Below are 115343 nucleotides of genomic sequence, written 5' to 3'. Positions count from 1 at the left end.
GGTGACTGTCATTTGTTAACCTTTTAGTAATATCGTAAGTGCTGAAAACCTTTGTATTTTCTCTAATAAAGCGGCCTATTAAAAGCCCCTTTTTAACCTTATATTAACAGCATAGATAACTATGCAAAAAACACCTAAAAAAAGGGCCAAAAGGCCCTTTTTTTTGCTTAGCTATGCAAAAATAATTTATGCATCTGGGTCATTTTTGTTCCACCAGAGGAAGCGTGCCAAGGCTGGCAGTACAATAATTGCACCAAGCATGTTTACGACAAACATAAATGTAAGCAATATTCCCATATCCATTTGGAATTTAAGCGATGAGAACACCCATGTGCTTACACCAATTGCCAGTGTTACGCCTGTAAACAACACCGCACTACCACGTTCTTTCAGTGCCGCAAAATACGCTTCTTGGACTGTTGCACCCTGCTTGAGCATTAAACTCTTTGTAGAAAGTATATAGATACCATAGTCAACACCAATACCCACACCCAGTGCGATAACTGGCAAGGTAGAAACGGTGAGACCAATCTGTAGGTATGTCATTAGTGCCTGAGCAAGGACCGATACAACATACAGAGGTATAACCACGACTAACGTTGCTCTAATCGAACGGAAGCTGATTAAACACAATGCGATAACAGCGCCGAAGACATAAAGCATCATAGGATCTTGTGCTTCACTCACCGCTTCGTTTGTTGCTGCCATTACGCCAACAGGACCTGAAGCAAGGCTAAATTTCATATCGTCTGTTTCATAGTCGCTGCGGTAGTCTTTCACTGCATCAACAACCCGTGAAATAGTTTCTGCTTTATGATCTTCCATGAACAGGATGATTGGCATAACTGAACAGTCACCGTTTAATAAACCCGATGAGGTAGGTACGCGTGAAATTGCCTGCACTAAAGTCTGCTGATTACGAGGGATAACTTGCCACTTCACATTCCCTTCGTTGTAACCTGCGTTTACAATTTTTGCGACCGATGCCAAAGACACAGCAGACTGCACACCATCAACGTTTTCCATTTTCCATTGGAAGTCGTCCATGGCTTTCATCACGTTATGCGAGGTACAGGCCTCTGGTGTGGTTTCTACAAGAATAGAAATATAATCGACAGTAACTTCGTATTTATCGGTAATTAAGAACGTATCTTGGTTATATCGCGAGTCTTCATGAAGAGCTGGCGCACCGGCATGTAGGTCGCCTATTTTCATCTTTTGAGCTTGGAAATGACCAAAAACAAACAAAATAGCAGTAATGGTTAATATGATAGCCGCCGGCTTCTTACGAGAGCACGCCGCAATCATATCCCAGAATTTACTGTTTGATTTTTCTTTACCCGCGAACTTTTCTACGTAGCGTTCATCAAGCTTCAAAAAGCTCATAAGCACAGGTAATAAAAGAAGGTTGGTTAAAATAATAACCGCAACACCCATACTGGCTGTGATAGCTAGCTCTCTAATAATACCTATGTCGATAACCAATAAGGTCATGAAACCTACAGTGTCAGAAAGCAATGCAATACCGCCTGGTATAAGCAAGCTTCTGAAGGCTGCCATAGATGCTTGTTTTGCACCAATCCCTTTAACAGCTTGCTTCTCTACCGCATTTATCATCTGCACACCATGGCTTACGCCAATGGCAAACACAAGGAACGGCACTAGAATAGACATGGGGTCCATGCCGAAGCCAATAGAGGTTAGTAGGCCAAGTTGCCAAATCACCGCGATGACTGAACACAGCAATGGAAGCACGGTAAGCATTATACTGCGAGAGAAGAAATACACCATGATGGCCGTAATTGCGATTGCGATGGCGAAGAAAACCAACACATCTTTTGCACCATTTGCTACGTCGCCAATCATTTTAGCGAAGCCAATAATATGAATAGACGTTTGCTCGTTCTCATACTGGCCGCGAAGCTGCTCCTCTAGCTCTGCGGCAAGCGCAAGAGTATCGAGAGGTTCGCCGGTTTGTGGGTCGATGTCAAGCAATTGCGCAGTTACCATTGCGCAGCTGTAATCGCTGGATACTTGGCGACCAACAATATTCGCTTTTTCAATGTTCGCTGCTACAAGTTCAAGCGCCTCAGGATTTGAGGAATTGAAGTCGGCTGGAATTACCGGCCCCCCGGCAAAACCACCTTCTACAATTTCGGTAAAGCGTGTAGAAGGAGAAAATAAAGAAATAACTAAAGAACGATTTACACCATTGATAAAAAACAACTGGTCATGCACGTTCTTCAACGTGTCGAAAAAGTTTTTATTGAAGATGTTATCGTTTTTATCGCACACAGAAACAAGAATATTGTTTGCGCCACCAAAATCTTGGCGATGCTCAATATAGGTTTGCATGTATTCGTGATTGAGAGGAATATTTTTTTCAAAGCCTGCGTCTAAACGCATTTGAGAAGCTTGATAGCCTAAGAAAACCGTAGCAATAGCAAAAAGTGCGACTACCACTTTGCGGTTACTGAAGACTAATTTTTCTAGAAAATGGGTCATTTTTTTTATACTGCCCTATTTTAAGTTCAACGTTTTCACGCCGTTCGCTGACACCGCGATGTTGAGGCCTTTAAACTGCTTTGCATTGAGAATTGCAGCTTTATCGTCAATTTGCGAAACGGAAATACCTTCTCCAGGCTTACAGTCGGTAGGATTAGCATAAGGGTCGCGCATGCTTGTAGGTATTGGGCGCGTCGCCTTTACCATTTTACCGTTGTTACCTAATGCATAAACTTCAGAGTCTGAGCTTATAAGAATGGAGTTTAATGTGCTTGTTGAACACGTTTGTATGTATTCCCAAGACGACGACTCGCGACTAACAAACATGTTTCCACGTAGGCCAACGGCTAACACGGTTTCATCATCTAATGGCTTGATGTCAAAAAACGAACCTGTGTAATCTACGCTGTAACGCTGCCATGATTTTCCAAAGTCATCGCTTTTTGCTAATAAACCAGCCTCTCCAGCAAGGTACAGCGTATCGTTATCTAGCGTTATTCGATTTATGTGAGGAAGAATAGATTCTAACTCTTGCTGATAAAAAGCTTCGTCTTCTTTTCTAATCTCTTCTAGATATTCCCTATCATAAGGGTCTAAAAGACTGGCATGCCGTTCCGCACTCCACGTTTTACCGCCGTCTAATGTACGATAAAAAAGGCCATAGGCGCCCGCTGCAATACCGTGTTCTTCATCAAAGAAAAGAACATCAAGAAATGGACGCTGTAAGTCGGGCTGATACTGTTGTACTTCCCAAGACTCACCTTTATCTGATGAATGGATAATGGTTGCGTCGTGACCCACCGCCCAAATGTTGCTTCCAACCACGGTATTGGCCGTTAAGGTTGACTGCGTTGGTACTTGTTTTTGGTTAAAGTCGCTGCCGTTTTCAGAAATAAGCACATGCCCACGTTCACCGACAATAACAACATATTCATCAGCGTCTATATCCAGTAAAACAGATTGTTCTACTAATGGTGCCATAAATGCTTCTTCAGCAATTGCAGTACTTACGTTATTCACTGCAAAGGTGGCGGCAATGCACGCTGCAATGGTTTTTTTCATATTGAACCATTCCCCCTAATAATAATTGTCTGTAAACAAAAACGGTTGGCAAGTGCCAACCGTTAGTTGTGTAAGGCTGTTAGCGCATACCTTCTCGTCGTAACGCTTGCGGTGTAAATTCAACATCTCGAGGACGTACGGTAAAGTCGTACATCTGCTCTTCGTTGTCTAAACCGATAGCTAAGTATCTACGCGAGTTTAAGTCGTGATATGAATCTAGCGTAGACCACTGCGTTGGCACTTCGTAATAGTTTACACCATACGCTACCGCAACACGATAGAGTTCGCCACGATTGTCATACATATCAGCAACTTGAATTTGCCAGCTGTCTTCATCTATAAAGAACACACGCTTTTGATAGATATGGCGGAAGCCCTCTTTCAATGTAGCTTCAACTACCCAAACACGGTGCTTTTCCCAACGTGTTAGATCAGGGTTAACGTGGTTTGGCGTAAGAATGTTCTCATAGCTAGCATTGTCTGAGTGTAATGCATAGTTGTTATACGCCACGTACATTTCTTGTTTACCTACCAGCTTCCAATCGTAACGGTTAGGTGAACCGTTAAACATATCAAAGTCATCGGTAGTGCGCAGGCCATCAGCTGCTGTTCCTGGTGTGTCATAGGCAATGTTTGGTGCTAGACGAACACGACGCTGACCCGTGTTGTAAGTCCACGCTTTACGAGGCTCTTTCACTTGGTCTACAGTTTCGTGAACAAGCAATGCCGTACCTGCAAGACGAGCAGGCTGAGTGACTTTCTGTTTAAACATAAACAAAATATTGTCTTCAGTAAGTTGCTCTGGAGTTGCATTTTCTTCGGCGTACTTAATGAGAAGCTGCTCGTCGAAACCAATGACGTTGTAGTCACCACCGGTAGTAACCGCTGCTTGGCCACCATTACGCTGAACGGCTTCACCGCGATAACGTAAGATGTGGTTCCATATAGCTTCCAACCCGTTTTGCGGAATAGGGAACGGAATGCCAATAGCAGCACCTTTAATACCGTTACCACCATCTAAAAGCTCAGCGCGCGTAGCGTTTACTTTAGTTGCGTCGTATATAGCCTGCGGGTTTGAGGCCGAGCGACGAGTTGGATAAACCGGCATACGGAACGTGTCAGGGTATGTTTCGAACAGCTTCTTCTGCCCTTCCGACAAGTACTCAGCATATTCTTTGTAGTTATCAGCTGTTATTTCAAATAAAACTTTATCTTCTGGAAATGGGTCTGGGTGGTGATCGCCCACCGAGTAGCCTGCAGGTGCTGAGGTAATACCGCCAGTCCATGCTGGAATACTGCCATCGGCATTGGCTGCAACTTCGCCTCCAAGCGGCGTTAACTCATTACCCAATTTGTTCGCCTCAGCGTCTGAGACTTTCGCCATTACACTTGCACCAGATAGTGCCAGTGACAAGGCGGCTGCAATAATTCCTACTTTTCTAATCATAAGTACCACTCTTTAGATTGCATATTTGATGTTAAATGAAACAAAGTCTCTATCTGCAAGCGCATTAGTTGTACCAATACCGCCCCAGAATGCACTGTATGACGCTGTTGCCGACCACTTGCTTAAGTAGTCTAAGGTCATAGAAAAAGCAGCAGACTTAACATCTTCTGTGAAAAGGAATAGAGGATCGGGTGTGGTGCCCTCTACATCATGTGAAAACGTTGCTCTTACACGTAAGTTCATACCGGCATAAATTGAATTGTAATCGGCAACCGCCAATAGACGATATCCCCATGCATCGTCAGTAGCGAACGGATTGGTTTCCGGTCCGTCTGACAAGCCTAGGTGAAGCCCCTGACGAGCATTACCCGTGGCCGTTGGCTCTAGTGATGGCGTTCTTGCCGTACCAGGTGCATTCAGTCTCACTACGTTTGGATCTGGCATATCAACAATATTTACGTAACCGGCTTCACCAAGGAGTACAAAATTGTCTGCACCAAACTTAGGTCCAAATACGTGAGACGCTGTAAACTGCATCTGCCATGTATCAGAGAAAATAAAGCCCTGCGCTGTTTCACCCGGACCCACTGCGCGACCAATGTTATTCAACTGAGAAATACCGGCTAAGTCAGGACGCAGACCTGCATTTGCAAGCTGTTCTGGCATACCCATGTACAGTAATTCAACGTCGTCAATCTGCAGTGGCTCGTCTACACGATATGCAAATTCACCCGCAAGCGCTGTTGTACCAATATTAGTGTTAAAGCTCATACCATAGAGCTTAATATCTTCAGGGTAGAAGAATTCAGACTTTGTAAACGCACGTAAGTCTGTGATGTTGTCACGAGTAATTTCATTGCCAGCAATAAACGCTAGATCGGCACCAATACCCGCTTGAGTAAAGTCTGATGTCACACCAGAGATAAGCGGACGTTGGCTGTGATAATTAATGTGATAAAAGCTAAATTCAGTTTCATTAATTTCAGGTGCAAACCACGTTAAACGTAAACCGTACTGACCTTGGTCATCTGCTTCATTGTGAGGGTCATCACCGAAACCGCGAACCGCAACCTTGGTTGGGTAGGCTAAATATGCCTGAGATAAATCGGCTGGGTTGGCCCCTGAACGTAACAAATCGCCATACCCGTTAAGCGCGCTCAGCAAGTGCTCTAGGTCGATATCTGGGTTACCACTGAAACCTAGCTGAATGTTTTGGCGTTGGCCGCCGTCACCCGCGAAGTCATTTACGGCAAAATAGCTGCCTGACACAGGCAACCAACTGCGTTGGAATTCGTATTGATAGTAACCAGAGATACTTACGTCTGGTGTTAGACCTAACGAGGCGTAAACCATGCCTACCGGTAGATATACTTCTCTTAGTTCGGCACCAGGTGCACGGGCCCGAGTTACATCAACAGGGTTTGTTGTGTTGATGCCATGCTGAATAAATGTACTCTCACCCCAGTTGATAACCTGACGACCTACGCGAAGTGTTAGCGGCTTATCGCCTACCCACCAATCACCGTAGAAGAAAGCATCGTATAGACGCACATCGGTACACAGCAAGTCTTCTGCTTCAGGGTCTTGACAAAGATCATACTGGTTGCCTGTTATTGGGTTTGAATATGGGCGGTCGCCGTCCATTTGCTCAAAATCATAAAACCAGAATCCGCGAGCAAAGAAACCGTAATCACCAAAGTTGATGTCTAACTCGTGAGTACCTGAAATCTGAGTGGCAAACGCATCGCCTGGATCGTGAGCCAAGTTACCAAGGTCGCCATTCGTAGAGTAGCCACCGTCAGCTAAGGCCCAGACATCACCGCTCGTGTAAATAGGATTAAATGCTGCTTGATAACCCGACCAATTGAATTGAGGCTGGTTACTGTTACCGATAAGATCATAATCTCTCGCCTCGGTACGAATACTTGTAGCCAGTGAAAATGTTGAATCTAACGTGATGTTTGCATCACCTACTTGCCAACTGGCGGCGTGAGCAGGAACTGCAGCAGCACCTAGCAGAGTGAGAACCCCTGCTGCAATTGGTGAAATCTTAAAAGCGCTAGGCCTGTTTTTCATATTTTTATACTCCCAAGTCGACGCGATAGCATGCTCGACATCATGACCAACCATAACGATTAACAAAATCATTACATCATTTGACCAGAACCGCAAGAACTAATCCTACCAGTTAACAATTTTTACAACATTAATCGTATCAAATAGTTATTGCTTTATCCTGAGTATAAAAGGCATTTATGCACTTGCACAAAAAATTATGAAAAAGTGAGTAAATTTCACCCACTAGTTACTGTTTTAAAAACTTTAAAAAAAGAAACTGAGAGTAGTGCTAGCGGATGCGCTCGAAGGATTTGATTTTGTTCTGTTGATTCACAATCATTCTAAACCGCCCTTTTACTCCATCAGAGGTAATAAATTGGCGTAAACGACCGGTAGGCACCTGCACGCGCACGCCAGATTCCGCAACCATCACTACGTTGGGTACTGATGGCGAATAGAGCGCCTCACACTGGGTGTAAGGCACACTTATCGAAAAATAAAACACACTATCTGTTTGTTCAATCCGCGCCATAAGCAAGGCTCTTGCTCACTTTTTCGAACACGTCTTTACTTAACCCTTTATGGTTGAGTAGTCGACCTAACTGCTCTTTCATTAAACGTTGATGTTGAGACGCAAACCCTTGCCATTGAGTTAACGGCGTAACTATCCTTGCCGCTACCTGCGGATTGAGTTTATCTAACTTAAGTAAGTAGTCAGCAACAAACTTATATCCGCTGCCATCTAATGCATGAAACATTTCACTATTATAAAAAGCAAAACTGCCGATGACTGAGCGCACTCGGTTAGGGTTACTTATAGTAAACTGGGGGTGTTCACACAGCATGGTAATAGTAGCGAATATATCTTTTGTTGGCTGTGTGGCATGTAACGCAAACCATTTATCTAAAACCAACGGGTCCTTGTTGTACCTTTGTTCAAATTTTGCCATTAATGAATCGAACACTTCTTTACGGCAGAACTGCGCACTGCGAAGGGCGCCTAGTGTGTCTGTCATATTATCAGAAGCCTCAAACTGCTCAATAACAAGATGTTCGTGTTGCGGCAAACGAGCTAAATGCGCTAGCACGACATTTTTACAGCGGCGCTGATTTACCGCGCTTTGTTCATAACTATACGGCTTGCTCTCAATACTATTAAAAACGTCAAGAAGCGCTGCTTCTAATTGTTGAGCAAATTGATGGCAAAACTTAGTTCGCGCTTTGCTTAATTCGGCCACATCAACAGAAGTTCTCAATTGGCAGAGTGTTTCAAATGATGGAATAACGAGACATTCACCAAGAAGTTCTACATTATCTATTTCTCTGAAGATTGCACTGCGAATACCAACCCAAATATTTTCGTCGATAGAGGCTTCGGGCGATTGCTCAAGCTCTCTAATACAACGATCATAGATAGACTGCATTGCATCCCAGCGATTAAAGGCATCCTTCCCATGCTTAAATATGGTCAGGAGTGACTCAGTGGACAAGGGGTTATCGACCTTGGCCGGTGCAGAAAAGTTCCCTAATACCGCCGGAGTAAGGACGTTACCTGATGCATCCACGGTGAATGACATAGATTCTTTGTCTAATATCACCATGCCGTCGTTTATTACACCCTCATTATCTGAATACAGTTCACCGCCCTGGCCGATGATTTCAATATTAATCGGCATATACAATGGCTGTTTGTCGTGCTGATCAGACGTTTTAGGCGTGCGTTGCGATAGCGTAAACTGTACTTTCCCGTTTTCGAGCTCTTGTTGTTGAACACTTATAACGGGAGTGCCCGATTGACTGTACCATAGTGAAAACTGGCTTAAGTCTAATGATGTTGCAGACTGCATAGCAGAAACAAAGTCATCGCAGGTGACAGCTTGTCCATCATGTCTCCTGAAGTACTCATCCATCCCCTGCCTAAAGCCATCAACGCCCAACAGGGTGTGGAACATGCGAATAACTTCTGCACCTTTGTCGTAAACCGTTACTGTATAGAAGTTATTCATTTCAATAACTTCATCAGGTCTAATTGGGTGACTCATTGCACTTGCATCTTCCGCAAACTGGTGCTCGCGCATCACTCTTACATGCTTAATTCGGTTACTGAGTTCTGACGTCATATCTGCGCTGAACTGCTGGTCGCGAAATACCGTTAGCCCTTCCTTTAAGCTCAATTGAAACCAGTCGCGGCAGGTTACTCGGTTCCCAGTCCAGTTATGGAAATATTCGTGGGCAATAACGGCTTCTACATTGAAAAAGTCATCATCTGTCGCGGTATCTTGATCTGCTAAGACAAACTTACTGTTGAAAACATTTAGCCCTTTATTTTCCATTGCGCCCATGTTGAAGAAATCGACAGCGACAATCATGTAAATATCAAGGTCGTATTCCAGGCCGAATACATCTTCATCCCACTTCATTGCCCGCTTTAAAGACTCGAGCGCGAACGTGCCCTGATGCTTTTTACCTTTATCAACGTAAAGCTCTAACGCAACCTCTTTACCGCTTATGGTGGTATAGCTATCTGTTAATAAGTCAAAGTCTCCTGCCACAAGTGCAAATAAATAGCAGGGCTTAGGATGTGGGTCGTGCCATTTAACAAAATGTTTGCCATCACTCAGCTGCCCCTTATCGACAGGGTTGCCGTTTGAAAGCAGCATTGGGTATTTTTCATCGCCAACTACCGTTACTGTATATACCGATAGAACATCTGGACGGTCTAAGAAAAATGTTATTCGCCTAAAACCTTCTGCCTCACACTGAGTACAGTAAGCCCCACCTGACAAATACAAACCTTCCAAGGCTTTGTTGTTATCAGGGGCAATGCTGGTTTCTATGTAAAGCGTAAACTCGTTTTTATCGACAGGAATAGAGAGCGATGAGTCGGTAAGGATATAGCCGTCGTTATCGTCAGATTTCGCCGCAAGCGGTGCGTTGTCGATAAGCAGTTTATGTACAGGAAGATTATCGCCGTCTAGCACTAACGGCTGATTGTGACTGCCCTGCCTTGTTACTTTCAGAGTACTGATTACGCGAGTGTCTGTTGGATGAAGTGTGACGTGCAAGTCAACGGTACTGATTAGAAAAGCGGGCGGCTTATAATCCGCCCGGCGTTTAATTTGAACTGACATAGAACCCCTTTTTGAAGTGCCTATATGAATGTTATACAGACCCTTCGCTTTTAGTTTCAAATGTTGGCGGCGTGATACGTAATATCTTAATGCCTAAATACGCGTAAACAATCGCAAGAATTGGGTTAATAACGTTGAAAAACGCATAAAAAATATAATCGAATGGATTTATCAGTAGTACGCTGTGCATATAAGCACCGCAGGTATTCCACGGGATCAGCGGAGACGTTAGCGTTCCGCCATCTTCTAAGCTACGGGACAAGTTTAATTGGTCGAGACCACGTTTGCTGAATTCTTCTTTGTACATGCGCCCAGGCATTACAATCGATATGTATTGGTCTGCAGTCACTAAGTTGGTGGCAAAACAGGTTAATATGGTACGACTGACCATATCGCCAGCAGACTTAGCGCCCAATAAGATAGTGGCGACAGCGCGTTTAAGTAAGCCCACGCGTTCGAGCACGGCACCAAACGACATGGCACAGATAATAAGCCAAATAGTATTAAGCATTGAAGACATGCCGCCGCGAGAAAGTAAGCTATTTAGGTTTTCATCTGGCGTAGAAAAGCTGACACCATCAAACAGTGCTGTCCACACTACCTTTAGCGCACCAATGCTGGCGCTATCGTCTGTACTGGCCATTTCTGCTACTACATCCCATTGAAATACAACGGCCCAAACACCGCCCAACAGTGCGCCAATAAAAACCGCAGGAAACGCAGGCATCTTTTTAATCGCGAGCGTAAGCAGAACAACAAGCGGGACTAGCAAATGCCAGCCAAGGTTGAAAGACTCATTAAGTAAAAGCTGCATCTGCTCGATTCTGTCTGCTTTCGCTTCACCCACCTCGCTAAAGCCGATAACGGTAAACAGGATGAGTGCAATAACAAAGCTAGGAATTGTCGTCCACAGCATATAGCGAATGTGATCGAATAAGTCAGTACCCGCAACAGCAGGTGCAAGGTTTGTGGTTTCAGATAAAGGTGATATTTTATCTCCAAAATACGCGCCCGACACCACCGCCCCCGCGGTAATTGCGGCCGACATTTCCATGCCTGCCGACACACCCATAAGCGCGACACCTACGGTAGCTGCTGTTGTCCACGAGCTTCCAATACTCATAGCGACCACTGCACATATTAGGCAGGTTGCGGCATAGAAAAACGATGGGTTTAATAGTTCGAGACCATAATAAATAAGCGTAGGCACGGTACCCGCTAGCATCCATGTTCCAATAAGAGAACCAACAGCAAGCAATATCAGGCAAGCCCCCAGGGACATTGAAATGCCGTCAACGATGCCTTTTTCTATGGTTTTCCAACTGTAACCGTTCTTCATCCCAATGATGGCGGCCATTCCCATTGCTAGTAATAAAGCTATTTGGTTTGGACCATAAGACGAGTTGTCTTCAAAAAGATAAACGGCAGTGCCCATCATCAGAACAAGCGCCACAATTGGAATAAAAGCGTCTAGAAGTGAAGGAGTTTTTAATTCTTTATTTGTCATTGTTATTGTTTTAATAAACCTTAATTGAAAACGTCGAGTGTCTTAAAAAACAGAACGATAAAACATCAGCGCGATAATAACCGGACACACAAAGCGCACATACCAAGGCCAAATTTTCCAAAATAGGCCGTGTTCTACGTTTTCATTTCCTTGTTTAAGCTCTGCCAGTATTGCATCTCTTCGCCACACCCAACCCGCGAATATACACAGGGCAAGGCCAAGAAGAGGTTGGCTGTATTCTGTGGTAAGCGCAATAACAAAACCGAATAGCAATTCGAAATTGAAAATAACAATACAGCTTAGAATAAAGATAACCGCTGCGATAAATATCACGGCCTTGTGACGTTTCATACCTTTACTCTCAACCATGAACGCCACGGGCACCTCTAACATAGATATTGATGATGTCACGGCAGCAATGGCCATTAAAGCAAAAAAGGTAAACGAAACAAAAATGCCGACAGAGCCTATAGTATCGAAAAGCGCAGGCAACACCTTAAAAATCAGCGTGTCACCTTGTATTAACGCACCATGATCGGTGAATATTTCTACGCCGTTATTCAGCGCTACATACATAGCGGGTATGATTAGCATGCCTGCAATAACGGCAACGCCAATATCAACTAAAGCTACCGAAGCTCCTATTGTTGGCAAATTTTCATTTTTACTGAGATAAGAACCATAAACCAACATAGTACCTACACCCAGTGACATCGAAAAGAATGCCTGCCCCATGGCATTGATAAGCAGCTCTGGGTCGAGCACTCGAGAAAAGTCTGGAACTAAATATGCACTCCAGCCTTCTACAGCACCCGGTTGCATGCTCACGTAAACGATCAGCGCTAAAATGAGAATCACCAAAGTCGGCATTAACCTTACCGACCATTTCTCTATTCCTGACTTTACCCCACCAACCACGATAAACGCGGTCAACATCATGAACAAAGCACAGAATATTACGTTACGCGTAACCGATGAGGTAAGTAGCCAGTCGCTCGCAGACTGCATTCCTACAAGGCGCACTGCAGAATCGGCAAAGTAGACCAACATCCAGCCACCAACGATGGCATAAAAAGCTAAAATAAGAGAAACGGTGACACAACCCCATATCCCTGTGGCTCTACCGACAAAGTTTCCAGATATTTTTCCCAGTGCATCAACCATATTTGAACGCGAGCTTCTTCCAATAATTAACTCTGCCATCAACACTGGATAAGCAAGTACAAACGCAAGCAGTAAGTAAACCAATACAAAAGCTGCGCCGCCGTTACTCGCTACTTTTGTTGGGAACCCCCAAATATTTCCCAGACCCACTGCTGAGCCTGCTGCTGCTAGCACGAAACCTATTCGAGAAGAAAACTCGCCTCGTATCGCCATATTATTTGCCTTTATTATTGTTGTAATATTTATATAGACACAAAAAAAGGGCTGGCCCTAGACCAGCCCTTTTTCGATAGCGCTTAATTTGTTGTTATAGCGTATCGACCTGTCTCAATCATATCAAAGGTGATGTTAGCTGCCTCATCTAAGAACGGGTCTAACTCTTCCATATCTTCTGGAAGGTCATCAAGCGTAGCGACTGGCTCTAACCCCATTCTTTGGAGACGTTCGTTAGCGCGGGCTAAGGATTTTGCCTCGCCCTCTTTTTTCTTCGCTTCTCGCTCTGCCTTCACCAATGATATAAAGTTTTTATCTTTATTCTCTTTGTACTCCTGAATATCCTCGTCGATATACGAAAACTCAGGATTTTGCATAATTCGTTTATTATGTTTTGCCGTTAACACATCTAGTGCCGATCTATCATCCGCAAAAGTTGTGTAATTGGCTCGATTAATACTGTCCCAAGGTAGTGCGTTATCAGCTTGACTTTCACCCCACTCAGCCGGTTCAATTGCCGATGGATATAAGATGTCTGGAATAACTCCCTTGTGTTGGGTACTTCCACCGTCTATGCGATAAAACTTCGCGATGGTAAACTGAACACTACCTAGCGGATTGTCGTATAGGTCGTAAATTTTTCCTAAGCCGCGATGCTGCTGAACCGTTCCCTTACCAAAGGTTTGCTCTCCAACAATAAGCGCACGATTGTAATCTTGCATTGCCGCTGCAAATATTTCGGATGCTGAAGCACTGTAACGGTCTACCAACACAGTAAGCGGCCCGTTATACGCAACCTCACCATCAGTATCGCGATTAACACTCACTTTCGACTGCCCGTAGCGAATTTGTACTACCGGGCCTTTCTCAATGAACAGCCCAGAAAGTAATGTGGCCTCAGTTAATGAACCGCCACCATTACCTCGTAAATCAACAATAATGCCCTTCACATCTTGAGATTTAAGAGAGTCAATTTCTTTGGCTACGTCTGCACTTAAATTGTTGTAAAAGCTTGGGATAGTTATCACACCTAACGACTGACCAGCATGTGGCCCTTCATCAGGAACATAAACTTCTGATTTCGCAGCTCTGTCTTCAAGTTTGATTTTATCGCGAGTTAACTTAACCACCGACGTTGATTTAGATTCTGTTGCGCCTTTTTCAACTTGCAGGCGAACTGTGCTACCCTTTGGCCCCTTAATGAGTTCAACAACTTCATCAAGTCTCCAGCCGATAACATCAACAAATTCCTCGTCGTCTTGCGCTACACCAACAATTTTATCTTCAGGCTTAATAGCACCTGATTGATCAGCTGGACCACCAGGCACAACGCTTTTGATAATGGTATAGTCGTCTTCGCTTTGCAGTACTGCACCAATTCCCTCAAAGGAAAGGTTCATCTCCATTTGAAAACGATCAGCATTTCTGGGGGACAAGTAACTGGTATGCGCTTCAATAGTTCTTGCAAACGCGTTCATAGCAGTTTGAAAAACATCTTCGCTTTTTGCCTGTTTCGTGCGTTTAATTGCACGAGTATAGCGCTTGGTAAGAAGCTCTTTCGCTTCTTCCCAGGTTTTGTCAGCTAGAATAAGGTTGAGCGCGTCGTATTTAACTCGCTGACGCCATATTTCGTCAAGCTCTGCAGTATCTTTTGCCCAGTCAGCATCTTCTCTGTCGTAATAGAACTTATCGTTCTCTTTCGCAAAGTCGAAAGGTCCCTTTTCTAATAGGGCTAGAGCATATTCGTAGCGTTCAACCCTTCGCTGCGCAGATACGTTGTACATATCGTATGCAATAGACAGATTGCCCTTGCTCAACGCATCGTCGAACAAATCGCGATACTTTTCGAAACTCACCACATCTTCAAGTAAAAGCACTTGTTTGTTATGGTCAAGGGATTCTATGAACCTTTGATATACTCTTGCCGAAAGAAGATTATCCAACGATATTTCTTTATAGTGTGCACGTGTGAATAACGCGCTCACTCGTTTTGCTGCAACACTGTGCTGAGATTCTTGTTGGAGTATTGGTAGCTCATCAACGTCAGGCGTTGATGTTACAGCACCAGCACCTACACCAACGGTAAGGAATGCGCTAGCAATAGAAATTCGAAGGATATCTTTCATATTTACGACCTCTTGGAACGTGCCAAACGTAAAGCGTCTGCTTTTACTTTTACCACCATACCGGTATCGAGCTGAACATGGATGCCATCTTTAGCAATTTCGGTAATCACTGCCGGCATGGGTTCTTTACCCAGCTTTACCGTTACGCGAGTACCTTGCTTCATGTCACCGTCTGTCAATTTGGCAGGGGGTGTTGTAGTTGGTCTATTATTCTTCGGTTTAGTTCCGCGCTTACTCTCAGGTTGAGCAGAATTGGCCGGCTTTTCGCCCTTTGGACGATTAAACTGACGCTTTTCTGAACGCTTAGGTTGCTGAGCCATTTTGGCCTTGCGTTTTTCAGCTGCCTTCGCCTTACTCTCTTCAAGTTGTTTTTGCGCGTGATCCGAATGCTCTTTTTCAATCGCGTCACCTTCAACACCATCTAAGTCGACGCGATGGGCACCTTCTTTAATGCTGTACAGGTACCGCCAGCTGTTTGTGTAGTGACGAAGCGTAGAGCGTAATAGCGTTTTGCTAACCCGTTCATCATCGTCTAACCGCTGAGCAAGATCTTGGAAAATACCGATCTTAAGTGGAAGGGCCTCTCCTTCAGTGCTAAAACACTTTGGGAAGGTCTCTGCAAGGAAAGCAATAACTTCCTTACTTGTAGTAAACTTCTCTGTTGATTCCATTAACTTTCTAAATTATTCAGGAGATTTCTTCGTTATTTGCATCATCCCAAGTTGCCAGCGTGTGGTCAACCCAATCGAGCAATTCGTCGTCATCAATTTCTAATAAATGTGCATCTTGTTGCCAAGACTCCCAAGCGTAGTGCAAAATTTGCTCTAAACGCTGTGTTTCTATATCTTCTTCTGCGGCATCATATATTGCATGAAGAATAAAGTTTAAACGTTCCGACGCCTCATCTGGGTCATCGTGAACGTCTTCCATATCTTCATAGGTAGACAATACTACATGAATATCGACGCTTATTTTCATGATGGCTGTTGAGATTGGACAAGTATTTGCGCTATTTCTACCAAACCGTTTTCATCTTCTTGCGAGAAACGACCGTGGCTTGGGCTGTCAATATCGAGAACGCCTATAAGGTTTTCATTGACGATGAGCGGCACAACTATTTCGGAGTTTGACGCAGCATCACATGCAATGTGACCATCAAATGCGTGAACATCATCTATGCGTTGAACAGTTTGTGTTGAGGCACTGGTGCCACACACTCCCCGCCCCATTGGAATGCGTATGCACGCCGGCTGCCCTTGAAATGGCCCAAGGACAAGCTCTCCCTCTTTGTATAGATAAAAGCCCGCCCAGTTCACATTCTCTAAGCCATTGAACAATAATGCGCTCAGGTTTGCCATATTGGCAATTAAATCGTGCTCGCCCGATACTAAGCTTTTTGCTTGGCTTATAAGCTGGCTGTAATCTTGTTTCAAACGGTAACCCTGTTATTGTTTAATTTTAAATGTGACATTCACTCGTGCTTCAACATTACTCTGACCTGGCAAAGATACTGACATTTCCTTTGCAAATGTATCGGCACGCATGACTGGAATCGGCATATTGCCACCAGATTCAGATATTGCAACCACTTCACCTACTTCAACGCCTAATTCTTTCGCTAAAAGCTGTGCTCTATTCTTTGCATCACCTACTGCAGCGATTAGCGCTTTTTGATAGAACGACGTTTCACCGAGAGTTATAAAGTTAAACTGCTGAATACGATCAACTCCCCGTTTAAGCACGCCATCTAACACTCGGTCATAATTATCTAGGTTGGTTGAAGTAATAGAAATTTCTCTTGAAAGAGTAAACCCATCTTGATTTCTTCCTTGTGGCGTATTCACATAACGGGGCGTTAAACGCACTTCCATGCTTTGAATATAACGTTCTTCTATACCCTCTTTCAGTAAAAATTTAACGATGGCCTTTAAATCACTCGCCAGCGACTGACTTAATGGGCTAACCGTCTTACCTTGTGCCTCTATAACAAAGGTAACCGAAAATGCATTAGGAACAACATCAATAGAGCCAACACCTTGCACACTCACTGTTGCCGCCGGCAACACTTCTTTTGAGTTCACACCTTCAGAATGCGCCCACAGAGAAGTTGAAACGAAACTAGTAAGAAAAGAAAACAGAATTAACGATGTTACTGCATATTTATTTTTCATGGGGCGTCCTTAACTATTTTTTGTTATCCACAATGCCGCAACGCGGCCTATTAACGTTTTTGTACACCGAAGACTATATTCTAATATAAATGAACATGGAGTGAATGATGAAGCAGTTTACCCGTTTGAAAATGAAAAAAGGTGAGCAGCAACGCTCACCTTACACTTCATTAGAATGAATGATTACTTGTAACAAGCACTATTTTAAACAGGATTCGGGTTAATTTAGCACGCTTTTCAACGATGCTATGCAATGGTCTATATTACGCTGTTTGCAGGCATAACCCATTAATCCGATTCGCCATACTTTTCCAGCGTGCTCCCCCAAACCTGCGCCAATCTCTAAATTGAATTCATTGAGAAGGTGACTTCGTACTTTGGCATCATCAACTCCCTCTGGGATACGAACCACGTTGAGCTGAGGTAACCTGAAACGGCTGTCTACAGTAAGCTCTAAACCTATTTCATTGAGTCCTTGGGCTGACCTGTCATGACCCGAAGCATGTCTTTTCCACGCATTCTCTAAGCCCTCTTCTTTTAGCATTAGCAAAGATTCATACATGGCATACATACTGTTTACTGGTGCGGTGTGATGATAAGCACGCTTTGCACCTTTGCCCCAATAACCCACAATAAGATTCATATCTAAGAACCAGCTTTGTACCTTGGTTTTCCTGTTTTGAATTACCGATACGGCTTTTTCACTAAATGACACCGGAGCGATTCCAGGAACACAACTTAGACATTTTTGTGACCCTGAATAAATAGCATCAATCCCCCACCCGTCAACGTCGAGCTCTATGCCGCCTAATGAGGTGACCGAGTCAACAATCGTAAGGCAATTGTGTTTTTGAGCAAGCTCGCACAGTAACTTTGCTTCGTTACGTACACCCGTTGAAGTTTCTGCGTGAACAAACGCTAGTATTTTGGCGTCTGGGTTGGCGTTAAGCGCGTCTTCAACCGCGTTTAGATCGGTTTGCTCTCCCCAGGCGTTGTTAATAGTGACGGCCTCGCCGCCGCATCTTTCGACGTTTTCGACCATGCGCATACCGAAAACACCATTTATACACACAATCACTTTATCGCCCGGTTCGATAAGATTCACAAAACAGGCTTCCATCCCAGCAGAACCCGGTGCAGATATTGGCATAGTGAGCGGGTTTTCAGTTTGAAATGCGTACTGAAGAAGATTTTTTGTTTCGTCCATCAGTTGAATAAACAGAGGGTCTAGGTGCCCAATTGTTGGACGTGCCATCGCATTGAGGATACGAGGGCTTACATCTGATGGACCCGGCCCCATAAGTGTGCGTTCAGGTGGTAAAAATGTGGCGTTTGACGGTAGTGGCATGCTCAATTCTCTAACTTTTAGAATGCTTAATCATGCAGACATACTACTAGGATAGCTCTCTGGTACAACCATCTGTAGTCAACATAATTTATATGAATGGTAAGTCTGCTGCACATTAGTCTTCGTCTTAGGCGTTGAACTCATATTTTGCGGTGCGACTTTTAGTGACAATCCTTAATGGTTGATGAAGTTTATAATCTGCCCGTTGAGGGATTGAGTAAGCCAGATTCTCTAGTATGTGTATATTCTAGCTATCGATAGAAACGGAATAGAGTGAGGTTATGTGGTTAGACCAGAGTTTTTATAAACATTAACCAATTGATTTTAATCCAGTTATTTATAATTTTGAGCCTGTAATAAAAAATTAACACCTATTTTGTTTATAAAATGAGCAAACATCATCTATAATTGAGATTCGTGCAAGATTTACGTTAAATCTCTCCCTTTAAAAGTTAGCGCACGGCTCAGCAATGGGCCATTTCCCTAGGCCCAGAACGGTTGTTCTGGGCGTTTTTTATGCACAACACATAATATCTACCTATACATCAGTCGCCTTTAGCGAATGTGCGTAATGTTGAGCGTTATCCTTATAGTGTGCAGCAGAGGCTTCTAACTTAGGTTTAACACTTTCATCCAAGGTTTTAATGACTTTTCCCGGGGAGCCGACGACTAAACTAAAGTCAGGAATATCCATATTTTCTGTAATTAAGGCGTTTGCGCCAACGATACAATACTTTCCTATATTTGCGCCATTGAGCACCACTGCATTTATGCCAATAAGCGAATAATCGCCAATAGTGCAACCGTGTAGCATTACTTTATGCCCCACTGTCACCCCCGTACCAAGGGTTAAAGGTACACCAGCGTCAGTATGTAATACGCTGCCGTCTTGAACATTACTTTTTTCACCTACAGTAATAAGGTCCATATCGCCGCGTATAACAGCATTGAACCAAACGCTGCTGCCTTCACGCAAATCGACGTTTCCAATAACATGAGCACCTGGTGCAATATAGGCGCTTTTATCGATTTTAGGGGTTAAATTGCCCAGTGAATATTGCATATCATCTTCCTTTTTTGCCCATAACTATTTTGAAATTATCGGTCAATTTTATGAATCAACCTGACGCATAAGACCTTCTTGTGTGGTCGATGCCACGAGTTCGCCTTGCTGCGTAAAGATCTGCCCTTGTACCAAACCTCGAGCACCGCCACTGAACGGACTTTCCATCGCGTATAGCAACCATTCATTTAAGTTAACAGGGCGGTGAAACCACATAGCGTGATCAATAGTGGCCATTCGTAAAGACTTATCAGTAACCGCGACGCCATGAGGTTGCAAAGAGGTGCTTAAAAAGTGGTAGTCTGACGCGTAAGCCAGCGCCGCTTGATGAACAGATAAAGACCCACTGAGCGTATCTCTCGCCTTCATCCATATATAGCGCGTTGGCTCGTGTTTAACAGGTTGATAAGAGTTGGCCGCATTAACCGTGCGAATATCAACTGGCTTGTGGTAGCTCAAAGCCTCTCTCATTGGGCGAGCGATTTTATTGAAATTCTCTTGATAGAAATCGATGTCAGACTGAACCTCCTCTGGCGGAGGAACATCTGGCATTGTTGGTTGCTGATGGTGCATACCCTCTTGAGGTACCTGAAAAGATGCTGTCATATAGAAAATGTTTCTACCGTCTTGAATTGCTTTAACTCGGCGAGCAGAGAAACTACGGCCATCTCGAACAATTTCGACGTCATAAACCACAGGTTTTTGTGCGTCTCCTGGCAATAAAAAGTAGGTGTGAAATGAGTGGGCCACTCTTTCTTCGTCAACGGTCTCGTAAGCAGCGGCTAGCGCCTGTCCAAGAACTTGTCCGCCAAATAATGCCCGAAAACCCAAATCCCAGCTCTCACCTCGATAAAGGCCTGCTTCTATGGTTTCTAACTCAAATAGCGAAGATAGTTTAATATCCGACATGTTGTGCGTTCTCTTGTTTCATTGCTTTGGGATTTCTTGGGTAGTACTTTTCTGGCAGTGTTGCCTTATGCTCAAAAAAGCGAGTGTCTTTATAGGGTAACTTCATAAACCCTGAAATACCTAACCCTTTTATAAGCGGTATCTGCTTAACCAAATCATTAAGAAGCGCTCTGAATGACGCCTCTTGGCTGTGATCGAGCAAGGTATAATAATTGTGAATTTTTAGATGGGTAGCTAATGACTCGAAAATAATACACCCCGTATGATGGATGGCGTTAAGCGCTTTTATCGTATCTATTATTGTATCCGGTAATTTTAGTAGCTCGTCTGGATCATCACCATCTTCAAAATAAGAGTGTGTGCGACTATCGTCTTTTGATAAGGACGTTTTAGACAACTCATAGGGAATTTCAAGACCTTCTGATGGTATGAAATCTTCATCCTCACTTTCTCGCTCAATGTGCACCGTGTTTTTCGCATTGAACATACAACATTTAAATACAGCGGGCTTATGTATGGCGCGAGCAAGGGTAATTACATTATTAACCGCCTGTTCGAAGGCAGACTTTAAACCAGGATCGTGAAGGTTAAGACTTGAATCTACATAAATACCTTCAGGCTCCCACCTCACGGCCATTCCACCAACCACTGGATAGCGACCCAAGCGACTTATTGCAGAAACGAAGGCTTTTTCGGTATCGCCCATACCTTGAAGATAATTTTTGTAGTACCGGTCAAACTGCGCATCATCGATATAGCGCAACTCTTCGCTCTCAAGCGCGGCTTGTTGTCGCAGATAAGACTTTCTTGAGCTATACACTACCGTTTCTATATCCTGCCCGGTTTGATGTACCCATGTTGGAATAAGCGGTGTATACACCGCCTCTTTATCTTCAGAAAACACCATGTTTTTTAAAACATGTAGGTGATTAAGAAAATAATCGCCTCCCTGTCGGCGTTTGGTAGCGTCGTCATCGAGCATGTAGGTTAAAATGTCTGCGAGCATTTTCGGCAAGCCTAAAGACGAGGGAGTAATAACTTTGCTGCCGTATCGACATGACTGCCCAGAGGCCAGTGCATAAAGGGTACTTGCTAAGCCCTGTTCATCAAAACGGGGGCTAGAAAGCGCACCATTTAACTGTTCTTCACCAATAAAATACACATCGCCAAGCCTAGCATTTGTTTGCTGCAGCTCGCCCGACATTAAATCCATTACATTGTTGGTAACGAATTGCCCAGAGGCATCTGTTTGTGCAAATACGGAAGACCCCCAATCTATCAAACCAATACTTTCATTTTCGCCGTCCCATACCAGATTAGATGGCTTTATGTCCCCATGTACTATGGGCTTGTCCATTCCTTTTGCCATATATTGCCGCAGGTAGACCAGTATTTCCCCTACTTGAACGGCTATTTTGACGATGACTCGCGGTGATAATGGCCCCACGTGAAGACTTACTTTTTCTAAGTCTTCCCCCGGCGCTTGTGCCATGACAAGTATGGACTGCTTTCTTATTTGCTGGTACTCAATAAAACGAGGAACGTACTTGTGATCGACATGAGACAGCATAAAGCCTTCTTCCTCAAGCCGTTCTCGTATGTGCTGTGGTAACGTAATTCGGGAAAATTTAAATACGCGTTTTTCTCCATTAGAAAGCGCGCCATTAGCAAGCACGCCAGAAGGAGACTCGCCAGAAAAAGCAAACCCAAAAGCCCCCTTGCCTAACAACTCAATATTTATATATCCAAGGCTTTTCAGCTCAGCAATACAAAGGCTAACCCAATCTTTTAGCTTTTTCGCGTCTGCGTGAGAAAGCAAATAAATAGATTGTTCATCAGGTATGTAAAAGTGTTTGAGTCCCTTGAGTTGCGACATAGTTAATTATCTTTATTGACCCAAATAACACTGCTACTGCTCTGCTCTCCCATGTGTTGCGTCACTTCAAGCATTGCTTCACTAAGCTGTGTGTCAAGCTGCCAAGCAGGGTTTAACACCATTACTCCTGAGCCGTACATGCCCGCATCATGAGTATTTTCAGCAATTTGCATTTCAGCTTTAAAACAGGGCACCTGCAACTCGCTTAGCTTTTCACACATTGTTTCACTAGCGCCATGCTTGTTGCCAGAACGGGCCGAAAGCAAAGGATACCAGATAACAATCTGAGCCTGCTGCCATCGCTTCAGCACTCGTTCTACGTTTGTAACAACATCTTCATATTCATTCACCCTTTCATAAGGAGGGTCAATTAATATTGCACCTCTATTAGGCTTAGGTGGAGTGAGAGCAATGAGCCCTTCAAAGCCATCGCGCTTATGGGAATGGGCGTTACTGCTGGCATAAGCAGCAATATTTGATTCTAATTTTGCGAACTCCCCAGGATGAAGCTCCATAGCGTGCAGCACATCACTCTCTCTTTTTAACTCTGCACTAATAACAGGTGAGCCTGGGTAAGCATCTTTGCTAACAAAAGACTGACAAAGAGAAACATAGTCGTTTAAGAGGGAGCTTTTCGCAACAACATCCTGCAAACTGGCAATACCATTTAAATACTCTTTATTTTTTGACGATAAATCATCTGTGAAGTCATACAGTCCTGCACCAGCATGAGAGTCGTATAACGTAAAAGGCTTTTCTTTCTTTTTAAGCGATTTTATAACGCCTAACCAGCACAGGTGTTTGATAACGTCGGCATGATTGCCAGCGTGAAATGCATGTTGGTAACTTAACACAATTTTCCTAGGTAACGTTGCGTTCAATGTATTTCGCTATAATAGCGTTTTGCGTTAACCGAGTACATGACTTACCAAGAGGGCAAACAAAAAGGGCCAACTTCCATTGAAGTTAGCCCTATCGTGTTATCTCTCTTACCCTGAAAAGGTTATTTACGAGATGTTATTTTAAATGCATAAGCATCTTTTCAGGCGAGGTAAGATAGCTCATCCACAAGTTGTTAAACCTTACCATGGTAGCGCCATCAATAATGCGATGGTCTCCTGACCAGTTCACCGCCATGATGTTTTGTGCCGTCACGTTGTCATTGTCATCGAAGCGAGGAAGCTTCTGAGTTTTTCCAAGTGCAACGATCGCAGCTTCTGGCTTATTAATGACCGGCGTTGCCGTAATGCCGCCAATTGCACCTATATTAGAAATGCTTATCGTGCCGCCTTTTAAGTGCTCGCCTGATACACGACCGGCTCTTGCCTGCTCAATGATATCCTGCATCTGTACCGCGATGTCAAACAAAGACAATCTTTGCACGCCCTTGATGTTTGGTACTAATAGCCCAATTTTCGAGTCTACAGCAAACCCAATATTGTGGTCTTCAAAATAGGTTTGCTCTGAGCCTTCATCATTAAGCTGGCTGTTAATAACAGGGAATTCAGTCAACGCCAAAGACATAGCTTTTACGAAAAACGGCATAAAGCTGAGTTTCACATTTTTCTTTTCAAACTCAGGCTTCAAGTTTTTGCGAAGTGCAATCAAGTTGTCCATCACGACTTCGTCGCTTACCGTAAAGTGCGGAATGGTGTAAACGGACGCTGCCATTTGCTTAGCCATTGCTGATTGAATGCCGCGTACTTTTTCTACGCGTGTACCACCTGTGGCTTGGTTGTTATTAGAATTAGCACTAGTTACTTGTTGAGATGATGTCCCACTCTTCAATTCGTAGGTATTACTTGCATGTGATCTCGTATTCTCTGATACCGCATCCTGCGATGCCTTTGCCAGTTCAAGAACATCGGTTTTTAATATTCGACCTTTTTTACCAGAGCCCGATACTTCGGATAAGTCCAAGTCTTGCTCGCGAGCAATACGTCTAACGGCCGGACTTGCCAAAACTCTTCCCGGGATAGCAATAGGCGGCTCGAATTCCCCATCCTTCCATTTAGCTTCGTTTTCTAGACGAGCTGCGGCTTTGCTTTTTGTCGATGCCTTATTTGAAGAAACGCTATTGGCCTGCTGTTCTTTTGCTACTTCAGGCGCACTAAGTTTTGACTCACTGGGTACTGAACCACTGTTCTCTGATCCACTGATCTCTGACCCACTGAGATTTGTTCCGCTGCGCTCTACCATCAGTGCAAACAAGGGGGTGTGTACTTTGGCAATGTCGCCCTGAGCGTGATAAAGCTTATGAACAGTGCCGGCATTTTTGGCTGGAATTTCTACCACGGCTTTGTCTGTCATTACTTCAACAACGGCCTGGTCTTCTTCAATACTGTAGCCTTCTTGAACGTTCCACTTCACTATTTCACATTCAACGATACCTTCTCCGATATCTGGCAAAATAAAATCTTCAATGGCGCTAGTTGAAGATGAAGCCCGCGTTTCGCCTACATTCGAGTTTTCGGAGCCCGAATTTTCCGAAGCGGTATTCTGTGGATTATCATCAGTCGATGTTAGGTTTGCTGTTGCGTCTTCAGACTCAACACTATCTGCACTAATAGACGAGTCATCTGTGACCATGGCAAAAAGAGGCTCGTGTACCTTTGCAATATCACCAACAGCGTAATGCAGCTTTTTTACCGTACCGGCGTGCATGGCCGGAATTTGCACTGTCGCCTTGTCCGTCATCACTTCAGCAACCGGCTGATCCTCTTCAATGTGTTCGCCTTCGCTAACAAGCCACTCAAGCAACTCGCATTCAACGATACCTTCACCAATGTCGGGTAAAATAAATTCAATTGTCACTGCTACTTCTCCCGTTATTAATAGTGAAGCGTACGCTTGATAGCTTCATACGTTTTTGTTTCATCAGGCATGTATTCTTTTTCATGCGCAAGAGGATATGGCGTGTCCAAACCGCACACCCTAGCGATAGGTGCTTCTAGGTAAAGAAAGCAACGCTCTTGAGTACTGGCAGCTATTTCACTAGCGAAGCCGCCTGTCAGAGGCGCTTCATGGTTTATTAATAAGCGCCCTGTTTTCATTACAGATTGCATCACTGTGTCCACATCCCAGGGTAGAATGCTTCTTAAATCTACGATTTCGCAAGAAACGCCATCTTCTAAGGCCATGTCCGCAGCTTTTTGTAGAATTTCGATTTGAGCACCCCAGCCTAGTAAGGTAATGTCATTACCTTCTTGAACAATATCCGCTTTCCCTAACGGTAATTCGTAATCATCTTCAGGCACATCGGCCACAGACGCACGGTAAAGCCGCTTTGGCTCCATAAATAGCACGGGGTTTTTATCTCTGATAGACGCAAGAAGAAGACCTTTCGCATGATACGGATCTCTTGGAACGACGATTTTCAGACCCGGACAGTGAGCAAAAAATGCTTCCGGCGACTGACTGTGGTAAAGCCCTCCTGCAATTCCACCACCATAAGGCGTGCGAATAGTGAGAGAGCCAACATCAAATTGGCTTCCTGAGCGATAGCGCCATTTCGCGGTTTCATTTACAATTTGGTCAAACGCTGGAAAGATGTAATCTCCAAATTGAATTTCAGCCACAGGCACTGAGCCTTGCGCAGCTAAACCATTGGCAAAACCGATAATACCCTGCTCAGTAAGTGGGGTGTTGAAACACCGCCCTTTTCCAAACTTTTCTTGTAAATGGCTAGTTGCGCGAAATACGCCACCGAAATGGCCAACGTCTTCACCAAACACCATTACTTTTTCATCGTCGGTCATGGCAGTAATGAGTGCGTTGTTTATTGCTTGTAATAGATTCATCTTTGCCATTATTTCACTCTCCCTGATGTTTTAGGGTATCTCTTGGGGTACTTCTTAATGTGCGCTTTTAGTGCGGTGAGTTGCTCTTTCAAATGCCAAGGTGGTGTATCGTAAACATCTTCAATAATGTCATCGATAGCACATACATCTGTTTTTTCGCAGGCTTTCATTGCAGCTAACACATCTTGTCTGGCCTGCTCTACGCGCTTGTCGTTTTCTGTTTTATCAAACCAGCCTTTACCCTCCAACCAGTTTGCCATTCGAGTGATGGGATCCTTCGCTCTCCACTTGTCCTCTTCATCTCTTGAACGATATCCCGTAGGATCATCTGAGGTAGAGTGCGCTGCTAAGCGATAAGTCATCGCTTCAATAAGGACTGGGCACTTTTCTTCGACAGCTAACGCGCGCGCTTCCTTGGTTGCCGCATACACAGCAAGCGGATCATTACCGTCCACTCTTATTGTTTTAATACCGTAGCCCAACCCACGAGATGCAATACCATCGCCAGCAAACTGCTCTTCTGCGGGCGTTGAAATAGCATAGCCATTGTTACGGCAGAAAAAGATGACCGGGCAATTCAACACCGCAGCCATATTGAGGCCAGCATGAAAATCACCTTCAGACGCGGCACCCTCTCCGAAATAGCATATTGTCACAACGTCTTTACCCGACATCTTTTGCCCATATGCATAGCCCGACGCCTGTGGAATTTGAGTACCAAGGGGAGATGATATGGTCATAAAGTTTAATTCTTTATCACCGTAGTGAATGGGCATCTGGCGGCCCTTATTCGGATCATCCTTATTACTGAACATTTGGTTCATAAACTGATTGGTCGTATAACCGCGATAAGCCAATGCACCCTGCTCACGATACTGCGACATAATCATGTCATCTGGAGAAAGAGCTGCTGCGCTTGCGACCGAGGCCGCTTCTTCACCGGTACTGGCAAGGTAAAAGCTAATTCGCCCTTGGCGCTGTGCGCCTACCATACGTTCGTCAAGAACCCGGATGTATTCCATTGTGTTATAAATTTTTAATGATTCGTCTTTAGAAAGCGAAGGCTCAACGGCACCTTCAATAACATTTCCTTCAGCAGATAAAATCTGCAGCATAGGTATATCAACCACACCATTTTTAATTATTTCTACGTTGGTAACGGTTTTTACATCAGCGAGATGATTTCTATCTTTCACGATTTTTCCTCTTTATTTGAGGGCTAATAGCATCAAATTTAGTGGATACCATGCTAGTTGAAACAAAGAGGGAGTGTCTTTCTCATTAGAATTGAATTTGTTTAAAGGAAGAATGTAGCGACCTAGAAACAAGGCTAAAAATAGGATGCGCATCCTAAAAACGTAAAATGATTGTAAATTTTGTGACAGAGATGAGAATTTTTATATTCTCTAAAATTAAATATCGAAATGCCCGGTAATCTCGTTCCTAGACAGTTCGCAAGCGTTTAACATATTTAGTTACAAACTTGTTTTGTCGTCTTGCCGATGAAGAATGCTTCAGTTTTTTTAAGGAAATAATTTGGAATAACGATAGAAGTATCAATCTTCATAACCAACGACACCAATCTTTACAAGGCCTCCAGCAATACTAACGACCGGCAATCATTCTCAACACATAAAACAAATACTGACTACAATATTGTTCAGAGCCGTTGATTCCGGCAGATAGAATTTACGATTACTTGCATGCGATTCATTTTCAAACTTTCAAAAGGTTTCACGCTATGATAAATCTGTAAACGAAGCGTCTCACAACCGAAATGTTATTGTTAATAAAAGACGTAAGCATTGGGTGTACCTTGTTGAAATCAAAAGTTGTGATTTTCAGGGGCACAGCATAAAAAGGGAAAATCAATGAATAAAAACGTATTTAAACTATCTGGGATTAGCGCAATCGTTGCTTTGACGCTTGCGGGCTGTGGGGGGAGTGGCAATAGTGACTCGTCAAGCACAGAAATTGTTGACTCTGCACCATCGGCACAGAGCATAGTCATCGCGGAAGCTCTTCAATGGATACCAAGCCAAGTTGAACTATTGGGGGCAGATCCTGACGGTGACCCGATTAGTTACAGTATAATGGAAAACGGCGAACAAATTGAACCGGTAGAAGGTGTTTATACGCTAAGCCACGGCCAGGTTACCATTGAACGAGAAATGCTCACATATACATCGTTTTCTGGCGAACCAGCATCTTTCGAATACGTTGTATTCGCAAAAGGAAAGTCAGCTTCTGCAACAGTGAGCGTTCAATCTGTTATTAACGATCCCTTGGCAGTTCAACAGTGGCACTTGAGAAACACTGGTCAAAAAGCGTATGCTTTAAGCGATGAAATGAAGCAGGGATGGTTTGATTACCTCATATCACTTGGGTTTAGTGAAGAAGGTGCTAAGGCAAACGTTGAAGCACAAAGCGAACCTGGCGAGGCGGCTCTTGTAGCGGGTGAAGATATTAATGTTGTTGGAGCATTCGCGAAAGGTGTTACTGGTAAAGGGGTAACCGCTGTAGTTGTTGATTCGGGACTCGAGCTTCGTCATGAGGACTTATCACCAAATGTCGTTCCAAATAGATCACTCAACCTCGAGACAGAAGGCGTACTTGATAGAACGGACCCTACTAGTCAAAGCACCACTGGTGACCACGGGACCAGCGTTGCGGGCTTAATAGCAGCGAAAGGTTGGAACGGAAAGGGTGGTAGAGGCGTTTCGCCCGATACAGGTCTGATCGGAATGGATTACATTGGTCAACCATCTCCGTTAGTACCTCAGGCAGAGTTGTTAGTCCATGGATTTCCTGGTAGTGGCATTAGTGTTGACGAAGAGGTTTCAACTTTCAATCGCAGTTATGGGCGCTCTATCCCCTCATTTATCGGCTATTCGTTTTTGAATGAAGCCATAGAATCATATCCAAATCGGATTTTGCGTAGTGGAAAAGGTGCTGTTAACGTCAAATCTAATGGAAACAGTTTTGGTGATGGAGGGGGGTTCGATGGTAGTTTGTGTCAGGACAATGGTGCAATCGCCTTGGGCTTAACTTGCCTAAATGGGAATTTCGATTCAACACAAGGGCACCCATATTATTTCAGCGTTGCTGCGGTCAACTCCGACGGAAAACATACTAGTTACTCTACTGCTGGAGCCAACACACTTGTGGCGGCCCCTGCGGGTGAATTTGGACGTTGGTTTCCCGCAATGGTTACTACAGACCAGGCTACATGTATCAATGGCTATTCTGGATTCAATGGGTCAAGCATTTCCATATTTTCAAATGCAGGTGGTGAAGAGTTCGCTCAAAGCCAATTCCCATTCAACTATCCAGGCCACCCCGATAATGCAGGCTGTAACTATACGTCAACTTTTAATGGCACCTCTTCTGCAGCGCCTAATGCATCAGGTGTAATATCTCTCATTCTTTCGGCCAACCCGTCACTTACTTGGCGCGATGTTCGTCACATTTTGGCCTCAACGAGTACTGTAAACGACCCTGAGAACTCACCTGTAGTTATTGAAATGGGTGAAGAGGACGTATTTGTGGCACATGATGGCTGGGTCGAAAATGGAGCAGGCTTTAATTTTAACAATCTGTATGGTTTTGGTCGAGTTGATGCAGGTTTAGCTGTTTCAATGGCGCTAGCATATGAAGAAAATCTTGGCGAAGAAGTTATCACTGACTGGACCGGCTTAGGTACAGCAATCGGTGTAGAAGAAACGCCTGTTAACAGTGCGATACCAGACAACAATGCACAGGGTCTTACCGTTGAAGTTGAAATGACTGATGATGTAGTAATTGAAGCAATGCAATTTTCGTTTGATGTATTCAACCAAGATATGGGCTTTGGTTTTGTGACTACTGATGAATTAGGAACTCGCTCTGTTCAGACATCGGCGGGTATGGATTTAGCTATTGAGGTAATATCTCCCTCTGGCACTCGTAGCGTTTTGTTATCTTCAAAACAATCATTATTCCTGCCTGCTCTCTCCTCAGATTTTGCGTTCTTACCCGAGTATATATTAAATGACTCTGTCTTTCTGTCTAACGCGTTTTATGGGGAAAGTGCAAAAGGTACTTGGACGATCCGTTTGATAGATACCGGAAACACATCATTTAATTTCAGTGACGGCGGAAACAACTTCTTTGGCGTATCAGGAATAGCTAACAATACAGCTGACAGCGTTTTAGAGGGATTATCTATGAGAGCGTTCGGTCATGTTGAACAATAAAAAGGAAACGAGAATGAAATTAAATAAAATGATCATTTTAGTGGCGTCGATAGGTTTTTCATATAACGCACTTGCTACCGAGCAGACAGCTGTAATCAAAGACCCAAATCAGCAGCCGGTATATCAAGCTTTTAAGAATGAAGTTCCCGACTTTGGCCCTTACAAAGTAGAGCGCTCAATGAGTAGTGTACCCACATCCATCGTTAATCCTGCGGACGTTGTGGCCAAAAAGGGAGCTTTGTCTTTCGTTAGTGGGCAAAAACTTCAAAAAATTGGAAAAGGCGCCGTAGTCAGGAACCTTCTTACAGGTGACTTAAGCACTGTGACTGGAAATTTTATCTTGTTGCTTGAAGATGGAACTAGCGCAAATGAAATTGCCAATGCTGCAGGACTAAATCTAGTATCTGTGTTTCCGGGAACACCGATAGCCGTTTTCTCTATTCCTGAGAGCGGTGACCTTTTGACGGCATTTGAACAATTGAAAGCTATAGATGGAGTTTTAGAGACGAAAATCGAGGTAGCAGAGAACATGTTCAAATCAAATTAACTGTTGAATGTGATATTCGCACATAAATATGTTGAGACCACTTCATTTTGAAGTGGTCTTTTTTTATTAGCTTTTTAACATTTACAGGAACCTTAGACATATCACCTTTGTCAACGTCATCACTACTAGTCTATGTCTAATTCGCTGTCTTGATGCACATTATCCAAACGCTTAGTTGGTTGCACTCCTAATTCTCTGAAATGCTCTATTTGACGAACAATATTTCCTCGTCCACGGCTAAGCTTATTCATTGCTTGTTCGAAACTTCCTTGGGCACTGTCTAACGACTTTCCTACTTTCTCCATATTGTTAATAAAGCCCACGAATTTATCGTAAAGCTTTCCAGCTTGTTCGGCGATTTTCTGTGCATTCTGGTTTTGATATTCATATTGCCAAATATTGTTAATTGTTCTTAACGCTACTAACAGATTAGTTGGACTTACCAGCATAATATTGTGGTTAAGGGCTAGGGTAACTAGTTCTGGTTCCTCCTCAACTGCTAATAAAAATGCAGGTTCGATAGGGATAAAAAGAAGTACATAATCTAGTGTCCTCAACCCTTTGAGATTTTGATAGTCTTTCGCGCCTAGTCCTTTGATATGCCCCTTAATAGAAGCTACATGCTGGGTGAGAAAATGTGCTTTTTGTGAGTCATCATCACAGTTATAAAAACGCTCGTAAGCGGCTAGGCTCACTTTCGAATCGATAATTACGTCTTTATCGTTGGGTAAATGAACGACGATGTCTGGCTGTAAACGCTTACCTTCTTCCGACTTTGCAGAGACTTGAGTTTCGAACTCGTGCCCCTCTCTTAACCCCGACTCTTTTAGTATACGTTCTAACACCACTTCGCCCCAGTTTCCCTGTTTTTTATTGTCACCTTTCAATGCGCTGGTTAATGCAGACGCTTCTTCGGTTATTTTACGATTGAGCTCTTTTAAGCTAAGAATTTCAGTTTTTAATGAGGCACGCTCTTGCCCTTCTCTTATGTGTTGCTCTGAAATTTGCCGCTTAAAACCTTCTAAGTCATTTTTAAATGGTGCCAGCACGGCTTCTATGTTTTGTTTTGTTTGAGTACTGTATCGCTGCTGTTTTTCTTCAAAAATTTTGTTGGCCAAGTTTTCAAACTGTGTATGCAACCGCTGCTCAGAGGCGGCCATGTTGGCAAGCTTTTCTTCATGACTTTCGTGCAGTGCTTCAATTCTTGATTGCTGCGCTTCATTCTGTGCTTTGACTTTAGCAAGGGTAATACGTTCTTCCTGAAGGGATTGATGAAGCGCTTGATTAGACTGCTCTAAGTACTCAACTTTTTCTGATTTCGCGCTCATTACAGCATATTCCTGCTTTAATTCTGTAAGGGCATCTTGCAGTGTTTTTGTCTCTGCAGTCTGTGCATTTAGCTGAGACTTTAATGATAAAGAACGAAGAAAGAAAAGAATACAAAGTGTGAAAATGAGTAACGTAAGTGCAAGTAACGTTGAAGCATGAGAAGTTAAAGATTCGATGGTCATAAAGCCTTTACACCGTATTGATTTGAAATATGTGTTAGTACGAGTATTTAAAACTCGAAAACACTGGCATTTTATACAGCACTATAAACAAAAACAGGTGCCAATGGCACCTGTTTTTATTATTCCGCGTTGACCTGTAAAACGCTGATATAAAGTGAAGCGTGTTTGCGCATCGCTCCATCAACGTCAGTCGTGTACTGCGGTAAGTGGCTTTATTTACTTAATGAAGCATCTAAATCTTCAATCTTTGCTTTCCAGATAGCGGGGCCATTCTTATGCGCGTTTGCACCTGTACTGTCTACCGCCACCGTTACCGGCATGTCTTCAACATCGAACTCGTAAATTGCTTCCATACCCAGTTCTTCAAAAGCAACAACACGAGACTTTTTAATTGCCTTAGACACTAAGTATGCAGCACCACCTACAGCCATGAGATACACCGCTTTGTGCTTCGCAATTGAATCTACCGTTGCTGGGCCGCGTTCTGCTTTACCAATCATGCCAATAAGGCCTGTTTTCTCAAGCATCATATCGGTAAATTTATCCATGCGGGTTGCAGTGGTTGGACCCGCCGGCCCAACTACTTCATCGCCAACAGCATCCACAGGACCTACGTAATAAATAAAGCGGTTTGTAAGATCAACGCCCTCAGGCAAACCTTCGCCGTTGTCCATCATCGTTTGAATGCGTTTATGCGCTGCATCGCGGCCGGTTAGCATCTTTCCTGAAAGCAGTACGGTTTCCCCTACTTTCCACTCCTGAATGTCTTCTTTAGTAACCTCATCGAGGTTTACGCGGCGTGTGTTCTCGCCAACTTCCCATGTTACTTCAGGCCAATCTTCTAGTTTTGGTGGCGTTAGTTCGGCAGGACCAGAGCCGTCAAGGTAGAAATGCGCATGACGCGTTGCCGCACAATTAGGGATCATCGCAACAGGTTTTGACGCCGCATGCGTAGGCAATGATTTTATTTTCACATCCACTACCGTGGTTAAACCACCTAGCCCTTGCGCACCTATCCCTAATTTATTTACGCGCTCGAAAATCTCCAGACGTAATTTTTCATCCGTTGTTTGGGGGCCACGCTCGATAAGCTCTTGAATATCCACCGGGTCCATAAGACTTTCTTTGGCAAGTACAGCTGCTTTTTCTGCAGTACCACCAATGCCTATTCCCAACATGCCAGGTGGACACCAGCCAGCGCCCATTGTTGGGAGCGTTTTGACCACCCAATCAGCAATGTCATCACTAGGGTTTAACATTACCATTTTAGATTTGTTTTCTGAGCCACCGCCCTTCGCTGCAATCATTACCTCGATTTTAGCACCGGGTACCATATCAATATGCACAACTGCTGGAGTATTGTCTTTGGTATTTTGTCTGGCTCCTGCGGGGTCGGATACAATAGACGCACGTAGAGGGTTATCGGGATTGGTGTAGGCACGTCTCGTACCCTCATCAACCATTTCCTGAACGGTCATGTCAGTTTTATCCCAAGAAACTTCCATTCCTACTTTAACAAAGCAAGTCACTATTCCCGTGTCTTGGCATAGAGGGCGTTTTCCTTCGGCCGACATGCGGGAGTTGATAAGAATTTGTGCCATAGCGTCTTTTGCCGCTTGGCTCTGCTCTTTGTTATAGGCCTCTTCAACTGCTTTTACATAATCTAATGGATGGTAGTAAGATATGAACTGCAGGGAATCTTCAATACTATCAATGAAGTCTTGTTGACGGATAACGGTCATGACATCCTCTTTTTATTTGGCTTTCGTGGTCTTAGCTAGCTAAAAAAGCGTATACTAGCGCATCTATTATCGTCGTACCATGCAAAAGCGCGTGCTGAGCGACAATTATCAATATTGGCTGCGCTTAATGCGCTAATGCAAGGCTGTCGGATATGCATTAGTAAGCTCAGTATAGAAACAACCTAATACTAATAACATTTATGTCTCTTATTGCCGGTATATCTAAAATTACAGTAACACCTTTAACAGAGAAACAGTTACGCCACGTTATTTCAAACGACACAGGTGAAAACGCTGCTTTTTTCCTTCAGTTGTTTAAGCGCATTGCCGAACTAGAGTGGTCTCTTCTATTTGACACCGCCGGCTCTGAAAAAAGCAATGGCCGTTTTAATATCATGGTATGGAACCCTGCGTTGGTCGTAACGGCTAAAGAGGGTCAAACAGAACTCATCGACATCCAGCAACAAAAGCGGTACGACTTAGATGAGAAGCCCTTTGAGGCATCTGAAAAATACTTACACGCTCACGTCGTAAAATTGAGAGCAACCATAGACGTAAAATTTGAGCATCTGCCATTCATTGTTGGTGTTGCGGGTATGGCGGGTTATGATGCTGGAAGGTTTTACGAAAGCTTGCCTAGCAAGGCGTTAAACGATTATACGACTCCCGATTTCGCCGCCGGTCTTTATTTAAATTCGTTTATTGAAGATACCAAAACTGGTACGTTTTATTATTGCTCTACAGACGACAGTACGTTTCCAGACATTTTAGATACGGAGCTTGATAATAAGCCAACCTCACCTGCATGTTCTAGTAATGGTGCTTCTGAAGCCACCTCTGACAAAAAGACATTTAGTATTACAGAACCCTTCGCATCGAATTTATCTCAAGAGGAGTACGAGCGATGCATAGACGCTATTCATCGATACCTCAAGGCGGGAGATTGCTACCAGGTTAATATGGCGCAACGCTTTACAGCGCGTTTTCAGGGTGACTTTTACAGCGCATATTGTCGATTGCGCAATGAGAATCAAGCTCCCTTCTCCGCATATTTCAAGCTGCCAGAAAATGCGATAGCAAGTATATCGCCAGAGCGCTTTCTTAGCGTAAAAGAGGGTTTAGTAGAAACAAAACCTATCAAAGGAACTAGGCCTAGGTACGCTGAAAAGCAGCGAGACGCTGAGAGTGCATATGCTCTGCAGCATGCCGAGAAAGACCGCTCTGAGAATTTGATGATAGTAGATTTACTACGCAATGATATTTCAAAGCACTGTAAGCCGGGTTCGGTTAATGTACCCGCGTTATTTGCCTTGGAAAGCTATGAGGCTGTTCACCATTTAGTGAGTACGATAACCGGCGAGTTAGCAGAGGGTAGCACGCCCCTTGACCTATTGGCTTCGTCATTCCCTGGCGGCTCTATCACCGGCGCACCCAAAATTAGAGCTATGGAAGTCATTGATGAGTTAGAGCCCCACCGCAGAAATATCTATTGTGGAAGCATTTTCTACATGGGGTGTCGTGAAGACATGGACTCTAGCATTTGTATTCGCACCGTTTTGGCAGAGGATGACAAGTTACATTGCTGGGCAGGCGGTGGTATTGTTTTAGACTCGCAAGCTGATGAAGAGTATCAAGAGACCCTCGATAAGGTATCAAAAATTGTGCCCGTATTGGCTAAATTTAACGAGAGGTATGAATGAAAAAAGCCGAGTTTCTCAATCAGTTTCACCATTTAAGGCTACCGCACAGTGAACCAGATTTTCCGTTAAAAAAAGCTGGGCGACCTGCAGCTGTGCTTATCCCACTGATTGATTACGGCACATCATTGCATGTACTTCTTACAGAGCGAGCGCATCACTTACGGCACCACCCTGGTCAAATTAGTTTTCCCGGGGGGGCTGTCGAAGACGCCGATAATTCGTTTTTTGACGCGGCTATGCGGGAAGCAGACGAAGAAATAGGCTTGCCGCCACACCACGTTGAAATTGTGGGGATGCTGCCTCGATACCGTACGGTAAGTGGGTATGAAATAGCGCCTGTTGTGGGTTTTGTAGAGCCAGGCTTTGAATTGAAATTAGACGCAAACGAGGTGGAAAGTGCTTTTGAAGTGCCCCTCGCCCATGTGTTAAATCGAAAAAATCATTTAATCCATAGAACTCATTTAGGTTCGCGTTCTTTCCCTATTTATTTCATACCTTGGCAAAAGCGAATGATTTGGGGCGCTACCGCAGCAATTATTCGCAACCTTTCCCATCATATACATCCATAAGTACTGTTATAGACTAGCCACTATCAATTTATCTTTACAGGCCATTAGCAAAACTAATCATATTATTAGCATTTCTGTATTGTAGTTAATGTTTGGTAGATGCATGATCTACACATTATTGATTAACGGCTTGAAGTTTATGATTAGTGTATTTGACATGTTTAGCGTTGGTATCGGTCCTTCTAGTTCACACACAGTAGGCCCCATGAAAGCAGGAGCAGAATTTGCCGGCGCACTTGCAAAGGATACTTCGCTCTTTGACAGTGTCGATAGCATTAAAGTTGAGCTGTTTGGGTCGTTAGGACAGACCGGAATTGGGCACGGTACAGGCAAAGCCGTTATTCTAGGGCTATTAGGACACACGCCAGAGCACGTAGATGTTGATAAAATTGACGCTATGCTTGAGCAAGTTCGCCTGTCAGAAACACTCTGCTTAAATGGCACAAAAGACATTAATTTTCCTAATAAAAACGCCATTGTTTTCCACAGAAGAAAAACGTTACCTAAACACGCTAACGCACTCACTTTCTTTGCTATGCGAAACGACACCGTAGTTGCACAACAAACGTATTACAGTATTGGCGGTGGTTTCATCATCAAAGATGAAGACTTTGACGAAACTAAAGCCCATGCTGCAACCCTACAAGCCTCAGTTCCCTACCCGTTTAAAACAGCCGAGGCACTGTTACACCTTTGTAAAACAAACGGGCTAAGTATTAGTTCGTTAATGCTCAACAATGAAGCCACTTTTCGGCCCAAACATGAAGTAAAACAGGCGTTATATAATATTTGGCTTGTGATGAAAGCATGCATTCAAAGAGGTATAGAGAGCGAAGGCATTCTTCCGGGAGGTCTCAAAGTTGTTCGGCGAGCTCCAGGCCTCTATCGCCGCTTACAGACTGAGCACACAACCGATCCTATGCAAACAATGGATTGGGTTAACCTATTTGCACTCGCGGTTAATGAAGAAAATGCTGCTGGTGGGCGTGTTGTCACTGCACCAACAAATGGTGCGGCGGGAATTATTCCTGCTGTACTTCAGTATGTAGATAAATTTATCAGGCCAGTAGATGAAGAAGTCGCCAGTAGATTTCTGTTAACCGCCGGAGCTATAGGCATTCTGTATAAAGAAAATGCGTCTATCTCAGGTGCCGAGGTAGGTTGTCAAGGTGAGGTTGGCGTGGCTTGTTCAATGGCCGCGGGGGCTCTAGCAGAAATTATGGGCGGTACTGCATCCGCAGTTGAAAATGCCGCTGAAATTGGCATGGAGCATAATTTGGGTCTTACCTGCGATCCGGTGGGCGGCCTAGTACAAGTACCGTGTATCGAGCGCAACGCTATGGGGGCAATCAAGGCGATTAATGCCTCTAGACTTGCACTTCGCGGAACAGGAGAGCATAAAGTGTCGCTAGATAAAGTCATAAAAACCATGCGTGATACCGGCAACGATATGAAAACAAAATATAAAGAAACTGCACGGGGTGGACTCGCCGTCAACATCATTGAGTGCTGATAAAAAAAGAGGAGCTTGGGTGCTCCTCTTTTTCTCATTCATTTGTTTGCTGTTTCGCTTTGTTGATTCAAGTTACTATTTCAATGCCAGCAGCGGTAACAAGCTTTGGACCTATTTCACAGGCAAAGTAACGCCTTTAAACATTTTTTCGACTTCTTCGTTATTCTTAAGCATCATGGCTTTTTCGACCTTGTCTTTCGTCAAATGCGGGGCAAAACGCTCTATAAAGTCATACATGTAGCTTCGTAGAAATGACCCCTTTCTAAAGCCAATTTTGGTTGTGCTGTAATCAAACAAATGACTGGCGTCAATTTTAACTAAATCAGAGTCAAGTTCTTCATTGACTGCCATTGAAGCAATAACCCCAATTCCCACGCCCAGTCGAACATAGGTTTTAATCACATCTGCGTCTGTTGCTGTGAAAACAATTTTGGGCGTAAGTCCTGCTCTTTCGAACGCCTGGTCTAGTTCAGAGCGACCGGTAAACCCAAAGACATAGGTAACGAGCGGATATTTGGCAATGTCACTAATATCAATTGAGCCTTTCTTCGATAAGGGATGATCTTTATTAACGATAACGCTTCTATTCCAGTGATAGCACGGAAGCATAACCAAGTCGTTGTAGAGGTGAAGAGCCTCGGTGGCAATGGCAAAATCTGCTTCGCCTTTAGCAGCTAAATCGCTAATTTGCGAAGGCGTGCCCTGATGCATGTGCAACGATACCTTCGGGTATTTGGTCATAAACCCCTGAATAACGTCTGGGAGTGCATATCTCGCCTGCGTGTGTGTAGTGGCTATATTCAGCTTACCTTGATCAGGTAATGTGTGCTCCCTTGCGACGGCCTTAATACTCTCTACTTTCGCCAATATCTCACGAGCGATAGTAATCACATCGCCTCCAGCATCGGTAACATGCGTCAGGTGTTTGCCGCTTCGCCCAAAAATTTGCACACCAAGTTCATCTTCAAGCATACGAACTTGTTTACTTATGCCAGGCTGAGAAGTGTATAGACTCTCAGCTGTGGCAGACACATTCAGATTGTTATTGACGACTTCTACAATATAACGAAGTTGTTGTAATTTCATTCTTCACACCGCTGATTTGCTCTTTATATACACTATACTCCTATCCTTATAACCAAAACTACATTTTTTTAAAGGTTGATATTACTAATCGCCCATATTAGGCTTCAATTAAGCATCAAAATTAATAAAATTCAAAAACATGTGCTCAAAAGTACTCTTTTTATTCTACATTAAGAGTAGCGCTAAACTTTTGCATGAACTGAGAAACAATGACCTCAAATAGGCAAATATCTGCAAAAATTGATTTTTCTTCGGTACTAGCCGCAGCTGTACACGATATGAAGAATTCATTGTTTTTGCTTATTCAATCAATAGAATCACTAAGAGATACCCTGCCAAAAGAAAATACAGGTGCGAGAGAACAAGTAGCTAATGTTCACTACGAAGCGTCAAGACTTAACACCAACCTTGTACAGATTCTTTCACTCTACCGCTCAGAGTTAGAAAGTATTCCAATTAGTGCAGACGAATGTTTTATTGCCGATATAATTGAAGATGTGGTCGGCTCAAATAGATTTTACATAGAGCAAAAGAACATAACACTACACGTAAATGTACACAGCGATATAAGCTGGTACCTAGATAGTGAGCTTTTTTATTTGCTACTCAATGACGTTATTGTTAACGCGCTGAAATACGGCGCTTCACGTATTCAGGTTTGCGCCGATATTGTTAATGACTATCTTGTCATTAAAGTTGAAGATGATGGAAATGGCTATCCCGAAGAAATGCTAAATAAAAGTCACGCTACACTGGATAACTTTGAACTCAGTCAAGGTAGAACCGGATTAGGACTCTTCTTTGCAAAATTGATTGCTGATGCTCATTCTCACAATGATAAAGTGGGTGTAATATCATTATCTAATGGCGGTAGCTTTGGCGGAAGTGTATTTGAAGTGAAAATACCGTAGTATTATGTCGTGTGCGAGATTATCAACGAGTACGGTCTCTTCGCCGGTGTTTCCCATCCGGGAATTATAAAAAAGTAAACTGATGGAACTACACGCATGTACGTGATTATAATAATAATTTTAGTTGTTGTGTTGCTTATAGCCGCAATTTTTATCAATGCGGTTCAGCAAAATCGCCAGCGACTAGAAGCTGAGCGCAGAACGGAATTAGCTAAGCAGCGCACCGTCGTTGATGAAACCGAAAATGTACTTTCCGCTTGTATGCAAATGCCCATTTCCTCCCGGTTAATCGGGATACTTCACAAAAGAATGGCAAATGCACTACGAGTAATTGATAGTTTAGCTAGCACACGAGACATCAAGCAGCGCATTGAAAGTAGCGAGCAAGCGGCGGCTACTGCATTGGAAAATAATGTTGGTGACAACGCTGAATTTGCTTTACCCGATAATGATAAAACGATTATTCAGTACATTCAGGCAGTAAAGAAACTGAGAATTCTGCTTCGCTCAGAGCATAGCAAAGGGCAAATAGATACTAAGATGTTCTCTGAAGAGGACAAACAGCTAGAGCGTTTACAGTTAAAAGTGAATGTAGAAACACTTATTAAACGGGGTCGTACAGCGCAATCTACTAATATGCTCGGCTCGGCTCGTCAGTATTATGAAAAAGCTAAACTGGCACTAGAAAATCAAACCGTTCAAGATGAATATACGTCAAGTAAGCTTGCTACATTAAACTCATGGTTACATGAAATTCAGTCAGATCTTAAAAGTGTAAACGAAAAAGACAGGGCAAGAAAACAAGAAGAAGAAAGAGACGAGCTGGACGAACTGTTCGCCCCTAAAAAGAAATGGTAGCTGTTAGGTAGTAACATATTCATTGGGTCGGCGTTCGTTCATCATAATGTTCATATTGACTACTTTCATAATGGCTACTTTCATAATGGCTACTTTCATAATGGCTAACGGTAAGCTTCCATAACGTTTGCGCCGATACCGATAACCCTCTTCGTTCATTGCGTAACAACCCTACCCGCTTAAGTAACGGAGAATCGACAAATTCCAGTGCTTTAACTCCTAAAGCCTCCATCTGTGGCTTACATATTGAGGGCATGATTGAAATGCCTAACCCGCTTTTGATAAGCTTTCCCAATGTAGCCAACTGCCCTGTTTCAGCAACAATATTCGGCTCACCATACCGACATAACTCTGCTTCAGTCCACTTTCTCACTGCAGATCCCCTATTCATCATAACAAGCGGAAAAGCTAAACATTCCCTCCAGCTAGGCTTTTGATTGAAGCGAGCAGCCTGCGCCTTATTTGCAACGACAACGAATCGATCGGTAAATAAACTATCAAATATCAAACCGTCTTTATGTTCGGGTTCAAAGGTAAAGCCTATTTCCGCCCGTCCATTTCGAATTTCTTGAACAACTTGCTCCATCACCACATCGACAACGCGAAGATTGATATTAGGTGCTATGTGATGAAACTCACTAAGAAGACCAGGCAAGTGCGATTCTGCAAATGATGGCATTGCAGATATTGTTAATTGTCCTTTTGCCATAGCAAATAAATTTTGAATATCGGAAAAGGTATTATCCCAGTCTCTACTTAACCTAAGCGCATTAGGCAGCAGAATTTCGCCTTCCGGAGTTAGACTTACGTTACGCGTATTCCTCTCAAACAACTTACCTCCTAGTTCTTGCTCCATCTTTTTGATAGACGATGACAAAGCAGGCTGAGTAAGATGCAGCTTCGCTGCAGCTTCAGCAAATGTTGTGGAGTGCGCCACCTCGATAAATGCACGCAAGTGCCGGTAAGAAATATTCATTTTGATTAATAGATTTTAGTTATCAATTAAAAGATAAATTCAATTTTACATAACTAGCAACAGAACAGATACTATTTATTAACAAACCATTGGTGGAGATAAAAATGGCTGGATTTAATAAAGTAGTTGATACATACGAAGAGGCTCTAGCGGGCTTAACCGACTCAATGACGGTTATCGCTGGAGGATTCGGACTTTGCGGTATTCCAGAGGGCTTGATTGCACATATAAAGACGATGGGTGTGAAAGATTTAACCGTGGTGTCTAATAACTGTGGTGTAGATGGCTTTGGCCTAGGATTATTGCTTGAAGACAAACAAATCTCAAAAATGGTGTCTTCGTATGTTGGCGAAAATGCATTATTTGAGAAACAATTACTTAATGGAGAGCTTGAGGTAGAACTTACCCCTCAGGGAACACTTGCAGAGAAAATGCGCGCGGGTGGTGCTGGTATCCCGGCCTTTTACACTGCAACTGGTTACGGCACGCCGGTAGGTGAAGGTAAGGAAGTAAAGGAGTTTAACGGCAGACCTTATATTCTAGAACACGCTATTACCGGCGACTTTGCTATTGTCAAAGCGTGGAAGGCGGATAAATTTGGTAACTGCGTATTTAGACATACCGCGCAGAACTTCAATCCTATGGCGGCCACAGCGGGAAAAATTACTGTTGTAGAAGTTGAAGAAATTGTTGAGCCCGGCACGCTTTCGCCTAGTGAAATCCACACCCCAGGCATTTATGTAAACCGTATTATAAAAGGCGAGTTTGAGAAACGTATTGAGCGTCGCGTAGTAACAAAGGAGGCAGTGTAATGGCTTTAACAAGAGACCAAATAGCAATGCGTGTAGCCCAAGAGTTTAAAGACGGTGACTATGTTAACTTGGGTATAGGAATACCCACATTGGCTGCTAACTACGTTCCGGAAGATATTAGCGTTATGCTTCAATCGGAAAATGGTTTACTGGGAATGGGACGTTACCCCACGGAAGAAGAAGTTGATGCGGACATGATCAATGCCGGAAAAGAAACCGTTACGGCTATTACAGGCGCTTCAATTTTCAATAGCGCGGAAAGCTTTGCGATGATCCGCGGTGGTCACGTAGATTTTACCGTTCTTGGTGCTTTCGAGGTGGATGTATCTGGCAATATAGCGTCGTGGATGATTCCTGGGAAATTGGTTAAGGGCATGGGCGGTGCCATGGACCTAGTGGCTGGAGCTAAGAACATTATTGTTACCATGACTCATACTGATAAGCATGGGAACTCAAAGTTATTACCAGCGTGTACACTTCCACTCACAGGCGTGAATTGTATAACGCGTATCATCACTGATTTAGCTGTTCTTTCAGTAGAAGACGGCGCTTTTGTATTACAAGAGAAAGCACCTGGTGTTTCTGTTGATGAAATAAAAGAAAAAACAGCCGGTAAGCTTATTGTTCCTGACAATGTAGCTGAAATGTCTTTTTAAAAAACCTATAGGGGCCGTTGGGAAAAGACGGCCCTTATAAAAAGCGAGCTTCTCTATTGGCTTGCTTTCAAATCCTCCTGCTTTAAGGGATAATGCACCTGAAAATTAATATAGAGGCGTTATCTTGCTAGTTACTGACTTACCTGTTCACCATAAAATCATAGCGAAACTTGAAAGTAAGAGTATTACAACTCTTACCGAGATTCAGGAGCGCACAATGCTACCCAGTATTCAGGGTAAAGACATTATCGCCTCCTCAAAAACCGGCTCAGGTAAGACATTTGCATTTTTAGTTCCCGCTATTAATCGATTATTGTCTCAAAAAGCGTTGAGCCGACAAGATCCAAGAGCACTAATACTTGCACCAACAAGAGAACTGGCCAAACAGGTATTCATAGAAGCTAAATCTATGTGCAGTGGTTTGAGTTTATCTTGTGAACTTATAGTGGGTGGTGAAAATTTTAATGACCAAGTAAAAGGTTTGCGCCGCAACCCTCACATTATTGTGGGTACCGCTGGTCGTATTGCTGACCATCTTATCGGCAAAAGTATGTATCTGAACGGGCTAGAGCTGCTTATCTTTGATGAAGCCGACCGCATGTTAGATTTAGGGTTTGCTGCACAACTCAAGCTTATTAATAAATATGCCGACCACAGAAAACGCCAAACCATGCTGTTTTCCGCTACTCTCGATAATATTGAGTTGCAACATATGACAACTCAACTTACCCATGGGGCAGTTCGAGTTGCCGTTGGTAATGCTACTGGCGAGCATGGCGATATTGAGCAAACCTGTTTTTTTGCCGATAACGTGAGTAACAAAGACGAAATCTTGCGCTTCGAACTCAACAAACGCGAGTACAACCAGGCCATTGTATTTACCGCAACGCGAGAAGACACCGATAGAATTGCAGCAATTCTTAATGAAGACAATTTAGAAGCAGTCGCACTGCGTGGCGACTTAGCGCAAAACCAGCGCGCGTCAATAATGAGCAGTTTTTCTAGAGGCCAGCAAAGTGTATTAGTAACCACCGATTTAGCATCTAGAGGCTTAGATCTTTCAAAGGTTGGACTGGTTGTAAATTTCGACCTTCCTAAAAATTCAGATGAATACATACACCGTATTGGCAGAACGGGTCGCGCAGGACAGAAGGGTGAAGCCTTTTCACTAGTGGGTCCACGGGATTGGAATAGTTTTGAGTTGCTCAAAACTCACTTGCAGTACGCGTTAGAGTGTACGCCACACGATGAGTTTGATGCCAAATTTAAAGGTTTCTCAAAGAAAAAGAAGGCTTCTGCTAAAACGAAAGCTTCTGTGGAGACAAACCGAGATAATAATAAACCCGCTAGGCCAAAACCAGTGAGACGTGTCGACCCGATGCAGGGCGAAGATATTGGTATGGTACCGATAAAACGTAAGCCTCGTAATACGAGTGTAGAGCCTGATGACAGTGACGAATAGTTATCAACCCTCGTAGCTAAAAAGAGAAACAAATAAAAAAGCGAGCCATGGCTCGCTTTTTTCGATTCATTGTGCAAGTTGTTAGTATTCCCACCAACACTCTTGCCACCACTCTAAAAACTCTTCGAAGTCGATATAGCCATCGTCATTTTCATCGATTAGTTTAAACCCTTCTTCAACGTGACTTGCTTTCGTCTTGGGTGAAATAATCGTTAATAGCTCAATAAACTCAGTAAGGTCGATTTGCCCGTTTCCATCACGGTCAAAGAAACTGAAGTCTTTTCTTATCTCTTCAATTTTAGAATCTGAAAGTTGAGTGCTCACTCACATTCCTTAACTAATTTACAACGATATAAGGAGTGTAACGTCTCTACTATTATGTGTCTACGCCTGTTTTTCTTTTGCTTTTAAGGCGCGCTCTCGCTGTGCATTCGCTTTTTCTTGACGCTTCTGCTCCATGATGAGCCTTGCCTCAGTACCAACATGCTCTTGCTCTCTGGCTTTTGCTAGCTGAACTTGCTTTTCTCTTTCACGAAAACGCGCTATCTGCTCATCCGTATGAGTACCGAAACAACGTGGGCAACTTACGCCGGGTTCGTATTGTTCCGTGTTTTTATCATCTTCGGTAATCGGCAGGCGACATGCGTAGCACTGCTCGTACTCACTTTTTTCAAGATCGTGATTGACCGCTACGCGATTATCGAAAACAAAGCAGTCCCCTTCCCATAGCGACTCATCTTTTGGCACATCTTCTAAATATTGGAGAATCCCACCTTCAAGGTGATACACCTCTTCAAAACCCTGCTCTTTCAAATATGCGGTTGATTTTTCGCAGCGGATACCACCAGTGCAAAACATAGCCACTTTTTTGTTTTTCTCTGGGTCAAGTGCTTTAGATACGTACTCTGGAAACTCTCTAAATGTATCGGTTTTTGGATCGATAGCGTTCTTGAAAGTCCCTATTTCAATTTCATAGCCATTTCGAGTATCAATAACCGTTACGTCAGGATCGCTAATAAGGGCGTTCCACTCAGTGGGTTTAACGTAGGTGCCCACCGTTTTACGAGGGTCTATACCCTCTACACCCATGGTAACAATTTCTTTCTTTAATTTTACTTTGGTGCGGTAGAACGGCTTCTCGTCATGTAACGATTCTTTGAAGGAGATAGGATTAATGCGTTCGTCGCTATTTAGGTAGTTAAGTAGCGCGTCAATTCCCTCTCGCGGGCCAGAGACAGTGCCGTTAATGCCCTCGCTTGCGAGAAGCAAAGTGCCCCTTATACCGTTAGACTCCATGACTTCGAGTAACGGTTGGCGCATCGCTTTGTAATTTTCGAGCGCAACGAATTTGTACATTGCGCAAACAATATATTTGTTTTCTATATTAGTAGACATATTTTAACCTTTGCTGATTGGAGCGTAAGACCAGTGCAAAATGCGGCGCGAAATATAGCAGAAGCGAGAGCAAAAACCAAACCTGCAATGGCATTAATAGTTCAAGGAACAGAATTAGCAATTATAAATTAGGTATTTAATGCGAGTACGTAACAATATGAAATACTATTATCGTGTTTCCGCGCTTTTGGGTTTTGGGTTTTGACAGCCCCTTTAAGGCTGTTAGTTAAAAGCCTGCTTGAATTGAAACTAACTACGCGGCATCAGTTATGCCTATATCGATGCATTCATCGACGGGGAATTTACCTTTTGATTTTGGATCACTTCAAAAAGTAATGTGTTATCTTCTTCGATATCGCTTACATATTTCTCAGCTAGGCGCTTTTGGGTGCCCAAACTACAATTGTTTATTACGTCCTCAGGAATTCGTCGTGGGTTGTCCGTTTGAGCTAGCGGAGAAGGGTTCATTGATTGAAAGAGCCTAGCAGCCGTTATATCACTGCACATTAATTGCGAAAGCGTGTCCAAACATTTCCAATCTCCATCTGACGCTGCAAGCGCAGGTTTACGATAATGATTTAAAAATGCTAAGTCATCTCTCTTGCTATTGGTTGCATCATTTTTTGGTGGCGTAAGCTGAATAGTATTCGCCAAGGCGCTCTGATGCATTGCTAAATACAGTGAGAACAGGCTTCCCTGAGAAGAAGCTTTTGCCAGCGTACCATCGAACTCCCAGCGGTAGCTGGGATCTAGCGACGGTGCGTTGTTCGCTGGAGTTTGCTCAATATCCATTTTTACTGAAAGCCTGAGAATACAATTATGTAGTGATATCCATACATGGGTTGTCGGCAAAATATCCATAAACTTAACACTGAAATTGCTCATTCATCCGTTTTACACCATCATGAATAGGAAGCGTTTTATCAGTTATCGAGGGTGCAGTGAAATACACTGACAAAAAAGTATTGATCGTTGAGGATCAACGACCGTTTCTGCTTATGCTCAAGGGGCTATTGCAGTCGATGGGCGCTAGCGACATTGTCACTAAATCTAGCGCAGAACACGCTATATCGGCGGCAAAAAAAACAAAATTTGATATTGTTGTTTGTGATCTGCATTTAGGAGCGGAGAACAAAAATGGTTATGAATTGGTCGAGGAACTTCGCGTTAAACGATTGATTAAAGCCACATCCGTTTTTGTCTTAATTAGCGCAGACAGCAGCCGCTCTATGGTGTTGGGCTCAATTGAGCGACGCCCAGACGACTTTCTTGTTAAACCCTTTTCACAGGTTCAGCTAAAAAGTCGTATAGGCAGAGCGTGGCAAAGAAGACAGTTTTTGCAGTCTGCTTACGAGTTAATCGATCAGAACAAACTTGTAGATGCGCTCGAGGTTTTGCACAACCTGTATGAGAAACCTTCTCACTACAAAGGGCATTGTCAGCAGCTTCTGGTAGACGTATTCCTGCGTACGGGTGACTACAAAAAAGCATTAGCGATTTTGTCGCCATTTATAAACGGCAAGCCTGTAGTCTGGGCTCAAGTTGCCCTAGGTAATACTTATATTCAGTGTCAGGAATATGAAAAAGCAATTTCAGTGGCTCGAAAAATACTAAAGAAAAATAGATTCAGTGCAGACGCAAACGATATCTTGGCGCTGGCAAACCAAGGCTTAAAAAACCAAGAAACCGCACTGGATGCTATTAAAGAGGCTATCAAACTATCCCCCTTTTCTCTGTCTCGTCACCTTACCGCTTGTGAAATAGCGCAACAAAATGCTGACTACATAACGGCTTCTCAATCGTGTCAGGCAATTTGGAATTTATCAAAACGCACCGTCCATAAAAAAAGTTTGTATTGGTGTGCATTTATCCGCAGCTTGCTGGATGTTGCTGAAAATACCGATGAGAAGAAACAGCGAAATAAATATCAGCAAGAAGCCCTGCTCACATTACAGCGTGGGAAGTTTGATGAGCATTTGTTCAAAATGGACCGAAATTTTGACGTCGATATATTTAGTAATATCGTTAATGCGCGAGTAAGCGCCATCGATGGAAAGTTGATTGACGCTAAAATGCACCTCGTGAATTCTCAGGTAGCGATTGAAGAAAAGTATGATGAACCTCCAACGGCGTATCTCCCAGACAGTATCAACGTCATGTATTCACTTGGAGAGTTTGATGACGCCATAGCACTGTGTAAAGTCGTTGAACTGAGAAAAGATGAACTCGATAAAAACAGTGCTTCAATGTTGGCTAAAGAGGCGGAAAAAGCAAAAAGTAATTTGGCAAACTATCAGCAATTTAACCGAGAAGGCATTGACCATTATCAACAACATGCTTACGAGCGCGCAAAAGCTTCATTTGCATTAGCTCAAAACTATGCACCTGTTAATATTGGTGTTGCCCTTAATTTACTGCAATGCTTACTTCAGTTATATAAAAGTAAAGACCAAGCAGACGTTCAAATGGAGACAGAATGTAAGCGGCTTTACAAACTCCTTGATAATATTCCGTTGAAAAATGCCTACAGCGAAAAATACGCCAACCTTCGTGACGAACTTTCTGTTTATATTGGGCTTTAGGGCGTTTACCTCCCTGCTGCTAGCGACTCGCTATTTCTGAAAATTGCTAACGATGGTAATGAACTCATCGATATTTTCTATTAGCGTCTCTTTTTGCTCAGCAGAGAGTGTTGTTGCAATTTCTGCTATAAGCGTGGCGGCCACTTGCATATTATGTGCGCTGGCTCGCTGATATGATTCACTTCTATAATCATCTGGGTTTTGCATCAAATAGGTTAAATCTTTTACGAAATTGGGATTAGTCGACTTTGTGACGAAAAGCCGTCTTGCAGCATTTTGAATATTGCGTCGATATTCAAGCCACTCGTTTGATGTTGAAACAAATTGCGTGTTGTAAGTGGCGATAATTTGAGTCTGTTCGTTGGTGAGATCGCCAATACGCTCTTCCACATTTTCAATCATACTTTCCATTCGTTTCTCCAACCGCTCTTCCTGTGACTGTTGCAGAAATTCATCTCGTTCCTCTTCTTCTTCTTTGTTGTCTTTTTCTAGCGTGGCAAACAGAGAAACAATTTGCTGCTCTGTCAAATCAGTGGATAGTTCTACCAACTCAGGGCTTATTTCACTTCTCACCCTTTCCCAATGCCCTCGAATGTCATTCATGTGAGCGTAAACAGTTTCGTAGTTGAGCTGATCATTCTTAACTTGCTGTTTTAGCGTCGTTAGTTGTTTTCTATAGCGTTCCAATTCACTTTGTTTATGCCAACGAAGCCAGTTTGACAAATAGTCATCGAACCTTTCTTCCTGTTCATCGTTCAGCTCAATATAGTCATCTAAATACCAATACACCCACCAATCAAGGTTGTTATAAGCAAGCTTTGAACTGCATGCAGTGAGAGATAAAAAAAGAAACAGGACAGTGACCAAGCGCATCGTTAGAACCCTTTACAATGAAAATACAGCAGAACTTATTCTTTATAGACAGCAATTATGAAAAAAGTGCAGTTTAATAATACTTTACCTTCCATTATGCATGATCTACTTTGCATAATATAAGAACACCATAAACACAGAAGGATTATATTGTGTCAAAACGTGTCGCAGTTTTAACCTCCGGTGGCGACGCCCCCGGTATGAATGCATGTATACGCGCTATTGTTATTGCGTGTCAAAAATCAGGCTACGAACCCATTGGCTATCTCCACGGATATAACGGGCTGTTAAATCAAGAGTTTGTCTCACTTTCCTTAGACTCGACGCATAATTTAATACAGCAAGGAGGCACGATACTTCATAGCGCTCGTTGCAAAGAATTTACTGAGGAAGCTGGCGTTAAGAAAGCAGCGGCGAATTTAGTTGAGGCAGGAATAGACGCATTATTGGTTATCGGCGGTGATGGTTCATTTAAAGGCGCAACCTATTTAAGTGACTACTTTCACGGACAAATCATTGGTATCCCGGGCACGATAGACAATGATATAGCGGGAACCGATGCCACTATCGGGTATTACACCGCCATCGACACCGCAATGAGTTCTATTGATAAGGTTCGTGACACAGCAGATGCTTTTGAACGAATTTTTTTAGTTGAAGTGATGGGCAGACATGCGGGATTTCTTGCGTTAAATGCTGCGCTTTCCTCTGCAGCAGATTATGTAATTTTACCTGAACATTTTGAATCTACCGACGCCGAATTAAAAAATATTATCACGCAAATTCATGCGCAAAGGCGTTTAAAAGGCTCTGTCAGTTTTATTGTCGTAGTAGCAGAAAATGTATGGCCAAAAGGACTTCCCGCGCTAACAGAAGCATTAAATGAGGCAGGTATCACCGATGTCAGGCCACTTACTCTTGGTCACGTTCAGCGAGGCGGTGCACCGGTCAGTAGCGATAGGTTGCTGGCTACCACATTAGGGGAATTTGCCGTCAGCCTTGTAGGAACCTCTAGCAATAATATAATGGTTGGTGAGGTAAACAGCCATCCGGTCACGGTTCCGTTAGATAAAACAAGTGATAGTAAGCCGCTAAATAGTGCACAGGTCGCGTTGATGAAGACAATAATGAACGAACGATATGATTGCTAGTAAACGGCCCAAAAAGAAAAATAGCAGGGAAAAATAGCGGAAAATAGATGTGGCAAACCCCTAATAACGAGGGGCGTCTATTGTGCTGCATATGATGAGGCACTTTGATCATTTCTATTAAAAACTCGACGTGATCAAAGTGCTGGATTGCAACACTGAATAACTACACTGAATTAAAACAGCTGCCTTATTACATTTTCATCGCTGCTTTTACTTTGTCTCTATGGCTGCGACTTACTTTAAGCTCTGTATCGTTCTGTAAGATTAAGTGGTATTCACCGCTTATATGGCTTACGAGCTTCTTCACATATCGAATGTTTGCTATGGCTGAACGATGCACTCGCACAAAAAACTGTGGGTTAAGCTCTTGCTCTAGTTCCTTCATCGTCTTTCGCATTATATGCATGCCATCTAGAGCATGAACGCACATGTAGTCGCCTGCCGCATCAATCCATTGAATATCTTGAACGTTAACACGGGTAACTTCAGACCCATCTTTTATGGCTAGAACATCCGGATAGGGATTTGTCTCAACAGGCTCACCATTTGCAAGCTTTCGCAATATTTCCTCACAATCGTCACCGGTGAGTTCTGCAACCAGGCTTACCAGTTTTTGCGATTGCTCATCTTGGTGAGCGGTTGAGGTATAGTCACGCACCTTATCAAGCGCCGCTGCTAATCTTTCATCGTCGGCGGGCTTTAATAGATAATCTAACGCGTGAACGTCAAACGCTTTAATAGCATAACTGTCGTAGGCAGTAACGAAAACAATCATTGGAATAGGTTGCTTCAACTCTCGAAGTTTATGAATAACCTGAAATCCGTTTAGACCTGGCATTTGGATATCTAGAAACACCAAATCTGGACGGTGTTGCGAAATACTACTCACCGCTTCAAGGCCATTCTGGCATTCTGCCACTACCTGTACATCTTTGTGTCGCTCTAGCCTAGCTCGAAGTCCCCTGCGAGCTAGAGGCTCATCATCCACTACTATGGTTTTAATCATTTGGTTGGTCATTTCATACGTCCTTTACTTCGTAGGGAATACGAATTCTAACTCTAACCCCTGAGGGCTGGTTATGCTCAATAGAAAATGCAAAGTTGCGTTGGTAAAGCGATTGAAGGCGCTCTTTTATATTAACAAGCCCCACCCCATTTTTTCTGCTGAGTTGGCCATCTTTAATGTCGGCTCCTGGGCCATTATCCGCCACGTCCAATAACAAATCGTTGCCAAATGTGCGCGCTGTGATGGCTATTTGACCGCCGTTTTCCATTTTTGAAATGGCGTGCTTAATAGCGTTTTCAATAATGGGCTGTAAAATCATGCTTGGTACCAGCGCCGACTCGCATTTACTATCAATGTCCCACACAACTTCTAACCGATCATCAAATCTCACCTTCTCTATCTCAAGATAAAGACGGAGGGCCTTAATTTCTTGTCCAAGGGGGACGCGTTTAATAGGATCATTATCAAGAGAATAGCGTAAGAAGTTGCTCAATTTAGAGACCATTGCTTCTGCGGTATCATTTTCTTTCAATAGTATCAGCGTAGATATCGCGTTTAACGTATTGAAAAGAAAGTGAGGATTTAATTGGTAGCGCAGCATTTTTATATGCGCTTGGTGCGCCATAGTGCTTGCTTTAAGGGCATTCTGCTTTTCTTTCTGCAGCATCTGAAAGTTTTTAATGCCAAAATAAACGCCGCTCCAGCATCCCACCATAATTAGGGAATTAATCGTGTTGGTAAAATACATGTACCATTCGTCTGGTCGGTAACCGTGCTTATATATTTCCCAGTAGTTAATATTTTTTACTACCGCCCATACTAGCGCGACAACGTAGCATGACGCGATCACTATGAGGATCATATTCAACACAGAACGTTTACGAGCCCAGCGATAAACGTAGCGCAGCGGTATCGTCAGTAACCAACCTGCATAGGCATTTAACATGATGATGAAAACCCATATCGGCCTTACATCATGCAGAAATGACCCTATGTAGTAAATGAGAGCAAAACCAGCCCAGCCTGCGCTGTGCAAAGTCCAGAATAAACGCTCATTACTTTCTATTACACGCTGAAAGCGACTCAAACTAACACCAACTTATATTCACCAATGTTTTAGCTTAAACCCAAATTATACGCTTGGAATTAAACGACCCAAGCGTCTTGGTCGTGTTGGTAGTGCGTCTGGTCGCAGGTAATCTTTAAATATCACAACCTGTATTAATAACTAATATTCATGCGCTTAAGCCAATGTACCCACCACCATGCTGGGCCCACCAGAAGAAAGCGAAGATCTTCGAGAAACGAAGGCTTTTTTCCTTCAATTTTATGGCCAACAAACTGCAAAATCCACATGGCCACAAATAATACAAGACTAAATTTCCATACAGATATATTGAAATAAACCAACAAGTTGACGACGCCAAAACAAACAATAGTCAACAGGGTCATAGCTGCGCCTATCGGACCAGAGAGTAGAAAATAATAATACAATATCGGGATGGCGATTATGTGGGCCCATGTGATATTGAAGTGAGAAATGAACTCGGGAGTGGGGATACTCCACAATAGTCCAAGGGTAACCAAGTAGATACTGGGTACCGCAATGGCGTGAATAAGCACATTAACTTTATTTTGGTGACTTTCACCGTACTGTAAAAGTAGCCTTTCAATACTTCTCATTTGCCGTTACCTTTTATTATTCATTAGCAAAAACTATATATCTACACAACACACTAGAAGCTAAGATATCAGAGTATGCCGCGCGAGTAACTCTCCTATCATTGCATCGTCTGTCGAGAACTTCATTCCGTAATAAACCACTTTGTTGTCTAATTTATGGTTTTTTATGACCGCCTTTATTTCAACAGGTTTGCCATCGAGCATATAAATTAACGTCACCTCGGTACCATCAATTAAAACCGGATAGTTAGGCTTTATTTGAAGCCCTACTTTACAACCTTGTTTTGATAAATCTACGATGATGCCGTGTGCGTTCTCTTTACATTCATAAACATCAGATTTGATTTCAATCGCCACACCGGGTTGAGAACGTTTTGACGCTCGAAGACCAATGCGTTCAACGCGCCTTGGGAAACTAGTAATTAATATACCCGAAGGATTGGCCAAAAGTTTTAAAACTTTGACACGATAGGCAATAACCTGTCCCGTATTGCCTTCAACGATGGAGCGCACAACAATGGTATTATCTACGGTTAACGCGTCCCGTACGGTAATCCATTTTGACGATGTAGGAATGTGAAACATCATACAATCGTTAGCATGCATTCCTAAATACTCGGTTTTTACCCTTTTTGAAGCCGCGGGCATAGTTATTTCTAAATCAACAATACCGCCTGGCCTCAACGCTTCTAGCGCCTCAAAATCCTCTAGGCTAATTTTATTCTCTTCAATCATACGTACGCTTTTCTAAGTAGCCCTATTATATTTACAATTAACCCAATTTTTTCATTTACAGCCAATTAATGTTGCCCTAAAAAGGTGTTACGTTGAGATATAGTAAGTCTTGCCAACGCCCTATTTGCAAGATAAACGACACCATTGTTGTCTTAGTTATAGTACACTTGAGCGCAACTATGTGAATAAATTGAGAATTTTATGCCGAACGATATACTAAAATACACGCTTTGCCTTTCTCAATGGCAGGCTCACCAATTCAAAGTGAGTTTGAACGTGCCCGCGCATCATTCAGAAACGCTTACGCTGTCTTTGCCAAGTTGGATACCAGGAAGCTATATGGTGCGTGACTTTGCAAAAAATATTGTTTCGCTATCGGCACGAGAAGCAACCAGCGCATCACCACTCACTATAGAAAAAGTGGACAAGCAAACATGGACATTACACACTAACGGAAAGGCTTGCTTAATAGACTATACGATTTATGCAAATGATCTTTCAATACGCTCTGCTTTTATCAATCATGAGTACGCTTTTATCAATGGTACCAGTGCGTTTCTAGAAGTTGAGGGCTTTGTAAATACCGAACATCAACTCGACGTATCCTTACCCTTCGCTGACGAATCCATTTCTCAATGGCGTGCTTACACATCAATGGAAGCGAGAGTATCGTCTGCGTTAGAAAGTGGCGGTAGCGAGCGTAAATGGAGCTATCAAGCACCTTGTTACGCAGATTTTATCGACCACCCTATTTTTATAGGCATAGCAGATACTCATGAGTTTGAGGTAAATGGAGTAAACTTTACGCTGCTGTTTTCTGGTAAAAACAATATTGATTACCCAAGGATTGCAAAGGATCTTGCCCCAATATGCCAACACCACTTAGATCTATTCGGCCAGCCCTACCCGGTCAAAAATTATCTGTTTATGACACTGCTTGCAGACAATGGGTTTGGTGGTTTAGAGCATAAGCACTCAACAGCCCTTCTTTACCCTAGGTTCGATCTACCTTTAGTAGGTGATAGCGCTGAAATGACTGATAGTTATATTACCTTTTTGAGTCTATGCAGCCATGAATTTTTTCATACTTGGCACGTAAAGCGAATCAAGCCTGATGTAATGGTAAATCCGAATTTAGCTCAAGAAAATTATACGAATCAATTATGGATATATGAGGGCTTTACCAGTTTTTACGACGACGTAACGCTTGCCCGGGTAGGCACTGTGCCGGCGCAGAAATATCTCGATATCGTAGCGCAGAACGTGAGTCGACTTCTACAAAATGCTGGCAGGCACAAGCAGAGCGCAGCAGAAAGTAGCTTTGACGCTTGGACTAAGTTTTACAAACAGGATGCTAGTGCAACAAATAATATTGTTAGTTATTACACGAAAGGCGGCATTATTGCGTTTGGTCTAGATTTGATATTGCGGGAACGCTCTAACAACACCGTGTGTTTGGACGACCTAATGCGGCTTTTATGGGAGCATTACGGTAAGGATGAAACCGGTACGCCCGATAACGTAGTCCATCGCCTTTGCCTCAGTTACCTCAATATTGACGTAAGTGATTATTTAAATAACGTTGTTTATCATACAAATGATGTTGAACTTGATAAATTGATCGCGGCTATAGGTATTTCGCTGCACACTCGGGCAAAAGTATCCCAAGACGATAAAGGTGGTTTAACCGCACAGACACTAATAAAACGTCAATTTGGTGCAACGCTAAAACCTGCTTCATTAGGCTTAACCGTTGTACAAGTATTCGAAGGGTTAGCCGCAATGAAGGCCGGTATTCTGCTCAATGACACCGTTATTGCAATAGACGGACATGTGGTCAATCAGAGTAAGCTTCAACGGCTCTTAGATACCAGTGAAAATGCCAGTGTAACTGTAGCTGTAATAAGAGACGGAAAACTTATTCATCTTGACTTACCGCTAATGGACGCACGAGAAGACATGGCGTTTTTCAATATTAATGACGCTGATAAATTTGAGAAGTGGTTAGGCAGGGCTTAGCAGCGTTTTCAATGTTTAACTGTGTTTAGCTGTGTTTAAATGTATTTAGCCTTGTTTTGCGCCTTTTATGCGAAAGGCGCAATTGCACTGAACGGTTAATCGTCTGGGTTTCCAGAAACTACCGTTTGCGGGTCTAAGCGCATTTTCCCCAGATTAATCCTCCAATCTAGATGCGGGCCTGTCGCTCGTCCCGTTGCACCTATGGTGCCTATTTGCTCCCCTTTCTTAACATAATCACCCACGTTAACCGTCATGGTGTCGAGGTGGAGGAAGGTCGAGAACACTTGCATGCCATGGTCTAGGATCAGCGTATTCCCTGAATAATATAAATCATCGGCTAGCGTTACCACACCATCAACAGGTGCAAAAACCGGTGTTCCTGTGGGCGCACCTACATCAACACCATAGTGAGGCCATTTCGGCACACCATTTAATATACGCTGACTACCGTAAACGCCTGTTATCGGGCCCTTTGCGGGCCATTCAAAGCGCGTGAATAGAGCATCTAAGTCGCTACTGTTACCTCGCGCTTTTGCTACATTGCGATTGTCTTTATTAATACGCGCAGTGACTGATGCCGGAGGGGTGACCATTTTTGGCTCTAAACCGTCGATACGCTGAATGTCATATTCCCGCTCTTCCAATGTTATTTCGCGTGTTATTACACTGCCTTTGGGGGCCTTTACCGTTAGCACGTGGTTTAGTTTTGCATCCCTTGCAAATCCAACAACAAACTTTCCGTCTTTATTTACGGCGACGGGTTGCTCATTAAGCAGTACGGTAGAACCTTTGGGAACCTCACCTCTCAGAAGCGCACCTTGGGTGAACTTGCCATTTAATTTGAGTGGCGAGGTGGCCTGTGTTGAATTAGGGGCGTTCTCATCGACTAATTGGCTAGCGGATGCATCGCTTATCGCAACTACGCTAAGTAGCATAGCGGCGGCTAACGACCCTAGAACACCGCTAAACCGTGCATTTTTGAAAATAATGCACGGTATAAAAGAATTATTAACCATCATATTCAACATCTCGCATCCCTACTATAACTTTTACCTTGAAACGAAAATACGTAAATTTTTCAAAGCGTTAAAAAGTTACGCATAACCAAAATAAGTAATAAATAATGCATTAATTTTAACTCTCAACAGCTTTAACCACTTACGATAGCGCCTTTACCTACACCCTCATAAGCAATGACTCGGCACTCGCTATTAGGTGATTTTTTCTTTTGTTCTTGCAATAAGTATTGTGCTAAACACTCTACTGTCGAGTCGGTTTCGATGACTTCGCATATCGATTTAGGGATAACTAGCTCGAAATAGCCTTGAGAAGCTTCATAAGCAAAGCAATAGTAGTCTTCTGGCACATCAACGCTACCAGAAAGTTTTCTCTCGCTATAACGGATTTCATCCTCAAGGGTCGCCACATAAATGTCTTCCCAGCGGTCAGCCCAATAGCGCTGACTTTCTTCGCAAATTTCGCCATTAATATAAATATCAATTCGAGAACGATGACCGTGGGCAATACGCTGACAATTGCCGTCGTGTTTTTTAAGACCGTGGGTATAGTGATAAAAAGGAGATTCAATGACCTCTGTTCTCAAATGAAGCGTTAGGTTGTCTACATTTTCAGGCAGGTGAGTAGCGAGCACCTCTTTTAAATACACCCCCACAGATTCCATGGTGATTACGTCGGAATAGAGAATGGCGTAAGCTTCTGCTGGGCAGTAAAGCATTATTTTCTCGCCGTTTTCACGAGTAAAACGCACTTCAACTTGTTCACTGTCTTCGTCGTGAATAACCTCAGAACCCCGGTACTCTGCGGGTACAAGAAGCTTATGATCGACATATTCATCTATCAATCTTTTAAGATTTTTTTTCACATGCCCAAAATCTTGAACCATACTTTCTTCGTTCAGTTCGCCGTCTAGGACTACATCGACAATCCAACTTTCTCCCACCATACCGCGTTTTGGGCAAAGGTAAGAGAAGTCCATCACCGTCAAATCATTTACAAATAATTGCATAACACCCTTTGATCGAGTTTATATTCTGTCGTTAGTATACTTTTTTTATTAATGAAACGCAGTCTTTAGTCCATTGAGGATTGGCGATTCAACTGGTCTTTTAAGTTCGGTGGAATACCGCGAATGGTAAGTGTATCCGTAGCGGGGTCGTAAAAAACTCTATCGCCCATGAGCTTTCTTTCAAAGCTTACCGATACGCCACCACCTTGGCCGGTAAATTTTGCTAGCTGTTTTAATGCCGCGGGATCCGGTTGAATCTCTCTCTCTAACGGATTTTCCAAAGAGTCTGTGAATGCCGCAAAATTGTTCTTTGTCTCATCATTGGTCGGTAAACGGTTAGCTAACTCGTCCACGGAAAGTGTTTCTCCGGCATCAATTTTTTCTTTAAAATAATTTTTCACTTCTTCACGGTGTTGATGCTGCTCTTGTGGATCGAGGGACTCACTAGCCAAATAGGCATCTACAGAGGAAATGAGCTGTTTATTTTGCTGTTTTACATCTACAAGTTCTTCGCAACCCACAAATTGCATGAAGAAATCTGAGACTTTCCGGCCCATTCTTCCTTTAATAAAGCTTACGTAACGCTGTTGTTCTGGCTGTACGTCCAACTGCGTTAGGTCAAAGCGAACAGCAAGCTGCATTTTTGCTAAGTCGAGATGCTCTCGTGACGACAAGTCGAGAGAGTTAGTTACTTCAACGTGAGAACGAGTATTCAGTAACGCAATCATAAGGTATTGAGTTGCTAGGAACTCATATTGACAGAATATAAGAAAACCCGTCTCTACCGTTCCTGTATCAACTAAGGTTTTAACTAAGCGATTGGTGGCGTCTAGCGAGAAATCATGGAATGCATTTTCCACATTGTCGCCCCCAGCCTTATGTGCTGACAGGTATTTCTTAAGGCCCTCAGCAAAACCGGAAACATCGTGTGTAGAAGGAGTGTCACTTTGACCATCACTCGATTCAGTCTTCTCGCCGTCATCTGAAGGTTGGACACTTGAGATGCTTGGCGCTTCAGATACAAAATGCCCTACGCCTTTACCCGGCTTAGCATTAAAACTGTGATTTATTTGGTGAGCCAAAGACTCAATTTCAGGGGTAACCGCGAGACATTTATCTCTGGGGACCGCCTCTATTTTCTCTTCTTTATTGACGATTAAACGGTGAACGACAAAGTGGTGAATCAGTGCACTCATAATTTATCGGGTGTCCTGTTGCTTAAAAAGTGTATGAAATGCCCAAAGAATTAAGGGTTTTTAGAATGAATGATTGTACTCACCCAAACAACGATTATAATCATTTTACGAGTAAAACCATTCTTTTTATCAAAGAAAACTTTAAAAAGAGGCGTAGCAATGCCCCAAACAAGCCGTTACAGCAACGACGAATTCGAAGCGCTCATGAACAAGGTAATGTTAACACTTGAGGAAAGCGGTGCAAATCGCGATCTTTCCCTCATGGTGTTAGGAAATGTTATTACCCATATTCTCAATACCCAAGTAAAACCAGAAAGTCGTGAAGCAATGGCATCTCAATTTGCCGACGTTTTGAAAAAAAGTGTCAAAGCATAAAAAGGTAGTTTCATGATCCTTGCCGAATCTCCCCGCCGCCAGCGTGTTACCAAACTTGTAAACTGGGGGCACTGGTTTGCGCTTGCGAATATTATTATCGCTATCGTTATTGCCTCTATATTTGTATTTTCATCGCCAATGCCAGGGACAGGTGTCGGTACAATTTATTTGCTGGCAAATTGGTTTGGTCACATCGGATTTATGACGTTCTTCGGATTTGTCATATTTATACTTCCGCTCTGCTATCTGGTTTCAAATTCAAGAATAATAAAGGCTAGTGCATCTGTTATTGCAGCTGTGGGCTTGGCCCTACTGGCTTTCGACGCGCTACTATTCAACCGTACTGGTTTCCATATTAGTTTTCACGCTGCAGACCTGTTACGAAGCGAAGCGCAATCTCAAATTACCATAGAAAATTGGCAACAGTGGGGATTCCTATTTCTGCTTTTCGTTGTTTGGCTTGGTTTCCAACTGGTGTTAGCCAATGCTATCTACAAACGGGTGGAGCGCTTTACGCGCTATAAGATTGGTGTGCCGGTAACTACATTTTTTGTAGCATGCTTTGTGACCAGTCACGCTGTTCATGTATGGGCAGATGCAAAACTCTATCAACCCATTATAAAGCAGGACAATATGTTCCCGCTCTCCTATCCTGCCACTGCTAAAACCACTATGTCGCGGTATGGCTTACTAGATCTTGCGGCATACGAAGAGCGCAAACAACTTCAGTTCAACCCTGAATTCCATAGCACGACTTATCCTGCGCAGCCAGTTTACTGTTCGGTAGATACGAGTGAAAACTTAACTGTTATCGTGCAAACTGATGACGCCGAAATTGACAATTTGAACACCAAACTAGACCTTAATCGATTTGATAACTATTACTCTACGGCGAGTAACATTAAAGGGTTAATGACGACAGCGTTGTTCGGCGTTCCTGAAATATATCAGGATGCACTGTCTGAAAAGCGGCCTGTTTTGTTAGCTCTGCCTTTAGGCTCTGGTATGCCTGTGTCGGTTCACAGTGATGCGCCATTACCTATGTCTCAACTGTCTGGCTATGTAAAGAAAGACGCTGGTGAAAGTGACGGGCTGAATATTGCCTTTATAAAAGGTGAAGACATAGCGCAGTACACCGCAAGAGCCCTTGAGCGCGAGCATAAGGTTATTGTTGCAACAGGCTATGGAAGCGCGACGGGTAAAGGCACCCTGTTTAGCAACTTTTCGCTAGATGCTGACATTGCAAGTACTGAAGATCTGGCGCCAACGATCCTCAATGCACTAGGTTGTAATGCTCCTATTACTTTTTATTCTACTGGTCAAAATTTACTGTCACCTGCTCGCCCTTGGTTGGTGAGTACTTCAGGAGAGCGAATTGTAGTTATTCACGATAATAAGCGTACAGACGTACTGAGTAACGGTAGCTATGAAATTACAGAAATTAGCACTGGCAAACGAAGTAATGATGCTTTAAACGTTGACTTACTAAGCCAAGCAATTAAGCACTTGTCGCGGTTTTCTACCCAAAATTGATTGCAAAAGAAGCCTTTATTGGCGTTTGAGCGTGTCAACGCTTAGGCGCCTAGGCTGTGCTTTCGATGATTTTTTGCATCAACAGATGAAATTATCACACTATCTTTTCCCATCTCTTTCACAACTTTTATGGTGTTGAACTGTGTGGATGCGGCACCTGATTTAGTTGGGTAACCTGTATTACCGAAGTAATTTCACTAGATTTAGGCATGGCTTGTTCAGACAAATAGTAACTCTTTGAAATACCCGCTGCATGAGCGGCTTCAATATCTCTCCAACTGTCTCCAATAAGTATACTGGCGCTTAAGTTAATCACTAAGTCATCGGCTGCTTGTAACAGCATTCCTGGCTTGGGCTTTCTACAATTACAGGGTACGGCATACTGCGCTATCGCACCGTCAACATGATGTGGGCAATAATAAATAGCTATTTCGCCTACCCCGCGCTGTGCAAAGTCTGCTTTTACCGCGTTCATCAAAACACTAAAGTCTTGCTCTGTATAAAGCCCCCTAGCTATACCACTTTGATTGGTTACGATTACTATCTTATAGCCGTAATCTGAGTATGATTTTACTAGCTCGAAGATTCCATCAAGGTATTCAAAATCTTTATAATGTCCTACATACCCATGGTCGACATTAATCACCCCATCTCTGTCTAAGAAAAGCGCTTTGCTTTCTGTTTTTGAGCTTTGTGTTTTTAGGCTTTTAGACTGTGCCTCGCGACTAATTGTAGGGTCAGCGACATTTTTCATTATTGTTTAACCCACAGTTGAATATGAAAATGGGCTGTCACTTTAGATAATGAATTGACAACCTTCTCAATGCTATCAGGAGGTAACTTCCAATAGAACGGCGTCATTTTAACAAGCGACAAGGCTTGCTCCTTATCAGCCAGTTGAATAGAAAAGCCTAGCTTTTCGTTTTTCACTCGCGAAAATCCCTCGCGTTCAGTGTTATCTGTCTGGTGCTTTTGAGGTTCACTATACACTTGCTCCTTTATTTCAAAGAGATGATCCTCGGCTGGGTCTACAGTAACAAGCAAACCACCTTCTGACGCAAGCACACGGTGGTATTCTTCGTTACTACCCGGTGCAAACACCTGAATCACCGCATTCTGAGTTGCAGATGCTATGGGTAAATCGAAACTACTTGCAACCACGAATTCTTGTTCTTTAAACGCTTTGGCCGCAAGTTCTACCGCGATTTTAGAAATATCGCTTCCTGCGCCAACACTAAACACACCTAAGCTATTAAGACCATTTACCACCGCATTTAGATAGCTTCCCTCACCGCAACCGGCATCGTATATACGTAATGTTGAGGAGTGTGAATGTGTGCTTGATCTTACTGGGCTTGCTGTTACTGGGCTTGACATGCCTGCGCTTGACCCTGCTGCATTCGCTTGAAAATATTCACTAATCAGTTCGACCATATGGTCTTTAAGCGGTTTGTAAGCATTTTGCTGATGAAAGGCCCTTCTTGCTTTTACCATTGCTTTGTCATCACCGGGCATCTTTGATTTTTTAAACTGCACCGGTAGCAAATTTACATAACCTGATTTAGCTTTATCAAACGAGTGGTTATTTTCACAGCGTACTGGTATGTCGCTTAAGGAAATTGGAGATTTACAAAGTGGGCATAGCCACATAAAAAGAATCTTTCTATGAATGAATAGGCTATTGAGTGTAACAAATCGAGTACACAGACAGCAATCTCATGTTTGCCGATTGCTGCCCGTGATTAGTTTAAGTTAAAGAGCTTCCTTGCGTTAATGAGGCTAATGGATGTTGGCTATCTTCCCAGGGAGAAGAAAAGAAATGTTCAACTATGCCAGCGGGAACATCATCTACTGTCGCGTATTTCCATTTCGGAGACATATCTTTGTCAATCAATAATGCGCGAACGCCTTCTTGGAATTCGCCGCTTTCTCCGCAACGACAAGACATATTCACTTCCATCTGAAAGCACTCTGCCAATGTCATTTTAGCGCCTCGTTGACACTGTTGATATACTAAGTGCATGGTAATGGGCGACCCTTTTTGCAGTGTGCCCTGCGCTCGACTTAACCATTTGTCGCCGTTAACATCAGCTTGCAATATCGACGTCACAACCTCTTTAGCACTGTTACCCTCACATAGCGAATTTATTAGGTCTAGGTGTTGCTCAATATTACTATGTGGGATTTCGTCAGGCTGCTTCAAACTGCTCAATAAATGCGTGGCTTGGTTAGCGAGATCTTCCTGTTCCCACTGATGTTGCATAAAGCGCTCTATCAATGCTTCTTTTTCAGATGCTGCAACAAGGTTATCGCCCAAGCCAACAAAGCAGGCGTCTGCTCCATTCATCTGACCGCCGGTTAGACCTAAAAACAAGCCTGTCTTTCCAGGAAGCCGCGGTAAGAAATAGCTTCCGCCAACATCTGGGTACAAACCAATACTAATTTCCGGCATAGCAAGTCGAGACGTTTCAGTAACCACTCGGTGGCTGGCTCCGCATAGAAGCCCCATGCCGCCACCCATTACAATACCCGCTCCCCAAACAACAATAGGTTTTGCGTAGTTGTGAATGGTGTAGTCGAGGGTGTACTCTGTTTTAAAAAACGTTTCCAGGAAATCGGGGACACCGCCTTCAGCTTCTACCATTGAACGATACATAGATACAATATCGCCTCCGGCGCAAAACGCTTTGTCACCCGCGGAGTCTATTATGACCGAAACCACATCGCTTCGGCTTTGCCAAGCCAATAGCGCGTCCAACATAATTGTGGCCATGTCTAAATCTAGCGCATTCAGTGCCTTTGGTTTATTTAATGTTAAACGGCCAATTACATGATCGGAGCTTTTTGTTGAAAGCTCCTCAACAATAACAACTTCATCCATTTTGCGACTCCCTAAAAAAGTTAAAGAATACTGCGTTCATCTGACAACAAGCGTCTGCCTATAATTACACGCATTATTTCGTTTGTCCCTTCAAGAATCTGATGCACTCGCACATCACGGAAATGCCGCTCAAGAGGATATTCCTTAATATAACCATACCCGCCGTGTAACTGCAGCGCGTCATTACACACATTAAACCCGACATCTGTTGCAAAGCGTTTGGCCATAGCACAGTAAGTGGTTTTGTCAGCATCGTTATTGTCGAGTTTACACGCCGCCATACGCACCATTTGACGAGCAGCGACTAACTCTGTAGCCATGTCTGCCAACTTAAACTGAAGCGCTTGAAATCCGGCAATGGGTTTACCGAATTGCTCACGTTCGTTCATGTAGTCTCGGGCTACATTTAGCGCTTGTTGCGCTGTCCCGACGGAGCAAGTAGCAATGTTTATGCGGCCACCGTCTAGGCCCTGCATCGCCATCTTGAAGCCCTCGCCTTCTTCACCAAGACGCCAAGCATCGTTCAACTTTACATTGTCAAAGGTAATCATTCGAGTGGGCTGAGCATTCCACCCCATTTTTTCTTCTGCTTTACCATAAATAATGCCGTCGCTATCGGCCGGTACTGCAAAAGCAGACACGCCTTTAGGTCCGTCACCGCCAGTTCTCGCCATAACCACAAGTACGTCGGTGCTGCCTGCTCCAGAAATAAATACCTTAGCGCCGTTAAGTACATACCCATCTTCTGTTTTCGTTGCTTTCGTTTTTAACGAGGCTGCATCTGAGCCAGCACCTGGCTCGGTAAGACAGTAAGACGCTAACTTGTTACCACTGACTAGGTCTTCACACCACTGGGCTTTTACATCTTCGCTACCCCACAATGCAATCATCCATGTGGCCATGTTATGAATGGTCAACATGGCAGTGGTTGTAGTACACCCCATCGATAGTTGTTCAAAAATAATTGATGAGTCTAATCGTGAAAGCCCTAGCCCGCCGGCTTCTTCTGGTGTATACAAACCACAAAAGCCAAGCTCGCCAGCTTTCTTTATAGCCTCAACTGGAAAGTGATGCTCTTTGTCCCACATCGCAGCATGAGGTGCGAGTTCTTGTTGTGCAAACTGACGCGCCGTATCTTCAAACGCCAGTTGGTCATCATTCAATTCAAAGTTCATGTTATTTGCCTTTTATCATTGCGACTTTACACTGTATTAACACAATAACTAAAAGTTACCCCTTACGTAAACGTAAAGGTAAAACATTAATTAAATTATAATTACAGGCACGTAAATAATTTGTGACGACAGAGAAAGCATCTCTTTGCTAGGACGTGTGAATGAATGTTACGTGCAGTTTTACAGGTTCACTGGTAAGCTATTAAAAGAGTTAAGTACAACCTTGGTTTCTGTGGAATTACGAGCCGCTATTATTGAAGACAACGCGACTGCACGCACTGCGCTGCGCGGCCACGTTATGTCGATTGCCAATTTATCAGTAAGTAGCTACACATCAGGTGTTGAGTTAAAGGCTGCGCTGCGAAAACAAAATTTCGAACTCATCATAATGGATTATCACCTTGGTGAGGGGAAAACCGGCGTTGAATGGCTCCAAAGCTTAAAAGAAGCAGGCTATATAAAACCTAGCACCGGCGTAATATTTCTGACTTCTGATAGAAGCGGTCAAGTTATTGGTCGTATCATGGATTTACAGCCCGATATCTTGCTTATCAAACCCTACACCATTGCCTCTCTTTCTCGCCAAATAAAGCATTATTTATATTACCGCGACTTTGTAAAAAATGTTTTGCAGGCATTAGATAATAAACAATTAGAGCGTGCGATAGGGGTTATAAGAAGCAAGATAAAGGAAGGCATCCCTCCTCGATTGGTATCAGATATCCGCAAATTATACGCTCGCTTATTGTATGAAAACGGTGAAATACAGCGAGCACTCAGTATTTATGACGACATTCTTAGTCGCTCGGATAAAGTATTATGGGCGCAGTGGGGTAAAATAAAGTGTCAGTATTCCGCTGGGCAGTGGCCTGATTGTAAAGAACAGCTAAGCTCAATGGTCAACTCAAGCCTTGCCAGAGACGAAGCCTTTGAATGGCTGGCCTCCTTATCCTTTGAACAGCATTCTTATGAAGAGGTTGAAAAATACTTGGAGCAAATAAGATTTAGTGAACTTAGCCTGCCCGCTGCAAAGCTAAAAAGCCTAGCGTTTCAAAAGCAAGATAAGGTAGTAGAAGCTATCGAACTGCTACAAAAGAAACGTGCACTGCATCGTTCAGCAAAAGACAGATTCAATGATTTTACTTTTGAATTAGCAGAGTTTTACCTATTGCTCGCTGAAGACTCACCACAAAGTAACCGAGAAGAAAGTCTGTCTCAGGCACGAAAGTTAGTGGGCATAGCAGGCCGTAATCAATCTGATAGCCAAGTTTTACAAAAAAGAGATTACCTACTCGCCTTCTCTTCAGTTCTCGATGATGATTTGGAAAAAGCAGCACACTTTTTAGATGCTGACTATATGGAAAACCATTTAAGGACTGAACCCGCGACCCTTGTTATAGCAGCAAAAGTCCACCACAGCCTTGGCGATGAGCGCAAAGCTGGTGAACTTTTGCTTATGGCAAAGCAAAAGAACAGCGACGTTCAAGGTATTTCTGAGCAAGTAATGAACGACGAGTCCATCTTTGCAGGTGGTGAACGTTTAGGGCTTAATCATGAACAGGCGATAGCCATAAATGATACGGGTACACAGCTTTTCATTGAAGGTATGTTTAGCCAGGCCATGAAACACTTCTATGACGCATTCCAACTATCACCAGAAACCGCTGCCTTTGGACTTAATTTACTTCAATGCATGATTGAAGCTGACACCGCTGTCTATCGGCGTTATGGCATTCACAAGCTGCTCGACACCCTATCTGAACTGCAACTAAGTGAAACAAATCGAGGGCGTCTAGAGCAGCTTACGCTATTAGTGCAAGAAAATAGTTAAAAGATTTTTCGTTACTTTAAGCGGGTTAATAAACTCGATGTATCCCATCGCCCGCCACCAAGCTTTTGCACATCGGCATAATATTGGTCGACCAAGGCGGTCAATGCTAGCGTGGAACCATTGCGTTTAGCTTCATCAAGGGCAATGCCTAAATCTTTACGCATCCAATCTACCGCAAAACCAAAATCGTAAGTGTTGGTTAGCATAGTACTTGCGCGATTTTCCATTTGCCACGATTGTGCAGCACCTTTGCTTATTACATCGACCACTGCATTGCAGTCTAAGCCCGCTTTTTGACCAAAGTGCAGTGCCTCTGATAAACCTTGTACGATGCCGGCAATGCAAATTTGATTCATCATTTTGGCCAATTGGCCACTACCGCACTGTCCCAGTAATTGACTATGGCGTGCATAAACATCAATAACAGGTTGGACGCGTGAGAAAATCTGATCTTCACCGCCTACCATAATGGTAAGTTGCCCATTTTCTGCACCTGCTTGCCCACCTGACACCGGCGCATCTAAAAAGTGCACACCTTTGTCGGCACAATGTTTATTCAATTCTCTTGCTGCATCGGCAGAGGCTGTTGTGTGATCGACTAGCACAGAGTTAGGTTTCATTGCGCTAAGCGCACGGGTGCCAATCTCCATTACATCATTATCGTTTCCCACGCACATAAAAACGATGTCTGCCTCTTCCGCAGCTTGCTCGGGAGATGTGGCCAAAGCACCGGCGTACTTTTCCAACCAGTTCTCTGCTTTTTCTTTGGTTCGATTATAAACGGTGACTTTATACCCAGCCCTTGCAAGGTGCCCTGCCATAGGAAAACCCATGACACCGAGTCCTAAAAAGCTTACCTTTAAATCTGACATGCAAAGTACTCTCTTGTTATTTGCGATAAATGAAGCGCTGACCGAGGACATATCAAATACACAGCATGCGTAATCAACAAAGACTGGCTTAATAGTTAAGTAGAATTAAGCTATCTTAGAAAAACACTTACTCGAATATAGATACTGTTCAGCCGCGAATATGATGAGAATATCAGAATTCACAACAACAAAAACATAAAGGATGCAAATTGACTATTTATCAGCATACGGTAACAACAAATAGCGGTAACAACATTCACCTTGAGCAATATAAAGGAAAGGTATTGCTTATTGTTAATACCGCCAGCAAATGTGGATTTACGCCCCAGTACAAAGGGCTAGAAACACTTTACAATAAATATAAAGAGCGTGGATTTGAGGTTCTAGGTTTTCCATGCGACCAGTTTGGTCACCAAGAGCCTGGGTCAGATGAAGATATTGCCGAATTTTGTGAAGTGAATTTCGGTGTTTCTTTCCCCCTTTTCAAAAAAGTTGAGGTTAATGGACCGAACGCGAGCGCAGTGTTCGAACAACTAAAAGAGAAAGCGCCTGGATTACTGGGAACCAAACGCATTAAGTGGAATTTCACAAAGTTTTTAGTCAACCGCCAAGGCGATGTAGTAAAGCGTTATGCGCCAACAATGAAGCCAGGCGATATAGCAAAAGATATTGAGTCTCTGCTTTCTCAACAATAACGGTTAACACACCTCCATAAAGGATGATGATGAAAAAGAAAATAGCGTTTTTCAGTACCCAAGACTATGACCGCCATGTTTTTGATGCAGCGTTAAAGAGCAACGTCTCAAACCAAAAGAAAGACATGGACATCACTTATTTTGAGCATACGCTATGCGCTTCTACCGCGCCTTTATGCCAAGGCTTCGACGTTGTTGTTGCGTTTGTTAATGATGACTTAAACGCTAAAACCATTGAAATACTTGCCAGCTGCAAAGTAAAACACATTGCTTTACGGTGTGCTGGATTCAACAACGTGGACATCAGCGCTGCCGAGGCAGCCAATATTCGGGTTAGCCGAGTTCCAGCTTATAGTCCTGAAACCGTTGCTGAACATACTATCGCACTAATTTTGACTCTTAATCGCAATACGCATAAAGCGTATAACAGAGTGCGAGAAGGTAACTTTCAGTTAAACGGTTTAATGGGATTCACGCTTCACAATAAAACGGTAGGTATTGTAGGTACAGGAAAAATTGGTAAAGCGGTTATTCGAATTCTGCGCGGATTTGGCTGCAAAGTACTTTGCTGTGACCCCTTCGAAGACGAAACGGTAAAAGACCTAGGCGCGTCTTATGTCGATATAGAAACGCTATTTTCTGAAAGTACAATTATTTCGCTTCATTGTCCTCTCACTGAGGACAGCAACCACATGATTAACGAAGCGTCACTTCAAAAAATGCAAGACGGAGTGATGTTAATTAATACGTCGCGAGGCGGATTGGTGGATGACACCGCTCTCATTAATGGACTCAAGCGCAGAAAAATCGGCTATCTCGGCTTAGACGTATACGAGAGAGAGTCTGAGTTGTTCTTTACCGACCGCTCTCATGAAATTATACAGGATGATAATTTTCAGCGCCTTATCACTTTTCCCAATGTTTTGGTAACGGGCCATCAGGGCTTTTTCACTGTAGAAGCGTTGAACGAAATTGCCCATGTAACGTTAGATAATATCATTAACGAGAACAACACTGTTGTACTCGATTAACAGCTTTAATCCAATGCGACGTTTATACAGCTACTTTTTAACAATAATGTGAAAGTATTTACCTAACCACATGTAGGGAGCCTGCTTATGGTACTGCCTCTCAAGCGCTAGCAATTCATCATATTTTGATGCCTGATGCGATATATCACGCATATAATCATGGAAGCAACGCACCCCTGCTTTTTCGACGATTGAAAAACCAAGTGATTCGCAGTATTCCAGTACTTTTAAAGCCGAAAGCGGCTTTTTAGGGTTTAAACGAACCTGCTTTTTCGCCCTCATCCCCTTGGCAATATAGTCAAAGTTGCCATAAATAGCATTCGCAAACAAATTCGCATCGTAATTGAAAAAGCTTAGGCTTAATGTAGTGCCTGCCGCCATGCGATCATAAAGCATCGACAAGGCCTCGTAGGGTTCATCAAGCCATTCAAGCACCGCATGGCACACTACAACGTTGAATGGTGTAAAATCGTTGATGTCCTGCAAAAACTGCTGACGAATTTCTATATTATCGCGAAAACTCGCATTGGCACTTTGGGAAAACAGTTCTTCTGCTTGAACCAATACATCTTTTGATGCGTCTGTGAGCACAATTTTGTGACCCATGGACGCCAAGTACGCTGTCATAACACCCGTTCCGCCACCTATTTCAAGAACGTGAGCGTGGTTAGGTAAGTGAGGGGTAAGCACGTCACACAATAAGGTATGCCTTAACTTACCTTTTGTCGTTCCATAGATATTCTTGGCAAACTTATCCGCGATGCCGTCAAATACATGATCGTCTCTCATTAATTTTTAAACACTTATTATGAGTTAAGCCGGATTGTTGATGTCGACAAAATCAACAGTAACATCAAACTGAGAAGCAATGTGCTCACCTAATGCTTTTGCGCCATACCGCTCTGTCGCGTGGTGCCCAGCGGCATAAAAAGCAATATTTTGCTCTCTGGCTATATGAATAGTTTGCTCAGACACCTCGCCGGTAATAAATGCATCTGCTCCTAAATCGGCCGCTTGCTCTATGAAACCTTGGCCACCACCAGTGCACCAGGCCAGGGTTTTAATTTCACGCTCTTCAGCACCCTCAAGCAAAATAGAGCGACCTAGAACCGCTTTAAGCCGATCTTTTAATTCAGCGGCGGTAATTGCAACGGGGAATTCGCCCTGCATAACAACGCCAATGGGCTTTACCGAAGATAGTGCAGCAACATTTTCGATATCAAGTAAATCTGCTAATTGGCGATTGTTTCCTAATTCAGGATGAACATCGAGTGGAAGGTGGTAAGCATACATGTTTATGTCGTTCTCAATTAACGACTTTAAACGCTGCCTTTTCATACCGGTAATACACTGAGACTCGCCCTTCCAAAAGTAACCATGGTGAACCACAATTGCATCCGCTTTGCGCAGAATGGCTTCGTCGATAAGTGCCTGGCTCGCCGTGACACCAGTGACAATATTGGCGATGTCTTTTACGCCCTCAACTTGCATTCCATTGGGACAATAATCGCTAATTTCATTAACGCGCAGCAGGCCGTCTAAATAAACCTTTAAGTCTTGATTATTTACAGACACATAAACTCCTTTGAAAGGTAGGATTGAGCGACAAAACCATTTAGCTTTATCACCTTGTTGCAGTTCTTTTCGATAGAGTGACATTAAGCCGTATACAGGCTTGTAACTTTGAGCAGTAATTCATGTACGCTTTACTTTTTGCGCATTGTAACAGATTTAGTTACCTGCAACTCCCTGCGCTACAAACGGAATAAGATGAGAGATAACTTCTGCAATATCAACATGTTTTTGAAAGTCAGACTCAACAATTTCTGTTAACGCTTGGCTTGACGCCATAGAGAAAACAAAACTACCAATGGCAAAATGCAGCCTCCAAAACAATTCCTCTTCGGGTACGTGTGGAAGGCAAAGTTGAATTGCGTTAACCAGTGATCTAATGGTGGTTCCATAATGACTCATGATGAAACGCCGAAGATGACCTTGCGTCTCGTTGTAGCCTCTCCCTAGCAACTTCACAAAAGTGGCAGTGCCCTGTTCGCTAACTACATTTAATTCCAGCATAGGAGGAGTTAACGTATACAGCAAATGCTCAACACCTGCTGCGCCTTTTTTAGGTTCGAGGTCTTTTAGACATGCATCGATGTAAGGCATGAGATGATCGAAATATCGTTTAAATACTGCTTGGATCAGGTTCTTCTTACTGCCGAAATGATAATTTACAGACGCTAAGTTAACCCCTGCCCGTGCAGTAATTTCTCTCATAGAGGTTTGAGTAAAACCCTGTTGAGAAAACAAGTATTCCGCTGTATCTAAAATGTCATTTTTAGTGTTTTTTGCCATTTTTATTATCTTTGCGCAGAGCAATAGAGGCCTTATTGGCCTCTCACTTAAACGAGTAATTTAAAACCAGTGTCTGGCTTTGCTCCACGATTTCATCAGAACACGCTCAGCCACAGATGCAGCAGACATTCCAAGCTTTTCGGCAACATTCTTTTTAACCGAATATTTTACGCTAAAGATCTCTCTTTTTGGGTAGTGAGAAAGAATGTAGTCATCGGACGTCGTTATATCGTCGATAAGCCCAAGTTCTTTTGCCTTTATTCCAGGCCAGTACTCACCAGTAGCGACTTTATCTATATTCATTTCTGGGCGTTGGCTATGAACGAAGTCTTTAAATAAAACGTGGATTTCTTCTATTTCTTCTTTAAATTTTGCTCGCCCCTCATCATTGTTCTCGCCAAAGATCGTTAAGGTTCGTTTGAATTCGCCCGCTGTGTGTTGTTCAAATTCGATATCGTTTTTCTTTAACAGCTTATGAAAGTTTGGCAGCTGTGCTAGCACGCCAATGCTACCAATGTAAGCGAATTGTGACGCCAATAGCGTGTCTGCGACACAGGCCATCATATAGCCGCCACTGGCAGCAACCTTATCTACCGCAACTGTTAGCTTAAGCCCTTTTTGCTTTATGCGCTGAAGCTGAGATGCTGCAAGACCGTAACCATGAACAACACCGCCGCCGCTTTCTAAGCGAACTAATACTTCATCGTCTTTATCCGCTACACACAAGATTGCCGTAATCTCTTCTCTCAAATTATCGACTTCTCCAGCATCCATAGAGCCCTTAAAGTCAATAACATATAACCTTGGAGACTTTTCTTCGTCGTCTTTTTGTTTACACTTTGCTTTTTCTTCTTTCTTTTGCTGTTTCGCTAGCTTTTTCGCAGAGTTCTTGTCTAGCAGTACTTGCTTTGCATAGTTAGTAATGTCTTTGAGTTGGTCTGAGATTGATGTGATCTCTAACTGACCTTTACCGTGCTTCTGTTTGTTTGCCACACCAACAATTGTTGCAACAACAACGACAACCGCAACGACCAGCGTTATCGCTTTGGCCACAAATAAGCCATATTCGTACAAAAACTCCAAACCTTACTCCTAGATAATATCTTCTCAAAGCCAACAAGCGTTGAATTATCAACACGTTGATAAAACACAAGACTTACATTTATGCGTATCATACATTTAAGCATTCATATCTTCATCTAACTTTGTACTATTGTTTAAAGTATATTGTAATTAAATCGGTCTATATTGTTGAAGTGATGCGCTCTACATTTACTTTGCTAAGAGCCAATAAGTACTCTTCTGCTTTTCACTGTAATATGATTTTTCAAAGTATTGATAGATATCCCTAACAAATACTTAACAAACCTTTGCAAATAGATAACAAAGTCAATACTATAAGACGAATAATAACTGGTCATACTTGTTAATAGTCTGTTCGAACAGTGATTGTCCACCAATTATTGTGCGAAGAAACAATCGAGTTGACAACTCACCTTAGTATCTTGGGAGAAAGAATGAAAAAACTGTTAATCAGCACAAGTATCTCTGCAGCATTTGTGCTCGCTGGTTGCGGTGGCGGAGATGACTTAGAAACAATTCAAGCGGAAACCGCTATAGAGCGTCCTGCCTCACGAATTTTGTTTGACCCTGCCGGTAGCGTACTTAATGTACCAAGCGATTTGTTTTTTGCTCTGGTAGAGCAGACAGATGATGGAACATTAGAAATGCCTGATGAGGTAGCAGGTCAAGCAGCAAATGGAATACCTGACTTTAGCAACCCCTCAGCAGCTTTAGGCGCGCTTGATGGTTGGTCTACACAGCATCCATTTACTTTCTCTACCTCCCACCCTGCCGGTATCACACTAGACGAAGCCTCAGCGGCAGCGCCTGGTTCGGTACGTCTATTTGAAGGGGCTATTGGCGGCGATTTGAATGACTCTGACTGTACAACTGCACCGCCAATCTCGGGCTGTAAAATATATGAAGAACTAACATTCGGCGTAGATTTCATTACTCAGGCTAGCGGCAACGATGTTGCGGTAATTCCGCTTAAGCCACTTAAAGGGTCAACCACTTACTACGTGGCGGTTACCGATGGACTCAAAGCAAGTGATGGCCAATCAATTAAGCCTTCCACGGCTTACGAGAGCTTACGCCAGGACATTAATAACTTCCCTCTTTCAACTGAGTCACAACTTAGCTTGCAAGGCCTTATTAATTCCTATGAAGGTGTGCTTACCTCACAAGCTGGTGTAAGTAGCGATTCGCTTGTATTCAGTTACACGTTCACAACGCAATCGACTACTGAGATTATTGAGACTGTTAAATCACTCGCGATCGCGCCATTTGCGACTGCGCTTTCACAAGGTGCAACGCCAGCACAAGCTGTTGCAGCAGGCACATTGCCGGTACTTCCAATTGGTGAAGCGGCAGTCGACACTGCGTTTGACGTATTGGCACCAACGCTATTAGGTAGTGCGACGTTGGCACAACTCCAAGCAGTTGGCCTAAATACGTGTTCAGGCCTTGTATCTGCAGTATTGAATCCTGCGTCACCGTTAAACCCTACGGCAACTGAGGTTTTCTCTCAGGTAGCGCCATTTTGTGCCGCCTCAATGAAACAAGGTAGCATCGACTTACCCTATTACCTTGATGCAGAAGATCCACTTAATGGTCGTTGGTCTGCAGCATGTACTAACGGTTTAGCACTGCAAACCATTGGTGCAGAAAACATTGGTGCACTGCTTGCTGACGGTACAATTACAACAGGTCCAAATAATGAATTATGCCAACAAGCAAGTGGTGGGACGTTATTGGACTTAGACCTTACAAACCTAGGTATTAACGATTTGCGTCACGTAACGCGCTACAGCCCAATCCCTGCACGTAAAGGCAGTAACCCTGACGGTACTGAAACACTTGATGTTCAAATTACCGTGCCTGATATCAACATTATCAATATTGTTGCTGCAAACCCAGCATCAGGTGTTAGCCCTATCGCAGCTGTTCCTGAGGCCGGCTGGCCAGTTGTTATCTTGCAACATGGTATCACCTCGCGCAAAGAAGACTTCTTAGCGATTACAGGGGCATTATCACTAGCAGGATACGCAACGGTTGCTATCGATCACCCACTTCACGGTAGTCGTGGCTTCATGATCGACGGCGAAATGGTCAATGCATCAGCGGCGGTTAATGGCGATCCTACGGATTACCTTAACTTAGCGTCATTGCTGACCACACGTGATAACAATCGTCAGAGTATTGTCGATGTAATGGGGCTTCGTCTTGGTTTGAACGCTGTTGTTGATACAACGGGTGGTTCGGTAAAACTTAACGCTAACGACGTATCGTTTGTAGGTCAAAGCTTAGGGTCAATTACTGGAATAAGCAGCGTTGCAATGTCAAATGAATCATTTGGTGAGGGTAACCCGCTTGCAAACTTCGATAATATGTTTGCATTTAATAGTGCGGTATTCAGTGTGCCGGGTGGCGGCACTGCGGCATTCTTACTAGAATCAGTTGCATTTGGTAACTTAATCAAGGCAAACCTACTCGCTTCGTCTTCTGAGGACTTCGTAGCCTTTGTCGGTCAGTATGCCCAAGCAAATGAACTTACCGCTGAACAAGCACTGGTCCCTGCTTTCGTGGAGTTCTACGCAAGTCTGGATGCTACAACCAAAGCCAGTGTCGATGCTACATTTGCACAATTTGCTTTTGCCGCTCAAACGATTACCGACTCGTCTGATCCAAATAACTTTGCTGGTTTGCTTGCTGAAAACTCAGACTTCGTGATACACGAAGTTATCGGCGGTGGTACAAATGATGACGGCAGCACGGCATTGCCTGATCAGGTTATTCCTAACTCTACAGTGAATGCACCAACGTTTGCAGGTACAGAGCCGCTGGCTAAGTTTGCAGGTGTTGCGGGAGTATCAACAACGACGCAGGGAAATAGTTTAGTACGCTTTATTGAAGGTTCACACTCTTCATTGTTAAACCCTAGCCCGAGTGCGGGTGCGACAACAGAGATGCAGCGCGGCGCGGCAGCGTTTATCTCTACTGGTGGCGAAACTGTAGTTATTTTTGACGAGTCAGTAGTGGCCAACTAATAACAACTAATGTCATAGTGAGTGACCAACTTCATTGGTTATTCATATAAAGAATTAAAAACCGATATCAGCATTTGATATCGGTTTTTTTATATATATTTACGCACTTTTTTATCACTATGCATGCATATCGCCTTCTTTACTTGTTCGTCAGTATCAGTATGATCAAGCACCTTACCGCGACATATTATTATGCCGACAAGATTCGGTGCACTTAAGGAATTTAATGAACGACTATCACGCCCCTCGTAATCTACTTGAGAATAAAGTAATACTTATTACCGGTGCCGGAGACGGTATAGGTGCGCAAGCGGCTAAGACTTACGCTGCACACGGTGCAACGTGTATATTGCTTGGTAGAACAGTCTCGAAACTCGAAGCAGTATACGATGACATTGTGAACGCTGGGCATGCCGAACCCGCCATAGTTCCGCTGGATATCAAAGGTGCTACTCCTAATCACTATCAGCAAATGGCGCAAACTATTATTGATCAGTTCGGTCGCTTGGACGGCCTGCTGCACAATGCATCTATTCTCGGTCATTTAAGCGCCTTTAAGGATATTGACCCTCAGGAATGGCAAGATGTGATGCAAATAAACCTCAACGGCATGGTATTCATGACCCAGGCACTTATTCCGGCGTTACTCAAAGCCGAAAACGCTTCTGTGGTTTTCACAACGTCAAGTGTGGGCCGTAAAGGGCGTGCTTTTTGGGGTACTTATGCCGTATCAAAATTTGCCACTGAGGGCGTAATGCAAACGCTAGCTGACGAGTACAAGACCAAGAACGTACGCTTTAATTGCATAAATCCAGGTGGAACCAGGACAAACATGCGCGCACAGGCGTTTCCAGCAGAAGATCCAAATGCACTGAAAACACCTGAAGATATAATGCCCACTTATCTATATCTCATGGGCGATGAAAGTGCAGAGGTTAATGGCGAATCGCTAGACTGTCAGCCGAAATAGGCGCCTAAAGCGCCACACACAAATAAGCCGCGTATTAACGCGGCTTATTTTTTTTAGGGCAGTCATTTTTCAGTTGGCCCGAGTACCAATGAGCGCGAATTTAGCGCCAACTTTCCTTAGAAGGGCTAACCTTCTATTTTTGCCCAGGTATCTCGCAATCCAACAGTGCGGTTGAACACCGGTTTTTCTGGTGTGCTGTCGCTGTCTAAACAAAAATAACCGGTACGCTCAAATTGCCATGCACCCACTGCAGGTACATTATCTATCAAGCCAGCTTCAGCCCAGCCTTGTTTTACTTCAAGAGATTCTGGGTTAATCGCGTCGGTGAAGTTTTCTTCCGCAGCCGGGTTAGGTACATTGAATAAACGGTCATAGAGCCTAAATTCAGCGGCCTTTGCGGTTGCAGCGTCAACCCAGTGAATGACACCTTTTACTTTACGGCCATCAGCAGGGTCTTTGCCAAGCGTATCCGGGTCGTAAGTACAGTACACTGTGGTTACGTTATCGTTTTCGTCTTTTTCTATACGATTAGCTTTAATCACATAGGCATTACGAAGTCGAACTTCTTTATCGAGAACGAGTCGTTTAAATTTCTTGTTCGCCGATTCACGGAAATCTTCAGCTTCAATCCACACTTCACGGCTAAACGTGATGTTACGCGTATCCATTGATTCATCGTTAGGATGATTAGGAGCCGCCAGAGTCTCTGTCGCCCCCTCTTCGTAATTTTCAATAACGACCTTAATGGGATCGAGAACGGCCATAGCACGAGGGGCATTCACATTTAAGTCATCGCGGATACAGGCTTCTAACATGGACATTTCTACCATGTTGTCCATTTTTGTTACGCCAATGCGCTTACAAAATTCGACAATTGAGCCAGGCGTATAGCCCCGGCGTCGCAAGCCAGCTATGGTTGGCATGCGTGGGTCGTCCCACCCATGAACGTGCTTCTCATCAACCAATTGAATAAGGCGGCGTTTACTTAGTACCGTGTATTCCAAGTTAAGACGAGAGAACTCATACTGCTTAGGACTGCAATCGATAGAGATATTTTCAATTACCCAGTCGTATAAACGGCGGTTATCTTGAAATTCCAGTGTACACAACGAATGCGTAATGCCCTCGATAGCATCTGATATACAGTGAGTAAAGTCGTACATTGGGTACACACACCACTTATCACCAGTTTGATGATGGTGGGCGTGCTTTACTCTGTAGATAACAGGGTCGCGCATGCACATGAACGGTGACGTCATATCAATCTTTGCGCGCAGGCTGCACTCGCCTTCGGCATATTCGCCGGCTGTCATTTTTGCGAATTCACGTTTATTAGTCTCAACATCCGTATCGCGATATTCGCTATTTTTGCCCGGCTCTTTCAATGTACCGCGCATTTCTCGCATAATGTCTTGACTAGAAAAATCGACGTAGGCTAAACCTTTGTCGATCAATTCGTTTGCAAAGCCGTGTAGTTGGTCGAAGTAGTTGGAGGAATAACGCTCCTCACCGCTCCATGTAAAACCAAGCCACTTAACGTCTTCTTTTATAGAATTAACAAACGAAATATCTTCTTTTGCTGGGTTCGTGTCGTCAAAACGGAGATTACAGGTACCCGTGTAATCCTTCGCAATTCCGAAGTTCAAGCAAATGGATTTCGCATGACCAATATGAAGAAAGCCATTAGGCTCTGGCGGAAACCGCGTTTTTATTGAGTCATGCAAACCACTGGCAAGATCTTTATCAATGATTTGTCGGATAAAATTGGTCGGACGATGCTCAGTCTCGGCCATTCGCATGTTCCCCTTATGCACAAGTAATTGTAATAATGACGTGAGTATACCACTGACACAATTGCTTCAACCACGTTTTATTGAATTAACACTGACAACTGGTCGAATATGCACCGAAACTTTGTCTGTGCAAATACTCTGACAACAAATTCTTTCACACCCGCCACTTTCACAAAATGAGTGTACTTTTTATTGTGACCACTTATTTTCATTAAGTCTTTGATGTTTAGTTAATAGTTAAAAGACGTATAAACGCTTGCAATCTCACTCTTTCAACATTACAAAACGTACAAAAAAAAAATTCAGAAACCAAACAATCCGAAAAAGTGTGGTAGTCTGAAATTAGCGACAACAATGTCGTTCCAGCGAGAAAAGATGTTTATGAAAGAAAAAGCCACCTCTTTTGATATTGCTCACCTAGCAGGCGTGTCACAATCGACGGTATCAAGAGCGCTCAATAACAGCCCTCTTGTGAACCTAGAGACACGGGAGCGCGTGCAGCGGATAGCACAAGAGCTCAACTATAAAGTTGACAAAAATGCGAGCAATTTAAGAAAACAAAAGAGCAGTACTATTGCATTGTTATTGTTTGAAGATCCAACGTCAGATGATTCAATGATCAATCCCTTTTTTCTTTCGATGCTAGGAAGCATTACACGTGCCTGCGCTAAAGCTAATTACGATCTTTTAGTGTCATTCCAAAACTTAGAAGACGATTGGCACGCAGAATACGAAGATTCCAACAAGGCCGACGGCATTATTTTGCTGGGCTACGGCAATTACACCGATTATCAGACAAAGGTGGCACAACTAGAGTCACAAGGCACCCATTTTGTTCGTTGGGGCGCTCCCGACAAGGCCCACCCTGGCGTGAGTATTGGCTGCGACAATTACCAAGGCGGTCACAGCATTACCGAGCACCTCATATCGTTGGGTAAAAAAACCTTCGCGTTTATTGGCGACAATGGCGAGCACGCACCTGAATTTATGGCTCGTTATAAAGGTTATGAAGACGCGCTAAAACAACATAATTTAAATGAGTGTAGCGTTCAAAGAAATGCGATTTCTACCGAAGACGACGGTTCAGATGCAGTTAAATCGCTTATTGAGTGCGATGAACTTCCCGAAGCAATTGTGTGTGCCTCAGACTTAATTGCCATGGGGGCTCTTCGAGCGCTGCGGCGAGCTAACATCTCTGTGCCTAATGATGTTGCCGTAGTGGGCTATGACAATATTGCCGTTTCTGCATACACCACCCCCGCACTCTCAACCGTGCAACAAAATACAAAGTTAGCAGGCGAATTACTTGTCGATACGTTGTTAAAAGCCATTAACAACGAGCGGGTTGAAGATTACCTGATGCCTGCAGAAGTGATAATTCGACAATCGTGTGGAAACGAAAATGGCGCTTAATCAAGCGCCATTTTATTTTGTTTATAAATTCTTAAAGACAAGATTACTGAGAGTAAAACTTACTGCCTAGACATTTGGAATGAGGCTGCTTTTAACAGTTCAGGCTGCGTAATCATCTCGTCTAACACCCATACTTGAACGCCATTAGGCTCAACAGTTGTCGATAAAGACTCACCTTTTTCTACGCGTTTACGCTCACCGCTTATTTGCTCATGCCAATCGCCTTTTTGTATAAACTTTTTAACATTGAACACGCTGGGTCTATTGCCTTTGTTAAGCAAAACGAGTGCAGTTTGTTGAACCTCATCGGTGTTAAGAACTCGATAGAATGATGCTTGGTGACCAGAAAGCGAAACGTTCACTTGCAAACCTCGCTGCAATGCAGGGGTTTGCTTACGCACATTAGCAATAGTGGTTAATGCTTGTTTGATTGGGTGCGCCTTTGCTGCTTCTATTCGCTTCTGGCCGAAATAGTTTCGATTACCGGCATGTTCTGCAGTGCCTCTCATAAACCCTATCTCAGATCCCATGTAAACCACAGGAATACCTCGCACGGTAAATAGCCAATTGTGGGCATTGATGAACCCTTCATCAGTGGCATTCATACGAGCCATATCGTGATTATCATAAAACGTAGTTAAGTCATAAACATTTTTGTAAGGGCCATGGGTGAGATGTAATACCTCTTCCATTTCTGAAAAATCACTGTCGAGTGGGTTTTCAAACACCGATAGCATGGCTTTTTGCATCGGGAAATCGAGAACGCTGATAGCACCATTTTTGTCCAGAGTATGCTGGGCAATATTATTCGCGGAGTAATCAAAACTCTCCCCAAACATAAAAAAGTCTGGGCGCTCGCTGCGGATCCTATCTGATGCTTCACGCCAAAATGCATGCGGTACGTGTCTTATTGTATCTATGCGAAAAGCATCTGCGCCTTGGGAAATCCAGTAAAGGTAACTATTTATTAAATAGTCTCTTACCGCTGGGTTTTCATCATCTAAATTAGATAATTTAACCAAGTCTGGGTAGTCATGGAAAAAACTGTGCAAAGGGTTGTTTTCTGGGTCAAGCTGCTCTGGATTAAGGTTTTGATGATCGGCCACAAGCCTTCCGTCTTTGTCATAAAGTTCACCATAACCCGGCAAATCCTCGTCCATGGTAAAACTTGGCGAGCCATGATTTGCAACGATATCAAACACTGACTTCAAACCCAGCTTACGCATTTGAGATGTATACTCTTTTACGCTCAGGTCATCGCTTACCAAGTGTTCGTCTGGTTTATAGAAGTTGGACGCCCAATAACCGTGATAACCGGTTTTTCCTCCGTCTTTAAACGCCCCGCCGTAAGTTATTTGCTCATCACCATTAAATGCATAATCTGGATTATCGTGAACAGGTGTCATCCAAACCGCGGTGAAGCCCATATTGGCAATATACTCCGCGTTTTTGACTATGCCCTTTAAATCGCCGCCCATATAACCAACATAGGCTTTTTTACCATCAGGGCCTTCGAGGGGAAGTTGCCACGTGGGGTGCTCACCGCCCTGATTTTCATAATTATTTGTTTTGTCACCATCGACAAAACGATCAGTAACAACGAAATATACGGCCTCGCTCGCAAATGGTGTTGTTGTGCCCGCAATGAAAGAGCTTTCGTCGCTGCTTGAAGTGTTAATGCTCTTTGAATGCGCACCGGCATGAGTCGTAACAACATCACTGTTCACCATACTATTGTTAGAACACCCAGTAACAAATAGTGCAGTTAATGTAAGAGCAACAATATTTGGTTTAAACGCCATCGGTAATAACTCCCTCTTCTTGCGCAATATCACTGGTATCAGCTTCTTTGACAAAAAATACCGATAACGCGCCTATCATCATTGAAATACCTGCTACCACGATAATGTATTTGGCATCGTTGTCGAATACGCTACTTAATATCCAACCTGCTGTTAACCCTGAAACAATTTGAGGAGCCGCTACGGTAAAGTTGAAAATGCCCATATAAACCCCTGTTTTATCTGCAGGTAACGCACCTGCTAACATGGCATATGGCATGGCAAGAATAGCCGCCCAGGCAATACCGACACCTACCATAGGAATCAATAGCTTAACTGCACCGAGAGGCACGGTAACTTCTGTGATCAATAAGTTTACGTTTACCATGGTTAAGTCTTGGAAAAATAAAAAGCTGATGTAACTTAATCCACCTAATGCAAGAGCGCCTGCATAGATGGTTTTACGTCCGAATTTATCAGCAAGTTTGGCAAGGAAAATTGAAAAAATAGCGGCAAATACAGAGTAGGCAGCAAATAAAATACCCACCCAATCGCCTGCGGCACCTTTGGCCATTACGATAGCTTCGGGCACCATAGGTGCGGCCGCAATATATGCTGGGTCAAACCACTGTTTGTCTACATTCCAGATATGTTGAGTAATAGCTGGTGTGGTGTATACCCACATAATAAATAAAGCAAACCATGAAAAGAATTGCACCACTGCAAGTTGTTTCATAGTTTTAGGCATAGTGGCCACTAGCTTGAAGAATTCCGCCAGGCGCTGGCTTAAAGGCGCTTTTTTCTCTTGAATAGGAGTTTGTTCTACCGCTAAGCCTTTATACTGATTATATTGCTCTGGCGAGTATTCTTTGGTTCTTATTACCGTCCAAATTACCGTGCCTAATAATACAGTCGCACCAATGTAGAACGCCCACATTACTGAGGGAGCAACCTGCCCCATTTGCGCTGTATTTTCTAGCCCAACCACGTTGGTGAGAACAAAAGGAAGAATAGACCCAATTACTGCACCAATATTAATTAGCAAAGACTGAATAGAATACCCTACGTTGCGTTGCGAGGGCGGTACCATGTCGGAGACTAGCGATCTAAACGGCTGAAAGCATACATTAAACGACGCATCCATGAGTGCCACCATCAACGCCCCCATCAACATGGGTGCGAGAAACGCCACGAATAACGGGGCGTTAGGTAACAAAATCATCCCCAATACTGCTGCAATAGCACCAGCAAGAATAAATGGGCGGCGTCTCCCTAGACGATTCCACGTTCTATCTGATGCAGAACCAACAATAGGTTGCACTATAAGGCCCATAATAGGCGCCACTAGCCAGAACAGAGAAAGGGAGTGGAGATCGGCGCCTAGGTCTGAAAGGATTCTACTAACATTTGCGTTTTGCAGGGCAAAACCAAATTGAACACCAAGGAAGCCGAAGCTGACATTCCAAATTTGCCAAAAAGAAAGGCGAGGTTGAGTTACTTGCATACTTTGCTCTATTTATTGTTTTTAAATTAATTGAATACGATCATTTCACAATGAATACGCTTGCAGACATAGCCGGTAAGCTAATCGTGTCTGTTGCTTCAAATGTCTTACCGTCACTCACTCGAGTTAAGGTTTGTCCTTCTTTCAGCATCTCTGTGTAAGATGTTGAAGATAAGTCTACAGATTCTTTACTGAGAGCCACCATGATTTTTTCGGAATTCTTATCCGTGCTATCAGCGGTGCGGAAATAGGTGTAAACACCGTCAACGGGCGCATAGTGTTTTAACTTGCCTTGAAATAGTTGCGGGTATGTTTGACGCAGCTTTAATAAGGCTTTAATGCGCTGCTGAGCCCAACGTTCATCGCTATTGAGCCCTTTACCCGTAAAGGCGTTTTTATCACTATCTGAAGGCCACCCGCCTGGGAAGTCAGAGCGTATAATACCGTGGTCATTACTGCCTTCGTTACCCATTAGAATTTCCGTTCCGTAAAATACCTGTGGGATCCCTCGGGTTGTAAGCAATAAAGTCATCGCCATATTCCACTTGGCTTTATCGTGTCCAAGTTGCGTATAGATTCTGCTCATATCGTGGTTATCGGGAAAAATAACCAAATTGTTCGGGTCGCCATATAAAAAGTCGGTAGCCAGGGTTTCATAAACCGTAATAAAACCAGAGTTCCAACTTTCATCGCCGTTTAATGCTTTAACAACGGCAGCCTGCAATGGAAAATCCATCACTGATGGAAGGGCGCTATCATAGTCATCGTGGCGCTGACTACCCGCTTGCCAGTAGGCCGTGATTGCAGGGTTTACAGACCATTCTTCACCCACGATATTAAAGTTAGGGTATTCGTCCATTAAGCGATTTGTCCATTCACTTAGAAATACTTTATCTGGATAAGAGTATGTATCTACACGAATACCGCTTAAACCTGCAGTCTCTACCCACCAAATAGCATTTTGAACTAAATAATTGGCCAAGTGTGGATTACGTTGATTTAAATCTGGCATGGTAGGCACAAACCACCCATCGCTAAACCTTTTGATATCGCTTTCTATGGCATGAGGGTCGTGCAAAGACTCTCGTTTGTGGGTGGTGGCGACGAATTTTCCTTCATTATTGATCCAATCTTTTGATGGCGTATCTTCCATCCACTTATGATTACTACCGATGTGATTAAGCACCATATCCATGATAACGCCAACCCCTTCGGATTTTGCTTGCTCACTGAACTCTATAAAGGCGTCATTAGAGCCAAAGCGCGGGTCAATGTTGTAGTAATCTGTGGTTGAATAGCCGTGGTAGCTGTACTTATCCATCGCATTTTCAAGCAAAGGCATTGTCCAAATCTGCGTGAAGCCCATGCTTTTAATGTAATCGAGGTTGTCCACAATACCTTGGATATCGCCGCCATGACGGCCACCTTTTAATTGGCGGTCTACTTTATCTTGATAACCGTCAACGTTATCATTTGCGGTATTGCCATTTGCAAAGCGGTCAGGTGCAATCAGGTAGATAGCGTCTTTTGGCCCAAAGCCTTTTCTCGACGCAGAGCCTTCTTTGCGTTTATCAAGCGAGTAATGAAGCCTTCGATAGCTCCCATCATTGTCGGTCAACGTAAGCGTAAGATCTTGCGCTCGAGCCGCCGAAATATCGAGCGTTACAAAAAGATAGTTTTCACTATCTAATGCGTTAACTCGACTAATTGTTGCTTTACCTTTATCAATAGAAACAGTGTCATCAGCTACACCTTCACCGTAAATCATCAACTCCACTTCAGGATGTTGCATGCCCGCCCACCAGTTAGGGGGATACACTTCAAGTTCACTTTGTTGTAATGCGTTAACCGGCGCTGCCACCAATGATACAACCGAAGTGAGAAGCAACGGCAATGCGCGATAGCGATTTAGAAGGAAAGCATGGCTTACGCTGTTAAAATTAAACACATGAACACCAATGTTAATAATACGTTAAGTACAGAATCATATCGAGATACTACCTTGTACACTTATTCATACCAACGCTCTGCATACGTATTCACGAAGGGCTAGATAAAATAAGTGGCAAAACAAGTGATACACGCAACAAGTAGGATAAGTGAAAAAATAGGTACGACAGTCATAGCCTTCAACGGCAAATGCCTGAAGTGGACCGGTGCAAAGAAAGGTGCTGCTTAAAAAGCAAACACCTTAGTTTCAAGGGCATCTAAGGTTATAATGGCACGGTAGTTAGCACCTTCCTGCTCAAGGGTTATCCCCTTGTGGGAAAGTAAAGGTTTAAGCGCAAGGTTGTTGCTTGACGCTTTTATTGCCGAGGCAGGCACTATAAGTGAAATAGGGCCTGTAGCGTTATCGCTAAAGTTAGCAATCACAATGAACCCCTGATCGTTCTCCTCTCGCACGAATGCAAACTGCTGTTCAGAGTAGGCAGAGTCTTTTTCGCTCAGGTTCAGGGCATGTAGACTTTTATAACGACCATTGATAGCACTGTGTGTTGCGGCAATGTTCATGACATCTTTGTAAAAGCTGTGCAGCGCTTTTTCTTCTTCTGTTGATTGCCCCGCATCAAATTTGCCGTTATTCATAAAACGCTGATGTGCTGGTACACCAGCATAGTCAAAAATTGTTGTGCGCGTTGGATCACCAAAACCGGTCTCTTCGCTGCCGTCTTCGCCAACATCTTGCCCAAAATAAAGTAAGGTTGGAGCACTACTAATTAGTGCACTTACGGCTAGTGCAGGTTTTCCTTTTTCAGCGTCTCCCGCAAAGTCTGGGCTTGCTATGCGCTGTTCATCGTGGTTTTCTAAAAAATGCAGCATATGCGATGCAATATCAGCAACATTGTCATGGACAGAAACGAGATCGCTCACCTTTCCCCTTCCCTGCATGATGGCTTTTAACGTATCGTAAAAACCTACCTTATCGTATAGATAGTCCATCTTTCCTGAATGTAAATAGTCGCGATATTTGCTGGGCTGATATACCTCTGCCAATAAAAATGCGTCTGGTCGCTTCTGCTTTATACTACTATTTAAAAACGACCAAAATTCTACGGGAACCATTTCGGCCATATCATAACGAAATCCGTCAACACCTTTATCTAACCAATAGTGCGCAATGTCTCGAAATTTATACCAAGAATTAGGAAGCGATTTATCTGCCCAAAACGCGACGTGCTGTTGGTATGACAAATTTGCATATTCAGCTGGAAGTGTTGGAAAGTCGTAGCTACCGTCGGGTTTTACACCATAGTTAATTTTAACCGTTTCATACCAATCGTTTATATCAGGCTTAGGTGCCCGCGCTCCATTACCGGTCCATTTAGCAGGAAATTCCTCGAACTTCCCGTCTAATAGAGCGTGTTGCTCTCCGCCTAGCGGTTTATAATCTGATGAAGTTGGGACTTGAAACGGTTCATCTACAACATAATAAAAATTATTATCACGTGCATAAGTGACTGTTGTATCGTCGTTCTCTCCAAAGTTACTATGGCCTTCTGGCATCGACAATGACTCATAGCGCCTAGCCACATGGTTAGGAACGATATCAATAATAACTTTCATTCCCGCTTCATGCGTTCGGGAAATAAGGGCTTCGAATTCCTCTAAACGCTGGTTTGGATCTTCGGCAAGGTCGGGATTAACGTTGTAATAATCTTTAACAGCGTAAGGTGAACCTGCACGGCCTTTTACAACATCTGGATCATCATTGGAAATCCCAAACTCGGTATAGTCGTTAATCACTGCATGATGAGGAACGCCGGTATACCACACATGACTTGTACCCAGCGATTTTATACTGGCAAGGGCCGTATCTGTTATATCATTGAACTTTCCAACACCATTTTCATCAATGGTCCCCCAAGGCACATTCGCGGTAATCTTGTTACCGTATAGGCGAGTAAAAAGCTGATAAACCACCGGCTTGCCTTGGTTTAATGAGTCACTCGTTTCATGTTCATTAGTGTGGATTGAGATTTGATTATCGCCCTGTTTATTGGCATTTTTGTTGCTAATTTTGTTGCTAATATTGTTGTTGCTAATAACATTCGCATCTGAACACGCGAAAATACTCGTTAGCATAACAGCAATTGCGAAAGATTTAGTAGATGAAGGTGTGATAGTCGGCATTCGTGCATCTTTAGTTGTCAGTGAATGCCGATAGGATACGCGTTAACGTATTGTTAAAAAACATGCATACGTATTCAAAGCGTAAAAATCCGAAGAGTAGGTTTTTTTAAGCCGCTCTCGATACCTTACTATCGCCAACACGTTGAAACACTGCGGAATTGTAGTCAATGTTTGCATAATCCACTTTATTATCTAGCATGCTCATACCCAATGACATCTTTTGCAGACTCGGCTGCATAGTATCATGCACTTCGCGCTTAAATCGCTGTAACGTCTTGGATAGATCTTTTTGAAAATCTGTTGACGATAAACGATAAGGCACTCGCTTACCTTTAAAACTTATTGCTTCACCAACTTCATTAAAATGAATGCCAAATGCTTTCATTCGCCTCGCCAGTTTTGGCTCCATGAGTACGTAGGCATGAGACATATTTAAATGAAGACAAACACTTGTGGCCATCAGATAAAGCGCAATGGACAAATAGGGAAAGTGTTCTAAGTTAAAGTCCAAGTTTTTGGATTGCTTTATTTTATTAAGTTTTTTTCTTGGGAAGACTTTGGATTTGAACTGTCGCACGCGAAACTCTCGTGGTACCGCTAGACGTGAGATTTCACATACTCCTTCGCTAGTTAAACTTGATGGCAACAATGAGGAGCTGCTAAATGCATCAGAGAACTTTTCTTCTAATGGTAGCGAACCGTCTTCTTCCTTTGGCAAAACAAGCCTGATAGTGCCAGCACATTCTCCTGTGGGAAGGTGCTTGATGTAACAGTTAATCGCTCTGTCATCATACTGGTCTATTTCTAGTGAAGAAGCTGTGGTTTGCTCAAACTTCATTTCTTCACAATAAACTTTATGGCGAGTTTTAAAAGAAACCTCTTTTTCGTCATCATCATTAGCCACAACAAGTTGATAACGGCTGAAGAAGAACCGCACTATCTCCTCATCAAGAGAAGTTTCTTTTAACAATACGCGAGGTAAAAACGAAGGAATTCTTTTCATTTTTTCCGTTACTGAGCTTTTTAGTGCTCGCATTGCTTTTTTTGTTTTAATCTTCAACGCAAAACTCTCCCACACTTTTTGTATTCAGTTAGCTTCCCGGCCTTTCTAAACAGTTAGATTTTTGTTGTATTGTTCGTATCTCTGCTGCTGCGAATTAGCGCATCCCCGCTAATAAAGTCTGATTTTGATAACCTGTCATATAAAAGTACATTTGCTGTTGCGGCCAAATTCATGCAGGAAAAAGTTGGTATATAGACAACATGGTCACACCACGCCAACACATCCTGCGGCACACTGCCATCTTCTGGACCAAGAATATAAAACGCATTTTCAGGGTGTTCGAAATGCGGTAAAGGAACCGCGCCTTCTACTAACTCCACACAAACGACTTCTGCACCTTTTGGCACTGCGTCTTTAAGACTCTCAACGCCAATTGTGGGTATTATTTTGTGAAATGCTTTAGTGTCTGCATTGAACTCTTTGGCTAACCTATATCTTTGTCCGGTATAAAAAACCGAGGCAACGCCGTAGCATCCCGCCGCTCTTAAGATAGACGCGACATTCACTGGATTTTTCGGGTTAATTAGACCAAGTGACGTTTTTTGTTTTTTTAGTTGCATACGTTAATTTTTATTTACACTTTTTAGTGAGCGCTGATACTGCCACGGTTTAAGATGCCCTGCCAGATGACGGCGTTAAGATTTAGCCTAAGGTATAAATTTTTATTCTTTTTGTATCAGCTTTTTTTACACGTTTGAGTTAGAGCTGACATCGATTACCACTAACAAAATTTTTTTCAAAAATGCGCGTATCTTTCTCATTCAGCAAGAACTGAACCACGTGTGAAAAATATGCACGGCTTATTATGTAAAACTTACACGAATACACTATAGCAATATTAATCAACACGTTAAGTGAAAAGTCCAAGATGGCGAAGATGCTTTTGATTACAGTTCGATTAGCTCGATAGATAGAAAGTAAGGATACGATAGACCTTTGTAGGTTGGCATGTCTGCGAAAAGATACAGCGCAATGCACTGTTTACTCTTACTTTAATTAAGTATGCAGTGGAATGAGGGTTGGAATAGAGCAAGAAACGCGCTGCTGTATCAAATCAGATACGGATTGGCATGCAAGATAAAAATGAGGTTTCACAGGTGAGTTATAGCAAAGTAATTAACCCGCTAAACGCTGAGTAATGGTCTGCACAAACCGACGCCCCATGCGCCTACCCTGTGCGTAACCGCGTAGAAGCTTTTTCTTGTCCATGGTAAGGCGTTTTACACAAAAGCCAACATCTGGCGCTATTACATGCACCACACAGTCTTTAGGCGGATTAGTGATAAATTGCAATGTATCGTTATAAATTTTAGGTCGGTTGAGTAAGCTGTTAAGCAATTCAGGTTGATCACGATACATTTTTTCGAGTAACCATGTCGACTTTACTGCAGGTTTAGTGAAGCCTGGTGGTTGAGAAAGGATAACGGTTATCTCACGTGCACCCATGTCATAGGCTTGTTTTACCGGAATGGCGTCTGCAACACCGCCGTCGACGTAGCGATGATTGCCGATGCGAGGTTGTTCCCTGAATGCTGTTGGCAATGCACATGATGCAACCATTAAATCATCAACATTGGTTTTGGTTGCCTTGAAGTATTCACATTCTCCAGAGTCTACGTTCGTCACGCCTACATAGAGAGGCATGTAATTTCCCGCCTCTGGTGAAGGTATACCAAGGGATTGTTTGGAATGATGCCACAGCCAATGGACATCGGTCATGTGCCCACCTTTTACAAACCGCAAGGGGCTAAAAAATTCTCGCTTAGTCGCGTAATTCAAAATGATCTGCTTACTTAACCCTTGCATATTGGTGACATAAGTAGAGAGGTTGGTAGCTCCAGCTGAGACACCAATAGCAAAGTCAAAGTCGAAATAGCCCTTTTCCATAAACTTGTCTAACACGCCCGCAGCGAATACGCCGCGCATAGCGCCACCTTCTACCACTAGTGCTTTTTTCAACGACTTTTGTTGCATGGTTAACTCCCTCTCAACCCAAAACCTTTTGTAATGGCTATTACTTCTAGAGAGATACAAGTATTGCGCCATTTGCTCACAATATTCTTACAGGCCCAGTAAAAAGCTAGATATGCACGATATCTCCAAACCGCTTTTTGCAAAAAAAAACCGCAATATAAAAATTGCGGTTTTATTGTTTGCGATGTTTTTCTTTGATATTACTTTAAGGTGACCGTTAACGTTGGCGCTGCGCCATTTGGCCCGGACACTCTAAATTGGTATAGACCTGACTGAGGAACATCCATCATTAGATTGTTGTTACTACTACCAAGAACTTTTGGCCTATCGATATCCACCACATTAGTAGCTGATTCATTCGGGTTACCCAAGTTCACTGTTGACCAATCCTCTGATGCAACTTTAAATTCAACCGAGCCAGCACTTAATTCTACATCGGCCACGTATTCACCGTTTCCGAGATAAGAAAATACATCTTCAGCCCCCCATCCATTCATACCGCCTCTGACATAAACGTTAGTTTCACCCCAAAACGCCTCTTTATACACGCCAATAGTAGGAGCGTCTTTATCAGATACATCAAGCACGAATACATAGCGATCTGGGTTATCAATAGTAAGTATGAGATTGTCATTAGTTGGTGCCAGCGCTAGAGCCTCTCCAACAAACAGATTTCTGTCACTATCAGCGCTGCTAAGTGCACCTAAATTAACTGTACTCCAATCTTCAGAAGCCACTTTAAATTCGTAGGTTCCAGGTTCCATATTGCGCGCAAATGTGTAAACCCTTCCACCTTGGTAGTTAAATTCTTCTTCCGTGCCCCAGTCGTTCATTGCACCACGCAAGTACACTGATGTGCCAACATAGGGCTCTTCGTTTTCAATTAACAAGGCCGGTGCTTCGCTATCAGACGCATCGATAATAAATAAATAAGTTGCGTCAATTGATGGCGTAAACATGAGATTGGTGTTTGTTCGTCCTAAAACCTTTTCCTCGTTTTCAACAACATTGCTATCATCATTGTCAAGCGCACCAAAATTAACGGTAGCCCAATCTTCAGAAGCAAACTTGAACCCGTAAGTTGTTCCACCCTCAAGCGGTACCGCAACTGTGTATACGCCGTCTCCTTGGTAAGTAAATGCATTGTCTAATGACCATCCATTCATATCACCGCGTAAATAGGCGACCGTGTCACCATAAGGTAAAACGTCTGGGGCACCTGATGTTGCAAATGCTGATAACCCATATCCTTGTGACCCCGACTGTGGTTTCACGAAAACAGCGATTGTGAGCGCAGGAACGGTGAACGTACCATTTCCGTCTTCGCTCTCTGCAAAAGTGGCGGCTCGCACCTGACTATCAACAGAGTTCGCGTGAGTGGCATGAAGAACAAAACCTGTGGCTGTGTTTACCGTTATCGCTTTTTCTTCATAGCCAGTGTTAACAAGCACCATAATGGCATCGTTAAGCATGTCTATATCATTGCGGTTTTGCTCGGGGTCTTGCGGCACGCCGTCATCTATACTCATGACGATAAGACCCTTTTGCTGGCGGCTTCCAATATTGTGAAAACCCACGCGATCTATTATGTCTTCAGCAGTCGTTAACCTAAAGAGAGGACTAGACATTCGAATTGACAATAACTCAGCAAACACGTCGGAAGCGAACATAATGTCAGCACTTGAGGCTGCGCGCTCAGGGTCGTAGATAAATTCGCCCATTTCTTCCCATCGCGCTTCATTGTCTTGTGCAAGCGGAAGGCCTACATTCCAATTGTTAGTTGAATAGGTAAAGTCTACATAATTAAACCAATCACCCGAGTCGTAAGTGTTTCTATCCATTGATTTAGAGCGCAGCATATCCCCGCCCATTTGTAAAAATGGAATACCTTGAGAAACCAGTGTAATACCCATAGCCACATTTTGCGCTCTTACTCGCTCTTGTAAACTAATGTCTTGCGGAAGCGTGTAATTAAGCTGATCCCAAAGCGTTTCATTATCGTGTTTTGATACATAGTTAATAATATCAGCCGGATCATCAGCATAGCCGCCTAAGTTACTGGTGGTCCCTGCGCTACCTGCAGAGGTTTCGAGTATGTAATCTTTAAGCGTGCCCGCCATACTCATCTTCACGCGGTCTTGATCGCTTAGCAGAGAGTCTGACTGTGGTGAAAAGATGTTACCTTGTCGAATTGCTTCGCGTATACGGTCGTTATAAGTACCAATTTCAGTACCCGCCATATTTAACTGATTGGCTTGCTCATAACCGCGGTCTATTTTTGTCCAACCTTCACCGTAAAAATAATTATCGTCATCGATTGCTTGCACAGCCTCGCGTAAGCGCACCATGGTGTCCTTCGTTGCCTGACTCATAATGTCAAAACGGAAAGCATCGTATTTGTAATGCTCAGTCCAAATAAGTAAAGAATCTTCCATGAACTTTTCCATCATTACGTTGCGTGGCTCAGTATCATCACAACAAGTCTCACGAACGATAGCGCCCGTATCCACTTCATAACGGTGGTAATAACCAGGAACAGTCTTATCCAACACAGACTTTGAAAATACACCCGATGCATTAGTATGATTGTAAACAACATCTAGCGCCACGCGCAGCCCCATTTCATGAAGTGCCTGAACCATTGCCCGCATTTCAACAATGCGTTCTACCCCTTCTGCACTCGATGCATAGCTTCCTTCTGGCGCGTTAAAGTGATGCGGATCATATCCCCAGTTGAATGTATCTACACCGCGAAGATCATTAGTAAGCTGCTGCGCTTTTGCAGCTTCAGCAAGTGGGTCGTAACTGTTATAAACATCGATGAGTAGCGTATTTTCACTTTCTTCATCGCAAACTGCAGCATCATCGTTTAAGCGACATAGTTCACCTACGGTGTCATATAAATCTATCGTATTTGTCGGATCTTCATCGATAGTTGCAATGTCGTTGGCAGGTAAAATATGAAAGTAGTTTAGCCCTGCATCAACCAGTTTTTGAAGATGCGCTACTGGCGCTGTTCCCTCTTCAGTAAAGGCAAGGTATTTACCGCGATTTTCCTCAGAAGTAGACATATCTAACACACTAAAATCACGTATATGACCTTGGTAAATCACAGCATCTTCCACATTCTCAATAGTTGGAATGTTGTGTGAATCCCACCCTTCTGGTTTAAGGTCTTCGTCGGATAGATTTACAAAGCGGGAAAATCGGCCATTAGTAGTGAGTGAAACAGAGTATGGGTCTGTTACTAAAAGCGTTTCAATATTACCTGTGACCGGATGAAACACGGTAATTTCATAACGATATAATCGTCTGTCTAAAGACATATCGCCATTGTAGCGCCAAACTCCAGAGGTTGGATCTAGGCTCATCTCTAGACGTTCAGACAAACTTTTATTGTCGTTATAAATTAACAGATCAACGTTGGATGCTGTGGGTGCCCAGACAGCGGCGGTAATACCATTTTCTTGATAGATACCGCCCAGTTCGGCCTCATCAGCGTCGTTTTCACCGCGAGTGTAAATAGCATCGATGGCGTTTGCGAGTTGAATTCCCGTTGCTGCCACTAAGTTACCATCGACATCGTACCCACCCAGCGCGGTTTGCGTTGTTAATACAGTCTTTGCATCATCGAGGGTCCAAGTACCTTCCCACGCAGTCATATCGCCAAGGTGAGGAGCCTGCGCTACTTGTTCTTCAGTTAACGACGTAGCCATTAGTTCTACCGCTGTGCCGTTAATGCCATTTTCCAAAGTGCTTTCTAAACTAGCCGTGTCGGAATAATGTAACTTAACAGTGGCTACCGCTTCAGGCACATCCCATAAAATAGTATTACTATCGAGCCAGTGAGCACCAAAACCTTCGATATCGACTGGCTGGGGTCCTAGCGACATAATTGGGAATTCAAAAAGGGTGGGCTCGCCAGACAAGGTAAAGTTCATACGCGTGAAAGTCTCATCGTCTTGAACAAGTGAAGCTTGAAAATCACCACCGCCCATTTCTTTCCCTGCGTCATCAGTGCCTTTGTGAATAATAAAGTTATGACAATCACCATAGTTGTCTTTTAAATCTAAGATCCAATAGGCCCCGTAATTAGGGTCGACTCCATTATGCACACGCCCATTAGCCCAGTCTGTATCTGCATCGGCATACGCATCACAGGTATCATTATTCCATGTATGCAAGCGCCAGCCTTCGTAAGCTGGATCGCTGCTGGAGTTATCGGCATCAACCGCCGCACGGTTGTAATACAATACAGCTTGGTTATCACCAGGGGTAAACACTGGCATTGGCAGAGATGGATCAGCGCCTACAACACAAGCGTCATTGGTTTCGTTAGGTACGGTTGGCGCTTCACATGCGATAGGTGGAGGCGCTACGCACTCAGTTCCTGTTTCATCGGGTACGTTAGGCACCTCACAGGTTAATAATTCGTTGGTGCCAGACTCTACATCTGCCCCCCCACATCCTGCTATTACAAGGGCGCCTACTATCAGCACAGCTAACCGCCATACTCTTAAGCTAGTAAACATAGTGTTCTCCTGATTTGTTCTTATATTTTTGGCATTTATCACAGTGATAACGCGGCTTAGGACTAGAGCTATCATAATCGGTATGTCATCCCTAAGAAGTACTGTGTGCCAAAGAATTGGATAGTGCCGGTTTGCTCTTGTGACGAGAAGTAGCTGCGAGTGGGCTCATCGGTAAGGTTGTTCACCTGAAATAATACGCTCCAATTCTCATTCAATTCGTAAGATGCTTGATAATCAACAACGAGCTCAGAATCGAAGTTTACGACCTGATCGTTGACCGCAACTTGTTGAGAAACAAACGAATCCCTAAAGCGTGTAGAAAGACGGGTTTCAAATCCCTCGTATTCCCAAAATGCGGTTAGTGTGGCCACATTTTCAGACAGACCAGGCAAACTCGTTGCGTAAATGCCATCGCCAAGTGTTCTCTGAATCTCGCTTTCTGTATATGAATAGCTCGCGCTAATGCCTAGGCCAGACCAAAAGCCAGGTAACATGCTGTAAATTTGCGTATAGGCAATTTCAATACCTCTAATGTAACCACCTTCAGCGTTGTTAACTGCTGTACTGTAGCTTCCGTTTTCTGTTGGCACAGTTACAAACAAAGGATCGCCATTAGCGTCTACTGCTAATTCTGATTCCTGGCCTGTAAACTCTGGCGTTAAATACACCGGCACTTGTACAGAGTCTGGCGTAACAATGCCATTAGCTTCAAAGTCGTATGGGTCTATTTCTATGTCTTCGACAAACGATTCAATATCCTTGTAGAAGCCAGCTATAACTAATGCACCTTCGGTTTCGCTAAAATAGTACTCCCATGACACATCGTATTGAGTGGCATAAAATGGCTCTAAATACGGACTATTACGTGCGTTGCCATTTACCCGAGCTGTCGGGGTAGATAGGGTTATTTCCCCAGAATCTCGGTCTTGAAACGCAGTAACTACCTCTACGTTTGTTGAGGCATTGGCGGCAAAACGATTAATTGGTGCCCTCCCCATTACCTTTGCAGCAGCAACACGTAACTGCATATCGTCGTTAAGCTGAAAGTTTAAGTTGATTGACGGCAACACATCACTGTATTCATGGCTCAATAGCGCAGGGCGATAAAAGTTATTAATAAGACCTACATCATCAGTAATGTTTTGCGCGCCCGCAGTTGGGTCGCTAACTTCTTCAGTTGCACCGGTTTCTAAGTCGGTAATAAGTTGAGTGGCACGCTGAAGCGTGGTTGAGCGTTGTTTACTTTTTACGTAACGCACACCCACATTACCGGTTACTGGAAGACGCCCAATTTCCGTATTTATCGTCGCCATTAAGTAGGCTGAATTCACGGTTTCAAAAACATCACCGCTCTCTTGTAACGTCCATGCGGTTGCAGGACCTGTGCCGGGGCCATTTATTACGCCTGCAGCACCTGGCCCCCAAGTTTGAACAGGTACAGGCCTGCCATCTGGAAACCAAGCGTTAAGTGCGCTGTCCAAGTCTACCGACAGATAACTTGGGAAATAGCCAAAGTCTCCGCTCCAGTTTACCTGTTCCACCATATCTGAGGTTAGTTTTAGCGGCGGTTGGCTTACCGAGAAGGCGCTGTCGTTTCCATACTCAAACACAGAGCGATCGTTGTTATATTCTCGGTCTGAATAGCGGTAACCAAATTCCAAGCCGGATATAACGGGTGAATCTATAAAATATTGAAAATCAATTCTGTAGGCATCTAATTCGTCTTTATTTTCAAAAGGGTAAATACCATACTTGCTTACCATCACGCGGTCGGTGTCTGTGAACGCATTCATTTGATTAAAACCTAAGTCAGGTAAGTCTAATCCATTCAGCAAATATGATATTTGCACGTTCTCATCGAAAACCGGATTGGCTGCATTGGCGTCTTCTCCCACTAAAGACCACAATAAGCCGTTTCTAAAGTCGCTTTCAGCGGTAGAACGAGAGATGTCGAACTGAACCGCTAGGTCGGCACTAATTTCCCAATTGGCATTCACACCAAAGTTTGCAACGCTATCGAAATCTTGATTGTCGTCGTTGACGAGTTCTATGCGAGTAAAGCTATTGTCTGTGCGTGAAAACGTGCCGCCAATCACGCTGTTATTGACAATGGTAGGGTTAGTGATCCCTGCGTTGATACCGCCAAGTTTCACTCGGAAGCCTCGTGCAAACGCTTCAGAGTCAAACTTTGAAATAAAGGCATCGGCTTTTAGCGTAAAGGTGTCGATTGGTGCCCATTCAAAGGCAGCCACATAACCATCGCGAGTTTCCTCCCCCCCTTTGTGCTGCATTTCAAACCCTTCGGATATGTATTCACATTCCACACACGAGTCAGGCCCATCAGTGTCACCTTCAATGCCGTCTACATCCACCAATCCGTTGTATGCAAGCCCTATAAACTGGGTTGAAACACTCGGTTGAAATAAGCGCGCATACCCCAGCGATACACCTACGGTGTCATCTAAAAATTTGCCTTGATAGGAAAAGCTAAGACGATGACCGAACTCTTCTGCGTCGGAAATCTCTGATGCTCTATCGTTATACATTCCTCGCATATTGGCGCTGAATTTATGTTGCTCCTGCATTTTAAGGGGGGACGCAGTTTTCAATTCAACGGTACCCGCAATACCACCTTCGATAAGAGAGGCTTTAGGTGATTTATACACCGCAGCTTCACTGATTAACTCCGAAGGGTACTGATCAAATTCAATGGCCCGGCTGCCGCTTGTAGAAACCTGCTCACGGCCATTTAATGTTGAAAATACAAAATCGCCCGAAAGGCCGCGAATGTTTATCTGCGCTGCTTGACCACCTGTACGAACCGCCGAAATACCAGGAAGACGAGTAAGTGCATCGGCCATTGAAACATCAGGTAGGCCGCCAAGATCATCAGCTGATATCTGTTCAGATACAGTGTCTGAGAAGCGTTTTTGATTTAGCGATTGAATTAGACTGGTACTAAAACCCCGCACTTCAATGCGCTCAACTTCTTCTGGGGGAATGTCGACTTTGTCCGTTTTTCTATCTTGTGTGTTTTCAGCTACGTCCTGTGCATAAGATGGAAGCGACATAAATGCCACTCCACTACTTATTAGAGCAGCCATTATTGTACTGGGTTTGAATGTTTTCATTGGTGTCCCATTTATGATTATTGTCGACAAGTTAGGACTGCCACACCTAATCTTGTCTCTTTTATTCCAGTAATAGATATTACTGTTTTGTTCAAAAAGAGAGCAATGCTATGCATACGTATTCATTTACATAAAAAACACAAACTGAAAACAAATTTAAAACACAAATGGTTAGAGATAGAAATAAAAAGAAAATCGCGAAGTGACATATAAAAACCACAAAAAGATGCGATCTTCTGCTGAAAGAGGGAAAGTCAAAGAGGTATTTATTAGAATACGTGAAATTTGCACTCGACAAAACGAATGCATAAATATCCAGGTGCAAATTGCAAAAGCAGTTCGAGAAGTCCTTTTCTTTATGTTTGTTGTCTACAACTTGAAGAGGTATCCGCTAGCAGTACCTCTACTGCTGCGCACAAAATTGTTTTAAAAACTCATCATGGCTAGCAATTTTACTGACAGGCTCACGTTTTATGCGTTTTATGTTTTCCATCAAGTCCATTAATTTCTGCTCTGAAATACCATTGGCAAGGGGATGATAATCGTTAGGCGAGACACCCTGCCCCATAAGCACTTGTAACCATGAACTTTCTAAAAACAAATCATTTTGCTCTCGGAACAAATTGCCAGAATCCCTAAATAACTCAATTTTGTGAGTAAGACTATCTGGCACATCCATTTCTCGAACATCTCGCCAAAACTGACTATCAGTACGCTCGTTTACGTGATAGTGCAAAATAATAAAATCTCGAATTTGTTCATATTCAATTCTTGATTGCTCGTTATATTCATCAACTTGCTTTTGTTTAACGCCATGGTGCGGAAACAAGTGTATTAACCGTACTATCGCAGATTGAATAAGGTGGATACTTGTGGATTCAAGTGGTTCGAGAAAGCCACTTGCCAATCCTACGGCAATAACATTCTTGTTCCATTGTTTACGTCTGCGACCAGTTTTGAACCTGATGAAATTAGGATCGGCGAGAGGTTTAGTTTCAAGATTGGCAGAAAGAATACCCAAAGCTTCGTCGTCACTGTAATAGTTACTGCTATAAACCAAGCCATTGCCATTGCGATGTTGAAGAGGAATGCGCCATTGCCAACCCGCACTGTGTGCTATAGAGCGAGTAAATGGAACCGTTTTCTCAAAACGTTCAGAAGGCATAGCTACAGCCCTGTCGCAGGGCAACCAGTGCGACCAGTCCTCGTACCCCGTATTGAGTGTTTGCTGGGTTAATAATCCTTTAAAACCGGAACAGTCAATAAAGAGATCGCCGTTAATCATTTGCCCATTCTTTAGACATACCCCTTTAATAAAGCCGTTTTCAGGGTGTTGCTCTACCCGCTCGATAACGCCTTCGGTGCGCGCAACTCCCATTGCCTCGCATTTTTTTCGCAAAAAGCGGGCATACAAAGAGGCATCGAAGTGATAAGCATACGGCATTTCAATAACAGGGTCTGGGGTTTTTATATGCGCAAATTTGCCGGCCTCGCAGGCCAGATAATTAAGGTCATATTCCCAAATTGAATCTTTCAATCCAAGTTGTTGTGCCCGCTTGAAGTAATGGTGGAAATGACAAAATGCATAGCTTTTTCCCGGCGCACCGAAAGTGTGATAATAGCTATCGCCCTGAGTCTTCCAATTCTCAAAACGAATGGCTAATTTCATGGTGGCGTTGGTTTCTCGTAAAAATTCTTTTTCATCCAACCCTAACATATTGTTTAATAATGCGATGGGCGGAATAGTGGCCTCTCCAACACCAACAGTCCCGATGTCTTCCGACTCAACCAAGTTTACGTTCACCTGGCTTCCAAGAAGGCGCTTAATTACCGCAGCTGAAATCCAACCAGCGGTGCCGCCACCCACTACTACAACATTCGTCACCGTATTATTTGTCATTGCTTTGATATCACCAAAATTTAGCTTTGCTTTTATATAGACACTGTTACACAGAGTTGGCCATAGAAAAATAAAGTTTAAACTAAAAGACCCCAACCAGTGCGACTAATTGGGGCCCCATTCTTATTTAACCGTTTTCTGCAGTTTTTTTGCTCTAGCCGCGTTGGTGTATTTTAAAATAATCCAACGTGACTAATGTGCAAAGTCAGCATTAAAACGTGTAGTTAACACCTAACAAGAAGTTGCGACCAAACTGCTGAAACTCGGTAATTTGACGAGAGTCACCAGGGTTTGTGCGAACGGTAGGCTCGTCTGTTAAGTTCTGACCTTGAAGCGTTACACGTAATCCATGTAATGATTCTATGCCAGATTCACTAAAGTCGTAGCCAATCTGTGCGTCCCATTGTTCAACGCCTGCATCCTGAATTTGAGCAAGCGATAGGCTAACCGCTCGAGTTTCGGTGCTAAACGCGTCGCGCTTGGTACCAGAAACGCGGAACTCAAAGCCATTACTCTCATAAAACGCTGTAAGTGAATAAGTTTCATCTGATAGACCTGGTACCGCATCGCCGTTATCTAACTCACCGTCTAAGAAAGTTGCGCTTGCAAACATACCAAAACCTTCAAGAGATTCGTGGAACAAGTCAAACGGAATACTCCCTTGAACTTCCCAACCACGTACAAACCCTTCCAGTCCGTCTTCACGGAAGCTTACAACGCCGTTAAAGATTGCTGGTGGAACAATGTCGTTTTCATCTAACACACCATCGTTGTTGATGTCGGTTTGTCCAGACGTTTGGTGGAAACCTTCAATGTATGAGTCACTAAAGTCACCAATTGTCTGCCCGCCAACGTGCCAGTTTGTAAGGTCTTTATAGAAGAAGCTCACTGCAACATAACCAGAATCAGCAAAGTAATTCTCATAAGCAATATCAAATTGATTCGCTTCTAATGGTCTTAAGCGCGCGTTACCAGAACTTGCAGACCAAGGGCCGTTACCCACGTCTTGAGAAATTATTTGCTGGTCGTTAAATACGAAATTTACCGTATTATTTGGACGCATATCATCCATACGAGGACGGCTCAAAACTTTGCCCATTGCAGTACGAATGAACTGGTTATCTGCAAATTCAAAACTCAAGTTCAACGTAGGCAATATATCGTGATAAGAAGATCCATCAGACACAGGCGTTACACTGGTAAAGCCAGTAGGACCAGTTGTGGTATTAAAACCAGTACCGCGCTGTTCCACGTCTACCACCTGAACCCCTAGATTACCTGTGATATAAACACCACGAAGTTCTGTATCGATAGTAAGCTTGGCAAACATAGTTAGAAGGTCTTCAGAGATTGTGTATGTATCGCCTATACGACCATTTTCAAACAACTCTGCTTCTGTCTCGATATAGTAGCCACTGCGATAAAGTGCAAGACTGTCATACGCAACTACACCTTCAATACCAATGTGACTAAGATCTGCTACACCAAGTGGGTTTGGAATTGACTCAGAGCTAGGCCACAGTGGAGACGTTAAGAATGCACCATTGTTGTCTTTTGATTTTTCGCGCTCTTGATAGTTAACACCTGCGCTAAACTTCGAGAACATGCCCCAATCAACAAAACCTTCAATATCAAGTCTTACTGCGTCTAGCGTTTCGTCAAACACTGGCTCATTAACGAAGCCATCTTGAGCTGTATCAGGACCAAAACCCTCTACACCCTGGAACTGTTCTACTGGCGCTAATGAACCACCCCAAGCCTGTGGACCTGCAAGTTGGATCATAGATGGGTCGGTTAGATCAACACTGTCCAGAGTTGGATGATCACTATATACCGCACCTGTTGATGTCATAGTCCATGAACGAGGTGTCATAGCCCGACCTGCAACACCCGCACGGCCTACACCAGAATAACTCTCAATATCGGTTATAGTCTTATCCACTTCACCAGTTGACACATCAAGTGTTGCCGTCCAGTTGTCGTTAAGAATGTATTCAACATTTAAACCAAAAGTGGTTAGCTCGGCCTGTTGCTGTCTTGAATCGTTGCGGATAACTGAAAAGAAACCATCAAAATATCCTGATGTAACCAAGCCATCTTCTACGCCGGTAATGGTATATTCGCTCGTGCCCCACTCTGCGCCACCTTCTTCAACACCACGTCTTACATCGTTTTCTTCAAAGTCGATATATAGAGCGTCGAATTGGATTTTTAAGTCGTCCGTGGGCGCGTACTCAATAACACTGGCAACCGAGGTACGCTCAAGCATGGCGGAACGAGTGTAAGAGTCGTGGCCACCAAGAACAACAGTGCCATCTGGAACATCTACACCTTCTGCCGCTTTATCAGGGTTTGCATTCGCATAGCCCCAACCGCGGAAATATTTTTCCTGACGCGGAGACTCCATATCTGCAACAACTAATGCAACACCTAGCTTGTCGTCTGCAAATTTGTCTACGTAGTTGAATGAAATTCTGTGGCCATTGTTATCGAAATCTGGATTTCCAGAATCTTCGCCATTCATTTCGTAGCTGCCGTTAATGGCAAATGTTTCTTTTGCAGTAAGAGGACTTACCGTTCTTATATCAATAGTACCACCTATGCCTTGGGTCATTAAACCGGCTTCAGGTGTTTTATAAACGAGGATATTAGAAACAATTTCAGTTGGGTATAAGTCGAACTCAACCCCACGGTTATCACCCATACCTAATAGTTCGCGACCGTTAAGCGTTGTGCCTACGTAGTTTTCGTTAAAACCACGAACAGAAAGACCGCTGGTTCTGCCGTTTCTTCGCTCACCGGCTAAACCTGGAAGACGAGCAAGTGATTCAGCAATAGAGGTATCTGGCAACTTACCAATATCTTCCGCTGAAAGTGCTTCAACAATAGATGTGTTATCCATTTTTATTGCTTGAGCACGTTGTAAACTTCCGCGAATGCCACTTACTTCAATGACTTCAACGGCGGCCTCATCAACCGTGTCAGTATCTGACTGCTGTGCTAGTGCAGGGTTACTTCCAAAAGCAACGCCGCCAGCAATAAGCGCTGTCTTTATTAGGTTAGGTTTAAAGTGTTTCATAAAACGTGTGTCCCGTAAGGTTACAAATTTTGCCTATTTGTTTGTTATTGTGACAAAGAAATGACAATAGATTACTTGAGCGTAATGCTATAGAGGTGTGACTTATTGCACAATTGTCTGCATACGTATTCAATTAACTTTTTAAACAAAGCGTTAACATAGCTCACAGACAACAAACTTGTAATTTAACACCAAAATCAATGATTTTAGCGGCCTAAAGAGGGATTTGTTGTAATTTTGTTTCATGAGGAATAGTCGATTTGTTAATAAAATCATAAACAAAACGACTTTCTTTTTGACAGGAGCCTTTAAACAAGCAAAAAAAAGCCCGCGTAACGCGGGCTTTCAAACGTATGAATAAGCGTTAGCTTACCAACCTGTAGTTTCACGAAGTGCTTTACCGATTTCGGCAAGTGAACGTACAGTTTTTACGCCTGCGTCTTCTAGTGCTTTGAATTTCTCATCAGCAGTACCTTTACCGCCTGCGATGATTGCACCAGCGTGACCCATACGCTTGCCTGGAGGGGCTGTAACACCCGCAATGTAAGAAACAACTGGCTTAGTTACGTTCTCTTTGATGAACGCAGCCGCTTCTTCTTCCGCAGTACCGCCGATCTCACCGATCATAACGATAGCTTCTGTTTGTGGGTCATCTTGGAACATTGCAAGAATGTCGATGAAGTTAGAACCAGGAATAGGATCACCACCAATACCAACACAGGTAGACTGGCCGAAACCTTCATCAGTAGTTTGCTTAACCGCTTCGTACGTTAATGTACCAGAGCGAGAAACAATACCTACTTTACCAGGCTTGTGAATATGACCAGGCATGATACCAATTTTACACTCTCCAGGAGTGATAACACCTGGGCAGTTAGGACCAATCATGCGAACGCCTTTTGCTTCAACGTATTCTTTAACGTAAAGCATGTCTAGCGTTGGGATACCTTCAGTGATACATACAATTAGCTCGATACCTGCATCTGCAGCTTCAACAATTGAATCTTTACAGAAAGGCGCTGGTACGTAGATAACTGTTGCAGTTGCACCAGTTGCTTCTACTGCTTCACGTACAGTATTGAATACTGGAAGACCTAAATGCTCAGTACCGCCTTTGCCTGGTGTTACACCACCAACCATTTGCGTACCGTAAGCAATTGCTTGCTCAGAGTGGAATGTACCCTGACCGCCAGTGAAACCCTGACAAATTACTTTAGTATCTTTGTTAATTAATACAGACATTATTTGCCCTCCGCTGCAGCAACAACTTTCTGTGCTGCATCAGTTAGCGATTCAGCAGCAATGATATCAAGACCAGAGTTCGCTAGAACTTCACGGCCAAGCTCTGCATTGGTACCTTCAAGACGTACAACTACTGGTACTTCTACGCCAACTTCTTTAACCGCACCGATAATACCTTCAGCAATCATGTCACAGCGTACGATACCACCGAAGATGTTTACCAATACCGCTTTAACATTGTCATCAGAAAGGATGATTTTGAATGCTTCAGCTACACGCTCTTTCGTCGCGCCGCCACCAACATCTAGGAAGTTAGCTGGCTTGCCGCCATGTAGGTTTACGATGTCCATAGTACCCATTGCAAGGCCAGCACCGTTAACCATACAACCTACATTACCGTCTAGTGCAACATAGTTAAGTTCCCACTGAGCAGCATGTGCTTCGCGTGAATCTTCCTGTGAAGGATCCTGCATGCCTTTTACTTTAGGCTGGCGATAAAGCGCGTTACCGTCGATCGCAAGTTTTGCGTCTAGGCAGTGAAGGTCACCGTCGTCTTTGATAACAAGCGGGTTGATTTCAATGAGCGCGATATCTAAGTCTTCAAACATTTTAGCAAGACCTAGGAAGATCTTAGTAAACTGTTTGATTTGCACACCGCTAAGACCAAGTTTAAACGCCATTTCGCGCGCTTGGTAAGGCTGAGGACCTACAATAGGGTCAATTTCAGCTTTAAGGATCTTTTCAGGTGTTTCTTCTGCAACAGTTTCAATCTCAACGCCACCTTCAGTAGAAGCCATGAATACAACGCGACGGGTTGTACGGTCAACTACTGCACCAAGGTAAAGTTCGTTTGCGATATCTGTGCAAGATTCAACTAGGATTTTGCTGACAGGCTGACCGTTTTCGTCAGTCTGGAAAGTCACCAAATTTTTGCCAAGCCAGTTTTCAGCAAAGGCGCGAATCTCGTCTTTTGTTTTGACTAGCTTCACACCGCCAGCTTTACCGCGGCCGCCCGCGTGTACCTGACATTTTACTACCCACTCTTCTCCGCCAATGCGGTCGGCGGCTTCTACAGCACTTTGAGGAGTGTCTGCTGCGTATCCTTCAGAAACAGGCAAGCCGTATTCTTTGAATAGCTGCTTACCTTGGTATTCATGCAAATTCATGGTGTTTCTATCCGATTTTTAGTAAGACAAAAGTCGCCAAAGCGACTTGATTAGTTTGGCTAATATTAAAAAATATCAGCGTTGCGTTAGAAGCAAATATAGCATAAACCACACTTGCCCCTAACCACAATTACGTGAGACTGAAGTCTTATACGTCTAATAATAGACGTGTAGGATCTTCGAGCATCTCTTTCACGGTTACCAAGAAGCCAACCGACTCTTTACCATCAACAATTCTGTGATCGTAAGAAAGCGCTAGGTACATCATTGGTAAAATTTCTACTTTTCCATTAACCGCCATTGGACGATCTTGGATTTTATGCATACCCAAGATAGCGCTTTGCGGAGGATTAATGATTGGTGTAGACATAAGTGAACCAAAAACACCGCCATTCGTGATGGTGAAATTACCACCTTGAAGGTCAGACATGGCTAGCTTGCCGTCACGGCCTTTAATTGCTAGATCTTTGATTCCTTTCTCAATTCCAGCCATTCCAAGTGTGTCTGTGTCCTTCAAGATAGGTGTCACCAAACCACGAGGTGTTGATACTGCAATCGAAATATCGAAGTAGTTGTGATAAACGATATCATCGCCATCAATCGATGCATTTACTTCTGGGAAACGCTTAAGGGCTTCGGTTACGGCTTTCACGTAGAAAGACATGAAACCTAAACGAATGCCATGGCGTTTTTCAAAACTTTCTTGGTATTGCTTACGCAAATCCATGATTGGCTTCATGTTAACTTCGTTAAACGTAGTCAACATTGCCGTTGAGTTCTTAGCGTCAAGTAGGCGGTTGGCAATAGTCTTGCGAAGACGAGTCATTGGTACGCGTTTTTCAGTGCGATTACCAGTTGGAAGTTCCGCTGTGTCAGGCTGTGCAGATGCAGAAGACGCAGAAGGCGCTGATGCTTTAGCCCCACCCTTCAGGTGCTTCTCAACATCTTCTTTCGAAATGCGACCATTTTTACCCGTGCCTTTAACGCTGGACGCTTCAACACCCTTCTCTGCGAGTAAACGACGAACCGATGGGCTTAACGCATCGCTGCCGCTATCATCCGCTTCTTCACTTTCGCTTGCTGAAGTTGATGCAGATGTACCGCCAGAGGCGCCTTCCACGAATTTAGCGATGACTTCTTCTGCTGTTACCGTAGCGCCTTCTTCAGCGATAATCTCAGACAGTGAACCGTCTGCTGGCGCAACAACTTCAAGAACCACTTTGTCCGTTTCGATATCGACTAGGTTCTGATCCCTTGATACTGCTTCGCCAACAGCCACGTGCCAAGTTGCAATAGTAGCGTCAGCAACAGACTCTGGTAATACAGGTACCTTAACATCAGACGACTTGCCCGCTGGCGCGTCGTCAGACTTAGCAGCTTCGGCTGGCTTTGATTCTTTTTTCGAATCAGAATCGTCAGATTTAGCCGGCGCAGCTGCACCGCCCTCTTCTAACTTAGCAATAACTTGCTCACCTAAAACCGTCGCACCCTCTTCGTTCAAGATCTCACCGATTGTACCGTCCGCTGGAGCTACAACTTCTAGAACTACTTTATCAGTTTCAATATCAACCAGGTTTTGGTCTCGTTTAACTGCGTCACCGGCTTTAACGTGCCAGGTTGCAATGGAGGCATCGGCAACTGACTCAGGTAGAACCGGAACTTTTATCTCAATTGTCATTTCTGTTCCTTATTTAATAGTGAGTGCGTCTTCAATCAGTGCTTTCTGCTGCTGATTGTGAACGGATACATAACCTACTGCAGGCGACGAGGATGCTTCACGACCCGCATATGTTAATTTTGCACCTTCTGGAATTGCTTGCCAGAAGTGATGCTGGCTACAATACCAAGCGCCCTGATTTTGCGGCTCTTCTTGGCACCAAACCCAATCTTTTACATGGCTGTACTGTGCAACAACTTTAGCACATTCTTCTTGCGGGAACGGGTAAAGCTGCTCTAAACGCACAATTGCTACATCATTTTGTTCATTCTTACGACGTTGATCTAACAGGTCGTAGTAAACCTTACCAGAGCACATAACCACGCGCTTCACGTCTTTTGGATCAATGTCATCTATTTCACCAATAACATTATGAAACTTCCCTTCGCTTAATTCTTCTAGTGAAGATACAGCGAGTGGGTGACGCAATAGTGACTTAGGCGACATAACAATTAGTGGCTTGCGCATTGGGCGAACTACCTGGCGGCGAAGCATGTTGAATACTTGCGCTGGTGTAGATGGCACACATACTTGCCAGTTATGGTCTGCACACATCTGCAAGAAACGTTCTAGACGCGCAGAGCTGTGCTCTGGGCCTTGACCTTCATAGCCATGTGGAAGTAGAACGGTTAAACCGCAAAGGCGACCCCATTTTGCCTCACCAGAACTTAAGAACTGGTCGAAGACAACCTGTGCGCCATTGGCAAAATCACCAAACTGCGCTTCCCAAATCGTTAAACATGTTGGTTCGGCAGTGGCATAACCATATTCAAACGCCATAACAGCTTCTTCAGAAAGAACTGAGTCGTAAATTTCGATTTGACCTTGACCCTCTCTGATGTGCTGCAGAGGAAGGTAGGTAGAGCCGTCTGTCTGATTATGAAGTACAGCGTGGCGATGGAAGAAGGTACCGCGACCACTGTCTTGACCGGTAATACGGATATCTTCACCAGCATCGACGAGTGTTGCGTAGGCTAAGTTTTCTGCCATACCCCAGTCGAGTGGTTTTTCGCCAGCAACCATTGCTTTTCTATCTTGGTAAAGTTTATTTACACGAGACTGAAGCTTGTGCTCTTCAGGGAAAGACGTAATAGACTCACCCAGTTCTTTAAGCTTCTCTACACTTACGCTACCGTCGTACGGTGTATCCCAATCGTGACCAAGATACGGAGACCAGTCTACGCTGTGCTCTGTCATAGGACGCCATTCTTCTACCACACAAGCGCCGTGATCGAGTGCTTCGCGATACTCTTGTAAATAGCGGTCTGCATCACGCTGCTCAATCACGCCTTCAGCAATGAGCTGGTCTGCATAAATAGCACGTGGAACAGGATGCTTTTTAATTTTTTGATACATTAACGGCTGCGTTGCGTTTGGCTCGTCAGCTTCGTTGTGGCCATGGCGACGGTAACAAACTAGGTCAATAACCACATCACGCTTAAACTTCTGGCGATATTCCAAGGCAAGCTGGGTGACAAATGCAACAGCTTCCGGGTCGTCAGAGTTAACGTGGAAGATAGGAGCCTGAACCATTTTTGCAATATCAGTACAATATTGCGTTGAACGAGTGTCTTCCGTCTTCGATGTCGTAAAACCAACTTGGTTATTAACCACAATGCGCACTGTCCCGCCAACGGCAAAACCGCGGGTTTGTGACATGTTGAACGTTTCTTGAACAACGCCCTGACCCGCAATAGCAGAATCGCCGTGTATTGTAATTGGTAACACTGAGTTCGTGTCGTTATCTCGGCGAGATAAACGGGCGCGAACCGAGCCGATAACAACTGGGTTCACAATTTCCAAATGCGAAGGGTTAAACGCTAGTGCAAGGTGAATATTTCCGCCTGGTGTAGCGAAATCTGAAGAGAAACCTGCGTGATATTTTACATCACCAGCACCTAGTGAGTCGTCATGTTTACCGGAAAACTCGTCAAATAATACTGACGGGTTTTTACCTAATACGTTTACAAGCACGTTGAGACGACCGCGGTGGGCCATTCCGATAACCACTTCTTTTGTGCCCGCTGTACCAGCTTTTGTGATCAGTCCTTTAAGCATTGGAACTAGAGCATCACCACCCTCAAGGGAGAAACGCTTGGCACCTGGGAACTTTGACCCAAGGTACTTTTCCATGCCATCTGCAGCAGTAAGCCCTTTAAGGATACTAAGCTTTTCATCGCGAGAGATTTCTGGCTTCGCTTGCACAGATTCGAATTTTTGCTGTAGCCAACGCTTTTGGTCAGTATCGGTGATGTGCATATATTCGGCACCGATAGAACCACAATACGTCCTGTTCAACGATTTAAACAACTCACCTAACTGAAGCGACTCTTTGCCGATAGCATAAGAACCGACGTTGTAAACCGAGTCAAAATCGTCTTCGGAGAGATTGTGGTGAGATAATTCTAGGTCGCGAACTCTTGGCTGCTTCCAAAGACCGAGTGGGTCTAAATTAGCGTGTTGGTGACCACGGAAACGGAATGCGTTGATAAGCTGAAGAACTTTAACTTGCTTATCGTCCGAGCCACTAGACGCAGGAGCCGATGAACTGGACATTCTCGCAGTCGGTCCTAACGCAGCAAGTTGCCTAAATTGATTTTTAATTGCTGTATGATTAGTTTCTAACGCTACGCCATCAAGATTGGGGAGGTTATCGAAGATTTGTCGCCATGTATCGGAGACACTTTGCGGGTCATCCAAATAGGCTTCATACAACTCTTCAACATAGGCAGCGTTGGCACCTGCCATGTGCGAGGAATCCCACCACGCTTTCATCACGCTTTCTTGCATTTAATTTGCCTTGCTACGTTTTATAAAATCTAGTTAACAATCAAGTACTATTATAAGGCTATTCTCAACAGAACCAAGTGTTATCACTATGATTACATAAAAAAATAGCCATCCTTAGGGGATGGCTATTTAGAGCATCAAAATCTGTGACTAACTTGGTTAGTAAGATTCGAACTAAACAGCCCGAGACAGAAGCATGGACTTGATTTGACCAATTGCTTTCGTTGGGTTTAGCCCTTTAGGGCACACGCTTACACAGTTCATTATACCGTGACAACGGAACACGCTGAACGCGTCGTCAAGTTCATTCAAACGCTCATCTGTCGCAGTATCTCGGCTATCAATTAAGAAGCGATAAGCGTGAAGCAAACCAGCTGGTCCGATGAACTTATCTGGATTCCACCAGAAAGACGGACACGATGTTGAACAACATGCACACAGGATACACTCATAAAGACCATCTAACTTCGCACGTTCTTCAGGCGACTGCAAATGCTCGCGCGCTGGCGGCTGTTTGCCATCGTTGATTAAGAACGGCTTGATCTTTTCGTACTGTGTATAGAATTGTGTCATATCAACAACTAGGTCTCGAACTACCGGTAGACCTGGAAGTGGACGAACTACAATTTTACCTTTGCCTAAAGCTGAAAGCGGTGTAATACAAGCAAGACCATTCTTACCATTCATATTAACACCATCAGACCCACATACACCTTCACGACATGAACGGCGGAAAGACAACGATGGATCTTTTTCTTTCAGTGCTATTAATGCATCTAGAACCATCATGTCCTGACCTTCCTCTACTTCTAGAGAATAGTCTTGCATGCGTGGCTTTGCATCAACATCAGGGTTATAACGGTATATCGAAAATTCTAATTTCATAATCGTTACCTCTCTTAATACGTACGCGCTTTAGGAGGGAATGCCTCTCTAATTTTCGGCGCCATATTGACATCACGTTTGAGCATTTTTTCAGTGTTCGGATCGTAAATGCTGTGGCATAGCCAGTTGTCATCATCACGATCTGGGAAATCGAAGCGGCTGTGCGCGCCACGGCTTTCCGTTCTGAAATTCGCTGCTACTGCTGTGCTGTACGCTGTTTCCATTAGGTTATCAAGTTCTAAACATTCGATACGTTGAGTATTGAAGTCTGAGCTCTTGTCATCAAGGCGTGCGTTCTGTAGGCGTTCGCGAATTTCGCTAAGCTCTTTCAGGCCGTCAGCCATTGCTTCCCCCTCACGGAATACTGAGAAGTTAAGCTGCATGCATTCTTGCATGTCTTTTTTGATTTGAACCGGGTCTTCGCCCTTACCAGCTTCTGACCTCTCCCAACGATTGAATCGTGCCATCGCTGCTTCAAGGTCAGACTCCGACGCATCACGACTTGGCGCCATATCAGATAGAGTCTTGCCAAGGTGCATACCCGTTGCGCGACCAAACACAACCAAATCAAGTAGTGAGTTACCACCTAGGCGGTTTGCACCGTGTACAGATACACAAGCAATCTCACCACAAGCAAATAAACCGTTCACAACTTTATCGTTGCCGTTCTCGTCTACTGCTAAGCACTGACCGTCTACGTTAGTAGGAATACCGCCCATCATGTAGTGACACGTTGGTATTACTGGAATTGGCTCTTTTACAGGGTCAACGTGAGCAAAGGTACGAGAAAGCTCTAGAATACCAGGCAGACGTGATTCAAGTACGTCTTTACCGAGGTGATCTAGCTTAAGTTTGATGTGCGTGCCCCAAGGGCCTTCACAACCACGACCTTCACGAATTTCGGTCATCATTGAACGAGCAACAACGTCACGGCCCGCTAAGTCCTTCGCATTTGGTGCGTAGCGTTCCATGAATCGCTCGCCGTCTTTGTTGAGTAGATAACCACCCTCACCACGACAACCTTCGGTAACCAATGTTCCTGCACCAGCGATACCTGTTGGGTGGAACTGCCACATTTCCATGTCTTGAACTGCAACACCAGCGCGAAGTGCCATACCTACACCGTCACCGGTATTGATGTGCGCGTTGGTAGTTGACGCATAAATACGACCTGCACCACCAGTTGCAAGAACTACGGCACGTGACTTGAAGTAAACTACCTCACCAGATTCGATGTCGATTGCTGTACAACCTACTACGTCGCCGTCTTGGTTTTTCACTAAATCTAGTGCGTACCACTCAGAGAATACTTTTGTTTTGTTTTTTACGTTCTGTTGGTAAAGAAGGTGAAGAAGCGCATGACCAGTACGGTCAGCCGCAGCAGCTGTACGTGCTGCCTGTTCGCCACCAAAGTTTTTTGATTGTCCACCAAAAGGACGCTGGTATACTTTTCCGTTTTCAAAACGTGAGAACGGCAGACCCATGTTTTCCATTTCAATAATGGCTTCAGGACCTTCCTTACACATATACTCGATTGCATCTTGGTCGCCGATGTAATCTGACCCTTTGACAGTGTCATACATGTGCCATTCCCAGTTGTCTTCGTGTGAATTACCTAGCGCAACGGTAATACCACCCTGTGCAGACACAGTATGAGAACGGGTTGGAAAAACTTTTGATAACAGTGCACATGACTTACCAGACTGTGAAATCTGTAGCGCGGCACGCATACCTGCGCCACCAGCACCAATTACTACTGCATCAAACTCGTGTACGGGTAAACTCATCTTACACTCCCCACAATACAAATAGGCCGACAGCTACGTAGCCAAAAGCGATGATATTTAGTATATATTGTAATCCCGCGCGCAGACTTGATGACTTAACATAGTCTGATAGTACCTGCCAAAGGCCGATACGTACGTGGATCATCACTGCGATTAGTGCTGCCAATGTGAAAACTTTCATAGCTAAACCAGAAAATAACCCACGCCATTCGACGTAACTTAAGCTACCGCTGGTTATAAAGTACCACGCCATGAAAATCGAGTACGCGAAAATAATTGCTGCTGTCGCACGAAGTGATACATAATCTTGTACACCATCGCGCTTCATACTTGCTTGGTTGGTTACCATAATGCAACTCCCAATACTACGGTCAGTACAATCCACAATGCGATTGTTGCTTTCGCACTTGTGTTGCCCGACTCTAATTCTTCCCAGTGACCCAAGTCCATTACGACATGTCTTAGGCCGCCTAGAATGTGATACGTCAGCGCTGAAGCTGTGCCAATTGCGACAAATTTCCCAAAGAATCCGTCCATGATTGCCTGAACATTCGCAAAGCCTTCAGGCGATTGAACAGAAACTGCCCATGCCCAAATAACGAAAAGTAGCGCGAAGAACATGGCAACACCGGTTACACGATGGAGAATTGACGAAATAGCAGAGGGCGGAAATTTAATAGTATTGAGTTCTAAATTTACTGGTCTTTGCTTTTTCACAATGTATGCCTGTTTAATCCGTAGGGATAAGAATTACTTGTATTTATTATGTCCTGTACAAGTGAATTCGCTTTTAACCTGTTAATTGCCTCATCCATTGAGTTGTTAACAATTTGTGAACTATTCTTTAATGCTTGTAACAGAATAATTATTCTGTATTTCAAGCACCGCTGAGTATATCCAGCGTAGTATATAATTACAATTTTTTGTGACGTAGTAAGACTTTAGTCTGAAATTACACACAATTGGTAATTATTTTAAATAAAAAGAGATCACAATTGCTCCTAACCCGCTAGTATCTGCGTAGTAGTAGCGTGTTAAGGGTATCAGTACCCCACTTATATGACTATGTGAACTAACAGCAAATTAAGCTCTTTTAATGTGGTAGATTAATTATTCAACATCAAGCGCTTATTTGTTAAACCAGTAGCGACACAAAAAATCTGTTTTAACAATTTACCTTTCAATAAAAGTCATTAAAAATGTTGATGCTATTAGAAAGGGTTGTATTCATTTGGTAAAATTCGAGTGAGAAAATTGCTAACAGAAATATGAGTGATAAAGAATATTTATTGTACATATATGCAATAAAATTGACTTGTTGGTGCATTATAAAGTACAAATACGCCCACTTTTCCCAATAAAGCGGACATTTTCGTCCGTTTTGCTGCAAACAGAACCATTCTGAGGAGAGCATTATATGGCAGATCAAAAAGCCATTCTTAAAGCCGGCGACAAGGAAATAGAGCTTCCTATTTTGTCTGGCACAGAAGGACAAGACGTAATCGATGTCCGTTCAGTTGGACAACACGGTTATTTTACTTACGACCCTGGTTTTATGGCGACAGGATCTTGCGAGTCAAGCATTACGTACATCGACGGTGCCGCAGGTGTTTTATTACACCGTGGTTTTCCCATTGAAGAACTTGCACGTGATGCTGACTATCTAGAAGTGTGCTATATGCTTCTACATGGCGATGCACCGTCTAAAGAGCAATACCAAGAATTTAAAGAAACAATTACTCGTCATACAATGGTTCACGAGCAAATTAACATGTTCTTCCACGGTTTCCGTAACGATGCCCACCCTATGGCAATGTTATGCGGTACCGTTGGTGCAATGTCATCGTTCTACCATAGCGACCTTGACGTTTCTAACGAAGAACAACGTGTACGCAGTGCACATCGTTTAATTGCGAAAATGCCAACACTTGTTGCAATGTGTTACAAGTACAACGTTGGTCAACCATTCGTTTACCCTCGTAACGATTTAAGCTATGCAGC

General features: G+C 43.5%; 88 protein-coding genes (2 of these 88 cut by a window edge). 22 read left to right on the top strand and 66 right to left on the bottom strand.

Annotated elements, in window-relative coordinates; genetic code table 11:
- The 22 genes from CW735_RS08400 to CW735_RS08295 all read right to left on the bottom strand — a co-directional run.
- Window positions 1-12, bottom strand: partial view of an NAD-glutamate dehydrogenase gene (locus CW735_RS08400; protein WP_100971687.1) — the beginning only. Its footprint begins 4827 nt before the window's first position; the window shows 12 of its 4839 coding nt (coding positions 1-12); the start codon lies at window positions 10-12; the stop codon falls past the left edge of the window.
- 174 nt (window positions 13-186) lie between these two features.
- Window positions 187-2505, bottom strand: a complete 2319-nt coding sequence (locus CW735_RS08395; RefSeq protein WP_071978902.1) for an efflux RND transporter permease subunit — start codon at window positions 2503-2505, stop codon at window positions 187-189.
- Window positions 2506-2520: 15 nt separating this feature from the next.
- Window positions 2521-3567, bottom strand: a complete 1047-nt coding sequence (locus CW735_RS08390) for a WD40/YVTN/BNR-like repeat-containing protein (protein ID WP_071978901.1) — start codon at window positions 3565-3567, stop codon at window positions 2521-2523.
- Window positions 3568-3646: 79 nt separating this feature from the next.
- Window positions 3647-5014, bottom strand: a complete 1368-nt coding sequence (locus CW735_RS08385; RefSeq protein ID WP_071978900.1) for a DUF1329 domain-containing protein — start codon at window positions 5012-5014, stop codon at window positions 3647-3649.
- Window positions 5015-5026: 12 nt separating this feature from the next.
- Complete coding sequence (locus CW735_RS08380) at window positions 5027-7090, bottom strand: DUF1302 domain-containing protein (RefSeq protein WP_071981164.1); 2064 nt, start codon at window positions 7088-7090, stop codon at window positions 5027-5029.
- A 271-nt stretch (window positions 7091-7361) separates the two neighbouring features.
- Entirely contained in the window at window positions 7362-7604 is a 243-nt protein-coding gene (locus tag CW735_RS08375; protein ID WP_071978899.1) for a DUF2835 family protein, read from the bottom strand.
- Complete coding sequence (gene pepN / locus CW735_RS08370) at window positions 7591-10203, bottom strand: aminopeptidase N (RefSeq protein ID WP_100971685.1); 2613 nt, start codon at window positions 10201-10203, stop codon at window positions 7591-7593. Before pepN ends, CW735_RS08375 begins: the two co-directional genes overlap by 14 nt.
- A 31-nt stretch (window positions 10204-10234) precedes the next feature.
- Window positions 10235-11710 (bottom strand): Na+/H+ antiporter NhaC, encoded by a 1476-nt coding sequence (nhaC, locus tag CW735_RS08365; protein ID WP_071978897.1) that lies wholly within the window; start codon window positions 11708-11710, stop codon window positions 10235-10237.
- Window positions 11711-11752: 42 nt separating this feature from the next.
- On the bottom strand, window positions 11753-13087 hold the full coding sequence (locus CW735_RS08360) for a sodium-dependent transporter (RefSeq protein WP_071978896.1): 1335 nt from the start codon (window positions 13085-13087) through the stop codon (window positions 11753-11755).
- 83 nt (window positions 13088-13170) lie between these two features.
- Window positions 13171-15213, bottom strand: a complete 2043-nt coding sequence (gene prc / locus CW735_RS08355; RefSeq protein WP_071978895.1) for a carboxy terminal-processing peptidase — start codon at window positions 15211-15213, stop codon at window positions 13171-13173.
- Window positions 15214-15215: 2 nt separating this feature from the next.
- Window positions 15216-15884, bottom strand: a complete 669-nt coding sequence (gene proQ, locus CW735_RS08350) for an RNA chaperone ProQ (protein WP_071978894.1) — start codon at window positions 15882-15884, stop codon at window positions 15216-15218.
- Window positions 15885-15900: 16 nt separating this feature from the next.
- Window positions 15901-16191 (bottom strand): hypothetical protein, encoded by a 291-nt coding sequence (locus CW735_RS08345; protein ID WP_071978893.1) that lies wholly within the window; start codon window positions 16189-16191, stop codon window positions 15901-15903.
- Window positions 16188-16646, bottom strand: a complete 459-nt coding sequence (locus CW735_RS08340) for a GAF domain-containing protein (RefSeq protein WP_071978892.1) — start codon at window positions 16644-16646, stop codon at window positions 16188-16190. Before CW735_RS08340 ends, CW735_RS08345 begins: the two co-directional genes overlap by 4 nt.
- 12 nt (window positions 16647-16658) lie before the next feature.
- On the bottom strand, window positions 16659-17384 hold the full coding sequence (locus tag CW735_RS08335) for an SIMPL domain-containing protein (protein WP_071978891.1): 726 nt from the start codon (window positions 17382-17384) through the stop codon (window positions 16659-16661).
- A gap of 220 nt (window positions 17385-17604) precedes the next feature.
- Window positions 17605-18684, bottom strand: a complete 1080-nt coding sequence (locus tag CW735_RS08330) for a pyridoxal-phosphate-dependent aminotransferase family protein (protein ID WP_100973220.1) — start codon at window positions 18682-18684, stop codon at window positions 17605-17607.
- A gap of 586 nt (window positions 18685-19270) precedes the next feature.
- Entirely contained in the window at window positions 19271-19795 is a 525-nt protein-coding gene (locus CW735_RS08325; RefSeq protein WP_071978890.1) for a gamma carbonic anhydrase family protein, read from the bottom strand.
- A gap of 48 nt (window positions 19796-19843) precedes the next feature.
- Window positions 19844-20704 carry an acyl-CoA thioesterase II gene (gene tesB / locus CW735_RS08320; protein WP_071978889.1) on the bottom strand — a complete coding sequence of 287 codons (861 nt, stop codon included), beginning with the start codon at window positions 20702-20704 and terminating at the stop codon, window positions 19844-19846.
- On the bottom strand, window positions 20691-22580 hold the full coding sequence (locus tag CW735_RS08315) for a protein kinase domain-containing protein (protein WP_071978888.1): 1890 nt from the start codon (window positions 22578-22580) through the stop codon (window positions 20691-20693). Before CW735_RS08315 ends, tesB begins: the two co-directional genes overlap by 14 nt.
- A gap of 2 nt (window positions 22581-22582) precedes the next feature.
- Entirely contained in the window at window positions 22583-23434 is an 852-nt protein-coding gene (locus CW735_RS08310) for a 23S rRNA (adenine(2030)-N(6))-methyltransferase RlmJ (protein ID WP_071978887.1), read from the bottom strand.
- A 163-nt stretch (window positions 23435-23597) separates the two neighbouring features.
- Window positions 23598-25394 carry a dihydrolipoyllysine-residue acetyltransferase gene (locus CW735_RS08305; protein WP_071978886.1) on the bottom strand — a complete coding sequence of 599 codons (1797 nt, stop codon included), beginning with the start codon at window positions 25392-25394 and terminating at the stop codon, window positions 23598-23600.
- A 17-nt stretch (window positions 25395-25411) separates the two neighbouring features.
- Complete coding sequence (locus tag CW735_RS08300) at window positions 25412-26389, bottom strand: transketolase C-terminal domain-containing protein (protein ID WP_071978885.1); 978 nt, start codon at window positions 26387-26389, stop codon at window positions 25412-25414.
- Window positions 26389-27576, bottom strand: coding sequence for a thiamine pyrophosphate-dependent dehydrogenase E1 component subunit alpha (locus CW735_RS08295; RefSeq protein ID WP_083595204.1), 1188 nt, complete (start codon window positions 27574-27576; stop codon window positions 26389-26391). The genes CW735_RS08300 and CW735_RS08295 overlap by 1 nt, the downstream gene beginning before the upstream one ends.
- A gap of 675 nt (window positions 27577-28251) precedes the next feature.
- Between CW735_RS08295 and CW735_RS08290 the strand changes: the two genes are divergently transcribed.
- Together CW735_RS08290 and CW735_RS08285 are read left to right on the top strand one after the other, a co-directional pair.
- Entirely contained in the window at window positions 28252-30615 is a 2364-nt protein-coding gene (locus tag CW735_RS08290; protein ID WP_071978883.1) for a S8 family serine peptidase, read from the top strand.
- Between the two features lie 13 nt (window positions 30616-30628).
- Complete coding sequence (locus CW735_RS08285; protein WP_071978882.1) at window positions 30629-31162, top strand: hypothetical protein; 534 nt, start codon at window positions 30629-30631, stop codon at window positions 31160-31162.
- Window positions 31163-31287: 125 nt separating this feature from the next.
- On the opposite strand, the gene rmuC is transcribed toward CW735_RS08285, so the two are convergent.
- Both rmuC and CW735_RS08275 read right to left on the bottom strand, forming a co-directional pair.
- Window positions 31288-32673, bottom strand: a complete 1386-nt coding sequence (gene rmuC, locus CW735_RS08280; RefSeq protein ID WP_232368396.1) for a DNA recombination protein RmuC — start codon at window positions 32671-32673, stop codon at window positions 31288-31290.
- A gap of 212 nt (window positions 32674-32885) precedes the next feature.
- Window positions 32886-34415 (bottom strand): fumarate hydratase, encoded by a 1530-nt coding sequence (locus CW735_RS08275; RefSeq protein WP_071978881.1) that lies wholly within the window; start codon window positions 34413-34415, stop codon window positions 32886-32888.
- Window positions 34416-34615: 200 nt separating this feature from the next.
- Here CW735_RS08275 and pabB point away from each other — a divergent pair, with 200 nt between their 5' ends.
- The 3 genes from pabB (at window position 34616) to CW735_RS08260 (ending at window position 38197) form a co-directional block, all read left to right on the top strand.
- Window positions 34616-36115, top strand: a complete 1500-nt coding sequence (gene pabB / locus CW735_RS08270; protein WP_100971683.1) for an aminodeoxychorismate synthase component I — start codon at window positions 34616-34618, stop codon at window positions 36113-36115.
- Entirely contained in the window at window positions 36112-36684 is a 573-nt protein-coding gene (locus tag CW735_RS08265; protein ID WP_071978879.1) for a CoA pyrophosphatase, read from the top strand. The genes pabB and CW735_RS08265 overlap by 4 nt, the downstream gene beginning before the upstream one ends.
- Window positions 36685-36823: 139 nt before the next feature.
- Window positions 36824-38197: an L-serine ammonia-lyase gene (locus tag CW735_RS08260; RefSeq protein WP_071981160.1), complete on the top strand. Its 1374-nt coding sequence runs from the start codon at window positions 36824-36826 to the stop codon at window positions 38195-38197.
- A 111-nt stretch (window positions 38198-38308) separates the two neighbouring features.
- Here CW735_RS08260 and cysB read toward each other — a convergent pair whose 3' ends face one another.
- A complete protein-coding gene (gene cysB / locus CW735_RS08255; protein WP_071978878.1) occupies window positions 38309-39283 on the bottom strand; it encodes an HTH-type transcriptional regulator CysB in 975 nt (324 codons plus the stop codon).
- A 209-nt stretch (window positions 39284-39492) separates the two neighbouring features.
- On the opposite strand from cysB, the gene CW735_RS08250 reads away from it, so the two are divergent.
- Complete coding sequence (locus CW735_RS08250; protein WP_071978877.1) at window positions 39493-40194, top strand: sensor histidine kinase; 702 nt, start codon at window positions 39493-39495, stop codon at window positions 40192-40194.
- A gap of 96 nt (window positions 40195-40290) precedes the next feature.
- Window positions 40291-41052 carry a hypothetical protein gene (locus CW735_RS08245; protein ID WP_100971681.1) on the top strand — a complete coding sequence of 254 codons (762 nt, stop codon included), beginning with the start codon at window positions 40291-40293 and terminating at the stop codon, window positions 41050-41052.
- A gap of 19 nt (window positions 41053-41071) precedes the next feature.
- On the opposite strand, the gene CW735_RS08240 is transcribed toward CW735_RS08245, so the two are convergent.
- Window positions 41072-42028: a LysR family transcriptional regulator gene (locus CW735_RS08240; RefSeq protein ID WP_100971679.1), complete on the bottom strand. Its 957-nt coding sequence runs from the start codon at window positions 42026-42028 to the stop codon at window positions 41072-41074.
- A gap of 104 nt (window positions 42029-42132) precedes the next feature.
- Between CW735_RS08240 and CW735_RS08235 the strand changes: the two genes are divergently transcribed.
- The 3 genes from CW735_RS08235 to CW735_RS08225 all read left to right on the top strand — a co-directional run bounded on the left by CW735_RS08235 (window position 42133) and on the right by CW735_RS08225 (window position 44958).
- Window positions 42133-42840, top strand: coding sequence for a CoA transferase subunit A (locus CW735_RS08235; protein WP_071978874.1), 708 nt, complete (start codon window positions 42133-42135; stop codon window positions 42838-42840).
- Complete coding sequence (locus tag CW735_RS08230; protein WP_100971677.1) at window positions 42840-43496, top strand: CoA transferase subunit B; 657 nt, start codon at window positions 42840-42842, stop codon at window positions 43494-43496. Before CW735_RS08235 ends, CW735_RS08230 begins: the two co-directional genes overlap by 1 nt.
- A 124-nt stretch (window positions 43497-43620) precedes the next feature.
- On the top strand, window positions 43621-44958 hold the full coding sequence (locus CW735_RS08225; protein WP_071978872.1) for a DEAD/DEAH box helicase: 1338 nt from the start codon (window positions 43621-43623) through the stop codon (window positions 44956-44958).
- A gap of 81 nt (window positions 44959-45039) precedes the next feature.
- On the opposite strand, the gene CW735_RS08220 is transcribed toward CW735_RS08225, so the two are convergent.
- The 3 genes from CW735_RS08220 to CW735_RS08210 form a co-directional block, all read right to left on the bottom strand.
- On the bottom strand, window positions 45040-45282 hold the full coding sequence (locus CW735_RS08220; RefSeq protein ID WP_071979715.1) for an EF-hand domain-containing protein: 243 nt from the start codon (window positions 45280-45282) through the stop codon (window positions 45040-45042).
- Window positions 45283-45342: 60 nt separating this feature from the next.
- On the bottom strand, window positions 45343-46353 hold the full coding sequence (gene trhO, locus CW735_RS08215) for an oxygen-dependent tRNA uridine(34) hydroxylase TrhO (protein WP_071979716.1): 1011 nt from the start codon (window positions 46351-46353) through the stop codon (window positions 45343-45345).
- Between the two features lie 273 nt (window positions 46354-46626).
- A complete protein-coding gene (locus CW735_RS08210; protein WP_083595259.1) occupies window positions 46627-47238 on the bottom strand; it encodes a VC2046/SO_2500 family protein in 612 nt (203 codons plus the stop codon).
- Window positions 47239-47294: 56 nt separating this feature from the next.
- On the opposite strand from CW735_RS08210, the gene CW735_RS08205 reads away from it, so the two are divergent.
- Window positions 47295-48935, top strand: a complete 1641-nt coding sequence (locus CW735_RS08205) for a response regulator (protein WP_071979718.1) — start codon at window positions 47295-47297, stop codon at window positions 48933-48935.
- Window positions 48936-48965: 30 nt separating this feature from the next.
- Here the strand turns inward: CW735_RS08205 and CW735_RS08200 are convergent, their stop codons facing one another.
- A complete protein-coding gene (locus CW735_RS08200; RefSeq protein ID WP_071979719.1) occupies window positions 48966-49808 on the bottom strand; it encodes a DUF6279 family lipoprotein in 843 nt (280 codons plus the stop codon).
- A gap of 152 nt (window positions 49809-49960) precedes the next feature.
- On the opposite strand from CW735_RS08200, the gene CW735_RS08195 reads away from it, so the two are divergent.
- Window positions 49961-50959 (top strand): ATP-dependent 6-phosphofructokinase, encoded by a 999-nt coding sequence (locus tag CW735_RS08195; protein WP_071979720.1) that lies wholly within the window; start codon window positions 49961-49963, stop codon window positions 50957-50959.
- 190 nt (window positions 50960-51149) lie between these two features.
- On the opposite strand, the gene CW735_RS08190 is transcribed toward CW735_RS08195, so the two are convergent.
- From CW735_RS08190 to CW735_RS08175, 4 genes are all read right to left on the bottom strand, one after another.
- Entirely contained in the window at window positions 51150-51977 is an 828-nt protein-coding gene (locus CW735_RS08190; protein ID WP_071979721.1) for a LytR/AlgR family response regulator transcription factor, read from the bottom strand.
- Window position 51978: 1 nt separating this feature from the next.
- The gene (locus tag CW735_RS08185; protein WP_100971675.1) at window positions 51979-53052 is read right to left on the bottom strand and encodes a sensor histidine kinase; all 1074 of its coding nucleotides are present in this window, start codon (window positions 53050-53052) and stop codon (window positions 51979-51981) included.
- Between the two features lie 134 nt (window positions 53053-53186).
- On the bottom strand, window positions 53187-53648 hold the full coding sequence (locus CW735_RS08180) for an Mpo1 family 2-hydroxy fatty acid dioxygenase (RefSeq protein WP_071979723.1): 462 nt from the start codon (window positions 53646-53648) through the stop codon (window positions 53187-53189).
- Between the two features lie 60 nt (window positions 53649-53708).
- Window positions 53709-54383: a flagellar brake domain-containing protein gene (locus CW735_RS08175; protein ID WP_100971673.1), complete on the bottom strand. Its 675-nt coding sequence runs from the start codon at window positions 54381-54383 to the stop codon at window positions 53709-53711.
- A gap of 201 nt (window positions 54384-54584) precedes the next feature.
- On the opposite strand from CW735_RS08175, the gene CW735_RS08170 reads away from it, so the two are divergent.
- Window positions 54585-56402 (top strand): M61 family metallopeptidase, encoded by a 1818-nt coding sequence (locus CW735_RS08170; RefSeq protein ID WP_100971671.1) that lies wholly within the window; start codon window positions 54585-54587, stop codon window positions 56400-56402.
- Between the two features lie 95 nt (window positions 56403-56497).
- Here CW735_RS08170 and CW735_RS08165 read toward each other — a convergent pair whose 3' ends face one another.
- The 3 genes from CW735_RS08165 to CW735_RS08155 all read right to left on the bottom strand — a co-directional run bounded on the left by CW735_RS08165 (window position 56498) and on the right by CW735_RS08155 (window position 59624).
- Window positions 56498-57421 carry a M23 family metallopeptidase gene (locus CW735_RS08165; protein ID WP_232368395.1) on the bottom strand — a complete coding sequence of 308 codons (924 nt, stop codon included), beginning with the start codon at window positions 57419-57421 and terminating at the stop codon, window positions 56498-56500.
- A 131-nt stretch (window positions 57422-57552) separates the two neighbouring features.
- Window positions 57553-58428: a 6-carboxytetrahydropterin synthase gene (locus tag CW735_RS08160; RefSeq protein ID WP_100971669.1), complete on the bottom strand. Its 876-nt coding sequence runs from the start codon at window positions 58426-58428 to the stop codon at window positions 57553-57555.
- A gap of 65 nt (window positions 58429-58493) precedes the next feature.
- Entirely contained in the window at window positions 58494-59624 is a 1131-nt protein-coding gene (locus CW735_RS08155) for a nucleoid-associated protein (RefSeq protein WP_100971667.1), read from the bottom strand.
- A 159-nt stretch (window positions 59625-59783) separates the two neighbouring features.
- Between CW735_RS08155 and CW735_RS08150 the strand changes: the two genes are divergently transcribed.
- The gene (locus tag CW735_RS08150) at window positions 59784-59999 is read left to right on the top strand and encodes a DUF1414 domain-containing protein (RefSeq protein ID WP_100973217.1); all 216 of its coding nucleotides are present in this window, start codon (window positions 59784-59786) and stop codon (window positions 59997-59999) included.
- A 12-nt stretch (window positions 60000-60011) separates the two neighbouring features.
- On the top strand, window positions 60012-61532 hold the full coding sequence (locus tag CW735_RS08145) for a DUF3413 domain-containing protein (RefSeq protein ID WP_100971665.1): 1521 nt from the start codon (window positions 60012-60014) through the stop codon (window positions 61530-61532).
- A gap of 127 nt (window positions 61533-61659) precedes the next feature.
- Here the strand turns inward: CW735_RS08145 and CW735_RS08140 are convergent, their stop codons facing one another.
- From CW735_RS08140 to CW735_RS08125, 4 genes are all read right to left on the bottom strand, one after another.
- The gene (locus tag CW735_RS08140; RefSeq protein WP_100971663.1) at window positions 61660-62286 is read right to left on the bottom strand and encodes a D-glycero-alpha-D-manno-heptose-1,7-bisphosphate 7-phosphatase; all 627 of its coding nucleotides are present in this window, start codon (window positions 62284-62286) and stop codon (window positions 61660-61662) included.
- Complete coding sequence (locus CW735_RS08135) at window positions 62286-63182, bottom strand: putative RNA methyltransferase (RefSeq protein ID WP_100971661.1); 897 nt, start codon at window positions 63180-63182, stop codon at window positions 62286-62288. Before CW735_RS08135 ends, CW735_RS08140 begins: the two co-directional genes overlap by 1 nt.
- A 97-nt stretch (window positions 63183-63279) precedes the next feature.
- Window positions 63280-64413 (bottom strand): enoyl-CoA hydratase/isomerase family protein, encoded by a 1134-nt coding sequence (locus CW735_RS08130; RefSeq protein WP_100971659.1) that lies wholly within the window; start codon window positions 64411-64413, stop codon window positions 63280-63282.
- A 20-nt stretch (window positions 64414-64433) separates the two neighbouring features.
- A complete protein-coding gene (locus CW735_RS08125; RefSeq protein ID WP_100971657.1) occupies window positions 64434-65588 on the bottom strand; it encodes an acyl-CoA dehydrogenase family protein in 1155 nt (384 codons plus the stop codon).
- 298 nt (window positions 65589-65886) lie between these two features.
- Here CW735_RS08125 and CW735_RS08120 point away from each other — a divergent pair, with 298 nt between their 5' ends.
- Window positions 65887-67419 carry a response regulator gene (locus tag CW735_RS08120; protein ID WP_332310106.1) on the top strand — a complete coding sequence of 511 codons (1533 nt, stop codon included), beginning with the start codon at window positions 65887-65889 and terminating at the stop codon, window positions 67417-67419.
- Window positions 67420-67430: 11 nt separating this feature from the next.
- On the opposite strand, the gene CW735_RS08115 is transcribed toward CW735_RS08120, so the two are convergent.
- Complete coding sequence (locus tag CW735_RS08115; protein WP_100971655.1) at window positions 67431-68291, bottom strand: NAD(P)-dependent oxidoreductase; 861 nt, start codon at window positions 68289-68291, stop codon at window positions 67431-67433.
- Between the two features lie 209 nt (window positions 68292-68500).
- Between CW735_RS08115 and CW735_RS08110 the strand changes: the two genes are divergently transcribed.
- Together CW735_RS08110 and CW735_RS08105 are read left to right on the top strand one after the other, a co-directional pair.
- On the top strand, window positions 68501-68986 hold the full coding sequence (locus CW735_RS08110) for a glutathione peroxidase (RefSeq protein ID WP_100971653.1): 486 nt from the start codon (window positions 68501-68503) through the stop codon (window positions 68984-68986).
- A 29-nt stretch (window positions 68987-69015) separates the two neighbouring features.
- The gene (locus tag CW735_RS08105; protein ID WP_100971651.1) at window positions 69016-70017 is read left to right on the top strand and encodes a 2-hydroxyacid dehydrogenase; all 1002 of its coding nucleotides are present in this window, start codon (window positions 69016-69018) and stop codon (window positions 70015-70017) included.
- Window positions 70018-70047: 30 nt separating this feature from the next.
- Here CW735_RS08105 and CW735_RS08100 read toward each other — a convergent pair whose 3' ends face one another.
- The 4 genes from CW735_RS08100 to sohB form a co-directional block, all read right to left on the bottom strand.
- Window positions 70048-70806 (bottom strand): methyltransferase, encoded by a 759-nt coding sequence (locus CW735_RS08100; RefSeq protein WP_071979735.1) that lies wholly within the window; start codon window positions 70804-70806, stop codon window positions 70048-70050.
- Window positions 70807-70830: 24 nt separating this feature from the next.
- Window positions 70831-71592, bottom strand: a complete 762-nt coding sequence (locus CW735_RS08095) for a Nif3-like dinuclear metal center hexameric protein (protein ID WP_071979736.1) — start codon at window positions 71590-71592, stop codon at window positions 70831-70833.
- A 156-nt stretch (window positions 71593-71748) separates the two neighbouring features.
- Window positions 71749-72372, bottom strand: coding sequence for a TetR/AcrR family transcriptional regulator (locus CW735_RS08090; protein ID WP_100971649.1), 624 nt, complete (start codon window positions 72370-72372; stop codon window positions 71749-71751).
- Between the two features lie 60 nt (window positions 72373-72432).
- Entirely contained in the window at window positions 72433-73455 is a 1023-nt protein-coding gene (gene sohB / locus CW735_RS08085; protein ID WP_071979738.1) for a protease SohB, read from the bottom strand.
- 434 nt (window positions 73456-73889) lie between these two features.
- On the opposite strand from sohB, the gene CW735_RS08080 reads away from it, so the two are divergent.
- On the top strand, window positions 73890-76484 hold the full coding sequence (locus CW735_RS08080; RefSeq protein WP_071979739.1) for a VolA/Pla-1 family phospholipase: 2595 nt from the start codon (window positions 73890-73892) through the stop codon (window positions 76482-76484).
- A 226-nt stretch (window positions 76485-76710) separates the two neighbouring features.
- Window positions 76711-77454, top strand: a complete 744-nt coding sequence (locus CW735_RS08075; protein WP_071979740.1) for a YciK family oxidoreductase — start codon at window positions 76711-76713, stop codon at window positions 77452-77454.
- Between the two features lie 125 nt (window positions 77455-77579).
- Here the strand turns inward: CW735_RS08075 and glnS are convergent, their stop codons facing one another.
- The gene (gene glnS / locus CW735_RS08070) at window positions 77580-79247 is read right to left on the bottom strand and encodes a glutamine--tRNA ligase (protein WP_100971647.1); all 1668 of its coding nucleotides are present in this window, start codon (window positions 79245-79247) and stop codon (window positions 77580-77582) included.
- Window positions 79248-79628: 381 nt separating this feature from the next.
- On the opposite strand from glnS, the gene CW735_RS08065 reads away from it, so the two are divergent.
- Window positions 79629-80660 (top strand): LacI family DNA-binding transcriptional regulator, encoded by a 1032-nt coding sequence (locus CW735_RS08065; RefSeq protein WP_071981260.1) that lies wholly within the window; start codon window positions 79629-79631, stop codon window positions 80658-80660.
- Window positions 80661-80719: 59 nt separating this feature from the next.
- Here CW735_RS08065 and CW735_RS08060 read toward each other — a convergent pair whose 3' ends face one another.
- The 19 genes from CW735_RS08060 to sdhC form a co-directional block, all read right to left on the bottom strand.
- Window positions 80720-82462: an alpha-amylase family glycosyl hydrolase gene (locus CW735_RS08060; RefSeq protein WP_071979742.1), complete on the bottom strand. Its 1743-nt coding sequence runs from the start codon at window positions 82460-82462 to the stop codon at window positions 80720-80722.
- A complete protein-coding gene (locus CW735_RS08055; RefSeq protein ID WP_071979743.1) occupies window positions 82452-83945 on the bottom strand; it encodes an MFS transporter in 1494 nt (497 codons plus the stop codon). Before CW735_RS08055 ends, CW735_RS08060 begins: the two co-directional genes overlap by 11 nt.
- 40 nt (window positions 83946-83985) lie before the next feature.
- Entirely contained in the window at window positions 83986-85893 is a 1908-nt protein-coding gene (locus CW735_RS08050; RefSeq protein ID WP_071979744.1) for a glycoside hydrolase family 13 protein, read from the bottom strand.
- A gap of 227 nt (window positions 85894-86120) precedes the next feature.
- Window positions 86121-88076 carry an alpha-amylase family protein gene (locus CW735_RS08045; protein WP_232368392.1) on the bottom strand — a complete coding sequence of 652 codons (1956 nt, stop codon included), beginning with the start codon at window positions 88074-88076 and terminating at the stop codon, window positions 86121-86123.
- 106 nt (window positions 88077-88182) lie between these two features.
- Window positions 88183-89079: a PEP-CTERM/exosortase system-associated acyltransferase gene (locus CW735_RS08040; RefSeq protein ID WP_232368391.1), complete on the bottom strand. Its 897-nt coding sequence runs from the start codon at window positions 89077-89079 to the stop codon at window positions 88183-88185.
- Window positions 89080-89192: 113 nt separating this feature from the next.
- The gene (locus CW735_RS08035) at window positions 89193-89699 is read right to left on the bottom strand and encodes an RNA methyltransferase (RefSeq protein WP_071979747.1); all 507 of its coding nucleotides are present in this window, start codon (window positions 89697-89699) and stop codon (window positions 89193-89195) included.
- A 556-nt stretch (window positions 89700-90255) separates the two neighbouring features.
- Window positions 90256-91098, bottom strand: coding sequence for a patatin-like phospholipase family protein (locus CW735_RS08030; protein ID WP_100973213.1), 843 nt, complete (start codon window positions 91096-91098; stop codon window positions 90256-90258).
- A gap of 215 nt (window positions 91099-91313) precedes the next feature.
- Window positions 91314-95645, bottom strand: coding sequence for an alpha-1,6-glucosidase domain-containing protein (locus CW735_RS08025; RefSeq protein WP_157812664.1), 4332 nt, complete (start codon window positions 95643-95645; stop codon window positions 91314-91316).
- Between the two features lie 71 nt (window positions 95646-95716).
- Window positions 95717-98776 carry a TonB-dependent receptor gene (locus CW735_RS08020; protein ID WP_100971642.1) on the bottom strand — a complete coding sequence of 1020 codons (3060 nt, stop codon included), beginning with the start codon at window positions 98774-98776 and terminating at the stop codon, window positions 95717-95719.
- A 403-nt stretch (window positions 98777-99179) separates the two neighbouring features.
- Complete coding sequence (locus CW735_RS08015) at window positions 99180-100676, bottom strand: tryptophan halogenase family protein (RefSeq protein ID WP_100973212.1); 1497 nt, start codon at window positions 100674-100676, stop codon at window positions 99180-99182.
- A 211-nt stretch (window positions 100677-100887) separates the two neighbouring features.
- Window positions 100888-103755 carry a TonB-dependent receptor gene (locus tag CW735_RS08010; RefSeq protein WP_100971640.1) on the bottom strand — a complete coding sequence of 956 codons (2868 nt, stop codon included), beginning with the start codon at window positions 103753-103755 and terminating at the stop codon, window positions 100888-100890.
- 369 nt (window positions 103756-104124) lie between these two features.
- Complete coding sequence (sucD, locus tag CW735_RS08005; RefSeq protein WP_071979752.1) at window positions 104125-104997, bottom strand: succinate--CoA ligase subunit alpha; 873 nt, start codon at window positions 104995-104997, stop codon at window positions 104125-104127.
- Window positions 104997-106163 (bottom strand): ADP-forming succinate--CoA ligase subunit beta, encoded by a 1167-nt coding sequence (gene sucC / locus CW735_RS08000; protein ID WP_071979753.1) that lies wholly within the window; start codon window positions 106161-106163, stop codon window positions 104997-104999. The genes sucD and sucC overlap by 1 nt, the downstream gene beginning before the upstream one ends.
- 148 nt (window positions 106164-106311) lie before the next feature.
- A complete protein-coding gene (odhB, locus tag CW735_RS07995; protein WP_100971638.1) occupies window positions 106312-107841 on the bottom strand; it encodes a 2-oxoglutarate dehydrogenase complex dihydrolipoyllysine-residue succinyltransferase in 1530 nt (509 codons plus the stop codon).
- Window positions 107842-107850: 9 nt separating this feature from the next.
- The gene (gene sucA, locus CW735_RS07990) at window positions 107851-110670 is read right to left on the bottom strand and encodes a 2-oxoglutarate dehydrogenase E1 component (protein WP_100971636.1); all 2820 of its coding nucleotides are present in this window, start codon (window positions 110668-110670) and stop codon (window positions 107851-107853) included.
- A gap of 174 nt (window positions 110671-110844) precedes the next feature.
- Window positions 110845-111555: a succinate dehydrogenase iron-sulfur subunit gene (locus CW735_RS07985; protein ID WP_071979756.1), complete on the bottom strand. Its 711-nt coding sequence runs from the start codon at window positions 111553-111555 to the stop codon at window positions 110845-110847.
- Window positions 111556-111569: 14 nt separating this feature from the next.
- Window positions 111570-113342, bottom strand: coding sequence for a succinate dehydrogenase flavoprotein subunit (sdhA, locus tag CW735_RS07980; RefSeq protein ID WP_100971634.1), 1773 nt, complete (start codon window positions 113340-113342; stop codon window positions 111570-111572).
- Window position 113343: 1 nt separating this feature from the next.
- Complete coding sequence (gene sdhD, locus CW735_RS07975; RefSeq protein ID WP_071979758.1) at window positions 113344-113691, bottom strand: succinate dehydrogenase, hydrophobic membrane anchor protein; 348 nt, start codon at window positions 113689-113691, stop codon at window positions 113344-113346.
- Window positions 113685-114059 carry a succinate dehydrogenase, cytochrome b556 subunit gene (gene sdhC / locus CW735_RS07970; protein ID WP_071979759.1) on the bottom strand — a complete coding sequence of 125 codons (375 nt, stop codon included), beginning with the start codon at window positions 114057-114059 and terminating at the stop codon, window positions 113685-113687. The genes sdhD and sdhC overlap by 7 nt, the downstream gene beginning before the upstream one ends.
- Window positions 114060-114759: 700 nt before the next feature.
- On the opposite strand from sdhC, the gene CW735_RS07965 reads away from it, so the two are divergent.
- On the top strand, window positions 114760-115343 hold the 5' portion of the coding sequence (locus tag CW735_RS07965; protein ID WP_071979760.1) for a citrate synthase. 694 nt of this gene lie beyond the right edge of the window; the window shows 584 of its 1278 coding nt (coding positions 1-584); the start codon lies at window positions 114760-114762; the stop codon falls past the right edge of the window.

Source organism: Alteromonas sp. MB-3u-76 (genome assembly GCF_002831605.1).
Classification (GTDB): Bacteria; Pseudomonadota; Gammaproteobacteria; order Enterobacterales; family Alteromonadaceae; genus Alteromonas; species Alteromonas hispanica.
Note: the sequence above shows the minus strand (reverse complement) of the source record. Positions and strands in the feature narration are given on the sequence as shown.

What these genes read in the sequence shown, in the direction of transcription:
- CW735_RS08390 (WP_071978901.1), bottom strand. Translation starts at nt 3,567, where the DNA reads ATGAAAAAAACCATTGCAGCGTGCATTGCCGCCACCTTTGCAGTGAAT.
- CW735_RS08065 (WP_071981260.1), top strand. Translation starts at nt 79,629, where the DNA reads ATGAAAGAAAAAGCCACCTCTTTTGATATTGCTCACCTAGCAGGCGTG.
- CW735_RS08090 (WP_100971649.1), bottom strand. Translation starts at nt 72,372, where the DNA reads ATGGCAAAAAACACTAAAAATGACATTTTAGATACAGCGGAATACTTG.
- CW735_RS08235 (WP_071978874.1), top strand. Translation starts at nt 42,133, where the DNA reads ATGGCTGGATTTAATAAAGTAGTTGATACATACGAAGAGGCTCTAGCG.
- sucA (WP_100971636.1), bottom strand. Translation starts at nt 110,670, where the DNA reads ATGCAAGAAAGCGTGATGAAAGCGTGGTGGGATTCCTCGCACATGGCA.
- CW735_RS08135 (WP_100971661.1), bottom strand. Translation starts at nt 63,182, where the DNA reads ATGTGGCTATGCCCACTTTGTAAATCTCCAATTTCCTTAAGCGACATA.
- CW735_RS08245 (WP_100971681.1), top strand. Translation starts at nt 40,291, where the DNA reads ATGTACGTGATTATAATAATAATTTTAGTTGTTGTGTTGCTTATAGCC.
- CW735_RS08375 (WP_071978899.1), bottom strand. Translation starts at nt 7,604, where the DNA reads ATGGCGCGGATTGAACAAACAGATAGTGTGTTTTATTTTTCGATAAGT.
- CW735_RS08080 (WP_071979739.1), top strand. Translation starts at nt 73,890, where the DNA reads ATGAAAAAACTGTTAATCAGCACAAGTATCTCTGCAGCATTTGTGCTC.
- CW735_RS08165 (WP_232368395.1), bottom strand. Translation starts at nt 57,421, where the DNA reads ATGATGGTTAATAATTCTTTTATACCGTGCATTATTTTCAAAAATGCA.
- CW735_RS07985 (WP_071979756.1), bottom strand. Translation starts at nt 111,555, where the DNA reads ATGAAATTAGAATTTTCGATATACCGTTATAACCCTGATGTTGATGCA.
- CW735_RS08130 (WP_100971659.1), bottom strand. Translation starts at nt 64,413, where the DNA reads ATGGATGAAGTTGTTATTGTTGAGGAGCTTTCAACAAAAAGCTCCGAT.
- CW735_RS08055 (WP_071979743.1), bottom strand. Translation starts at nt 83,945, where the DNA reads ATGCAAGTAACTCAACCTCGCCTTTCTTTTTGGCAAATTTGGAATGTC.
- CW735_RS08145 (WP_100971665.1), top strand. Translation starts at nt 60,012, where the DNA reads ATGATCCTTGCCGAATCTCCCCGCCGCCAGCGTGTTACCAAACTTGTA.
- CW735_RS08290 (WP_071978883.1), top strand. Translation starts at nt 28,252, where the DNA reads ATGAATAAAAACGTATTTAAACTATCTGGGATTAGCGCAATCGTTGCT.
- CW735_RS08150 (WP_100973217.1), top strand. Translation starts at nt 59,784, where the DNA reads ATGCCCCAAACAAGCCGTTACAGCAACGACGAATTCGAAGCGCTCATG.
- nhaC (WP_071978897.1), bottom strand. Translation starts at nt 11,710, where the DNA reads ATGACAAATAAAGAATTAAAAACTCCTTCACTTCTAGACGCTTTTATT.
- CW735_RS08060 (WP_071979742.1), bottom strand. Translation starts at nt 82,462, where the DNA reads ATGGCGTTTAAACCAAATATTGTTGCTCTTACATTAACTGCACTATTT.
- trhO (WP_071979716.1), bottom strand. Translation starts at nt 46,353, where the DNA reads ATGTCTACTAATATAGAAAACAAATATATTGTTTGCGCAATGTACAAA.
- CW735_RS08125 (WP_100971657.1), bottom strand. Translation starts at nt 65,588, where the DNA reads ATGAACTTTGAATTGAATGATGACCAACTGGCGTTTGAAGATACGGCG.
- CW735_RS08360 (WP_071978896.1), bottom strand. Translation starts at nt 13,087, where the DNA reads ATGGCGATACGAGGCGAGTTTTCTTCTCGAATAGGTTTCGTGCTAGCA.
- CW735_RS08170 (WP_100971671.1), top strand. Translation starts at nt 54,585, where the DNA reads ATGCCGAACGATATACTAAAATACACGCTTTGCCTTTCTCAATGGCAG.
- CW735_RS08180 (WP_071979723.1), bottom strand. Translation starts at nt 53,648, where the DNA reads ATGAGAAGTATTGAAAGGCTACTTTTACAGTACGGTGAAAGTCACCAA.
- CW735_RS08385 (WP_071978900.1), bottom strand. Translation starts at nt 5,014, where the DNA reads ATGATTAGAAAAGTAGGAATTATTGCAGCCGCCTTGTCACTGGCACTA.
- CW735_RS08040 (WP_232368391.1), bottom strand. Translation starts at nt 89,079, where the DNA reads ATGAAAAGAATTCCTTCGTTTTTACCTCGCGTATTGTTAAAAGAAACT.
- tesB (WP_071978889.1), bottom strand. Translation starts at nt 20,704, where the DNA reads ATGTCGGATATTAAACTATCTTCGCTATTTGAGTTAGAAACCATAGAA.
- CW735_RS08250 (WP_071978877.1), top strand. Translation starts at nt 39,493, where the DNA reads ATGACCTCAAATAGGCAAATATCTGCAAAAATTGATTTTTCTTCGGTA.
- CW735_RS08275 (WP_071978881.1), bottom strand. Translation starts at nt 34,415, where the DNA reads ATGACCGTTATCCGTCAACAAGACTTCATTGATAGTATTGAAGATTCC.
- sdhD (WP_071979758.1), bottom strand. Translation starts at nt 113,691, where the DNA reads ATGGTAACCAACCAAGCAAGTATGAAGCGCGATGGTGTACAAGATTAT.
- CW735_RS08025 (WP_157812664.1), bottom strand. Translation starts at nt 95,645, where the DNA reads ATGTTTACTAGCTTAAGAGTATGGCGGTTAGCTGTGCTGATAGTAGGC.
- CW735_RS08105 (WP_100971651.1), top strand. Translation starts at nt 69,016, where the DNA reads ATGAAAAAGAAAATAGCGTTTTTCAGTACCCAAGACTATGACCGCCAT.
- CW735_RS08330 (WP_100973220.1), bottom strand. Translation starts at nt 18,684, where the DNA reads ATGGGGCCGGGTCCATCAGATGTAAGCCCTCGTATCCTCAATGCGATG.
- CW735_RS08210 (WP_083595259.1), bottom strand. Translation starts at nt 47,238, where the DNA reads ATGAGCAATTTCAGTGTTAAGTTTATGGATATTTTGCCGACAACCCAT.
- CW735_RS08100 (WP_071979735.1), bottom strand. Translation starts at nt 70,806, where the DNA reads ATGAGAGACGATCATGTATTTGACGGCATCGCGGATAAGTTTGCCAAG.
- CW735_RS08315 (WP_071978888.1), bottom strand. Translation starts at nt 22,580, where the DNA reads ATGTCGCAACTCAAGGGACTCAAACACTTTTACATACCTGATGAACAA.
- CW735_RS08160 (WP_100971669.1), bottom strand. Translation starts at nt 58,428, where the DNA reads ATGCAATTATTTGTAAATGATTTGACGGTGATGGACTTCTCTTACCTT.
- CW735_RS08325 (WP_071978890.1), bottom strand. Translation starts at nt 19,795, where the DNA reads ATGCAATATTCACTGGGCAATTTAACCCCTAAAATCGATAAAAGCGCC.
- CW735_RS08120 (WP_332310106.1), top strand. Translation starts at nt 65,887, where the DNA reads ATGTCGATTGCCAATTTATCAGTAAGTAGCTACACATCAGGTGTTGAG.
- CW735_RS08260 (WP_071981160.1), top strand. Translation starts at nt 36,824, where the DNA reads ATGATTAGTGTATTTGACATGTTTAGCGTTGGTATCGGTCCTTCTAGT.
- CW735_RS08015 (WP_100973212.1), bottom strand. Translation starts at nt 100,676, where the DNA reads ATGACAAATAATACGGTGACGAATGTTGTAGTAGTGGGTGGCGGCACC.
- CW735_RS08335 (WP_071978891.1), bottom strand. Translation starts at nt 17,384, where the DNA reads ATGAAAAATAAATATGCAGTAACATCGTTAATTCTGTTTTCTTTTCTT.
- CW735_RS08175 (WP_100971673.1), bottom strand. Translation starts at nt 54,383, where the DNA reads ATGATTGAAGAGAATAAAATTAGCCTAGAGGATTTTGAGGCGCTAGAA.
- proQ (WP_071978894.1), bottom strand. Translation starts at nt 15,884, where the DNA reads ATGGAATCAACAGAGAAGTTTACTACAAGTAAGGAAGTTATTGCTTTC.
- CW735_RS08395 (WP_071978902.1), bottom strand. Translation starts at nt 2,505, where the DNA reads ATGACCCATTTTCTAGAAAAATTAGTCTTCAGTAACCGCAAAGTGGTA.
- pabB (WP_100971683.1), top strand. Translation starts at nt 34,616, where the DNA reads ATGTCTCTTATTGCCGGTATATCTAAAATTACAGTAACACCTTTAACA.
- CW735_RS08115 (WP_100971655.1), bottom strand. Translation starts at nt 68,291, where the DNA reads ATGTCAGATTTAAAGGTAAGCTTTTTAGGACTCGGTGTCATGGGTTTT.
- CW735_RS08200 (WP_071979719.1), bottom strand. Translation starts at nt 49,808, where the DNA reads ATGCGCTTGGTCACTGTCCTGTTTCTTTTTTTATCTCTCACTGCATGC.
- sucC (WP_071979753.1), bottom strand. Translation starts at nt 106,163, where the DNA reads ATGAATTTGCATGAATACCAAGGTAAGCAGCTATTCAAAGAATACGGC.
- CW735_RS08020 (WP_100971642.1), bottom strand. Translation starts at nt 98,776, where the DNA reads ATGAAAACATTCAAACCCAGTACAATAATGGCTGCTCTAATAAGTAGT.
- CW735_RS08140 (WP_100971663.1), bottom strand. Translation starts at nt 62,286, where the DNA reads ATGAAAAATGTCGCTGACCCTACAATTAGTCGCGAGGCACAGTCTAAA.
- sucD (WP_071979752.1), bottom strand. Translation starts at nt 104,997, where the DNA reads ATGTCTGTATTAATTAACAAAGATACTAAAGTAATTTGTCAGGGTTTC.
- CW735_RS08045 (WP_232368392.1), bottom strand. Translation starts at nt 88,076, where the DNA reads ATGCCGACTATCACACCTTCATCTACTAAATCTTTCGCAATTGCTGTT.
- glnS (WP_100971647.1), bottom strand. Translation starts at nt 79,247, where the DNA reads ATGGCCGAGACTGAGCATCGTCCGACCAATTTTATCCGACAAATCATT.
- CW735_RS08300 (WP_071978885.1), bottom strand. Translation starts at nt 26,389, where the DNA reads ATGGCAAAGATGAATCTATTACAAGCAATAAACAACGCACTCATTACT.
- CW735_RS08380 (WP_071981164.1), bottom strand. Translation starts at nt 7,090, where the DNA reads ATGAAAAACAGGCCTAGCGCTTTTAAGATTTCACCAATTGCAGCAGGG.
- CW735_RS08155 (WP_100971667.1), bottom strand. Translation starts at nt 59,624, where the DNA reads ATGAGTGCACTGATTCACCACTTTGTCGTTCACCGTTTAATCGTCAAT.
- CW735_RS08240 (WP_100971679.1), bottom strand. Translation starts at nt 42,028, where the DNA reads ATGAATATTTCTTACCGGCACTTGCGTGCATTTATCGAGGTGGCGCAC.
- CW735_RS08190 (WP_071979721.1), bottom strand. Translation starts at nt 51,977, where the DNA reads ATGACCAACCAAATGATTAAAACCATAGTAGTGGATGATGAGCCTCTA.
- rmuC (WP_232368396.1), bottom strand. Translation starts at nt 32,673, where the DNA reads ATGACCATCGAATCTTTAACTTCTCATGCTTCAACGTTACTTGCACTT.
- odhB (WP_100971638.1), bottom strand. Translation starts at nt 107,841, where the DNA reads ATGACAATTGAGATAAAAGTTCCGGTTCTACCTGAGTCAGTTGCCGAT.
- prc (WP_071978895.1), bottom strand. Translation starts at nt 15,213, where the DNA reads ATGAAAGATATCCTTCGAATTTCTATTGCTAGCGCATTCCTTACCGTT.
- CW735_RS08230 (WP_100971677.1), top strand. Translation starts at nt 42,840, where the DNA reads ATGGCTTTAACAAGAGACCAAATAGCAATGCGTGTAGCCCAAGAGTTT.
- cysB (WP_071978878.1), bottom strand. Translation starts at nt 39,283, where the DNA reads ATGAAATTACAACAACTTCGTTATATTGTAGAAGTCGTCAATAACAAT.
- CW735_RS08010 (WP_100971640.1), bottom strand. Translation starts at nt 103,755, where the DNA reads ATGAAACACTTTAAACCTAACCTAATAAAGACAGCGCTTATTGCTGGC.
- CW735_RS08285 (WP_071978882.1), top strand. Translation starts at nt 30,629, where the DNA reads ATGAAATTAAATAAAATGATCATTTTAGTGGCGTCGATAGGTTTTTCA.
- CW735_RS08035 (WP_071979747.1), bottom strand. Translation starts at nt 89,699, where the DNA reads ATGCAACTAAAAAAACAAAAAACGTCACTTGGTCTAATTAACCCGAAA.
- sdhA (WP_100971634.1), bottom strand. Translation starts at nt 113,342, where the DNA reads ATGAGTTTACCCGTACACGAGTTTGATGCAGTAGTAATTGGTGCTGGT.
- CW735_RS08265 (WP_071978879.1), top strand. Translation starts at nt 36,112, where the DNA reads ATGAAAAAAGCCGAGTTTCTCAATCAGTTTCACCATTTAAGGCTACCG.
- pepN (WP_100971685.1), bottom strand. Translation starts at nt 10,203, where the DNA reads ATGTCAGTTCAAATTAAACGCCGGGCGGATTATAAGCCGCCCGCTTTT.
- CW735_RS08345 (WP_071978893.1), bottom strand. Translation starts at nt 16,191, where the DNA reads ATGAAAATAAGCGTCGATATTCATGTAGTATTGTCTACCTATGAAGAT.
- CW735_RS08075 (WP_071979740.1), top strand. Translation starts at nt 76,711, where the DNA reads ATGAACGACTATCACGCCCCTCGTAATCTACTTGAGAATAAAGTAATA.